101 protein-coding genes and 1 tRNA gene (2 of these 102 running past the window's edge) are annotated in these 115,343 nt (G+C 56.0%); 80 read left to right on the top strand and 22 right to left on the bottom strand.

Annotated elements, in window-relative coordinates; all coding sequences use genetic code 11:
* From HFD94_RS14450 to HFD94_RS14375, 16 genes are all read left to right on the top strand, one after another.
* Window positions 1-1,320, top strand: partial view of a type VI secretion system Vgr family protein gene (locus tag HFD94_RS14450; RefSeq protein WP_167433245.1) — the 3' portion only. The gene continues 1,059 nt to the left of window position 1, outside the view; 1,320 of the gene's 2,379 nt are visible here — the last part of the coding sequence; its start codon lies beyond the left edge, outside the window; it ends in the stop codon at window positions 1,318-1,320.
* Entirely contained in the window at window positions 1,321-2,073 is a 753-nt protein-coding gene (locus tag HFD94_RS14445; RefSeq protein WP_089415065.1) for a DUF4123 domain-containing protein, read from the top strand.
* An 89-nt stretch (window positions 2,074-2,162) separates the two neighbouring features.
* A complete protein-coding gene (gene tli1 / locus HFD94_RS14440; protein WP_163798836.1) occupies window positions 2,163-2,693 on the top strand; it encodes a T6SS immunity phospholipase A1-binding lipoprotein Tli1-KP in 531 nt (176 codons plus the stop codon).
* Between the two features lie 68 nt (window positions 2,694-2,761).
* Complete coding sequence (gene tli1, locus HFD94_RS14435) at window positions 2,762-3,295, top strand: T6SS immunity phospholipase A1-binding lipoprotein Tli1-KP (RefSeq protein ID WP_167433244.1); 534 nt, start codon at window positions 2,762-2,764, stop codon at window positions 3,293-3,295.
* 68 nt (window positions 3,296-3,363) lie between these two features.
* Window positions 3,364-3,894, top strand: coding sequence for a T6SS immunity phospholipase A1-binding lipoprotein Tli1-KP (gene tli1 / locus HFD94_RS14430; RefSeq protein ID WP_167433243.1), 531 nt, complete (start codon window positions 3,364-3,366; stop codon window positions 3,892-3,894).
* Window positions 3,882-6,323, top strand: coding sequence for a DUF2235 domain-containing protein (locus HFD94_RS14425; RefSeq protein ID WP_167433242.1), 2,442 nt, complete (start codon window positions 3,882-3,884; stop codon window positions 6,321-6,323). The genes tli1 (HFD94_RS14430) and HFD94_RS14425 overlap by 13 nt, the downstream gene beginning before the upstream one ends.
* 19 nt (window positions 6,324-6,342) lie before the next feature.
* Window positions 6,343-6,600 carry a PAAR domain-containing protein gene (locus HFD94_RS14420; RefSeq protein ID WP_167433241.1) on the top strand — a complete coding sequence of 86 codons (258 nt, stop codon included), beginning with the start codon at window positions 6,343-6,345 and terminating at the stop codon, window positions 6,598-6,600.
* On the top strand, window positions 6,597-7,736 hold the full coding sequence (locus tag HFD94_RS14415) for a hypothetical protein (RefSeq protein WP_167433240.1): 1,140 nt from the start codon (window positions 6,597-6,599) through the stop codon (window positions 7,734-7,736). Before HFD94_RS14420 ends, HFD94_RS14415 begins: the two co-directional genes overlap by 4 nt.
* Window positions 7,720-11,169, top strand: coding sequence for an ImcF-related family protein (locus HFD94_RS14410; protein WP_167433239.1), 3,450 nt, complete (start codon window positions 7,720-7,722; stop codon window positions 11,167-11,169). The genes HFD94_RS14415 and HFD94_RS14410 overlap by 17 nt, the downstream gene beginning before the upstream one ends.
* Window positions 11,169-12,770: a type VI secretion system protein TssA gene (gene tssA / locus HFD94_RS14405; RefSeq protein WP_163798828.1), complete on the top strand. Its 1,602-nt coding sequence runs from the start codon at window positions 11,169-11,171 to the stop codon at window positions 12,768-12,770. The genes HFD94_RS14410 and tssA overlap by 1 nt, the downstream gene beginning before the upstream one ends.
* 41 nt (window positions 12,771-12,811) lie before the next feature.
* Window positions 12,812-14,560 carry a type VI secretion system baseplate subunit TssF gene (gene tssF / locus HFD94_RS14400; RefSeq protein ID WP_167433238.1) on the top strand — a complete coding sequence of 583 codons (1,749 nt, stop codon included), beginning with the start codon at window positions 12,812-12,814 and terminating at the stop codon, window positions 14,558-14,560.
* A complete protein-coding gene (tssG, locus tag HFD94_RS14395) occupies window positions 14,524-15,609 on the top strand; it encodes a type VI secretion system baseplate subunit TssG (protein ID WP_167433237.1) in 1,086 nt (361 codons plus the stop codon). The genes tssF and tssG overlap by 37 nt, the downstream gene beginning before the upstream one ends.
* The gene (tssJ, locus tag HFD94_RS14390; RefSeq protein ID WP_089413967.1) at window positions 15,587-16,132 is read left to right on the top strand and encodes a type VI secretion system lipoprotein TssJ; all 546 of its coding nucleotides are present in this window, start codon (window positions 15,587-15,589) and stop codon (window positions 16,130-16,132) included. Before tssG ends, tssJ begins: the two co-directional genes overlap by 23 nt.
* The gene (gene tssE, locus HFD94_RS14385; RefSeq protein ID WP_089413968.1) at window positions 16,132-16,587 is read left to right on the top strand and encodes a type VI secretion system baseplate subunit TssE; all 456 of its coding nucleotides are present in this window, start codon (window positions 16,132-16,134) and stop codon (window positions 16,585-16,587) included. Before tssJ ends, tssE begins: the two co-directional genes overlap by 1 nt.
* A 14-nt stretch (window positions 16,588-16,601) precedes the next feature.
* Complete coding sequence (locus tag HFD94_RS14380) at window positions 16,602-17,072, top strand: hypothetical protein (protein WP_089413969.1); 471 nt, start codon at window positions 16,602-16,604, stop codon at window positions 17,070-17,072.
* A 91-nt stretch (window positions 17,073-17,163) separates the two neighbouring features.
* Window positions 17,164-18,549 (top strand): VasL domain-containing protein, encoded by a 1,386-nt coding sequence (locus tag HFD94_RS14375; protein ID WP_089413970.1) that lies wholly within the window; start codon window positions 17,164-17,166, stop codon window positions 18,547-18,549.
* 229 nt (window positions 18,550-18,778) lie between these two features.
* Here HFD94_RS14375 and HFD94_RS14370 read toward each other — a convergent pair.
* Together HFD94_RS14370 and HFD94_RS14365 are read right to left on the bottom strand one after the other, a co-directional pair.
* Window positions 18,779-18,853 (bottom strand) — tRNA-Arg (locus HFD94_RS14370).
* 304 nt (window positions 18,854-19,157) lie between these two features.
* Complete coding sequence (locus HFD94_RS14365; protein ID WP_010671426.1) at window positions 19,158-20,093, bottom strand: formate/nitrite transporter family protein; 936 nt, start codon at window positions 20,091-20,093, stop codon at window positions 19,158-19,160.
* Between the two features lie 242 nt (window positions 20,094-20,335).
* On the opposite strand from HFD94_RS14365, the gene ccmA reads away from it, so the two are divergent.
* The 10 genes from ccmA (at window position 20,336) to mlaA (ending at window position 28,217) form a co-directional block, all read left to right on the top strand.
* Entirely contained in the window at window positions 20,336-20,953 is a 618-nt protein-coding gene (ccmA, locus tag HFD94_RS14360) for a cytochrome c biogenesis heme-transporting ATPase CcmA (protein WP_033767505.1), read from the top strand.
* A complete protein-coding gene (ccmB, locus tag HFD94_RS14355) occupies window positions 20,953-21,612 on the top strand; it encodes a heme exporter protein CcmB (protein WP_010257910.1) in 660 nt (219 codons plus the stop codon). Before ccmA ends, ccmB begins: the two co-directional genes overlap by 1 nt.
* A 68-nt stretch (window positions 21,613-21,680) precedes the next feature.
* On the top strand, window positions 21,681-22,421 hold the full coding sequence (locus HFD94_RS14350; RefSeq protein WP_010257913.1) for a heme ABC transporter permease: 741 nt from the start codon (window positions 21,681-21,683) through the stop codon (window positions 22,419-22,421).
* On the top strand, window positions 22,418-22,651 hold the full coding sequence (gene ccmD / locus HFD94_RS14345; protein ID WP_167433236.1) for a heme exporter protein CcmD: 234 nt from the start codon (window positions 22,418-22,420) through the stop codon (window positions 22,649-22,651). The genes HFD94_RS14350 and ccmD overlap by 4 nt, the downstream gene beginning before the upstream one ends.
* Complete coding sequence (gene ccmE, locus HFD94_RS14340) at window positions 22,648-23,133, top strand: cytochrome c maturation protein CcmE (RefSeq protein ID WP_061901238.1); 486 nt, start codon at window positions 22,648-22,650, stop codon at window positions 23,131-23,133. The genes ccmD and ccmE overlap by 4 nt, the downstream gene beginning before the upstream one ends.
* Window positions 23,130-25,088: a heme lyase CcmF/NrfE family subunit gene (locus HFD94_RS14335; RefSeq protein ID WP_167430173.1), complete on the top strand. Its 1,959-nt coding sequence runs from the start codon at window positions 23,130-23,132 to the stop codon at window positions 25,086-25,088. The genes ccmE and HFD94_RS14335 overlap by 4 nt, the downstream gene beginning before the upstream one ends.
* On the top strand, window positions 25,085-25,642 hold the full coding sequence (locus HFD94_RS14330; RefSeq protein ID WP_010257920.1) for a DsbE family thiol:disulfide interchange protein: 558 nt from the start codon (window positions 25,085-25,087) through the stop codon (window positions 25,640-25,642). The genes HFD94_RS14335 and HFD94_RS14330 overlap by 4 nt, the downstream gene beginning before the upstream one ends.
* Complete coding sequence (locus HFD94_RS14325) at window positions 25,639-26,091, top strand: cytochrome c-type biogenesis protein (RefSeq protein ID WP_022625093.1); 453 nt, start codon at window positions 25,639-25,641, stop codon at window positions 26,089-26,091. Before HFD94_RS14330 ends, HFD94_RS14325 begins: the two co-directional genes overlap by 4 nt.
* Window positions 26,091-27,302, top strand: coding sequence for a c-type cytochrome biogenesis protein CcmI (gene ccmI / locus HFD94_RS14320; RefSeq protein ID WP_167433235.1), 1,212 nt, complete (start codon window positions 26,091-26,093; stop codon window positions 27,300-27,302). Before HFD94_RS14325 ends, ccmI begins: the two co-directional genes overlap by 1 nt.
* A 150-nt stretch (window positions 27,303-27,452) precedes the next feature.
* Window positions 27,453-28,217 carry a phospholipid-binding lipoprotein MlaA gene (gene mlaA, locus HFD94_RS14315; protein WP_010257927.1) on the top strand — a complete coding sequence of 255 codons (765 nt, stop codon included), beginning with the start codon at window positions 27,453-27,455 and terminating at the stop codon, window positions 28,215-28,217.
* 136 nt (window positions 28,218-28,353) lie between these two features.
* Here the strand turns inward: mlaA and fadL are convergent, their stop codons facing one another.
* A complete protein-coding gene (gene fadL / locus HFD94_RS14310) occupies window positions 28,354-29,637 on the bottom strand; it encodes a long-chain fatty acid transporter FadL (protein ID WP_010671434.1) in 1,284 nt (427 codons plus the stop codon).
* 358 nt (window positions 29,638-29,995) lie between these two features.
* On the opposite strand from fadL, the gene HFD94_RS14305 reads away from it, so the two are divergent.
* The 4 genes from HFD94_RS14305 (at window position 29,996) to sixA (ending at window position 34,564) form a co-directional block, all read left to right on the top strand.
* Complete coding sequence (locus HFD94_RS14305) at window positions 29,996-30,292, top strand: YfcZ/YiiS family protein (RefSeq protein WP_010671435.1); 297 nt, start codon at window positions 29,996-29,998, stop codon at window positions 30,290-30,292.
* A 158-nt stretch (window positions 30,293-30,450) separates the two neighbouring features.
* Entirely contained in the window at window positions 30,451-31,761 is a 1,311-nt protein-coding gene (gene fadI / locus HFD94_RS14300) for an acetyl-CoA C-acyltransferase FadI (protein WP_033767497.1), read from the top strand.
* Entirely contained in the window at window positions 31,761-33,857 is a 2,097-nt protein-coding gene (gene fadJ / locus HFD94_RS14295) for a fatty acid oxidation complex subunit alpha FadJ (RefSeq protein ID WP_167433234.1), read from the top strand. The genes fadI and fadJ overlap by 1 nt, the downstream gene beginning before the upstream one ends.
* Window positions 33,858-34,081: 224 nt before the next feature.
* A complete protein-coding gene (gene sixA, locus HFD94_RS14290) occupies window positions 34,082-34,564 on the top strand; it encodes a phosphohistidine phosphatase SixA (protein ID WP_010257941.1) in 483 nt (160 codons plus the stop codon).
* Between the two features lie 29 nt (window positions 34,565-34,593).
* Here sixA and smrB read toward each other — a convergent pair whose 3' ends face one another.
* Complete coding sequence (gene smrB / locus HFD94_RS14285) at window positions 34,594-35,142, bottom strand: endonuclease SmrB (RefSeq protein ID WP_010257944.1); 549 nt, start codon at window positions 35,140-35,142, stop codon at window positions 34,594-34,596.
* Window positions 35,143-35,301: 159 nt separating this feature from the next.
* Between smrB and prmB the strand changes: the two genes are divergently transcribed.
* The 6 genes from prmB to HFD94_RS14255 are packed head-to-tail and all read left to right on the top strand — an operon-like array spanning window position 35,302 to window position 39,888.
* Window positions 35,302-36,234 carry a 50S ribosomal protein L3 N(5)-glutamine methyltransferase gene (gene prmB, locus HFD94_RS14280; protein WP_010671438.1) on the top strand — a complete coding sequence of 311 codons (933 nt, stop codon included), beginning with the start codon at window positions 35,302-35,304 and terminating at the stop codon, window positions 36,232-36,234.
* 45 nt (window positions 36,235-36,279) lie between these two features.
* Window positions 36,280-37,365, top strand: a complete 1,086-nt coding sequence (gene aroC / locus HFD94_RS14275) for a chorismate synthase (RefSeq protein WP_010257950.1) — start codon at window positions 36,280-36,282, stop codon at window positions 37,363-37,365.
* Between the two features lie 4 nt (window positions 37,366-37,369).
* Window positions 37,370-38,194: a penicillin-insensitive murein endopeptidase gene (gene mepA / locus HFD94_RS14270; protein WP_010257953.1), complete on the top strand. Its 825-nt coding sequence runs from the start codon at window positions 37,370-37,372 to the stop codon at window positions 38,192-38,194.
* 8 nt (window positions 38,195-38,202) lie between these two features.
* A complete protein-coding gene (locus tag HFD94_RS14265; RefSeq protein WP_010257955.1) occupies window positions 38,203-39,006 on the top strand; it encodes a sulfite exporter TauE/SafE family protein in 804 nt (267 codons plus the stop codon).
* Between the two features lie 19 nt (window positions 39,007-39,025).
* Window positions 39,026-39,571 (top strand): elongation factor P hydroxylase, encoded by a 546-nt coding sequence (locus HFD94_RS14260; RefSeq protein WP_003854284.1) that lies wholly within the window; start codon window positions 39,026-39,028, stop codon window positions 39,569-39,571.
* Window positions 39,572-39,603: 32 nt separating this feature from the next.
* Window positions 39,604-39,888, top strand: a complete 285-nt coding sequence (locus HFD94_RS14255) for a YfcL family protein (RefSeq protein WP_010257960.1) — start codon at window positions 39,604-39,606, stop codon at window positions 39,886-39,888.
* A gap of 33 nt (window positions 39,889-39,921) precedes the next feature.
* On the opposite strand, the gene mnmC is transcribed toward HFD94_RS14255, so the two are convergent.
* Entirely contained in the window at window positions 39,922-41,928 is a 2,007-nt protein-coding gene (gene mnmC / locus HFD94_RS14250; protein ID WP_167433233.1) for a bifunctional tRNA (5-methylaminomethyl-2-thiouridine)(34)-methyltransferase MnmD/FAD-dependent 5-carboxymethylaminomethyl-2-thiouridine(34) oxidoreductase MnmC, read from the bottom strand.
* Window positions 41,929-42,082: 154 nt separating this feature from the next.
* Between mnmC and fabB the strand changes: the two genes are divergently transcribed.
* Window positions 42,083-43,303 carry a beta-ketoacyl-ACP synthase I gene (fabB, locus tag HFD94_RS14245; protein WP_010257968.1) on the top strand — a complete coding sequence of 407 codons (1,221 nt, stop codon included), beginning with the start codon at window positions 42,083-42,085 and terminating at the stop codon, window positions 43,301-43,303.
* Window positions 43,304-43,388: 85 nt separating this feature from the next.
* On the opposite strand, the gene HFD94_RS14240 is transcribed toward fabB, so the two are convergent.
* Window positions 43,389-44,813: a PLP-dependent aminotransferase family protein gene (locus tag HFD94_RS14240; protein ID WP_167433232.1), complete on the bottom strand. Its 1,425-nt coding sequence runs from the start codon at window positions 44,811-44,813 to the stop codon at window positions 43,389-43,391.
* Window positions 44,814-44,900: 87 nt separating this feature from the next.
* On the opposite strand from HFD94_RS14240, the gene HFD94_RS14235 reads away from it, so the two are divergent.
* Window positions 44,901-45,344 (top strand): rhodanese-like domain-containing protein, encoded by a 444-nt coding sequence (locus HFD94_RS14235; RefSeq protein WP_167433231.1) that lies wholly within the window; start codon window positions 44,901-44,903, stop codon window positions 45,342-45,344.
* Window position 45,345: 1 nt separating this feature from the next.
* Here the strand turns inward: HFD94_RS14235 and flk are convergent, their stop codons facing one another.
* The gene (gene flk / locus HFD94_RS14230; protein WP_010671443.1) at window positions 45,346-46,395 is read right to left on the bottom strand and encodes a flagella biosynthesis regulator Flk; all 1,050 of its coding nucleotides are present in this window, start codon (window positions 46,393-46,395) and stop codon (window positions 45,346-45,348) included.
* 182 nt (window positions 46,396-46,577) lie between these two features.
* On the bottom strand, window positions 46,578-47,477 hold the full coding sequence (locus HFD94_RS14225) for a DMT family transporter (RefSeq protein WP_010257979.1): 900 nt from the start codon (window positions 47,475-47,477) through the stop codon (window positions 46,578-46,580).
* Between the two features lie 97 nt (window positions 47,478-47,574).
* On the opposite strand from HFD94_RS14225, the gene HFD94_RS14220 reads away from it, so the two are divergent.
* The 15 genes from HFD94_RS14220 (at window position 47,575) to hisP (ending at window position 61,935) form a co-directional block, all read left to right on the top strand.
* Window positions 47,575-48,354: a helix-turn-helix domain-containing protein gene (locus HFD94_RS14220; protein WP_010257982.1), complete on the top strand. Its 780-nt coding sequence runs from the start codon at window positions 47,575-47,577 to the stop codon at window positions 48,352-48,354.
* Window positions 48,355-48,409: 55 nt separating this feature from the next.
* The gene (pdxB, locus tag HFD94_RS14215) at window positions 48,410-49,543 is read left to right on the top strand and encodes a 4-phosphoerythronate dehydrogenase PdxB (RefSeq protein WP_033772306.1); all 1,134 of its coding nucleotides are present in this window, start codon (window positions 48,410-48,412) and stop codon (window positions 49,541-49,543) included.
* A 302-nt stretch (window positions 49,544-49,845) separates the two neighbouring features.
* Window positions 49,846-50,853: an aspartate-semialdehyde dehydrogenase gene (locus HFD94_RS14210; RefSeq protein WP_010257986.1), complete on the top strand. Its 1,008-nt coding sequence runs from the start codon at window positions 49,846-49,848 to the stop codon at window positions 50,851-50,853.
* 2 nt (window positions 50,854-50,855) lie between these two features.
* Complete coding sequence (gene truA / locus HFD94_RS14205) at window positions 50,856-51,659, top strand: tRNA pseudouridine(38-40) synthase TruA (RefSeq protein WP_008926481.1); 804 nt, start codon at window positions 50,856-50,858, stop codon at window positions 51,657-51,659.
* Window positions 51,660-51,688: 29 nt separating this feature from the next.
* Entirely contained in the window at window positions 51,689-52,351 is a 663-nt protein-coding gene (locus HFD94_RS14200) for a DedA family protein (protein ID WP_010257990.1), read from the top strand.
* 144 nt (window positions 52,352-52,495) lie between these two features.
* Window positions 52,496-53,410, top strand: coding sequence for an acetyl-CoA carboxylase, carboxyltransferase subunit beta (gene accD, locus HFD94_RS14195; protein WP_010257992.1), 915 nt, complete (start codon window positions 52,496-52,498; stop codon window positions 53,408-53,410).
* Window positions 53,411-53,504: 94 nt separating this feature from the next.
* Window positions 53,505-54,773, top strand: a complete 1,269-nt coding sequence (gene folC, locus HFD94_RS14190) for a bifunctional tetrahydrofolate synthase/dihydrofolate synthase (protein ID WP_062758703.1) — start codon at window positions 53,505-53,507, stop codon at window positions 54,771-54,773.
* Complete coding sequence (gene dedD, locus HFD94_RS14185) at window positions 54,763-55,545, top strand: cell division protein DedD (protein ID WP_010257997.1); 783 nt, start codon at window positions 54,763-54,765, stop codon at window positions 55,543-55,545. Before folC ends, dedD begins: the two co-directional genes overlap by 11 nt.
* A gap of 265 nt (window positions 55,546-55,810) precedes the next feature.
* Complete coding sequence (gene cvpA, locus HFD94_RS14180; RefSeq protein ID WP_003854265.1) at window positions 55,811-56,296, top strand: colicin V production protein; 486 nt, start codon at window positions 55,811-55,813, stop codon at window positions 56,294-56,296.
* A 37-nt stretch (window positions 56,297-56,333) separates the two neighbouring features.
* Window positions 56,334-57,851: an amidophosphoribosyltransferase gene (purF, locus tag HFD94_RS14175; RefSeq protein ID WP_010258001.1), complete on the top strand. Its 1,518-nt coding sequence runs from the start codon at window positions 56,334-56,336 to the stop codon at window positions 57,849-57,851.
* Between the two features lie 112 nt (window positions 57,852-57,963).
* Entirely contained in the window at window positions 57,964-58,533 is a 570-nt protein-coding gene (locus tag HFD94_RS14170) for a UbiX family flavin prenyltransferase (RefSeq protein WP_010258003.1), read from the top strand.
* Window positions 58,534-58,792: 259 nt separating this feature from the next.
* Entirely contained in the window at window positions 58,793-59,575 is a 783-nt protein-coding gene (gene argT, locus HFD94_RS14165) for a lysine/arginine/ornithine ABC transporter substrate-binding protein ArgT (protein ID WP_010258004.1), read from the top strand.
* A 179-nt stretch (window positions 59,576-59,754) separates the two neighbouring features.
* Window positions 59,755-60,444 (top strand): histidine ABC transporter permease HisQ, encoded by a 690-nt coding sequence (locus HFD94_RS14160; RefSeq protein WP_122889683.1) that lies wholly within the window; start codon window positions 59,755-59,757, stop codon window positions 60,442-60,444.
* On the top strand, window positions 60,437-61,153 hold the full coding sequence (locus tag HFD94_RS14155; RefSeq protein WP_010258010.1) for an ABC transporter permease: 717 nt from the start codon (window positions 60,437-60,439) through the stop codon (window positions 61,151-61,153). Before HFD94_RS14160 ends, HFD94_RS14155 begins: the two co-directional genes overlap by 8 nt.
* Before the next feature lie 8 nt (window positions 61,154-61,161).
* Window positions 61,162-61,935: a histidine ABC transporter ATP-binding protein HisP gene (gene hisP / locus HFD94_RS14150; RefSeq protein ID WP_010258014.1), complete on the top strand. Its 774-nt coding sequence runs from the start codon at window positions 61,162-61,164 to the stop codon at window positions 61,933-61,935.
* Between the two features lie 135 nt (window positions 61,936-62,070).
* Here the strand turns inward: hisP and HFD94_RS14145 are convergent, their stop codons facing one another.
* A complete protein-coding gene (locus HFD94_RS14145; protein WP_010258017.1) occupies window positions 62,071-63,018 on the bottom strand; it encodes a sugar-binding transcriptional regulator in 948 nt (315 codons plus the stop codon).
* 195 nt (window positions 63,019-63,213) lie between these two features.
* Here HFD94_RS14145 and dalD point away from each other — a divergent pair, with 195 nt between their 5' ends.
* Genes dalD through HFD94_RS14130 form a run of 3 tightly spaced genes read left to right on the top strand, consistent with a single transcriptional unit; the run spans window position 63,214 to window position 67,382 of the window.
* Window positions 63,214-64,602 carry a D-arabinitol 4-dehydrogenase gene (dalD, locus tag HFD94_RS14140; protein WP_010671449.1) on the top strand — a complete coding sequence of 463 codons (1,389 nt, stop codon included), beginning with the start codon at window positions 63,214-63,216 and terminating at the stop codon, window positions 64,600-64,602.
* A gap of 2 nt (window positions 64,603-64,604) precedes the next feature.
* Window positions 64,605-66,074, top strand: a complete 1,470-nt coding sequence (gene xylB, locus HFD94_RS14135) for a xylulokinase (protein ID WP_052271381.1) — start codon at window positions 64,605-64,607, stop codon at window positions 66,072-66,074.
* A 27-nt stretch (window positions 66,075-66,101) separates the two neighbouring features.
* A complete protein-coding gene (locus tag HFD94_RS14130) occupies window positions 66,102-67,382 on the top strand; it encodes an MFS transporter (RefSeq protein ID WP_010258025.1) in 1,281 nt (426 codons plus the stop codon).
* Between the two features lie 33 nt (window positions 67,383-67,415).
* Here HFD94_RS14130 and HFD94_RS14125 read toward each other — a convergent pair whose 3' ends face one another.
* Window positions 67,416-68,312 (bottom strand): TIGR01777 family oxidoreductase, encoded by an 897-nt coding sequence (locus HFD94_RS14125; RefSeq protein ID WP_060680640.1) that lies wholly within the window; start codon window positions 68,310-68,312, stop codon window positions 67,416-67,418.
* A 182-nt stretch (window positions 68,313-68,494) separates the two neighbouring features.
* On the opposite strand from HFD94_RS14125, the gene yfcF reads away from it, so the two are divergent.
* Both yfcF and yfcD read left to right on the top strand, forming a co-directional pair.
* A complete protein-coding gene (yfcF, locus tag HFD94_RS14120; RefSeq protein ID WP_010258032.1) occupies window positions 68,495-69,136 on the top strand; it encodes a glutathione transferase in 642 nt (213 codons plus the stop codon).
* Window positions 69,137-69,244: 108 nt separating this feature from the next.
* Entirely contained in the window at window positions 69,245-69,769 is a 525-nt protein-coding gene (gene yfcD / locus HFD94_RS14115) for an NUDIX hydrolase YfcD (RefSeq protein WP_010258035.1), read from the top strand.
* Between the two features lie 109 nt (window positions 69,770-69,878).
* Here the strand turns inward: yfcD and pta are convergent, their stop codons facing one another.
* Both pta and ackA read right to left on the bottom strand, forming a co-directional pair.
* Window positions 69,879-72,011, bottom strand: a complete 2,133-nt coding sequence (gene pta, locus HFD94_RS14110) for a phosphate acetyltransferase (RefSeq protein WP_031292718.1) — start codon at window positions 72,009-72,011, stop codon at window positions 69,879-69,881.
* Window positions 72,012-72,096: 85 nt separating this feature from the next.
* The gene (gene ackA, locus HFD94_RS14105) at window positions 72,097-73,299 is read right to left on the bottom strand and encodes an acetate kinase (RefSeq protein WP_010258040.1); all 1,203 of its coding nucleotides are present in this window, start codon (window positions 73,297-73,299) and stop codon (window positions 72,097-72,099) included.
* Between the two features lie 337 nt (window positions 73,300-73,636).
* On the opposite strand from ackA, the gene yfbV reads away from it, so the two are divergent.
* The 3 genes from yfbV (at window position 73,637) to HFD94_RS14090 (ending at window position 75,402) form a co-directional block, all read left to right on the top strand.
* Window positions 73,637-74,089, top strand: a complete 453-nt coding sequence (gene yfbV, locus HFD94_RS14100) for a terminus macrodomain insulation protein YfbV (protein WP_010258042.1) — start codon at window positions 73,637-73,639, stop codon at window positions 74,087-74,089.
* 145 nt (window positions 74,090-74,234) lie between these two features.
* Window positions 74,235-74,729, top strand: a complete 495-nt coding sequence (locus HFD94_RS14095) for a YfbU family protein (RefSeq protein WP_010671451.1) — start codon at window positions 74,235-74,237, stop codon at window positions 74,727-74,729.
* 13 nt (window positions 74,730-74,742) lie between these two features.
* Complete coding sequence (locus HFD94_RS14090; protein ID WP_045139799.1) at window positions 74,743-75,402, top strand: sugar phosphatase; 660 nt, start codon at window positions 74,743-74,745, stop codon at window positions 75,400-75,402.
* Window positions 75,403-75,431: 29 nt separating this feature from the next.
* On the opposite strand, the gene yfbR is transcribed toward HFD94_RS14090, so the two are convergent.
* Both yfbR and HFD94_RS14080 read right to left on the bottom strand, forming a co-directional pair.
* Window positions 75,432-76,031: a 5'-deoxynucleotidase gene (yfbR, locus tag HFD94_RS14085; protein WP_010258048.1), complete on the bottom strand. Its 600-nt coding sequence runs from the start codon at window positions 76,029-76,031 to the stop codon at window positions 75,432-75,434.
* A 75-nt stretch (window positions 76,032-76,106) separates the two neighbouring features.
* On the bottom strand, window positions 76,107-77,324 hold the full coding sequence (locus HFD94_RS14080) for a pyridoxal phosphate-dependent aminotransferase (RefSeq protein WP_167433230.1): 1,218 nt from the start codon (window positions 77,322-77,324) through the stop codon (window positions 76,107-76,109).
* 960 nt (window positions 77,325-78,284) lie between these two features.
* Here HFD94_RS14080 and lrhA point away from each other — a divergent pair.
* The 15 genes from lrhA (at window position 78,285) to HFD94_RS14005 (ending at window position 95,593) form a co-directional block, all read left to right on the top strand.
* Complete coding sequence (gene lrhA / locus HFD94_RS14075; RefSeq protein WP_010258055.1) at window positions 78,285-79,208, top strand: transcriptional regulator LrhA; 924 nt, start codon at window positions 78,285-78,287, stop codon at window positions 79,206-79,208.
* 639 nt (window positions 79,209-79,847) lie between these two features.
* Window positions 79,848-80,291, top strand: a complete 444-nt coding sequence (locus tag HFD94_RS14070; RefSeq protein ID WP_010258058.1) for an NADH-quinone oxidoreductase subunit A — start codon at window positions 79,848-79,850, stop codon at window positions 80,289-80,291.
* A gap of 15 nt (window positions 80,292-80,306) precedes the next feature.
* The gene (locus HFD94_RS14065) at window positions 80,307-80,984 is read left to right on the top strand and encodes an NADH-quinone oxidoreductase subunit B family protein (RefSeq protein ID WP_167433229.1); all 678 of its coding nucleotides are present in this window, start codon (window positions 80,307-80,309) and stop codon (window positions 80,982-80,984) included.
* A 113-nt stretch (window positions 80,985-81,097) separates the two neighbouring features.
* Window positions 81,098-82,897 carry an NADH-quinone oxidoreductase subunit C/D gene (nuoC, locus tag HFD94_RS14060; RefSeq protein ID WP_010258063.1) on the top strand — a complete coding sequence of 600 codons (1,800 nt, stop codon included), beginning with the start codon at window positions 81,098-81,100 and terminating at the stop codon, window positions 82,895-82,897.
* A 2-nt stretch (window positions 82,898-82,899) separates the two neighbouring features.
* Entirely contained in the window at window positions 82,900-83,415 is a 516-nt protein-coding gene (nuoE, locus tag HFD94_RS14055) for an NADH-quinone oxidoreductase subunit NuoE (protein WP_010258066.1), read from the top strand.
* A gap of 2 nt (window positions 83,416-83,417) precedes the next feature.
* The gene (gene nuoF, locus HFD94_RS14050; protein ID WP_029519446.1) at window positions 83,418-84,758 is read left to right on the top strand and encodes an NADH-quinone oxidoreductase subunit NuoF; all 1,341 of its coding nucleotides are present in this window, start codon (window positions 83,418-83,420) and stop codon (window positions 84,756-84,758) included.
* Between the two features lie 112 nt (window positions 84,759-84,870).
* Window positions 84,871-87,594: an NADH-quinone oxidoreductase subunit NuoG gene (gene nuoG / locus HFD94_RS14045; RefSeq protein ID WP_167433228.1), complete on the top strand. Its 2,724-nt coding sequence runs from the start codon at window positions 84,871-84,873 to the stop codon at window positions 87,592-87,594.
* The gene (gene nuoH, locus HFD94_RS14040; RefSeq protein WP_003854240.1) at window positions 87,591-88,568 is read left to right on the top strand and encodes an NADH-quinone oxidoreductase subunit NuoH; all 978 of its coding nucleotides are present in this window, start codon (window positions 87,591-87,593) and stop codon (window positions 88,566-88,568) included. The genes nuoG and nuoH overlap by 4 nt, the downstream gene beginning before the upstream one ends.
* 11 nt (window positions 88,569-88,579) lie before the next feature.
* Window positions 88,580-89,122 (top strand): NADH-quinone oxidoreductase subunit NuoI, encoded by a 543-nt coding sequence (gene nuoI / locus HFD94_RS14035; protein ID WP_003854239.1) that lies wholly within the window; start codon window positions 88,580-88,582, stop codon window positions 89,120-89,122.
* A gap of 10 nt (window positions 89,123-89,132) precedes the next feature.
* Window positions 89,133-89,684, top strand: coding sequence for an NADH-quinone oxidoreductase subunit J (nuoJ, locus tag HFD94_RS14030; RefSeq protein WP_010258075.1), 552 nt, complete (start codon window positions 89,133-89,135; stop codon window positions 89,682-89,684).
* The gene (gene nuoK, locus HFD94_RS14025; protein WP_003854236.1) at window positions 89,681-89,983 is read left to right on the top strand and encodes an NADH-quinone oxidoreductase subunit NuoK; all 303 of its coding nucleotides are present in this window, start codon (window positions 89,681-89,683) and stop codon (window positions 89,981-89,983) included. Before nuoJ ends, nuoK begins: the two co-directional genes overlap by 4 nt.
* The gene (gene nuoL / locus HFD94_RS14020; protein ID WP_010258078.1) at window positions 89,980-91,815 is read left to right on the top strand and encodes an NADH-quinone oxidoreductase subunit L; all 1,836 of its coding nucleotides are present in this window, start codon (window positions 89,980-89,982) and stop codon (window positions 91,813-91,815) included. The genes nuoK and nuoL overlap by 4 nt, the downstream gene beginning before the upstream one ends.
* Window positions 91,816-92,025: 210 nt before the next feature.
* Window positions 92,026-93,546, top strand: coding sequence for an NADH-quinone oxidoreductase subunit M (nuoM, locus tag HFD94_RS14015; RefSeq protein ID WP_010258081.1), 1,521 nt, complete (start codon window positions 92,026-92,028; stop codon window positions 93,544-93,546).
* Between the two features lie 6 nt (window positions 93,547-93,552).
* The gene (gene nuoN, locus HFD94_RS14010; protein ID WP_010258083.1) at window positions 93,553-95,010 is read left to right on the top strand and encodes an NADH-quinone oxidoreductase subunit NuoN; all 1,458 of its coding nucleotides are present in this window, start codon (window positions 93,553-93,555) and stop codon (window positions 95,008-95,010) included.
* A gap of 124 nt (window positions 95,011-95,134) precedes the next feature.
* Window positions 95,135-95,593, top strand: a complete 459-nt coding sequence (locus HFD94_RS14005) for a GNAT family N-acetyltransferase (RefSeq protein ID WP_154210339.1) — start codon at window positions 95,135-95,137, stop codon at window positions 95,591-95,593.
* Window positions 95,594-95,626: 33 nt separating this feature from the next.
* On the opposite strand, the gene HFD94_RS14000 is transcribed toward HFD94_RS14005, so the two are convergent.
* Complete coding sequence (locus tag HFD94_RS14000) at window positions 95,627-97,285, bottom strand: glucan biosynthesis protein D (RefSeq protein WP_022625071.1); 1,659 nt, start codon at window positions 97,283-97,285, stop codon at window positions 95,627-95,629.
* A 335-nt stretch (window positions 97,286-97,620) separates the two neighbouring features.
* Between HFD94_RS14000 and elaB the strand changes: the two genes are divergently transcribed.
* Together elaB and HFD94_RS13990 are read left to right on the top strand one after the other, a co-directional pair.
* Window positions 97,621-97,932: a stress response protein ElaB gene (gene elaB, locus HFD94_RS13995; RefSeq protein ID WP_010258091.1), complete on the top strand. Its 312-nt coding sequence runs from the start codon at window positions 97,621-97,623 to the stop codon at window positions 97,930-97,932.
* Window positions 97,933-98,171: 239 nt separating this feature from the next.
* Window positions 98,172-99,368 carry a nicotinamide mononucleotide deamidase-related protein YfaY gene (locus tag HFD94_RS13990; protein WP_167433227.1) on the top strand — a complete coding sequence of 399 codons (1,197 nt, stop codon included), beginning with the start codon at window positions 98,172-98,174 and terminating at the stop codon, window positions 99,366-99,368.
* A 333-nt stretch (window positions 99,369-99,701) separates the two neighbouring features.
* Here the strand turns inward: HFD94_RS13990 and yfaE are convergent, their stop codons facing one another.
* From yfaE to ubiG, 4 genes are all read right to left on the bottom strand, one after another.
* Window positions 99,702-99,962, bottom strand: a complete 261-nt coding sequence (gene yfaE / locus HFD94_RS13985; RefSeq protein ID WP_010258095.1) for a class I ribonucleotide reductase maintenance protein YfaE — start codon at window positions 99,960-99,962, stop codon at window positions 99,702-99,704.
* Window positions 99,963-99,964: 2 nt separating this feature from the next.
* Window positions 99,965-101,095 (bottom strand): class Ia ribonucleoside-diphosphate reductase subunit beta, encoded by a 1,131-nt coding sequence (gene nrdB, locus HFD94_RS13980; protein ID WP_010258096.1) that lies wholly within the window; start codon window positions 101,093-101,095, stop codon window positions 99,965-99,967.
* 72 nt (window positions 101,096-101,167) lie between these two features.
* Window positions 101,168-103,453 (bottom strand): class 1a ribonucleoside-diphosphate reductase subunit alpha, encoded by a 2,286-nt coding sequence (gene nrdA / locus HFD94_RS13975; RefSeq protein WP_010258098.1) that lies wholly within the window; start codon window positions 103,451-103,453, stop codon window positions 101,168-101,170.
* Window positions 103,454-103,979: 526 nt separating this feature from the next.
* Complete coding sequence (ubiG, locus tag HFD94_RS13970; protein WP_010671459.1) at window positions 103,980-104,705, bottom strand: bifunctional 2-polyprenyl-6-hydroxyphenol methylase/3-demethylubiquinol 3-O-methyltransferase UbiG; 726 nt, start codon at window positions 104,703-104,705, stop codon at window positions 103,980-103,982.
* Window positions 104,706-104,882: 177 nt separating this feature from the next.
* Here ubiG and gyrA point away from each other — a divergent pair, with 177 nt between their 5' ends.
* Entirely contained in the window at window positions 104,883-107,555 is a 2,673-nt protein-coding gene (gyrA, locus tag HFD94_RS13965) for a DNA topoisomerase (ATP-hydrolyzing) subunit A (protein WP_167433226.1), read from the top strand.
* A gap of 682 nt (window positions 107,556-108,237) precedes the next feature.
* A complete protein-coding gene (gene rcsC, locus HFD94_RS13960) occupies window positions 108,238-111,090 on the top strand; it encodes a two-component system sensor histidine kinase RcsC (protein WP_167433225.1) in 2,853 nt (950 codons plus the stop codon).
* A 54-nt stretch (window positions 111,091-111,144) separates the two neighbouring features.
* Here the strand turns inward: rcsC and rcsB are convergent, their stop codons facing one another.
* The 3 genes in view from rcsB to HFD94_RS13945 are tightly spaced (at most 19 nt apart) and all read right to left on the bottom strand, a layout consistent with a single transcriptional unit that may run on beyond the window.
* Entirely contained in the window at window positions 111,145-111,795 is a 651-nt protein-coding gene (rcsB, locus tag HFD94_RS13955; RefSeq protein ID WP_009089068.1) for a response regulator transcription factor RcsB, read from the bottom strand.
* 1 nt (window position 111,796) lies between these two features.
* Window positions 111,797-114,454, bottom strand: a complete 2,658-nt coding sequence (gene rcsD / locus HFD94_RS13950; RefSeq protein ID WP_010248389.1) for a phosphotransferase RcsD — start codon at window positions 114,452-114,454, stop codon at window positions 111,797-111,799.
* Window positions 114,455-114,473: 19 nt separating this feature from the next.
* Window positions 114,474-115,343, bottom strand: the 3' portion of a protein-coding gene (locus tag HFD94_RS13945) for an MFS transporter (protein ID WP_010248386.1). It continues 285 nt past the right edge of the window; 870 of the gene's 1,155 nt are visible here — the last part of the coding sequence; the start codon falls outside the window, past its right edge; it ends in the stop codon at window positions 114,474-114,476.

Below are 115,343 nucleotides of genomic sequence, written 5' to 3'. Positions count from 1 at the left end.
CATGCGCGCCGTGATGAAGACTTTGGTGTCAACTTCGACGGCATCCCGGACAGCACTGATTTTAGTTTCCGCCCTGAACCCGGCGCCCGCCCGGTGATGGCCGGCACGCTGCCGGCGCGCGTCACCAGCACCACCGAAAATGACACCTACGGACATATCGACAAAGACGGCCGCTACCGCGTCAGCATGCTGTTTGACCGGGACAGCTGGGATACGGGCTTTGAGAGTCTGTGGGTGCGCCAGTCACGCCCGTATGCCGGTGACACTTACGGCCTGCACCTGCCGCTGCTGGCGGGCACTGAAGTGGCGATTGGCTTTGAGGACGGTAACCCGGACCGGCCGTATATTTCCGGCGTACTTCACGACTCGGCGCACGGTGATCATGTCACTATCCAAAACTACAAACGTAACGTCCTGCGGACGCCTGCGAACAACAAAATCCGCCTCGATGACGAGCGCGGGAAAGAGCATATCAAGGTCAGCACGGAGTACGGCGGCAAAAGCCAGCTCAATCTCGGGCACCTGGTCGACAGTGAGAAACAGCAGCGCGGCGAGGGGTTTGAGCTCCGGACGGACAGTTGGGGTGCCATCCGGGCGCAGAAAGGGATATTTATCAGTACTGATGGGCAGGCAAAGGCGCAGGGGCCGATGCTGGACATGAAGCCAGCCATTACTCTACTTAAAGGGGCGCTGAATCAGGTAACTGGATGGGGAACTATTACGCAGACTCACCACAACATTACGCCTGACTCTGAGCCATTAAGAGCATTGGTTTCAGGTGCCAGTGAGCTTAAAGAGCCTGCGCTGTTGCTGTCTTCACCGACAGGTATTGCCTCCGTTACGCCGGAAACAGCCCTGATGTACAGCGGGAAAGGGTTGTACCTGCAGAGCCTGGGGGAAGTCAATATTACTGCAGCACAGTGTTATTCGGTGAACGCGAGCCAGGCGGTCTCACTGCTGGCCCAACAGGAAGGTATGCGGCTGGTATCAGCTAAAGGTTCACTGGAGATTGAGTCACATAGTGATGCGCTGTCGCTGACTTCCCTGAAAGATGCCACCGTCCAGTCAACACAGGGACACCTGCAGTTGACGGCTAAAAATGGCATTACTCTGGGCTGTGGCGGGGCTTATATTCGTCTTACGCCAAAGGGAGAGGTGCATATTCACGGGCCGGGATTAATCAGTCTTAAAGGCCTGCACGATTTGCAGGGGCCTGCCAGCGAGGATTTTCCTCTGCCAGAACTGCCGGCATCAGTATGCAAAGAGTGCCTTAAAAAAGCTCAGCAACTGGCGCAGGGTTTTGTACCCAGGGAGGCATAAATGACTGCGCAATGGATTGAAGAAGTCGCTGTTACCTGCCGGACTTCCGGAACTGATTATCTTGATTTTATCGTTGATCAGGCAGGGCTGGATTTCAGCGTTATTCCTGCACTGAATGCACTGTCGGTGGAGTGGCAGTCACTTTATCACGGGCTTCCGGAAGCGTTTATCGTCGATGATGCTCCGCTGGTTGCACGCATTAGACTTGACGATCTTCAGCAGTTGCAGTGGCTCAAGGACATGAGTCAGCAGGTTGCCGTTCAGGCTCCATTGCTGCTGTTGTGCTCACACTGGCGTTTTTCTGCCCTGGCTGGCTGGCTCACACAGTGCATGGATATTTTGCAGGAAGGACGGGGCGGGATTTTACGGTTTTACGATACGCGGATTTTCCCTGTGCTTTTTACGGACGTTCTCAGTAAGGAACAGCAAAAGCCTTTATTGCGCCCTGTGCTGTTCTGGGCATGGCAGGATATGGATGGTAATGCCAGAGGTATAAAAGGTAGCGGTACGCCCCAGACCCGCGACGAGAAACCTAACAAAATCGACCTAAGCGATCGCCAGCTTGAGCATCTGATGTGCGTATGTGATGTCATGACCCTTCTGTCGCACTGTGCACCCCCAGCAGGCAGCTATGCATCGCAACAGGCACTTTTTTCTGATTGTTACCAGGGCATGGTGGAGGCAACAAACCAGGGCATTATTCTGGATGAAGCACGCGAGGCCTGGGTCATGAAAAAGTGGCTTCCCACATAAGTAATTACCTGATAGTGAAAATAAACCGTTTTACCCGCCGTCAAATCCTCCTCCCTTTGTAGATGTTCTTTTCATACAAGGAAAGTCAGATGAAACATTCACTGTTAAGCCCGCTGCTGGCGGGCCTGCTGCTGTTAACCGGTTGCTCGCAGCCTGCTGCTCAGGCCGGGGGCGGGGGCGGTGGAACCATTAAAGCCATCAACCACACCAAATGGGCGATTAACCACTTCAGCGTCGATAACCAGTCGGGAATCGACATTATTGGTCCGTTCCAGGGGGGCGGTGGAGGCTGCTGTTACAGCGTGCCCGCCCGCTGGACGCCGGGTATGACGGTGCGTATTGACTGGGAAAGTGGGGAGGGCGGGTCAAAAGGCTTTCCCGGGTTTGCTGATACAGAAAAATATCTTGCCTGGGAAAAAAAAATGAAGGCCCAGAATCGGCAGCACAGCAAAACCGTCCCGCTTCCCGACTATAACGGCCAGGATGTCTGCGGCATCACCGTGCACTTTTTACCCTGCGATGACGTGAAGGTGACGACCAGTTGCTGGTCACCGAGAAATGCCAACTACCCGATAAAAGAGCCCATCAGGATGAAGGAGCCAAAAGTATGTCCGAGATAAAGGAAACCGATTTAGCCTGGGTGCCGCCGCCGTTTTCTCTTTAGTCCCGCCTCTGTAAGGAAAATCAGATGCAACATTCACTGTTAAGCCCGCTGCTGGCGGGTCTTCTGCTGTTAACCGGTTGTTCGCAGCCTGCTGCTCGGGCCGGAGGAGGCGGTGGCGGTGGAACCATTGACGCCATCAACCACACCAAATGGGCTATTAACCACTTCAGCGTGGATAACCAGTCGGGTATCGACATTATTGGTCCGTTTCAGGGGGGCGGTGGCGGCTGCTGCTACAGCGTGCCCGCCCGCTGGACGCCGGGCATGACGGTGCGTATTGACTGGGAAACCGGGGTGGGGGATATGGATGGGTTTCCCGGTTATCAGGACCGAGCAAAATATCTCGCCTGGGCTAAGAAAATGAGAGATCAGAACCGGCAGCACAGCAAAACCGTCCCGGTTCCCGACTATAACGGCCAGGATGTCTGCGGTATCACCGTGCACTTTTTGCCCTGTGATGACGTGAAGGTGACGACCAGTTGCTACACCTACGGCAGTCCGTCCTACCCGATAAATGAGCCCATCAGGATGAAGGAGCCAAAAGTATGTCCGAAATGAAGGAAACCGATTTAGCCTGGGTGCCGCCGCCATTTTCTCTTTAGTCCCGCCTCTGTAAGGAAAATCAGATGCAACATTCACTGTTAAGCCCGCTGCTGGCGGGCCTGCTGCTGTTAACCGGGTGCTCACAGCCTGCTGCCCAGGCCGGGGGCGGTGGTGGTGGAACCATTAAAGCCATCAACCACACCAAAAGGGCGATTAACCACTTCAGCGTGGATAACCAGTCGGGTATCGACATTATTGGTCCGTTCCAGGGGGGCGGTGGCGGCTGCTGTTACAGCGTACCCGCCCGCTGGACGCCGGGTATGACGGTGCGTATTGACTGGGAAAGTGGTGTGGGATACTCCATGGACTTTCCAGGCTATGAAGACAGGAAAAAATATCTTGCCTGGAAAAAAGGCATAGATGCCCAAAAACGGCAGCACAGCAAAACCGTCCCGGTTCCCGACTATAACGGCCAGGATGTCTGCGGCATCACGGTGCATTTTTTGCCCTGTGATGACGTAAAGGTCACGACCAGCTGCTGGTCACCGAGAAATGCCAACTATCCGATAAAAGAGCCCATCAGGATGAAGGAGCCAAAAATATGTCCGAGATAAAGGAAACAGATTTAGCCTGGGTGCCGCCGCCGTTCCCGTCCCAGGGACGTCTGCCGACCCAGGCGCTGCAGGTCGGACAGAGCTGCCATCAGCAGAACAGCGCCGAGCGGCTCTACCGCCAGGAGTTATGTCTGGCGGCCGGACGACGCGTCGAGCCGCCGTGCTGCAAGACGCTGCATATCAGTCTGTTTTTCGACGGTACGGGGAATAACCTGAACAATGACCTGCTGCTGTCTGACCCGAAGCATCCGACCAATATCGCGCGGCTGTTCCGTGCCACTATTGGAACCGGTACGGCTGGCGGGGTACCGACAGACGGGCAGGCAACACTGTTAGATGATGCTGAAGACGGTGAGGGGAAATATTTTAAGTTTTACATGCCCGGCGTAGGCACTTCGTTCCCGGAAGTGAACGACCCGGACTATTCCACCATGGGACTGGTGGGCGCAGCTAAGGGTGAAGAGCGTATTAACTGGGCGCTGCTGCGCATTATTGACGTACTAAAGTTTTCCGCTACTGAAAAATGGTTAACCACCGCAGAGAGCCGACAGTCTCTCAGCAATATGAGTACCAGCTGGAACCGGCTGTGGTTTGGCGGCAGCCACAACCGTTACGAAGAGTTCTGCCGTTTACTGAATGATTTGGCACCAAAACTGAAACCGCTGCTCACGCAGCCGGAACCGGGTAAACCTAAGGTGTTAGGCATCAAACTGTACGTTTACGGGTTTTCCCGCGGAGCTGCCGCTGCGCGTACGTTTGTTCGCTGGCTGAGCGAGCTGCTTCCCCCACCAAAGGCTGAGGGCGAAAATCCCCCGCAGTGCCTGCAGATTGGTGAGATGCAGTTGCCCGTCAGCGTGGAATTTCTCGGGCTGCTGGATACCGTGGCCTCCGTCGGGGTGGCACACGTGGTGCCGATTGCCGAGGGGCATATGTCCTGGGCTGACGGTACGATGGAGCTGCCGGACGATAAAACCTATGGCGGGCTGATAAAAAAATGCGTGCATCTGGTGTCCGGGCATGAGCAGCGCCTCTGCTTCCCGCTGGACTCGGTGCGCCGGGGTAATGGCAAGTTCCCGCCTTATGCCACGGAGGTGGTTTACCCGGGGATGCACTCGGATCTGGGGGGCGGTTACCCGCCGGGGGATCAGGGAAAGGCGAATGGTGAGGATGATGCTTTACTGCTGTCACAAATTGCTTTGCATGATATGTATGCTTCAGCATTTTCTTCTGGTGCGCCACTTAAAGTATCTCCGGCAATATTACCGCAAGAACTAAACCAACAGCTTTGGCGAGCGATGCCACCAGATTTGCAGGATGAATTCGTAATAGATGCACCATTAGTCAATCGCTTCAACGCCTGGCGCGAACTCACCCTGAATCTGACCACGCCAGAAAACATTACCCCTGAAGAGGCCTGCGAATACGAACCACTGCGTGCCAGCAGCAGTCTGGAAACCGTTGTTGAAAACCAGATTGCGTGGATCACCGCCTGGCGTATCGAGCGCTATGCCAGAGGTTCGATGCTGAAAACGCCATTCTACCAGCGCGCCACGAATACCGAAGCGCTGCCTGCCGCGCGCAAGGCGGCAGAAGACGCACGGGATGAGAAGCAGCAAGAGGTGCTCAAAACGCGTCAGGACCAGATAGTCAAACAGCCTGCCGACAAGATGGATGAGCTTGTGCTCTATCCGGGCGTCAAGGATTTCGACCCGGATATGGCGCAGACCCAGCTGTTTGAGGCGGCAAAGGAGTTTGGTAAGGATTACCACGACGGCTACCGTATTCCGGAGAGCCTGGCGCAGGCGGTGCTGGATACCGTGCTGCAGCCGATGATTTTCGTGCTCAATACCGATGATGAACCCAAGGAATACCGGCAAATAAAGGCTGACGGAGACGCCCGGGCGGCTGTCCTGTTCCCTGCTGCCGGTGAGGCCAGTAATGCGGAACAGCCTGCCGGGCTGGTCAGGGCATTATTCGACGACCAGGTACACGACTCGCGTGCCTGGTTTATGCACGCTGTGCTGGGTACGCGTGAGATATGGGGCGGCTACTTCCGCTACCGGATGATTTACTTCAGCGAAAAATGTAATAAGTCCCTGTCGCCGCTGGTGATCGCCGGGGATCTGGTCGGATTTGCCACCCTGACCACGGGCGTCGTGCTGAGCTTCAGACAAAAGACCCTGAGCAGAAAGCTGGCAGGACTGGCCGTGACTGGCGCTGTACGATCGCTGCAGGTTGAAGTGCTGGACAGGATCACCCATGAACCCGTGCCGGAACTGCCGGGCGGGGAACAGCTGCGGGCATTTACCCGGGAGCCGGGAGTGATGGTTGCACAGCGAAAAGCGCTGGTGGCTGAACAACAGCTGGCGCGGGCGCAGGCTGCGATCCCGGTCAGCTGGCTTGAGGATGTCCTGACGGTGACTGGATAAAGCTGAGTAAGGAGGGCCGATGAGTAAAGTCATCCGCAAAGGAGATAGTCTGCGGGAGTATGGTGGCAAGGTATTGGGAGGGCACTACCAGTGTTTTGGTCAGGGATTTGCCTGTAAGGCAGACCCGGTTCGCTGTAACAAACACGGCATGACGACCATCGCGGAAGGTAGCACATTGACAACGGTTGATGGACAGCCCGTCGCGCTGCATGGTCACCACTGTGCCTGCGGCTGTACGCTGGTCAGCTCGTTTCCTGACTGCGGTGTTAACCAGTGAGGTCCGTTCCTGATTATCCGGCGTACAAAACGGCACGTCCACCTGGTACCGCAAGGTGGCTGTCGGCCACGGCTTTGCTGGTGTTGATCGGCGGCGGTGCTGGCGGTCTGTTGCCCTCTGCCGAGGGTAACAGCTCTCTGGTGGCCGCCGTTATCCTGGTGACACTGCTGCTGTCGGTCACTGGCTGGCTTGTGCGGATTCTGTACTACCGTGTCAGCGTGCATAACGCCGCTTTCTACTATCAGCTGGTGGCATATGAACAGCAGCAGTGGTGGGCGGCGCACCGGCAGCCGCTCTGGTTAAAAGAAGGCCTGTTGCTGGGGCCAGCAGGTACGCGTTCAGTTGACTGGCTGCGTGTGCTTAACCGTGAACAACGCCCGCCGGAGGAAAAAAAAGAGAGCGGCGGCAGTGCGCTGAGGCTGCCACAAATTTCGGTTATGGATCCCACCGTTCGTGAAAAGCGGCTGGCAGAACTGCTGGTTATTGAGTGGCAAAAGCAGCGTAGTGAAGAAAACCTCACTCCACCGCTGCGTTGCTACTGGCAGGGTGCCGACATCGCCTGGCAGGCATTTCGCACACAGATGGCGATCGCTTTTCCGGACATTGCACTGCCAGCCCGACCTGAGCCCTGGCAAGGGGAAGCCAGCCTGGCTGAAATAGCGGGTGAGCTTGCCGTTGCTAAACCTGATGACACGATACTGATCGCCGGGTGTCAGGTCATCGCGCCGCAGTCAGGCACAGAACGTCCCGCCGGAGAATCTGCGGCACTGTGGCTGGCCGGACTTAATGGCCCGGTACAACTGACGCGTGGTGAAACTTTTTCACCAGAACAAGGCGACATATTGCTCACCGTGTTCGCCCGTGCACTGGAACAGAGCGAGATGAAAGACCCACCGGAGGCCTGTACGCTGTTTTCCCTACCCGGCCTTGAGGAGCTGGCGAGTACCGGATGGGATGTCAGCCAGCATCTGCAGGATGCCAACTGGGGGAAAGTTGGCGATATGGAAACTCTGATTGTTTTATCCCTGGCGGCAATCTATGCCGCGCACCACCAACAACCGTGCGGCTGGATTGCCCGCGACCCGATGAACACCCTCGCAACTGGAATAGTAAAACCTGATGGACAACGTCAATAAGCCTGCTGCCATTTCTGTGGCAGCCACGGCAACTGTCTGTATTGCTGTGACCACTTTACTGGTACTACTGGGCGGAGTGGCATGGTGGCTGTGGGCGACCGAACGGTCAACGGAATGGGACACGCTGCGTCCGCTTATTGTCTCTGGCTTTATTGTCTGGGGAGTTGCGCTCAGCATGCTGGTACTGGGGTTTATGGCCTTCCGGTTATTGATTAAGGATAAGGTTAGCCCGTCGTCATCCCGCAAACGTGCGCCTGCAAAGGTTACGGGCCACGAAGTGACTTACCGACTGCTGAAGACACACCTCCGATCGCGCCATAGCCTCTTCTGGCGCAACAAGGTCCGCCTGTTGTTGATTACCGGTGACGACGCTGCAATCGAACAACTGATCCCCGGCCTGAAACACCACCAGTGGCTTGAAGGTAACCGTACCGTTCTGATTTACGGCGGCAGACTGACTGCTGAGCCTGATAAGGAAAAATACACCGCGCTACGAAAACTGCGTCGAGGGCGCCCGCTGGACGGTATTGTTCGCGTATTGTCGCAGTCGCTTACTCTGACCCCACGTATCAGCGATAACGATTTACGCGGGCTGGAAAAAATCAGTGAGCTGCTGCGCTATTCCGCTCCGGTCTGGCTGTGGCAGCTGTGCGACAGCAAGTGGTCGCAGGCAAAGCGCCCTGAACAGACGGTAGGGGCCACTTTCCCGCTTCGTGCTAAGCCTGACGATATTACCCGCCAGCTTGAACTGATGCTGCCGATCCTGCGAACGCAGGGGGTGAGTCAGGTCGCTGAGAACAATGGCCACGACTTCCTGCTGCGCCTGGGTCAGTACCTCAAAGACGGGGGTATCGTCCGCTGGACTGAACAACTGGTGCCATGGTTATCAGGTTCTCAGCAGCGCGTTCCGTTGCGTGGTCTGATTTTCAGCCTGCCGGAGAATAAACCCGCTGAAACGCCTGAGGTTGAAGCGGCTGCATCTGCTAACCCTGAGAAATATATCCCCGAATCACAACGCCATGCGCTGACCCTGCCGGTAACCTGGCAGGGCATTATTGATGACTGCACCCGTGTACGAGGCCGCCGTGTCGGTATGGCCTGGGAGCAGACGCTCGCCTGGACACTGATGGCCATAATCGGTATCTGGGGCGCGGGAACACTGTTGTCGTTCGTGGTCAACCGCCTGCAGATAGTTTCTGTTGCTGAGCAGGCTCATGCCCTGGTGGAGCATCCTTCTGTATCGGATTACCAGCTGACGGCCCTGCATACCCTGCGTAATGACGCTGGCCGCCTGCAGCACCGTATTCAGAACGGCGCGCCCTTGTATCAACGCTTTGGCCTGGACCATAGCCAGCAGCTGCTTGAAGCGATGCTGCCCTGGTACGGCGTAGCGAACAACCGCCTGATACGCGACCCGGCCAATGCCGCCCTGGCACAGAAGCTCAGTTTGCTGGCGAATTCTGCCCCCAACAGCGACCAGCGTGCACAGTTGGCGAAGCCGGGCTATGACCAGCTGAAAGCCTGGCTGATGATGGCTCGTCCGGATAAAACCGATGGTGCGTTTTATGCCCAGACCATGAAAGCCGTACAGCCGACGCGCATTGGCATCTCAACCGGCCTGTGGCAAAGCCTGTCGCCGGATTTATGGGCGTTCTATATCTCCGAATTACCCAAACAGCCGCAGTGGAAAATCACACCGGATGCGCAGCTGGTCAGCCAGAGCCGCCAGGTCCTGTTGCAGCAAATTGGCCGCCGTAATGCGGAAAGTACGCTGTATGAAAACATGCTCAAATCGGTGCGCCGTAACTTTGCCGATGTCTCTCTGGAGAACATAACCAGCGGTACTGATGCCCGCCGCCTGTTCACCACTGATGAAGTGGTACCAGGCATGTTTACCCGCCAGGCGTGGGAAGGGGGCATTCAGCAGGCTATTGAAAAGGCCGCAAATTCCCGCCGGGATGAAATTGACTGGGTGCTGAGTGACAGCCGGAAAGCGGTTTCCTCAGACCTGTCACCGGAAGCTCTGAAAGCACGTCTTACGCAACGTTACTTCACCGACTTTGCCGGCAGCTGGCTGAGCTTCCTCAACAGCCTGCACTGGAATCCGGCAAACAACATTGCTGATGTGACCGACCAGCTGACGCTGATGAGCGATGTCCGCCAGTCGCCGCTAATTGCCCTGATGAACACCATCGCGTGGCAGGGGCAGACCGGCCAGCAAAGCGAAGGCCTTTCGGACTCCATCATCAAATCGGCTAAAGATCTCGTAGGCGGAAAAGATAAACCTGCGATTGACCAGTCTGCGTCAGGGCCGCAGGGGCCGCTCGATGAAACCTTTGGCCCGCTGCTTCAGCTTCTGGGTAAAAACACAGGCAGTAACGTTATGTCGGCTGACACTTCACTGAGCCTGCAGACGTATCTGACCCGAATCACCCGCGTGCGTCTACGACTGCAACAGGTGGCCAGTGCCTCTGATCCGCAGGAGATGATGCAGACTCTGGCGCAGACCGTATTCCAGGGCAAAAGCGTGGATCTGACCGACACCCAGCAGTACGGCAGTCTGATTTCGGCAAGCCTTGGCGAAGAGTGGAGCGGTTTTGGCAGCACGATGTTCGTCCAGCCGCTGACTCAGGCCTGGGAAACGGTGCTGCAGCCGTCGGCGGCGAGCCTCAATGACAAATGGAACCGCTCGTTGGTCGCGAACTGGCAAACTGCCTTTGACGGACGTTTCCCGTTTGCCGCCAGCAAAAGTGATGCCTCTTTACCGATGCTGGCTGAATTTGTGCGTAAGGACAGCGGACGTATAGAGCGCTTCCTGACGACAGAACTCAACGGTGTGCTGCACAAAGAGGGCAGCCAGTGGGTGGCGGATAAGGTCAACAGCCAGGGGCTGAGCTTTAATCCGGGCTTTCTGCGGGCGATAAATCAGCTGAGCCAGTTGTCAGACATTTTGTTCACCGATGGAAGTCAGGGCATCAGCTTTGAGCTACAGGCGCGCCCAGTACCGCAGGTGGTGGAAACCCAACTGACCATTGATGGGCAAATGCTGCACTACTTCAACCAGATGGCGGAGTGGCAGAGCTTTCGCTGGCCGGGAGACACTTTCAAGCCGGGGGCAATGCTGACCTGGTCCACCGTCAACGCCGGTGCGCGCCTGTTCGGGGATTACAGCGGGACCTGGGGCTTTATTCGCTGGCTGGACCAGAGCAAGCGCCAGCAGCTTGACCGCAGCCAGTGGATGATGAGCTTCACCGCACCGGATGGTCGCACCCTGCAGTGGGCGCTGCGCTCACAACTCGGAAAAGGTCCGCTGGCGCTGCTGGATCTGCGCGGTTTCACGCTGCCGGATCAGATATTCAGTGTCGACAGCGCGGCCACCGCTCAGGCGCTGATGGCTAACACAGGAAACAGTGACATGGATGGTGTCGAATAATGAGCATACTGCAGAATCTGGTTGCCGCCTGTCAGGCTGACGAAATTCAGCTGCGACAACAGGCGCAGGCACGCACAGAAAATTGGCAGCCCTGGCTTGCCCCGGTAAGCGTTGCCAGTCCGACCGGGGAAGACCCAGGATATGACGATGATTTTCAGCGTATTCGTGAGGAAGTCAACAAGCTCTCTGGCATTGATACCGGTCTGATTTGCACGCTTGCTGAAAAACTGCTGACCACCACGGCCAAAGATATCCGGATTGCCACCTATTACTGTTGGGCACGTCTGCACCAGGATGGCGAAGCTGGCTTTGCCGAAGGACTTGAACTGCTGGTGGGATTGCTTCAGCACTATGGAGCACAGCTTCACCCGCAGCGCGAGCGGAGCCGTAAACCGGCGCTGGAATGGCTCGCCGGAGCCCGAGTACTCGACAGTCTGTCGCTTTACCCGGAAGTTGTACGTGATGACGCACAGCGTACCGCCGGAGTGCTGCTGCTCATCAGTGACAGTCTGGAGACAGAGCCGGAGGCGTCACGGCCAGAACTCAATGCGCTATACAGTGCTCTGGAGTCCCGTCTGATTAAAGGCGGGGGCGTGGATGCGGTGGTACCGCAGAACGCCGGTAATAAGGCCCAGTCACAGCCCTCCACGCACACGGTCGAGTCAGGCGCGCCGGTTCTGAACCGCATTACCTCCGGCCAGGATTTGCTGGCCCAGGCTCGTACACTGACCGGATATCTGCGTGAGCAACCTGATGGCTGGCTTGCCGCTCACCGGCTGATGAAAAGCCTGCGTCATGACACGCTGCACAGTATTCCTGCTCCGGATGCACAAGGGAAAACCCGAATCGAACCGCCGCGTGCAGACCAGCGGGCCATGCTTAAGCGCCTGTATCTGCAGCAGAGCTGGTCCGAAATTATGGAGCAGGCCGACAGCGCTTTTTCACGCGGCGCCAACCACCTCTGGCTGGATTTGCAGTGGTATATCCATCAGGCCCTGGTGAAATCGGGGCAGGATGTGCTGGCTGATATCATCGCCGCCGACCTGAAAGGGCTGCTGCGCCGCCTTAACGGGCTTGAAACCCTGGCCTTTAATGACGGTACGCCGTTTGCCGATGAGGTCACGCTGAACTGGATAAATCAGAGCGTGCTGGACGATATATCAGGCTGGAGGGATGAGCCGGTCAGTGCTGTCAGTGAGACGGATAACGATATCCTGGCCCTCGAGCCTGAAGCGCTGGAGAAAGCGGACACTGACGGTCTGGATGCCACACTACACTGGCTGCAGACCCGCCCTGGTGCGGATTCCGTGAAAGACAAATGGCTGCTGCGTCTGCTGATGGCTCGTGTCGCCGAGCAGAAGGGCAAAAATGAACTGGCCCTGCATCTGCTGGGAGAGCTCGACAATGCCGCACAGTCGATCACCCTCACGCAGTGGACACCAGCACTGTTGTTTGAAGTGAAATCACGTCGCCTCAGACTGCTGCGCATGAAAGCCACACGCAGTGAAACTGATAAATCACGGCTTCAGCCCGAGATGGATTTGCTTCTGTCCGGTCTGATTGCGCTCGATCCGGCCGGCAGTGCAGTGCTTTGCGGGTAAAACGTCCGGCATACCTTTAAAACACACATATTCAGGTTTTTATGGATGACTTAACCCTGCGTTATTACGACGCTGAAATGCGCTATCTGCTGGAAGCCGGTGAAGAGTTTGCCCGTGCTCACCCCGAGCAGGCGGCAATGCTCAATCTCGATAAAGCGGGGGCGCGCGACCCTTACGTGGAGCGGCTTTTCGAGGGCTTTGCCTTCCTGATGGGCCGTCTTCGTGAAAAGCTCGACGATGACTTACCGGAGCTGACCGAAGGGCTGGTCAGCCTGTTGTGGCCGCATTACCTGCGAACCATTCCGTCAATGTCGGTGGTGGAGTTCACCCCTGACTGGCGTGAGATGAAAGAGCCGATGCGCATCGTCAAAGGCTTTGAGGTGAACTCACGACCGATCGGTGAGAAGGGCACGCGTTGCCGGTACACTACAACCAAAGAGATTACCCTTCAGCCGTTGTCGCTTGAGAGTGCCCGACTGGCGACCGATCCGGATGGCCGTTCGGTCATCACGCTGCGCTTTAACTGCAGCCATCTGGCCGACTGGAGCCGTGTCGATCTCAGCCAGCTCCCGTTCTACTTCAACGCTGATGCACCGCTGGCCTGTGCGATGCATGAAGCCTTTACCATGAACACAGCGCGCCTCTGGCTGCGGATGCCGGGCGACATGGACAGAAGAACGCTCGACGGGTATTTCACCGCACTGGGCTTTGGCGACGACCTGTGGCCGAAGGGGAGCAGCAGCTTTAGTGGTTATCAGTTGCTGCTGGAGTACTTCACCTTCCGTGAGAAATTCATGTTCACAGGGCTGCGTGGGCTGGAGACCGTGGCTTTTCCGGCTGAGCTCCCATGGTTTGAAATCGACGTGGTACTGGCGGAACGCTGGGAGCATGATTTCAGCTTTACCGAAAAGCATCTGCGCCTGAACTGTGTGCCGGTGATTAACCTGTTCCCGCTGGAATCCGACCCGCTGACGCTCAACTCCCTGCAGACCGAATACATGCTGCGCCCAATGCGCGTGCAGGATGGCCATACCGAGATATACGCGGTGAATTCGGTGATGTCATCGAGCCAGCACACCTACGTGCCGTTTTCGAGTTTCCGCCACAAAGGCGGAATGATGCGTCATGAAGCGCCGGAATATTACTACCACACTCGTATACGTCGCGGCCCGTCAGGTCTGCATAACACCTGGCTTATCCTCGGCGGTGAAGCGTTTGATAACCACACCGTTCCGGAAGACGAGAGCCTGTCGCTGACGCTTACCGGCACCAACGGCCAGCTGCCACGACGAGCACTGCAGAGCACGGTGCTTGATACGGTGATGAAAACCACCTCGGCTAGTATCGGCGTGCGTAACCTGTGTGCGCCAACGTTACCCTGTTATCCCCCGGCACAGGATCGTTTCCACTGGCGTGTGCTGAGTCATCTTGGCAGCGGCTTCCTGTCGATGATGGACAACGCTGACGTGCTGCGTGGCACCCTGGCGCTGTACGAGTGGACTGACAGCGAGATGAACCGCCGCCGCCTGGAAGCCATCATTGACGTGAAGCACAGCGAAACCGAGCGCTTTGAGCAGGGCTACCTGGTACGCGGCGTGCAGATTGAGGTGACGCTCGACAGCCACGGCTTTGCCGGGCGGGGTGATATCTGCCTGTTTGGCGAGATGCTGAGTCGCTTCTTCGCGCTCTACACGGATATCTATCTGTTTAACCGCCTGATTATCATCCTGCAACCAACCGGAGAGCGCCTGGAATGGGAAGAGAAGCACAACCGCCGCATTCCCGGCTGACCCCGCGGCTGGAGGCCGATCTTCACCGCATCAACTTTTATCGTTTATGCCAGCTACTGGAGAAGCGCCATCCGGACAGGCCGCTGATGGGCTCTACCAGCCATCCGGCAGATGACCCGGTACGGTTTGCGCCGCATCCGGGGATGGGTTTCCCTGCCAGTGAACTGAAGGCTGTCGAATATGACGAGGATGATGACAGCAGGCCACCGCTCATCCGCACGACCTTTATGGGGATGTACGGCGTCGACTCACCACTGCCGACGGCGTATCTCGATGACATCACCCAGCGTAGGGAAGGGCATGAGGCGCTGCAGGGCTTTCTGGATATCTTCAGCCACCGCATCCTGACGCAGTTTTACCGCATCTGGCGTAAATACTCTTACCCGGCCACGTTTGAGCCCGGCGGCACCGACAGTATTTCGCAGTCGCTGCTGGGCCTGGTGGGGCTGGGCATTCCGGGCACTGCAGAGCATATCGCCACCCCGGTATCCCGTTTTCTGTCACTGCTGGGCGTACTGCAACAGCCCGGTAAAACCCAGGAGGGAATGCAGGCGCTGGTGACGCTGCTGGCCCCGGATACCACTGTGAAGGTCAGCCCCTACTGTCTGCGCCCGATAGAGGTCAGCCAGCCACTGGGCTTTTACGGTGATGACGATTTTCTTCTGGATGGCAACACGCCGCTGGGTGAAGAAGCCATGGATGCTAATAGTCAGTTGCTGATTGCGCTCACCACCGATAACGAGCAGGAGTCACAGGGCTGGAAGCCGGATGGTCTGCTGTACCAAGACTTCCTGGTGATGCTGCGGGTGTACCTTGGCTGGCGATTCAAGGCCAAAATTACCCTGACCACCCGCACTCGGCTGCTGGCCGCTCCACCGCTCGGTGAAGGCCCCTTCTGGCTCGGCATGAACGGCGTGCTGGGCGCAGAAGACGAAGGCCTCCCGGAGGATATTCCACACACCTTTACGACCGAATTGGGTTACTACACCGGCCTACAGCCCGCGACACCACAACAAGGAAATCGACGTGTTACGTACAAGTTTAACTAAAACAAGGCGCTGGCTGTTACCCCTGCTGGCATTCAGTCTGGTGGGTTGCGGGGTGACGCAGGGCATCACCGATGGCACCAAATCGGCTTTTAATGCCGTGTTCTACAAAAAAATTAAGGTGCTGCACCTGGATTTCACCGCCCGTGAGGCGCTTAACACCGATTCGCGCGAGAGTAATTCGCTGTCTGAGCCGGTGATTATCCGTGTCTACCAGTTAAAAGACCGTAAAACCTTCGACAAAATGGTCTACCAGCAGTTGCTGAAAGATGGGGAGACCATCCTGAAAGCTGACCTGCTGGCAAGCCGTGATGTGGTGGTGAAGCCGGGTGGAGATGCGAACCTGAATATGCCGATGGAAGCCGATGCACAGTTTGTGGCGGTGGTGGGTCTGTTCCGTCACCCGGATATGGTCAACAACACCTGGAAGCTGGTGACAGAGCGTGAAGACCTTGACCCGGATAAACCGCGTATTCTGGAAGCGGGGAATAACCATCTGACACTGCAACCGCTCAAGGACGATTAATGCCTCAGGGACACAACACGCCATCGCTGTATGAAATGCTGAGCGGGAATTTTTCTGGTGGCCTGAGCCTCCATAAGGTCAGTGAACAAAATCAGGTCATCCTGTCGGTGCTGGATAACATGCAGCGCATCCTCAACTGTCGCGCCGGCACGCTGGCGCATCTGCCGGACTATGGCCTGCCCGATATGACAAAAATACTGCAGGGCATGCCGGGTACCGCCCATGAGCTGATGGGCACCCTGTCTGCTGTCCTGCTCAAATATGAGCCACGTCTGAAAAAAATTACTGTCGTCCTGCTGGAGCAGAACGTCCCCGGCGAGTTGCGTTATGCCATTGATGCTGAGCTTAAGGGGATTGGCCTCGTGCGTTACGGCACCGAGTTTATGCCCGAGGGACGAGTGATGCTCAGACACCTGAAGCAACAGCAGTATATCGAGACCACAACCCGTCTGTAAGGCCAGATAATACCATGTCAGTAAAATCACATTTCCTCGAAAAACTACAGGCCAGAAAACCAGCCCCGATCTTGTTTACCAGCAAGAGTCAGGCCGATATTGCGGAGTTTCGCCTGCGAATGGTGCAGCTTCAGGAGCAGATGGATGCGTGGCTGGTGGGTACCGGATTGAATGTGGAAACATTTATCGTCTCTGTTACGGACCTGCTGGCGGCGGACGGGACTTTTGAGATTGCCGCTATCACCCTGCGTTACGACGACCGGTCTGTAAAGTTTATACCAGTATTTTTGTACGGTCAGGGCGTGACAGGATGCGTGGAAGTGACCCTTCATGCAGAGGCTAGTGTGACGTCTGTGGGGCGCCTTTTCATGCGGGCAGGTCATTTCAGTGACTGGTCCTTTACTCCGCCGGGAGCATTATCCCGTCCCGGACAGAGTTTTGATGAAAGCACCTTTTTTAGTCTGATTCTGGCGCTTCTGCCATAACTGCTGGTATTGCAGTACCCGTTCCTCTGAATATGCCCGCATAAGCGTTAATCATCCATATTTCCGTACGCGTCAAAATGGACAACTGGTCATGAATCACATCCCCCCACATAAAATCAAAACCGGTGGTGACCCGCGCATGCTACCGGATTATGCCGCCCTGCGTGATGAACTGAGTAAGCTGACACATCCGGCTCGCCCGGATGTGAACTGGCGTTATGCCGAAAAACGCTGTCTCTCACTGTTTGAACAAAATGGTGTGGAGCTACAGACGCTGTCCTGGTACACGCTGGCCCGTACGCAACTGGCTGGTTTATTGGGGCTCAATGAAGGGCTGGCGATACTCGAGGCACTGATAAGCCATCAGTGGGGCGCACTCTGGCCGCAGCCTGTCCATGCCCGCATGAAAATCCTCAGTAGTCTGAGTCAGCGTTTACAGCAACTGATTCGCTCGCTCCCGCTAAATCACAGCGACCTCAGCCAGCTGTATCGGGCGGAGCAACAGCTTACCGCTCTGGGTGAGGTGCTGCAGGGCCTGGAGCTTAAGCATCTGAGCCAGCTCGATACGTTACGTACCTTGATGCACAACAGTGCTGCCAGGCTGGAAAACAGCGATGGCATAACCAGCACCAGGCCGGACATTCAGCCAGGTATCAGGTTGCCTGCCACCGCGATGAATAGTGCCGCAGCATCCACGAAGGACCTTGCTGGTAGTCCGCCTGAAGATACGTCAGCAAGCGTAGTGAAGTGGGTTTATGCGGCGCTGCCGGAACACCAGGCGAATGCAGAAGCAATGGCGGCAATGCCCAATCAGGGAAAAAAATGGAAATTCTTCGCTGCCGGGATGTGTACCATGCTGGTGGTAAGCACAGCCACACTATGGAGCTGGCAGTTTCTTAATCGGCCAGTCCCGTTGCAGACTCAGCTTGCAGCCTCACTGGCTCCATTGCCTGCACCTCTTACGTCTGAACAGCTGGATATGTCGCGTCAGCAAGCTCCGTTACCACAGGTTTTAATAACACAAACACAGCAGCAGCTTGCCCGGCTGGGTAAATTGCCTCCTGACTGGAATATTGAATACAGTCGACAGTTGCTGGAACAGGTCCGGGTACTTTGGCCGGAGCAGGCTAAGCCACTAATCCTGCAGTGGCAGCAACAACTTAATGCTGCCGCATTGCCAACAGAACAGCTGAATGGCTGGTCTCAGGGAATGGCGACACTACAAAAACTGAGTGACAGGCTAAACGCACTGGATGTGCAGAAAGGAAAATACCTGACGGTCAGTGAGCTGAAGTCAGTCGTTTTTTCCGCTATGCAGTCCTTTAATCAATCCATACCGGCTGAAGAGCAGCTAAGGGTATTGTCACAAAATCCAGCAGGTGAACCTTTGCCTGCGGCTGTCAGAGCTCAGCTGGAGATGCATCTGAAGCAACTGATTGCCCGTTATGCAGAAATAAAACAGGATTCATTAAAATAAAAAAGATATTTAAAGCACAGGTATCCAGCTAATAACCCAGACCTGGCAGGTCATAATCACAACTCATTCACTGGTGTTGATGGATTTGCCTAAAGAACATAGCCAGGGCCGGCAAATGATTATTGATTCTGAGAAGAAAAAGGGCAAAGGGGGATAGCCGTCAGTAATGGCTTGATATTGATTATTAAGAGTTTTAATTGATAGGGCGGGTTTAAGTACAGGGCAGGTCTGGTGTCCCCTGCAGGAATCGAACCTGCAACTAGCCCTTAGGAGGGGCTCGTTATATCCATTTAACTAAGAGGACAGCGGCGCGCAGTATAGCGCAAACAGGCAGTGAGATTCACTACGTCGCCGTCCGTTTGCTCATTCCGCCAGCAATTCCGGTTTTCTGCGCGCGCTAACGTTACGTGCAGAAAGCGAAAACAGCTGTACTGAAGTCCGGGATGTCATCCAGACTGAAGCGGCACCCCGACTCTAAAATCTTCACTCCCTCTTTACAGCAGACACTTCCAGTAAACGTTTTTCAGACGCCCGCCTGGCAAATCGCCTTCAGCAAACAGACCAGAAAGGCAGACAGAGTGGTTCAATCTGCTCTGCCTGCCCTGGATTTACTCAGCCTTTTCCTGCTCTTCACGCTGGCGACGTTTCTCCTGCTTCTTCTTCTCAGCCTTCGCTTTAGCCACGGCCGCTTCACTCATGTCGTTGCGGATCTGCGCGTGGCTGATCAGGGCAAAAATCAGCGTGCCGCCGGTAATGTTGCCGAGCAGCGTCGGCAGGGCAAACGGCCAGAAGAATTCATACCAGCTGATGCTGCCATTAAAGACCAGATAGAGCACTTCCACCGATCCCACCACGATATGCGCCAGATCGCCCAGCGCAACCAGCCAGGTCATCATCACAATCACCAGCAGTTTGGCGCCCCCCGCCGAGGGGAACATCCAGACCATGGTGGCGATAATCCAGCCGGAGATCACCGCATTGGCAAACATCTCGCCGGGCGTATTTTCCATCACCTTCATACTGATGTTGGTAAACGCCTGACGGGTAGCCTCGTCAAATATCGGCATCTCATTAAACGCCAGCGCACCCAGTGCCGTCCCGATCAGGTTACCCAGCAAGACGATGCCCCATAAACGTAATAGCAGAGCGCCATTACTCCAGGTCGGTTTGTGCATAACCGGCAGGACTGCCGTGACGGTATTTTCGGTAAACAGCTGCTGACGCGCCATGATGACGATTACAAAACCAAAGGTATAACCCAGGTTTTCAAGCAGGAATGCCCCTGGTACGCCATCCAGATGCACCTGAAATATCCCCTTCGCCATCAGCGAGGCGCCCATGGATAAGCCCGCCGCAATGGCTGACCAGAGCAGCGCCATACCGTCGCGCTCCAGCTCCTTTTCCCCATCCTGGCGGATCTCTTCATGGATGGCGGCGGCGCGGGAGGGTAAAGCTTCCTCATCGACTTCGATGTCAGTGCCCTTATCCTTCTCTTCACTCTCGACGTCGTTAGGACCCTGTTCATTACCTGATGAAGGCTTCATATTTTCTCCTGGTGATAGTGCTGTCGCGTAATAAGCGTAGCCGTTTTTTATTTGCCGATAATGTAACGATCGATGCGAATAAGCGTAACAACGTTTTTCGGAACTGCATTTTTATTCAGACTGCGGGCGATACCGCACGAATAAACCCATGGCATCGAAACTGAGCGGTGGCTCACACTTCGGCCCACAGCAACATTGTGGTAATATCCCGGCCACTTTTAGCTGGTGCGATTCCCCCCTCGATGTTGGAAATCATTACGCTCACTTGTGCATACGACGAACGTGCGCTGTTCCGGCAGCTCTCATTTCGCGTCTCTGCAGGCGACATTGTGCAGATTGAAGGCCCCAATGGTGCCGGTAAGACCTCACTCTTACGCCTGCTGGCTGGCCTGAGCCGTCCTGAACAGGGTGAAATACGCTGGCAGCAGCGGCCAATCCTGCGGCAGCGCGAAGCCTGGCATCAGGCGATGCTCTATCTGGGCCATCATCCAGGTGTCAAAGGCGTGCTTACGCCCCTGGAAAATCTGCGTTTCTACCATCCTGATTGCAGTGATGCGCAGATCTTTGCTGCGCTGGAAAGCGTCGATCTCACGGGCGACGAAGAGGTGCCGGTTAGCCGGTTATCGGCGGGCCAGCAGCGTCGGGTAGCGCTGGCGCGGCTATGGCTCAGCCAGGCCCGCATATGGATTCTCGACGAGCCGCTGACCGCCATCGACAAAGCGGGTGTTAAAAAATTAATGGCGAAATTCGCCCGGCATGCCGATAACGGTGGCGCAGTGATCCTGACAACCCATCAGGATTTGCCCGCGGATGCTGCGCGGGTGCGTAAAATTCGCCTCGGCGACGGGGAGGAAGGCTGATGCTGTTTCGCCTCATCCAGCGTGAATTACGCATCGCCTTTCGCAGCGGGGCTGATGTGATCAATCCGCTCTGGTTTTTCCTGATTGTTATTACCCTGTTTCCGCTGGGCATCGGACCTGACCCGCAACAGCTGGCGCGCATTGCACCGGGCGTAGCCTGGGTTGCCGCGCTGCTGGCGTCGCTGCTGGCGCTGGAGCGGCTGTTTCGCGATGACTTCAGCGATGGTTCGCTGGAGCAACTGGTACTGCTGCCGACGCCGCTGCCGGTAACGGTTATCGGCAAAGTAGTGGCGCACTGGCTGGTCACAGGCGTGCCGCTGATAATCCTGTCGCCACTGGCCGCGCTGCTGCTGTCACTGGATTTTAATGGCTGGCGGGCGATGGCCCTGACGCTGCTGCTCGGCACGCCAACCCTGAGTTTTCTCGGCGCGATTGGTGTAGGTCTCACGGTGGGTTTACGGCGCGGTGGCGTACTGCTTAGCCTGCTGGTGCTGCCGCTGGCTATTCCGGTCTTGATCTTCGCCAGTGCGGCGATGGAGGCGGCCAGTCAGGGGTTGCCGATTAATGGCTATCTGGCGATTCTCGGCGCGATGCTGCTGGGCAGCGCCACGCTCTCCCCGTTTGCCACGGCGGCAGCGCTAAGAATTACTTTGCAATAACAGCCGTTGAAATAACCGCGCGTAAAAGACGCGGCAACACTCTTTTATCGTTAATGTGAGCATTTGATATGTGGAAAGCGTTACATCAGCTGGCCAGGCCCGAACGGCTCTATCAGTTTTCGGGGCGACTGGTGCCGTGGTTCGCCATCTCAGGGCTGGCGGCGTTGCTGCTGGGCTGGGCCTGGGGCTTTGGATTTGCTCCCGCTGACTATCAGCAGGGCGACAGTTTCCGCATCATGTACATTCATGTGCCCGCCGCGATGTGGTCGATGGGCATTTATGCCTCGATGGCCATCGCCGCCTTTATCGGCCTGGTGTGGCAGATGAAAATGGCCGATCTGGTTTCCGCCGCCATGGCACCGGTGGGCGCGGTATTTACCTTTATTGCGCTGGTCACCGGATCCGCATGGGGTAAGCCGATGTGGGGGACCTGGTGGATATGGGATGCGCGCCTCACTTCGGAGCTGGTGCTGCTGTTCCTCTATATGGGCGTGATTGCGCTCTGGCACGCTTTTGATGACCGCCGCACCGCAGGCCGGGCCGCGGGTGTTCTCATCCTGGTCGGCGTAGTTAATCTGCCGATCATTCACTTCTCAGTGCAGTGGTGGAATACCCTGCATCAGGGCTCGTCGGGCATTCTCCAGCAGGCGATTGCGCCGGTGATGCGAACGCCGCTGCGCTGGGCAATCATCGGTTATCTGCTGGTATTTATCACGCTGACCCTGATGCGGCTGCGCAACCTGATTCTGTTAACCGAACGTCACCGTCCCTGGGCGATTGATGTGGCGAAGCGAGGAGAGCAGGCATGACACCCGCCTTTTCCTCCTGGCACGCCTTCTTTGAGATGGGGGGCTACGCCCTCTATGTCTGGCTGGCGGTTGCCTGCACGCTGATTCCGCTTGTCGGGCTGACGCTGCATACCCTGTTGCTGCGCCGCCGCCTGCTGGCTGAGATCCGCCAGCGCGACGCGCGGGAACGCCGCATCCGGGCAGCGAAATCTAAAAAAGCCGCGGCTGAAGCGGCAGGAGAGACATTGTGAATACCCGTCGACGCAACCGCCTCTATGCGGCAGTGGCGATTCTGCTCGGCCTCGGCCTGGCCACCGCGCTGGTGATGTATGCGCTGCGCTCAAACATCGATCTGTTCTATACCCCAGGTGAAATCCTCTACGGCAAAGGCGAAGCGCACGAGAAGCCCGAAGCGGGTCAGCGGCTGCGCGTCGGCGGCATGGTGATGCCCGGCAGTGTCCGGCGCGATCCGAATACGCTTGCCGTGTCGTTCAAACTTTATGATGCCCGCGGCGTGGTCAGCGTCAGTTTTGAAGGCATCCTGCCGGATCTGTTCCGTGAAGGGCAGGGCGTCGTCGCGCAGGGCGTGCTGGCGGCGGGCAACCAGGTGATCGCCAAAGAAGTCCTGGCGAAACATGATGAGAAATATACGCCGCCGGAGATTGAAGACGCGATGAAGAGTAATCACACCGGCCCGCAGTCGCTGTATCAGGCGGGAAATAAATCATTATGATGCCCGAGATTGGTACTTTTCTGCTCTGCCTGGCGCTGGGGCTCTCCCTGCTGCTGAGCAGCTATCCGCTATGGGGCGCAGTGCGCCAGGATGCCCGCCTGATGGCAATGGCACGTCCGCTGGCCTGCGGTCTGTTTATCTGCATCGCGGCGGCTTTCGCGCTGCTGGTCTGGGCCTTTATCAGCAACGATTTTACCGTTGCCTATGTCGTCACAAACTCCAACAGCCTGCTGCCGGTTTATTATCGCATCGCCGCCACCTGGGGCGCGCATGAAGGATCGCTGCTGCTGTGGGTGTTGCTGCTCAGCACCTGGACATTAGCGGTGGCGATATTCAGTCGCGGAATGCCGCAGGATGCGCTGGCACGCGTGCTGGCGGTCATGGGCATGATCAATCTCGGCTTCCTGCTGTTTATCCTGCTGACCTCGAATCCATTTGGCCGCACGCTGCCGGACTTTCCGATAGACGGGCATGACCTGAATCCGATGCTGCAGGATATCGGCCTGATCTTCCATCCGCCGCTGCTCTATATGGGCTATGTCGGCTTTTCGGTGGCGTTTGCCTTTGCTATCGCCTCGCTGATGGCCGGACGGCTGGATACGGCCTGGGCGCGCTGGTCGCGTCCCTGGACCACGGCGGCCTGGGTCTTTCTGACGATTGGTATTGTCCTTGGCTCGGCCTGGGCCTATTACGAACTGGGCTGGGGCGGCTGGTGGTTCTGGGACCCGGTTGAAAATGCGTCGTTTATGCCGTGGCTGGCAGGCACCGCCCTGATGCACTCGCTGGCGGTCACTGAAAAGCGAGGCACCTTTAAGGCCTGGACCGTGCTGCTGGCGATTACCGCGTTTTCGCTGAGCCTGCTGGGGACGTTCCTGGTGCGATCCGGGGTGCTGGTGTCGGTGCATTCCTTCGCCTCGGATCCGGCACGCGGGATGTTTATCCTCGCGTTTCTGGTGATTGTTATCGGCAGTTCGCTCCTGCTCTACGCGATTAAAGGCGGGCAGGTACGTGGCCGGGTGCAGAATGAAACCTGGTCGCGCGAATCGTTTTTGCTGAGTAATAACGTGCTGCTGATTGCCGCGATGCTGGTGGTTCTGCTCGGCACGTTGTTGCCGCTGGTGCACAAGCAACTGGGCCTGGGCAGCATTTCGGTCGGTGAGCCGTTCTTCAACACTATGTTCAGCTGGCTGATGGCGCCGTTTGCTTTGCTGATGGGGATCGGACCGCTGGTGCGCTGGCGTCGCGATGAGCCGCAGAAGCTGGCAAAGCGGCTGGCGCTGGCGCTGATCGTGACCCTGGCCTGTTCCGTCATCATTCCCTGGTGGCTGCAGGATCGCATTGAGGCGATGACCGTGGTTGGCCTGCTGATGTCACTCTGGATTATCGTGCTGACGCTGCTGGAACTGCATGAGCGCGCCACTCACCGTCATCCGTTCTTTGCCGGTTTACGTCACCTGTCGCGCAGTCACTGGGGCATGGTACTGGGCCATCTTGGGGTAGGGGTGACGGTGATCGGTATTGCATTCAGCACTCAGTACAGCGTGGAACGCGATGTGCGGATGAAGGCGGGTGATAGCATCGATATTCATCACTATCACTTTGTCTTCCGCGGCGTGCAGAATCTGCAGGGGCCTAACTACAGCGGCGGCATGGGCATCATCGATGTCACGCGCAACGGCAAACATGAAGCGACGCTGCAGGCAGAGAAACGCTTTTATACGGCCGCCCGCACCATGATGACCGAAGCGGCGATTGATGGGGGTTTCAGCCGCGATCTCTATGCGGCGCTGGGCGAAGAGCTGGAGGATGGCGGCTGGGCCGTGCGCATCTATTACAAACCCTTTGTCCGCTGGATCTGGTTCGGTGGCGCGCTGATGGCGCTGGGTGGGCTGTTCTGCCTGTTTGATCCCCGTTATCGCTCGCGCAAAAAAGCGGGAATTGAGGAGCGGACATGAACAAAAAAATCCTGTTTATTCCCCTGATGCTGTTTCTGTTGCTGGCGGCGGCGCTGCTGTGGCAGCTGACACGTAATGCCGATGGCGACGATCCGACCCGTCTCGAATCCGCTCTGATCGGCAAGCCGGTGCCGCTGTTCCGGCTGGAAGCACTCGATCAGCCAGGCAAAACCTACGACCAGCGCGTGCTGACGGATGGTAAACCGATATTGCTGAACGTCTGGGCGACCTGGTGTCCGACCTGTCGCGCCGAGCATCAGTATCTGAATACGCTGGCGGAGCAGGGCATTCGCGTCGTCGGGCTGAACTACAAAGACGATCGTCACAAGGCGGTTAACTGGCTGAATACGCTGGGCAACCCCTACGCGCTGAGCCTCTATGATGGCAACGGCATGCTGGGACTGGATCTCGGCGTCTATGGCGCGCCGGAAACCTTCCTGATCGACGGTAAAGGGATCATCCGTTATCGCCACGCGGGCGATCTCAATGCGCGCGTCTGGGATCAGGAAGTGAAACCCTTGTGGGTGAAATACAGTGCGGAGGCGGGATCATGAGAACGCTGTTACTGCTCTGCGGCCTGCTGTTCAGCATCAACCTGTGGGCAAGCATCGACACGCTGCAATTTGACTCGGTGGCCCAGGAAGAACAATACCGCGATCTGACCGCTTCACTGCGCTGTCCGAAGTGCCAGAACAACAGCATCGCCGACTCAAACGCCATGATTGCCGCCGATATGCGGCTGAAAGTCTATCAGCTGATGAAGCAGGGCCAGAGTCGCCAGCAGATCATCGACTATATGGTGGCGCGTTACGGCAATTTCGTCAGCTATTCGCCACCGGTCACGCCCTCAACCCTGGTTTTGTGGGCTGGTCCGGCGCTGTTTGCGCTGCTGGGCGGCGCGGTGATTATCCTGCGCAGCCGTCAGCGCAAAACCCGCAGTGAGCTGGATGAAGATGAGCAACAGCGTCTTAATGCGCTACTGAAGTCAGACAGGAAGCCGTAATGAGTGCATTTTGGATCACCCTTTTTCTGTTACTGCTGGTGGCCTGTACGCTGTTTATGGCGGCGGGCTGGCGGCAACGTCAGGCCAGCACAGGCGATCGCGATCGCCTTAATCAGCGCTTCTACCATCAGCGGATAGATGAGCTGGCACAGGATGAAGATCAGGGCGTCGTCGCTGAGCGTCCACTGATGGAGCGGGAGTTACAGCAGACACTGCTGGCGGATATTCCACCGGCACAGACGATGAAATCACACAGCAGCAGCCGCTGGATTTTGCTGCCGGGCCTGATCGTGCTGATTGGGGTATCGCTGGGAACTTACCTGAAAACCGGTGGTCTGGCACAGCTCACGGGCTGGAAGCAGGTGCAGCAGGCGTATCCTGAGCTGCGTGCCCGACTGATGGACCCTGGCGCTAAACCGCTGAGCATGGAGGAGCTGGCGCGTTTACAGCTCGGATTGCGTACCGCGTTGCAAACGGAACCGGATAATCTGGCTGACTGGACGATGCTGGGACGGCTCGGCATGGTGCTGAATAATGCCGATACGGCCAGCCAGGCATTTGAGCATGCGCTACAGCTTGCTCCCAACGATCTGGCGCTAAAACAGGATTATGCCGAAGTCCTGACGCGATCCCCCGACCCGCAGGATAACCGTCAGGCGTCACTGCTGCTGCAGGCATTGCTAAAAGCGGATCCGCAAAACCTGCGTACGCTGAGCCTGCTGGCATTTAATGCTTACGGACAGCAGCAATATGATCAGGCTATCGACGCATGGCAGACCCTGCTGGGTCTGTTGCCGGCCGGTGATTCGCGACACGCGATGATCGCCCGCAGCATCGAAAAGGCCAGAAGTGCCGCCGGGCAACAGAGTCGTCAACTGGCACTGACCGTGACGCTGACACCTAAGGCAGAAAAAATGTTACCGCAGGACGGAGTGTTGTATATTTCGGTTTCTGACGGTGCTTCACCGGTGCCGGTGGCTGTTAAGCGGATGCCGCTCAGTCACTTCCCGCTGTCGCTGACGCTGGATGACAGCAACGCCATGATGCCGGATCGCCTGCTTTCGGCGCAGCATCAGGTCGAGGTCCGGGTGCGTATCTCCCGCGACGGCAGCGCCAATCCCCGGCCGGGTGACTGGCTGGGCCTGAGCGCAGTGACGCCCTGGGATGGGCATCAGCCGATCGCGGTAGAGATTAATCAGCAGCTTCCCTGAACGCATCAACTGACCGCGTTCAGGATGATGCGTGCCATTGCCTGCTGCCTCTGGCACAAAGTCAGCTATGCTCATCGGGTAAGTCGATACGATACCGGGCTGTGACCTGAACGATGGGTAGACCTTTTTCATCCGCACAGGGAGATTGGAATGAATTATCGCCTGACCAGCCTGGCTGTCGCCAGCGTCCTTCTGGTAGGTTGTGCCAGTTCAAAGCCGGCGAATAGCGATCCTGCTCAGCGCAGCGATCCGTTCGAAGGCTTTAACCGCACGATGTTTAACTTTAACTACAACGTGTTGGATCCGTATGTATTGCGTCCGGTCGCTGTAGCCTGGCGTGATTATGTGCCGGTGCCGGCACGTACCGGCCTGAGCAATTTCCTCGGCAACCTGGAAGAACCTGCCAGCATGGTCAACGCCATCCTGATCGGTAACGGACGTGATGCGGGTATTCACTTCACCCGTTTCTTCCTGAACAGCGTGCTGGGACTGGGCGGCTTCATTGACGTTGCCGGTAAAGCGAATCCGGAACTGGCGCGTGAAGAGCCGCACCGTTTCGGTACCACGCTGGGTCACTATGGCGTCGGCTACGGGCCTTACGTTGAGTTGCCTGCTTACGGCAGCTTCACGGTGCGTCAGGATGGCGGCGACTACGTCGATACGCTTTATCCGATCCTTGGCTGGCTGACCTGGCCAATGTCGATTGGTAAATGGACGCTTGAAGGGATTGAGACCCGCGCGCAGCTGCTGGACTCTGATGCAATCCTGAAACAGCAGAGCGATCCGTACGCCTTTATCCGTAATGCTTACTTCCAGCGTCACGACTTCCTGGCGCGCGGCGGCAAGCTCAAGCCGGAAGATAATCCTAACGCAGCCGCGATTCAGGATGACCTGAAGGATATTGACGCCGAGTAATCGCCCGCGATGCGCCGCCAGAGATGGCGGTTTTTGCCTCTTTGCGCAGCGCGTATCCTCGCTGAGCCATTAAGCGATCCACGGCCACAAAAAAGGGCGACTCACCAGAGTCGCCCTTTTTGTTCGTACCAGCCAGTCAGAACTTATAGTTAAAGTTCGCGCCGTAGAGCCAGGCCTTGCCTTCAGAGGTAAAGGTATAAGGACCTTCTTTCACCGTCACTTTCTGTCCGTGCATATAAGAGATGCCTAAATCAACCGAGGCATCATCGTTAAAGGCGTAAGAAGTACCGGCACTCAGCCATAAACGATCCTGGTCCGGGATGGAGATAGAGCGCTTATCGGCCGGAACCGGACTGTCATCAAACGCAATACCGGTACGGAACGTCCAGTTCTTGTCGTAGGAATAGGTTGTGCCCAGTGCAATGCGGTAGGCATCGTGGAAGCTTTCATCTTTATAGAACAGCGTCTGGCCGTTAGAGCCAGTGGCTTTCAGCTCCTGGAACTGGCTCCAGCTGGTGTAAGCCATGCTGTAGTGAACCGCCCACTGCGGTGCCACTTTATGCCAGCCCGACACTTCCCACATCTCTGGCAGATTCAGCGTTAACGCGCCTGGAACGGTGGTGCCGTTGGTGCCAAAAGGTACGCCTGACACTTCCGGATTATTCACCGCATTCAGCCGGGATGAGAGATTACTTTTGTAATCGCCATCAAAATCAACTTTCACTTCTGAACGATAGGTAAAGCCGAAGCGGTTATTTTCATCCACTTCATACAGGATGCCAGCATTCCAGCCGTAGCCCCACTCATCGCCTTTCAGATGGGCAACCTGCGTATCAGCCGGAACCCCCAGCCGCGCGCCTGACTCACCGGCATAACGCTCAATTTTGGCTTTAGCGTAAACCGCATCAAAACCGATGCCTGCACTAAAATGTTCATTAAACCGATAAGCGGTGCTGAGATTTAAATTGCCGGTCATCAGGTCAGTTTTACCGCCGTAACCGCCAGCGGTGTAGCCATTATTAAACTCTGTTGCTAAGCCGTAGTTTGAGGTTGCAGATGCGCCAATCCACCACTGATCGTTGATGGGCTGGACGTAGTGAATATTGGGTACCCACTGATTAGGGGCAATATTATTCGCATCCAGGCTGCGGCCACTGGGACTGCGACCACTGATATTTACATCCGGCGCAATATAGACAGCCCCGATAGAAAATTCCGGGCGATCCATTAACGCCATTGTCGCCGGGTTACGGCTGGCAGACGCCGCGGTATCACCCATTGCCCCTTCGCCTGAATATGCGCGACCTAAACCAATCGAAGAGAATTCATTTAACTGAAACCCAGCAGCGTAAACGTGGGAAGAAACAAGCGCCACTGCAGCCGCCACGGCTGACTTTGCAAACAGGTTTTTATGGTTCATGACCACAACCTCATGTGAATTATTATTTAACGCTATAACGTCGCGTAACAAAGGACGGCGGATTGTAGGGACTGATGTAAAGCGCACATATCAGACCAGTGCGGAGAGTATAGGTCCGACCTGTGTGCATGTTGCAATATTGTTTTTAAAATATTTCAGGTTTGATCGCTTAAAATTCGATCTGCATAACAAAAAGCCCCTGATCCTGGACAGCATAACCATTCCAGTTTGTTCTGGATCAATTTTTATTGTGATATTCGTCACTTAGCAACAGGTGCGTGGCGCATCTTTCAGCGAGCAGGTAAGATTTCGTCCATAAAATCGCTCAACCTATGCAATTGCTGGTCTGGAGAATGAAATGACTGATGCCATTAAAAAATGCAGTGCGACCGAAACCGCAGCCTGTTGTTGTGTTGATGTCGGCACGGTAATGGATAACACCGATTGCACCGCCAGCTGGTCAGAATGGTTTGCTCAGCGTGCCGATGCGGAAGCGAAATTAGCGCAACTGACCGAACGTGCCCGCGAGGTTGAATCAGAACCCTGTCTGATTGAATCGCGCTTCAGCGAAGTGGATCAGGGAGTGCAGCTGGATATCGATTTCACCTTCAGTTGCCAGGCTGAAACCATGATTTTTCAGCTCGGTTTGCGTTAAGTCCCATTACGCCGCGTCACTGCGGCGTTTTTCATTTTCGTGTTTCCCTTCGCACTTTTTCCCTTCCGATATTGGCGGCTCACCCGCTTGTGGTTAACACTGATCAGGTCAGACCTCTTCAGGCAATGATGCCACAGTCCCAGCCACAGGTGAGAACAATGAGCAAAGCGCAGCCGCTGCTGACGCGTGATGGTGAACGCATCGCAATAACCCACGGATTACGCACCCCTTTCTTACGCCAGGCGACCGGCTTCCATGGCATTCCCGCCATTGAGCTGGGACGCATGGTGGTCAGCGAATTAATGGCGCGCAGTGAACTGCCGGCTGAGGTGATCGAGCAACTGGTCTTTGGGCAGGTGGTGCAGATGCCGGAAGCGCCGAACATTGCGCGTGAAATTGTATTAAGCAGCGGGTTGAGTGTGCATACCGATGCCTACAGCGTCAGCCGTGCCTGCGCCACCAGCTTTCAGGCGGTAGCGAATGTGGCAGAAAGTCTGCTGGCGGGCACCATCTCTGCCGGTATTGCCGGTGGCGCAGACTCTTCGTCGGTGTTGCCGATTGGGGTCAGTAAAACGCTGGCCCGCGCGCTGGTGGATCTCAATAAAGCCCGCAGCTTCGGTCAAAAACTGCACATCCTGCGGCGTCTGCGCCCGCGTGATCTGCTGCCGGTCCCGCCCGCAGTGGCGGAGTATTCGACCGGCCTGCGCATGGGCGACACTGCGGAGCAGATGGCTAAGAGTCACGGCATCACGCGCGAAGCACAGGATGCGCTGGCGCTGCGATCCCATCAGCATGCCGCAAGGGCCTGGCAATCCGGGGTACTGAATCAGGAAGTCATGGCAGCCTTTGTGCCGCCGTGGAAAAGCGCCATCGATCAGGACAATAACGTGCGGATGAACGCCAAAGCGGAGGATTACGCCCGACTGCGTCCGGCATTTGATCGCCAGCACGGCAGCGTCACCGCGGCCAACAGCACGCCTCTCACCGACGGCGCGGCGGCAGTGATTCTGATGCGCGAGGGCCGCGCCCGTGAACTGGGCATCAGGCCGCTGGGCTATCTGCGCAGCTACGCCTTTACCGCCATTGGTGTGCAGCAGGATATGCTGCTGGGCCCGGCATACGCTTCACCACTGGCACTGGATCGCGCCGGCATAACCCTGGCCGATCTGACGCTGATCGATATGCATGAAGCTTTTGCTGCCCAGACGCTGAGCAACCTGCACATGTTTCGCGACGAGCGCTTTGCCCGTGAGGTGCTGAATCGCCCACACGCGCTGGGCGAAGTGAATGAAGAGCGCTTTAACGTGCTGGGCGGATCGATCGCCTATGGTCATCCTTTTGCCGCCACGGGTGCGCGCATGATCACCCAGACGCTGAATGAATTACGCCGTCGCGGTGGCGGGTTAGGACTGGTCACGGCCTGCGCGGCAGGCGGCCTGGGTGCGGCAATGATTCTGGAGGCCGAATAATGGAGCAGAATGCGTTTCATCTGAAGATGCGACTGGATCACGTCGGCATCATTACGATCGATGTCCCTGGTGAGAAGATGAACACCCTGAAATCGGAATTTGCCGGGCAGATCACCGCCATCATTGCGGAAGCGCGACGCGATCCGCAACTGGCTGGCCTGGTGCTGATTTCCGGCAAAGCGGACAACTTCATCGCGGGCGCAGACATCAGCATGATTGACCGCTGTAAGAGCGCGCAGGAAGCCGAAGCGCTGGCAAAACAGGGCCAGGAAGTAATGGCTGCGCTCGACGCACTGCCGTTCCCGGTGGTCGCGGCGATCCACGGCGCCTGCCTCGGCGGCGGACTGGAACTGGCGCTGGCCTGTGATGCCCGTATCTGCTCGCTGGATGATAAAACCCGCCTCGGTTTGCCGGAAGTGCAACTCGGCTTACTGCCAGGCTCTGGCGGCACTCAGCGGCTGCCACGCTTAATCGGCGTGCAGCAGGCGCTGCCACTGATTCTGACTGGCAAAGCCCTGCGGGCGAAACAGGCCCGTAAGCTGGGCGTGGTCGATGACGCGGTGCCGCAGGCGATTCTGCTGGAGACCGCCATTGCCCGGGTGAAAAAGGGCAAGGTTAGTGGACGAACGCTGCCGCTGCGCGATCGTCTGCTGCATGGTCCGGTTGGCCGTCAGGCGCTGTTTGCGCTGGCGACCCGACAGACTGCAGCCAAAACGCAGGGTAACTATCCGGCAGCAAAACGCATTATTGAGGTGGTGCGCATCGGGCTGGAGCAGGGCAGTCGGGCCGGACATGAGGCTGAAGCACGCGCTTTTGGTGAGCTGGCGATGACGCCAGAATCTGTTGCGCTGCGCGGGATCTTTTTCGCGACTACGGCTATGAAAAAGGAGCGGGGCGGTGAAGCGGAACCCGGCACCGTTAAGCGTGTTGGTATCCTCGGCGGCGGCCTGATGGGCGGCGGCATCGCCAGCGTCACTGCAATCAACGCCGGGTTGCCGGTACGCATTAAAGATATCAGCCTGGAAGGGGTGAACCATGCGCTGAAAACCAGCTGGGAACTGCTGAGCAAAAAGGTTAAACGGCGCCAGCTCACTCCGGCACAGCGTCAGCAGCAGATGGCACGTATCACGGGCGGCATCGATTATCAGGGCTTCTCACAGCGCGACGTGGTAATTGAAGCCGTATTCGAAGATTTAGCCCTGAAGCAGCAGATGGTCAGCGAAGTGGAGGCACACTGTCAGCCGCATACGCTGTTTGCCTCAAATACCTCTTCGCTGCCGATTGAGGCGATCGCCGCCGGCGCCCAGCGTCCTGAGAACGTCATCGGGCTGCACTATTTCAGTCCGGTAGAGAAAATGCCGCTGGTGGAGGTGATTCCTCATCTGAATACCTCTACCGCGACGCTGGTGACGATTGTGGCGCTGGCGCGCAGTCAGGGTAAAACCCCGATTGTGGTGGCGGACAAGCCTGGCTTCTATGTTAACCGCATCCTGACGCCCTATATAAATGAAGCGATGCGCTGCCTGCTGGAGGGCGAACCGATTGACCATATTGATCGTGCGCTGGTGAAGTTTGGTTTCCCGGTCGGCCCGATTCAGCTGCTGGATGAGGTCGGTATCGACGTTGGCAGCAAAATCAGTCCCATCCTGTATCAGGCTTATGGTGAACGCTTTGCCGCGCCAGCCGCTTTTGATGCGGTGCTGAAGGATGGCCGCAAGGGACGTAAAAACAGCAAAGGCTTTTATCGCTATGACCAGCCGCGCTGGCAGCGTAAAAAACCGGACGCTTCGCTGTATACGTTGCTGAAAGTCTCGCCGCAGGCCAGGCAGAGTGAAGCGCAGATTGCTGAACGCTGCGTGATGATGATGCTGAACGAAGCGGCTCGCTGTCTTGATGAGCAGGTGGTTCGCTGCGCCCGCGATGGGGATATCGGTGCGGTGTTTGGCATCGGCTTTCCGCCTTTCTTAGGCGGCCCGTTCCACTACATGGACAAACTGGGCGCGGCGGAAGTGGTCAACAGATTAACCCGGCTTGCGCAGCAGCATGGCGAACGATTCACACCCTGTGAGGCGCTGATTCAGGCGGCTGCAAAATAGACGAAATTTTACATTTCTGCTGAAAATGGAATAACCAATCCGATTCAGCGGCTTAGAAAAGCGCCGCCAGAGTGTGCGGCGCAGCATGATTCTGAGAAGTGCTTATTTAATAAACAACCGGTTGACTATACTAAAGCCATTAGGGTAAAACACAGCGTTCATTCGCAGAGTGAAGAGTCAGGCGCTACGCGTCGGGCGATGTCGACAAACAACAGCGGTGCTTTATGCAAGTTTTTATCATGCGTCACGGCGATGCGGCTCTGGAAGCAGCCAGTGATTCAGTCAGGCCTTTAACCTTATGTGGCTGCAATGAATCACGTCAGATGGCCAACTGGCTTAACAGCCAGACGCCGGACATTGAGCGTGTCCTGGTGAGTCCCTATTTACGCGCGCAGCAAACGCTCGCGACCGTGCGTGAAGCCTTTCCCCTGCCGGAAAGCCAGGACGTTCTGCCGGAATTAACGCCGGGCGGCGATCCGGAGATGGTCGGGTGCTATCTGCAGGCCCTGGCGAATGAAGGCGTGAAATCGGCTCTGGTGATTTCACATTTACCGTTGGTGGGGTATTTAGTCTCTGAACTGTGCCCGCAGGAAGCACCGCCAATGTTCGCCACTTCCGCTATTGCCTGCGTGGAATTCGATCCCGCAGCGAGTGCCGGTAAACTGCTGTGGCAGGTCAGTCCCAAAAAGCTGGCTAAAGCAATCTGACGTCTGTGGGCCGATCATTCCGGCCCTTCTCAGGGCAATTCAGGCGGTTGCCACTCCTCAATCTCAATCAAAACCAGCAGTGCGGCGTCACCGCCGAACATTTTGGGTGCCTGATGAAAAGCCATCACCCACGGATGCTGGGCCAGCCACAGCGGCGTCTGCTGCTTCAGAATATGCTTTCCATGACCGGTCATGACGCTGGCGCAGAACAGATGTTCACGGCGGCAGGCGGCGATCAGTGCCCCCAGCTCCTGCTTGGCCTGCTGCTGCGTTAAGCCGTGCAGATCGAGGAAAATCTCTGGCGTATAGTCGCCACGACGTAATTTTTTCAGCTCAAAATGGCTGACATCGGCGCGCACATAACGGGTGGCACCTTCCGTTGAGAGCAGTGGCTGAAACTCATCCGAAAAGTAATGACTGTTGTCCGCCTGCTCTGAAAGCAGACGCTTTACCGGGATGTGGCGGGTTTTAACCGGCGCTTTGTGGACAAACGTGTCCTGTTTTAACTGGCGTGTACCCGTCATTAACTGGCGAAACAGCGCCTGGTCATCCGGGCTTAGTGGTGTTTTTTTACTCATGGCAGGTCAGTCATATCAGAAAAGGCTGTCACACAGCAGAGCCGATACCTTACCGTTAAGCGTCATTAAATGTCAGCTTTTTCACCTCGCTGCGCTGAATTCTCCCCGGCTTCATGGCACACTACTGGCCGATTTAGCAAAAGGCCTGCGGAGGGCTACGTGGACAAAATTTTCGTCGATGAGGCAGTGAACGAACTGCACACCATTCAGGACATGCTGCGCTGGGCGGTCAGCCGCTTTTCCGCTGCCGGAATCTGGTACGGACATGGCACAGACAATCCCTGGGACGAAGCCGTTCAACTGGTCCTGCCGTCACTCTGGCTGCCGCTGGATATTCCTGAAGATATGCGCAATGCGCGTCTGACCGCCAGCGAACGTCTTCTGATCGTCGAGCGCGTCATTCGTCGCGTTAACGAGCGCATTCCGGTCGCCTATCTGACCAATAAAGCCTGGTTCTGCGGCCACGAGTTCTTTGTTGATGAGCGCGTGCTGGTGCCGCGTTCACCGATTGGCGAACTGATTGAGAACCGCTTTGCCGGTCTGGTCAGCTCGCCACCCCATCATATTCTGGATATGTGTACCGGCAGCGGCTGTATTGCGATTGCCTGCGCCTATGCCTTCCCGGAAGCGGAAGTGGACGCGGTGGATATCTCCACCGGTGCGCTGGCGGTTGCCGAGCAGAACATTGAAGAACATGGCCTGATTCATCAGGTTACGCCGATTCGCGCTGACCTGTTCCGCGAATTGCCACCGCTGAAATATGATCTGATCGTCACCAATCCGCCGTATGTTGATGCGGAAGATATGGATGATCTGCCGAACGAATATCGCCACGAACCGGAGCTCGGGCTGGCGGCAGGCAGCGACGGCCTGAAGCTGGTGCGTCGCATTCTGGCCTGTGCACCGGATTATCTCAGCGAGCAGGGCGTACTGGTCTGCGAAGTGGGCAACAGCATGGTGCACATGATCGAGCAGTATCCCGACGTGCCCTTTACCTGGCTGGAATTCGACAACGGCGGTGATGGCGTCTTTACGCTGACGCGCCAGCAGATTGTCGACGCAAAACACCATTTCTCTTTTTACAAAGACTAAAAGTGGGGCGAAGCATCGCCCGCCGAACCCTGAGAAGGAAATAGCATGGCCGGAAACAGCATCGGGCAATTTTTTCGAGTAACGACCTTTGGCGAGTCCCATGGGCTTGCGCTGGGCTGTATCGTTGACGGCGTGCCGCCAGGCATCCCGCTGACCGAAGCGGATATTCAGCATGACCTCGATCGCCGTCGTCCTGGCACATCGCGCTATACCACGCAGCGCCGCGAGCCGGATCAGGTGAAAATTTTGTCCGGCGTCTTTGAGGGTGTGACCACCGGTACTTCGATTGGCCTGCTGATTGAAAATACCGATCAGCGTTCGCAGGATTATGGCGCTATCAAAGATCTCTTCCGGCCGGGCCATGCTGATTACACCTACGAGCAGAAATATGGTCAGCGCGACTACCGTGGCGGTGGACGCTCGTCGGCGCGCGAAACCGCGATGCGCGTGGCGGCCGGTGCGATTGCCAAGAAATACCTGCAGATGAAACACGGTGTCGTGGTGCGCGGCTATCTGTCACAGATTGGTGACATCGCCTGTGAGCTGAAAGACTGGAGCATCGTGGAAGAGAATCCGTTCTTCTGCCCGGATGCGGACAAGCTGGAGGCGCTGGATGAACTGATGCGCGGCCTGAAAAAAGAGGGCGACTCCATTGGCGCTAAAGTCACGGTCATGGCAGATCACGTGCCGCCAGGCCTGGGCGAGCCGGTATTTGACCGGCTGGATGCCGATCTGGCACATGCGCTGATGAGCATCAATGCCGTTAAAGGCGTTGAAATCGGCGACGGCTTTGCGGTGGTTAACCAGCGCGGCAGCCAGCATCGCGACGAGATCCGCCACGATGGTTTCCAGAGCAACCACGCCGGGGGGATTCTGGGCGGCATCAGCAGCGGCCAGACCATCAGCGCCAATCTGGCGATGAAACCAACCTCCAGCATCACCGTGCCGGGTAAAACCATTACCCGCGACGGCGAAGAAGTGGAGATGATCACCAAAGGCCGCCACGATCCCTGCGTCGGGATCCGCGCAGTGCCGATCGCCGAGGCGATGATGGCGATCGTCCTGATGGATCATCTGCTGCGCCAGCGGGCGCAGAACGGTGACGTTAACAGCTCCGTACCGCGCTGGTGATGCCATGAAGGCTCTTCTGCTTACCCTGAGTGCGCTGTTGATCAGCGCCTCCAGCCTGGCGGCGACGCCGTGGCAACGCATCCAGCAGCCGATCACCGGCGCACCGCAGTCAATCGGCGGCTTTGCCAACGGCTGTATTGTTGGCGCCGAGGCGCTGCCGCTGAATTCACCGCACTATCAGGTGATGCGTCAGGATCAGCGGCGCTACTTTGGTCATCCCGATCTGATTCAGTTTATTCAGCGTCTCAGTACGCAGGTGCATAACCTGCAACTGGGCAACGTGCTGATTGGTGACATGGGCATGGCAGCAGGCGGACGTTTCAGCAGTGGTCACGCCAGCCATCAGACCGGACTGGATGTCGATATCTGGCTGCAACTGCCGAAAACCCGCTGGAGCGCCCAGCAACTGCTGAAGCCGCAGCCGCTCGATCTGGTCGGGCCGGGTGACAAAAATGTGATTGCGCGTCACTGGCAGCCAGAAATTGATAGCCTGATTAAACTGGCCGCCAAAGATGATGATGTGACACGGATCTTCGTCAATCCGGCGATTAAAAAGCAGCTTTGTGCCGATGCGGGTAACGATCGTGACTGGCTGCGTAAAGTGCGCCCGTGGTTTGCTCACCGTGCCCATATGCATGTGCGCCTGCGCTGCCCGGCGGGCAGTATCGGCTGTGAAGATCAGCCTGCACCGCCTGCTGGCGATGGCTGTGGCGCAGAGCTGCAGAGCTGGTTCCTGCCAAAACAGCCTGGTTCGGGCGCGCCGGTGAAACGTGAGCCGCCGCCATTACCGCCTGCCTGTCAGGCCCTGCTGGATAAACATCTACTGTAAGGGATTCCATGGATTGGTTTGTGGTCAGCCCGCTGCTCGTCGGGCTGCTGTTTTTAATCGCCATGCTCGCCGGTTTTATTGATTCAATCGCGGGTGGCGGGGGATTACTTACGGTACCTTCGTTGCTGGCGGCGGGCCTCTCTCCGGCCCAGGCGCTGGCGACCAATAAACTGCAATCGGTCGGTGGATCGTTTTCCGCCAGTCTCTACTTTATCCGGCGTGGTGCGGTCAATCTGAATGAACAGTGGCTGAACATTGCCATGACGCTGCTGGGTTCCGTGCTGGGCGCGATACTGATTCAGCGCCTGCAGGCGGATTTCCTGCGCCAGATGCTGCCGCTGTTTTTAATCGCTATCGGTCTGTGGTTCCTGCTGATGCCGCGCCTCGGCGAAGTGGATCGCGCGCGCCGTCTGCATGGTCTGGCCTTTGCCCTGGTCGGCGGCGGGGCTGTGGGGTTCTATGACGGATTTTTCGGACCGGGCGCAGGATCTTTTTATGCGCTGGCTTTCGTCACGCTCTGCGGCTACAACCTTGCCAAAGCGACCGCCCATGCCAAGGTCCTCAACTTCACCTCGAACCTCGGCAGCCTGCTGTTCTTTATGTTCGGCGGCAAAGTAGTGTGGGGAACCGGCCTGATCATGATGCTCGGCGCTTTCTGCGGCGCGCGTCTGGGCGCAAGACTGGTGCTGAGCCGCGGACAGAAGCTGATCCGCCCGATGGTGGTGATTGTGTCTGCCGTCATGAGCATTAAATTACTGTGGGACAGCCATGGCAGCGCCGTTATGGCCTGGCTTGCCACGCTGCAATCGTAACCTAAAACCTGATACCGTCATGAACCCGACTCATCATTATGAACAGCTGATCACGCTGTTTGATCGCTGTTTCAGCGATGAATTTCAGACCCGTCTAATTAAAGGCGATGATGAACCGATCTATCTTCCTGCTGATGCCGAATCGCCGTGGAATCGTGTGGTCTTTGCTCACGGCTTCTACGCCAGCGCCCTGCATGAGATCTCTCACTGGTGCATCGCCGGTGAAGCGCGCCGCAAACTGGTCGATTTTGGCTACTGGTACTGTCCGGATGGCCGCGATGCGCTGACCCAGAGTCAGTTTGAAGCGGTGGAAGTGAAGCCACAGGCGCTGGAATGGATGTTTTGTACGGCGGCAGGCTTTCCCTTCAACGTGAGTTGTGACAATCTCGACGGAGATTGTGAGCCGGATCGCATTGCGTTCCAGCGTAAAGTGCATGCTCAGGTCATGAGCTATCTGACGTCGGGCATTCCCGACCGTCCCGCGCGTTTTATTACCGCCCTGGCGGAATTTTATGGCAGGCCTTCATTAACAGCATCGCAGTTTCCCTGGCCGGACGATCTGTGATGCAGAAAGGCATTATTAAAAGAGGAATTGAGATGATCGCAGAATTTGAAGCGCGTATTCTGGCCCTGATTGACGACATGGTCGAGCATGCCAGTGACGATGAGCTGTTCGCCAGCGGTTATCTGCGCGGGCATCTGACACTGGCCGTCGCTGAAGTGGAGCAACTGGGCGAACATACGCCAGAAGCGCTGCAAATTCAGGTAACCCGCAGTCTGCAAAATGCCATAGCTGCCGGAGAACTCTCGCCGCGCGATCAGGCATTAGTGGTCGGGATGTGGGATAACCTGTTTGTTCAGGCACGCCAGCTCTCCGCGTAATGGTGCAGGGCGGCGTGCCGCCCTTAGCGTCCGCTAAACGGCTTTTCCCTTCAGTAATTTCCTCACCCAGTAACGATTCGGATTGAGTGCTGCCAGGGTACTGGCATCCAGAGGCTGCGGCTCGCCCGCCAGCTGAGCTGCCAGTACTTCGGCCGCCAGCGGCGCACTGCACAGGCCGCGCGATCCCAGCGCCCCAAACAGATACAAGCCCGCAAGATCGGGTGCGTCAGCGATATCGCTGCCTGCCGCCTGCTGTGCCGGTAAATCAGCATACTGCGCCAGCGTAGCAGCATAATCCGGCACGCCGCCCACCATCGGCAGGTGATCCCGGGTGGCGCAGCGCACCCCCATTCTTGCCTCTCCGTCACTGACATCCACCGTTTCGGCCCAGCTGCTGTCAGGCAGGCAATGCAGCAGGCGGCTGCGGTTCTCCTGCTGATCCTCCTCCCGATACGCGGTTGCGGTATCGCCACGGTGATAGCTGGCCCCGATACAGTGCGTACCAAACTGCGGGCTGACAGGCGTCAGATAGCCGTCGTAACAGAGCACCGTTTGCAGCGCGTTGAGGCCGGGCGTAGAGGGAACATGGCTTACCTGACCGGCCACCGGATAGGTCGGCAGCGGGACGCTTTGCGCAAAGTCAGCAATCGCATGACCGTTTGCCAGTACGACGGTCGGATGACGTACCGCCGGACGATCGCTGAACGTCAGCATCCAGTGATCATCCTCACGGGAAAGCGCGCTCACCCGGTGCAGCCAGTGAATGCGCAATCCCTGGGTTTCGCCATGCGCCAGCATCGCGGTGGTCAGCTCTGCCGGTGAGAGCCAGCCGCCTTGCGGATAGAAAATGCCGCCACAGCCATGTTCAACATTTGCCAGTTTTTCAGCTTCTGCCACATCGACGCCACAGGCGATGATTTCAGGCAGGTCCATCGCCAGCATCTGATCGATCTTCTTACGGCTTTTCTCATCCCAGCCCAGCTGCAGCACACCGCTCCAGTGATGCTCATAGGTGACGGTTAATTGATCATACAGCCGCCGGGCAAAGCTGAAGGCTGAGGGGAAAAAAGTGGCAAGTGCCGGGTCGTGCTGATTGAGCAGCGGATAGAGCGCTCCCTGACGGTTGCCGGATGCGCCCAGCGCGGGCGCCTCATCGGCGCAATAAAGCGTTACCCGCCAGCCGCGACGCAGCAGCGCCAGCGCCAGGGTGGCACTGGCGACGCCGCCGCCAATCAGTGCCACATCACGCTGCTCCGCAGCCTGACGATGATACCAGGGCTGCGCGGCGGGCAGCGGAGGCGCATCCTGCAACGACCCGCATAGCATTTCGCGCTTCGGACCAAATCCTTTGCGGCGGATGACCGCAAAGCCCGCCTGCTGCAGACCGCGCCGGACAATACCTGCGGCGGTAAAGGTCGCGAAGGTCCCCTGCGGCCGCGCCAGTTTTGCCATCATGCCGAACAGCTCCGGCGTCCACATATCCGGGTTCTTTGAGGGCGCGAACCCATCCAGGAACCAGGCATCTACCTGACGATTCAGGCTCTCATCCAGCTGGCCCATCAGCAGGTTAATATCGCCCAGCCACAGGTCGAGCGTGATGCGGCCGCCATCAAACAGCAGACGCTGACAGCCGGGCAGGGCAGCGGGCCACTGCGCCTGCAGCGCCTCCGCCCAGGGGGCCAGTTCGGGCCAGTGCTGCTGCGCCGCAGTTAAATCTTCACGGGTTAACGGAAATTTCTCAAAGCTGATGAAATGCAGACGTTTTAAAGTGGCGTCGGGCTGTTCGCGCTGAAACGCATCGAACGCCTGCCACAGCGTCAGGAAATTAAGACCGGTGCCAAAACCGCTCTCCGCCACGATCAGCAGATCGCGCGGATGCTCAGCAAAACGCTGGGGAAAACCGTTGCCGCCAAGGAAGACATAGCGTGTCTCTTCCAGACCGTTGTCATTAGAGAAATAGACATCGCCAAACGCTCGGGAAACAGGTGTACCCTGTTCATTCCAGTTTAGCTTTGCATGTTCAACCGGGGTCAATTTCACGGTAAAGGCTCGTTTTTCAGGCAGTGGCGCGATTCTAGCGACCTGCGTGACATGACGCAAATTTACAAAAGGAAATAGCTGATCGGACTTGTTCGGCGTACAAGTGTACGCTAGAGTGCATGCCAATTAAGAAGAAGTGGATGAGGAAGATTGAATGAAACGTGCTGTGATTACTGGCTTAGGGATCGTTTCCAGTATTGGTAATAACCAGCAGGAGGTGCTGTCATCTCTGCGTGAAGGACGCTCTGGCATCACCTTTTCTGAAGAGATGAAAGATTCCGGCATGCGTAGTCACGTCTGGGGTAACGTTAAATTAGATACCACCGGCCTCATCGATCGCAAAGTTGTGCGCTTTATGAGTGATGCGTCCATCTATGCTTATCTTTCCATGGAAGAAGCGATTAAAGATTCTGGCCTCAGCGCTGAAGCGTATCAGAGCAACCCACGAGTGGGTCTGATTGCGGGTTCAGGCGGCGGCTCCCCACGTTTCCAGGTATTTGGTGCTGACGCAATGCGCAGCCCACGCGGCCTGAAAGCGGTTGGCCCTTATGTGGTCACCAAAGCGATGGCCTCTGGCGTCTCTGCCTGCCTCGCAACGCCATTCAAAATTCATGGCGTAAATTACTCGATTAGCTCCGCCTGTGCCACCTCTGCGCACTGTATCGGTAACGCCGTTGAGCAGATCCAGCTTGGCAAACAGGATATCGTTTTTGCGGGCGGCGGCGAAGAGCTGTGCTGGGAAATGGCCTGTGAGTTCGATGCCATGGGCGCGCTCTCGACCCGTTACAACGACACGCCAGAAAAAGCGTCACGCACTTATGACAATGAGCGCGACGGCTTTGTTATCGCCGGTGGCGGTGGCATGGTCGTCGTTGAAGAGCTGGAGCATGCGCTGGCACGTGGTGCGCATATCTATGCCGAAATCGTCGGTTATGGTGCCACTTCAGACGGTGCAGACATGGTTGCTCCATCAGGTGAAGGCGCAGTGCGCTGCATGAAGATGGCGATGCACGGTGTCGATACACCCATTGACTATCTGAACAGCCACGGAACCTCTACCCCGGTGGGTGATGTGAAAGAGCTGGGCGCGATTCGTGAAGTGTTTGGCGATAACACGCCATACATCTCAGCAACGAAAGCGATGACCGGCCACTCTCTGGGGGCGGCTGGCGTGCAGGAAGCGATCTACTCGCTGCTGATGCTGGAGCATGGCTTTATCGCGCCAAGCATCAACATCACCTCGCTTGACGCGGCAGCAACCGGTATGAACATCGTCACTGAGCCGATGGAAAAAGAGCTGACTACCGTGATGTCTAACAGCTTTGGTTTTGGCGGTACCAACGCCACATTGACCATGCGTAAATATCAGGCGTAATTATTACGTCAGCACTCTGAAGGGCCGGCTTGCCGGCCCTTTTTGTTTTACAGCCCATCCGCTTTACCTCGTTCAACCCTCCGTTTTAGCCCTCCCGCTGCAGCAGCCGCAGCAATGTATCGCATCCCACCACAATCTCGTCAGGCGTCAGTGCGGCAAAGCCCAGCATCCAGCCTTGCTGAGACGAAGGCCCGGCATAAAGCGGACTCAGACGCGGCAGCAGCAAACCCTGTTGAGCCGCCAGTGCGCTTAATCGCGCTTCATCCTGTTGCAGTCTGACAGTTACCTGCAATCCTCCGCTGCTGACAATCGGCGTGATCCACGGCGACAGTTGCTGAGCGATTAGCGTCAGCAGCAGATCGCGACGGCTGCGATAGAGCTGACGCATCAGCCGCAGATGGCTGGCGAAATGTCCCTGTTGCAGAAAGGCGGCGGTGACAGCCTGCGGCAGCAGGGCGCTGTGTCCATCCAGCACGCTGCGTGCCTGGCCTATGGGGGTAATCAGCGCGGGCGGGACCACCATCCAGGCCAGCCGCAGGGAGGGAAACAGCGACTTCGAGAAGGTACCCAGCGTAATCACCCGCTGATGGCGATCCAGTCCCTGTAGCGCAGGTATAGGACGTTCGTCGTAGTGAAATTCGCTGTCATAATCGTCTTCGATCAGCCAGCACCGGTTGCGCTGCGCCCAGTCCAGCCACGCCAGGCGTCGCGTCAGGCTCAGCGTCACGCCGGTAGGATAATGATGCGATGGCGTCAGATACATCAGTTTTGCACTGCCGCTGGCGGGGATGGCACCTTCGGCATCGACCTCAATCCCGCGCACCTGTGCGCCGGCAGCCAGAAAGGCGTTACGCGCACCAGGATAGCCCGGCTCCTCCATCCATACCTCATCACCGGGATCGACGAACATCATTGCCAGTAACTGCAGTGCCTGTTGTGAACTGGTCAGAATGATCACCTGTTCCGGCTGGCATGCCACGCCCCGGGAAAGTGCCAGATAATCCGCGAGTGCGCTGCGTAACGGCAGGTAGCCGCAGGGATCGCCATATCCCATTGCGGCACTGCCCAGTGAACGCTGCACGCTGCTGCCGAGGCGTCGCCACGTGTCATGGGGAAAAGCGCGTAACTCCGGTGAACCGGCGGCGAATGCATGGGGAAAAGGGGGATCCTGACAGCCACCGGTTGCCAGTACCTGCTGGCCCCGCGCCGAGAAACGGACGGGCTGAGGCCGGGCTGGAAATGATGATGAGTGGGTGGGGATGATGATGGCAACAAAAGTACCGCGACCGGTCTCGCGTCGCAGATAGCCTTCACTTTCCAGCTGTCCGTAGGCCGCTTCCACCGTCACACGTGACAGACGCAGATCCTGCGCCAGCTGACGACTGGACGGCAACTGCTGGCCAGCATGCAGATGGTGCCGGTTGATCGCCAGTCGCAGGGTAGAGCAGAGCCGCTCGCGCACGCCGCCACTGGTCTGATGCTGAAAAAGTTGTAATAACGGTGAAGACATATGGGTCTTATACCTGATGGGGAATGGGTATCAGTAAGCAGTCCACTTTGCCGTAAACTGCAGACTCACCACAACAGGAGAATCGCTATGTCATCGGTTTTACTAATTCCGGCCGCCACCCCGCAGCAAAGCCTCGACTATCTGCAGGCAAAACTCGCTTTTTACACCGACGCCTGGGATCTGGCGGAAGATCTGGAACGGCAAATCCCGGATATCGTGGTAATCGATGCTCGCGCGCCGGAGGCTTATCGCGCCGGGCATATTTGCGGCGCGATCAACTTTCCGCATCGCGAGATGGATGCCACTACGACGGCCCGGCTCGATCGCAGCAAAGTTTATGTCACGTATTGTGACGGCATTGGCTGTAACGGCTCGACGAAAGCGGCCTGGAAACTGGCCTCGCTGGGATTTCAGGTGAAGGAGTTGATTGGCGGGCTGGATTTCTGGAAACGTGACGGTCATCCGCTGACCTGGGGTGATGCACCGGGCGAATGGCCAGTCGCCGCGCCCAAAGCATTCTGTGGCTGTTAACTCAGAGGACCAGCCAGAGTAAAAGGGTGATGACGACCAGTGCGACAAAGAAGCCCAGCAGGGGGCGCTCTGCCAGAGGCTGAATCGCGGGCGGCAGCGACGCAACAAAGGGTGACCAGATCGGCTGGGGTTTTATCTCGCTGGCAGCCAGCGGCTGTTCGAGAAGTTTTTCTGCCCGGTCGGCGCGCCGGCTGAACAGGAAGTTCAGCAGATCCTGGGTCTGCGTTACGGTGAGCACCGTCTGCGGTGTCGCCTGGAAACGCTGCTGGCTGTAATCCTCCAGTTGCTGCCGCTCCTGCTGATCAAGCGGCTGTTTCAGGGACGCTTCCAGCAATTGCAGCGTCGGTGCACTGTGCTGACTCAACGTCTGGCGCACCTGCAGATACTGGGTCAGCAGCGGGAAGTGGCGCGACGGGATGGGATCACCGCTGGTGAGGTTGACCAGTTTCAGCGCAGCCGTCCACAGCTTACCGGTGGATTCGCCAGTGGCAGCGGCCAGGCGTACCACCTGCTGATTCAGCGTATGGTGCTCGGCAGGCAGCAGCGTGCGATCGCTGACGCGGATCTGCTGCGGCTGAGGAATGGTCATCTGCCCGTTCTGCAGCATCGTCAGCACCTGGCGCAGCTGATCCTGGCTCAGCGCGCTCAGTACGGTCTGACCAAATTGCTGACGGATAAAGTCGCTGACGGCCTGACGGTTATTCCCTTTCGGCAGCAGATCGGTGAGCTGGGTCATCAGCTGGCGTGTGGCATGCCCATTTTGCGTCTGCGTAAGGCGGCCATTAAGGTACTGTTCCGCTGCCGGAAAATGACGCGACTGTAATTCCGCTTCACTCTTTACGCCCACTTCATGGCGTACGCCCGCCCACAGTTCAGGCGCTTTAAGATTACTGAGCGATGAGATACGCACGATCAGGCGTTCTAACGTTGTGCGCTGCGCAGGGGAGAGGGGCTGTTCACCGGCCACTGAACCGTGACGCGTTACGCCAGTTTGCGGATTGACAGATGAACGATCGCCGACCGGCACACCGGGGCCGCTGAGTGGTTGCATGGCGGATTCCTTGGGAAAACAGAACAGCGTGGGGTGCGCCGGAAAATGAATAGGCCATGATAGCAAAAGCCCCCGGGAAATCCCACGGGGGACATGCGTTTCGGCGCGAGATTTACGCTTCAGCTGTAGCCTTTCTTCACTGCCATCCTCAACAGCACCCTCACTCGCCACAGCCGCGCTATTCAGGCCTGTGGGTGGCTCACCGGTTTACGGCGGGATAAGGGGGTACGCAGCCGCTGCGCCAGTATCACACCGCCAAGCGTCAGACCGCCGCCAATCCAGTGGTAACTGTGTAGTTGCTCATGCAGAAAAATCACCGCGATCACCGCGGTAAATACCGGGATCAGATTCATAAAGATACTGGTGGTGCTGGCACCCAGACGCTGCACACCGTGGATCCACAGGAACGGCGCGATGATCGAAGCAAACAGACCGGCAAAGGCCACCAGCGGCAGGTTGTGCCGGTTAAGCGCCACCTCGGGGGCCAGCAGAAAACCAGGCAGCAGCAGAACGACGCCAAATAAAATCTGCACATACAGGCTTTGCCAGATCGGCAGCGGCAGTGCCCAGCGTCGTGTCAGCACGCCATACAGCGCATAGGCGGCGGAGGCGGCCAGCATCAGCAGTTCACCTTTGCCCAGACCGTGATTCAGCAGCTGCATCACGTTGCCCTCACTGACCAGCCACACCAGACCGGTAAAGGAGATGATGCTGCCGAGCAGGATGCCCAGCGTCGGCGCAATCCGCAGGATCACAACGCTCAGCAGTACGGTGAGCAGGGGGATGAGGGCGCCGATAATGCCCATAAAGAGTGCGCTGACACTTTGTGCTGCGTAGTAGGCGAGACTCTGATAGAGCACCATGCCGAGCAGGCCAAGGATCGCCAGCCGCCAGAGGTGCGGTTTAATGACCTGACGCGTGCGCCACACGCCGGGCAGCACAAAAGGCGTCAGCACCAGCAGCGCCAGTAACCAGCGGTAGAATGAGATTGCCGCCGGATCGATCGCATCCGCCGAGAGTTTGCTGACAATTGAGTTGATCGACCAGATTATTACCGCAAAGAGCGGGTACAGGAAAAACATGCTGACTCTCCACACGCCATAATGAGGCGCAGTGTACGCTTGTCCGGATTTATTCAGATAGTTAATATCGGACAAAATTAGTTGTGGAGCGGACATAATGACCCTGAAAGTGATCTACCAGCCGCCCCTTGACGCGCCGCAACTGCGCTACTTTATGCGTTATGAGCAGGCCAATGCCCGCACCGAATATCTGCCGCATGCGCATGCCTGGGGTCAGCTCATTATGGTGAAAAGCCACGTACTGGAGATGCAGGTCGAGGGTGAGCGATTGCTGACACCGGCAGATATTCCGGTCTGGATCCCACCGGGTCAGCTTCACAGTAGCTATAACCATCGTCAGGCACAGTTCCGTACTTTTAATCTGGCGGCTCCGTTATGCGCCGATCTGCCCCGGCGCGCCTGTCTGCTGCTGGTCGATCCCATTGCACATGCCATTATGGATGAGTTTGCTGAGCAGCAAATCGAGCAACCCGAAACGGATGCGCAGTGGCGGCTGTGCGAGGTGCTGCGCGATCGCCTGCAGCTGGCGCAGGTACAGGAGAGTTATCTGCCCACCTCTGACGATAAATTTCTGGCGCCGGTGTTACATGCGCTGGAAGCGCATCCGGGCGATAACACCACGCTGGCAGGCTGGGCGGCGCGGGTCTTTACCACCGAACGGACGCTGGCGCGTCGCTGCCAGCAGCAGCTTCATATGACCTTTGGCGAGTGGCGGCAGCGGCTGCGGTTTCTGCGCGCCATTGTGCTGCTGGAGCAGGGGGAAAGCGTGCAGAGCATCGCCCATGAGCTGGGATACAGTTCAGCTTCGGCGCTGATTGTGATGTTCCAGCAACAGGCGGGAACCACGCCCGAACGCTACCGTGCACGGTTAGGCTAACGCGTCGCTTTGTGCCAGAATAATTGCCTGATATGTAACTGACAGGAAAGCCGTGGTGAAAATTCTGGTCGATGAAAATATGCCTTATGCCCGTGAGCTATTCAGCCGTACCGGCGACGTGGTCGCGGTGCCGGGGCGTCCGCTGCCGGTGGCTGAACTGGCCGATGCCGATGGCCTGATGGTGCGTTCAGTCACCCAGGTTAATGAGGCCCTGCTGGCAGGAAAGCCGGTGAAATTTGTCGGAACCGCCACGGCGGGCACCGACCATATCGATGAGAACTGGCTGCAGCAGGCGGGCATTGCGTTCTCTGCCGCACCCGGCTGTAACGCCATTGCGGTGGTGGAGTATGTTTTTTCTGCGCTGCTGCTGCTGGCGGAACGCGATGGTTTCCAGCTGCGTGACCGCACTGTCGGCATCGTTGGCGTCGGTAACGTCGGTGAGCGACTGCAAAAGCGTCTTGAGGCCTGGGGCATCAAAACCCTGCTGTGCGATCCGCCGCGCGCCGATCGCGGTGACGAGGGGGATTTCCTGTCGCTGGAGGCCGTGACAGAGCAGGCTGATATTCTGACGTTCCATACGCCGCTGTTTAAAGAGGGCCCGTATAAAAGCTGGCATCTGGCGGATGCGGCGCTGCTGATGGCGCTAAAGCCTAATACTATTCTGATCAACGCCTGTCGCGGCCCGGTGGTGGACAACAGCGCGCTGCTGGAGGTGCTGAAAATGCGGCACGATCTTAGCGTCGTGCTGGATGTCTGGGAGCCGGAGCCGGATCTGTCGCTGGCGCTGCTGGATAAGGTCGATATCGCCACGCCGCACATCGCGGGCTACACGCTGGAAGGCAAAGCGCGCGGCACCACCCAGGTGTTTGAAGCCTGGTGCGACTTTATTGGTCAGCCGCAGCAGGTGCCGCTCAGCACCTTACTGCCGGTGCCGGAATTCAGTGAAATCACCCTGAATGGCCCGCTGGATCAGCCAACGCTGAAACGCCTGGCGCATCTGGTGTATGATGTGCGCCGCGATGATGCCCCCCTGCGTAAAGTGGCGGCGAAACCCGGCGAGTTTGATCGCCTGCGCAAGCAGTATCAGGAGCGCCGCGAGTGGTCATCGCTGCAGGTGAACTGCGATGACGCCACAACCGCTGAGCTGCTGAACCAGCTGGGCTTTAACGCAATCATCTCCCCGGAATAGCGGGCGCTGCAGGTCAGGCGCCCTGGCGCGGTTTCCGCACTGAATTAATCAGTGAACGGAAGGCGCGCGCTGCTGGCATGTCTGCATGACGGCGGGTTCTGGGGGGATATACCCAATGGATTTCGGGTTGCATTGAGGCGGCAAGAGAACGAATCCCGATGCGCTTACTCAGGTAAGTGATTCGGGTGAGTGAACGCAGCCAACAAAGATGCAACGTGAAAGACGACGGGGATAAATCTGAATCCCTGGGCGGTGAATATCACCGCCTTCTGTTTTTATGTCATTGTCTGGAGTAAACCAACATGTCTGACGGCTGGAATATTGCGCTACTTGGCGCGACAGGCGCAGTAGGGAACGCTGTACTGGAACTGCTGGCGGAACGCCAGTTCCCGGTTGGTGAATTATATTTGCTGGCCAGCGAAAACAGCGCGGGCGAAATCAAACGTTTCGAAGGCCGCTCGGTGCGGGTCGAAAATGCGGAGACGTTCGACTGGTCACAGGCGCAGCTGGCCTTTTTCGTGGCGGGACGTGACGCCTCGGCGCGCTTTGCCGAGGAAGCGGCCAATGCCGGTTGTCTGGTAATCGACAGCAGCGAGCTGTTTGCGCTGGAACCCGATGTGCCGCTGGTGGTGCCGGATGTGAATCCGCAGGTGCTGGCAGATTATCGCAATCGCAACATCATCAGCGTGGCGGATAACCTGGTAAGCCAGCTGCTGACCGCAATTAAACCGCTGGTGGATGCGGCCGGATTGAGTCGTTTACAGGTGACTAACCTGATCTCAGTCTCCAGCTACGGCAAAGTGGCTGTCGATGCGCTGGCCGGGGAAAGTGCCCGCCTGCTGAACGGTCTTCCGGCCGATGAACACCATTTTGGTCGTCAGCTGGCGTTTAACCTGATGCCACAACAGGCCGACGCAGAAGGCAGCGTGGAGAGTGAGCGTCGCCTGATTGATCAGGTGCGTAAGGTATTGCAGGACGAAGGCTTACCGATTGCGGTCAGCAGCGTACAGGCTCCGGTGTTCTACGGTAATGCGCAGATTGTGCATATCGAAAACCTGCGCCCGCTCTCTGCTGAAGAAGCGCGTGCCGAACTGGCGCTGGCGTCAGATATTCGTCTGAGCGAAGAGGATGAAGTGCCGACGCCGGTCACGGATGCCTCAGGCAACGGCGAACTGAGCATCGGCGCTGTGCGCAACGACTACGGTATCCCGGAGCTGCTGCAGTTCTGGTCAGTAGCGGACAACATTCGTTTTGGCGGCGCGCTGATGGCGGTGAAAACCGCTGAGAAACTGGTTCAGGAGTATCTGTAACCATGTCCGATGGTCAGACGCAAAAACTGGCGCTCGGCATCGAGTATGACGGTAGCCGTTACTACGGCTGGCAGCGTCAGAATGAAGTCCGCAGCGTGCAGGAGAAGGTAGAACGCGCGCTGTCGAAAGTCGCCGATCATCCGGTCAGCATTTTTTGTGCTGGCCGCACCGATGCAGGCGTACACGGGACGGGGCAGGTGGTCCATTTCGAGACCACCTCGCAGCGGCCTGATGGCGCCTGGACGCTGGGCGTCAACGCTAATCTGCCGCCGGATATTGCGGTGCGCTGGGTGAAAGCGGTGCCGGATGAATTTCATGCCCGCTTCAGCGCCACGGCCCGACGCTATCGCTACCTGATCTACAATCAGCGTCTGCGTCCGGCGGTGCTGGCGCAGGGCGTGACGCACTTTTACCATCCTCTGGATGCAGAGAAGATGCAGCGCGCCGGGCAGTGTTTGTTAGGCGAGAATGATTTCACCTCATTCCGAGCCGTGCAGTGCCAGTCGCGTACACCGTGGCGCAACGTGATTCACCTCAACGTGACGCGTCAGGGTCCCTACGTGATTGTGGATATCAAAGCCAATGCCTTTGTGCATCACATGGTGCGCAATATCGTGGGCAGCCTGATGGAGATAGGCTGCGGCAATAAGCCGGAGTCATGGATGGCAACGCTGCTGGCGGCGAAGGATCGGACATTAGCCGCAGCCACAGCCCGGGCAGAGGGGTTGTATCTGGTGGCGGTGGATTACCCATCCCACTTTGCGTTACCACAGCCGTCGATGGGACCGTTGTTCCTCGCGGATTAATTCACTTTCAGGACTTAAAAGGGCGCGCCATGGAGTTTCTCCATTTTCTGGTTGATTTTATTCTGCACATTGATGTGCATCTTGCCGAACTGGTTGCACAGTACGGTATCTGGATTTACGCTATTTTGTTCCTGATTTTGTTCTGCGAAACCGGTCTGGTGGTGACGCCCTTCCTGCCGGGTGACTCGTTGCTGTTTGTGGCGGGCGCACTGGCGGCGTTGCCGGGTAACGATCTTAATGTGCATGTGATGGTGGCATTATTAGTGGTGGCCGCGGTTCTGGGCGACGCAGTGAACTACACCATTGGCCGCCTGTTTGGCGAAAGGTTGTTCAGTAACCCGAACTCGAAGATTTTCCGTCGCAGCCATCTGGATAAAACCCATGCGTTTTATGCCCGTCATGGTGGAAAAACCATTATCCTGGCGCGCTTCGTGCCGATCGTGCGAACCTTTGCGCCGTTTGTTGCCGGTATGGGCCATATGTCCTATCGCCACTTCGCGCTGTTCAACGTAACGGGTGCGCTGCTCTGGGTGCTGCTGTTCTCCTATGCCGGCTACCTGTTTGGCGATCTGCCGGTGGTGCAGGAAAACCTGAAGCTGCTGATTGTGGGCATTATCCTGGTCTCGATTCTGCCAGGTGTGATTGAAGTCTGGCGTCATCGCCGTCAGGCTAAGCAGCAGAAGCAGCCGTAAGGCTGTGCTCAGGGGTAAGACCAGATTTTTATCCACAGTCTGAACAGGTTGTGGTTTAATGAGCGACATTTACCGTCTGCTGAAGCGGTTTTCAGCAGTATCAAGACGACTGGACCAGGTCAGTTTTAAACAGAAAGGTCATCAATGAGCTGGATTGAACGCATTCTTAATAAAAGCACCGGAACGCCTGTGCGCAAAGCCAGTATCCCGGAAGGGGTCTGGACCAAGTGTGACAGCTGTGGTCAGGTGCTCTACCGCGCCGAGCTGGAGCGTAATCTTGAGGTCTGCCCGAAGTGTGACCATCACATGCGGATGCACGCCCGTGAGCGCCTCGGCAGTGTCCTCGATCAGGGCACGATGGTTGAGCTGGGTAGTGAACTTGAACCTAAAGATCTGCTCAAGTTCCGTGACTCCAAAAAGTACAAAGATCGTCTGATCGCGGCCCAGAAAGACACCGGTGAGAAAGATGCGCTGGTGGTCATGAAAGGCCAGCTGCACGGCATGCCGGTTGTTGCGGCAGCCTTTGAATTTGCCTTTATGGGCGGTTCAATGGGCTCAGTGGTCGGTGCGCGTTTTGTACGTGCGGTTGAGCAGGCGTTAGAAGATAACTGCCCGCTGATCTGCTTCTCCGCCAGCGGCGGGGCGCGTATGCAGGAAGCGCTGCAGTCGCTGATGCAGATGGCGAAAACCAGTGCGGCACTGGCAAAAATGCGGGAGCGCGGTCTGCCTTACATTTCCGTGCTGACTGACCCGACCATGGGTGGCGTTTCGGCCAGTTTTGCCATGCTGGGCGACCTCAATATCGCGGAACCTAAAGCACTGATCGGCTTTGCCGGCCCACGCGTTATTGAGCAGACCGTGCGTGAAAAACTGCCGCCGGGCTTCCAGCGCAGTGAGTTCCTGATTGAAAAGGGCGCGATTGATATGATCATTCGCCGTCCGGAAATGCGCTACAAACTGGCAAGCCTGCTGGCAAAAATGATGAACCTGCCGGCACCGCTGCATGATGGTGAACAGTCCGCTCCGGCGACGACTGAATCGGAAAGCAACGAGGCCTGACAGGAGATAGAGAGGTGCGTCCAAAGCACCTCTTACCAATGCACCGTATACCGCAGCAGCAGCCTGCCAGGTATAAATAAGCAAAACGGGACATATGGACAATCTTCACCTTCCCCAAGCCACGTCGCCTTTGGCCACGTGGCTTTATTATCTTGAGCACCTGCATACTCAGGCCATTGAACTGGGTCTGGACCGTATTCGTCAGGTAGCGCTTCGTCTCGACCTGCTGAAACCCGCTCCTTTTGTCTTTACCGTGGCCGGTACCAATGGCAAAGGCACCACCTGTCGCACCCTGGAAACGCTGCTGATCGCCGCGGGCTACCGCGTTGGCGTGTACAGCTCACCGCATCTGGTGCGCTATACCGAGCGCGTTCGGGTTCAGGGAGAGGAGCTGAGTGAAGCGCAGCACTGCGCCAGTTTTGCGGAGATTGAAGCCGGACGTGCAGATATTTCGCTGACCTATTTTGAATTTGGCACGCTCTCTGCGTTGAATCTGTTCCGCCAGGCGCAGCTGGATGTCGTGATCCTCGAAGTCGGCCTCGGCGGACGGCTGGATGCGACAAACATCGTGGATGCCGATGTCGCGGTGGTCACCAGCATTGCGCTCGATCACACCGACTGGCTTGGTCCGGATCGCGAAAGCATCGGGCGTGAAAAAGCCGGTGTGTTCCGGGCGGGGAAACCTGCGGTAGTGGGTGAACCGGATATGCCGCAGAGTATTGCCGTGGTCGCACAGGAAAAAGGTGCGCAGCTGTTGCAGCGCAACCGTGACTGGTCGTGGCATGCGCAGGCAGAAAGCTGGTCACTGCGTGATGCGACGGGTGAGCTGAACGATCTGCCGCTGCCGCAGGTGCCGCTGCCTAACGCGGCGACCGCGCTGGTGGCGCTGCGGGTCTCCGGGCTTGAGGTCAGTGAGGCGCAGATTCGCGCCAGCCTGCCGCTGGCGATGCTGCCAGGCCGTTTTCAGACCCTCAGCGAATCACCGCGCGTTATTCTGGATGTCGCCCATAACCCGCATGCGGCAGCGTATCTGGCGTCGCGGCTGGCGTCACTGCCGAAACGCGGCAAAGTGCACGCCGTGGTGGGCATGCTGCATGATAAAGATATCGCCGGAACGCTGGCGGCGCTGGCACCGGTGGTCGATGCCTGGTACTGCGCGCCCCTCGAGGGTCCGCGCGGGGCCAGTGCTGAGCAACTGCTGAACAACCTTTCGCAGGGCGAGGCTTTTAGTTCGGTTGAGCTCGCCTGGCAGCAGGCACGCCAGCGGGCAGCGCCGCAGGACATTGTGCTGGTCTGTGGTTCATTCCACACCGTTGCACAGGTCATGGAATCGATTGAAACGGAGAAAGGACGTGGCAAGTAAGTTTCAGAACCGTTTAGTCGGCACCGTTATTCTGGTCGCCGTTGGCGTGATTGTGCTGCCAGGGCTGCTGGATGGTCAGAAAAAGCATTACAAAGAGGAGTTTGCCGCCATTCCGCTGGTGCCGAAACCTGACGATCAGCAGGACAGCGAAATGGTGCCGCCGGTAACCCAGTCGCTGCCGGCACAGCCGCCGGAAGGCGCGGGCAATGCAGTCAGCAGCAGCAATGGCAACGGTAAAACCAACGCTACAGCAGAGCAGGGTCGGACTCAACCGGAAGACGAGAGCGATCCGGTAGTGGTCTCGCCGCCGCCGGTCCATCAGTCTGTGCCCGCACAGACGGTGACGAAGCCGAAGGTCGTTGAGCAGCAGAAACCGAAAGTAACAGAGCAGCCTAAGCAGAAGCCGGTCGAACAGCAGAAGCCAAAAGTCGTGGAGCAGCCTAAACCTAAACCGGTTGAACAGCCTAAAGTGGTCGAACAGCCGAAGCAGGAAGAGCCGCCGAAAACGGCAGAGACGACAGCGCCGGCAGGGCAGGCTTATGTGGTGCAGTTAGGTGCGCTGAAAAACGCCAGCAAAGTGAATGAGATTGTCGCGCAGCTGCGGCTGTCGGGCTATCGCGCCTTTACCGTGCCTTCAACGCCGGTACAGGGTCAGATCACCCGCATTTACGTTGGGCCTGATGCGTCGAAAGCCAAAATGCAGAGTGCGGTTGGCGAGCTGAAAAGTATCTCAGGACTGGGCGGTGTCGTGAAACCCTACAGCGCCCGCTAAAACGGGCGATTGGCGCTGCCGATAGCAGTAACAGGCAGCGTCTTTTACCCCTCAGGCAGCGCGTTTAATGCGCGCTGCCGCGAAAAAAATTGACGATTTTCAACGGCCTGTCCGGCTGAGAATCACCCGGGCGATAGCGTTTTTTTTCATCGCCTTTTTTATGGATGCAGAAAAAGAAAACCGCTACGCAAACGTTTTCTTTTTCTGTTAGAATGCGCCCCGAACTGGATGCAGGGGTGCAATTGCACTGGCGCTGGAAGAGTTCATGATCTGGATTGATTACGTCATTATTGCGGTAGTTGGTTTTTCGGCTCTGGTCAGCCTGGTCCGTGGGTTTGTCCGTGAAGCCTTATCTCTTGTTACCTGGGGATGCGCGTTTTTTGTCGCCAGTCATTACTACGCCTACCTTGCAGTCTGGTTTACAGGTTTTGACGACGAACTGGTTCGTAACGGTATCGCCATCGGTGTGCTGTTTGTGGCGACCCTGATTGTGGGGGCCATTGTGAACTACGTTATCGGCACGCTGGTGGAAAAAACCGGCCTGTCGGGAACCGACCGGGTGTTGGGCGTCTGTTTCGGGGCATTGCGTGGTGTGCTGATCGTAGCCGCTTTGCTGTTCTTCCTCGATACATTCACTGGGTTTTCCAAAAGTCCGGACTGGCAACAGTCTCAACTCATTCCCGAGTTCAGTTATATAATCAGGTGGTTTTTTGATTACCTGAAAAGCACGTCGAGTTTTTTACCCCGGTGATGTGACCGGGAGTGCGGCTTAATGAGGAAATGACAACATGTGCGGTATTGTCGGTATCACCGGTTTCATGCCGGTCAACCAGTCGATCTATGACGCGTTAACGGTGCTCCAGCACCGCGGGCAGGATGCCGCAGGCATTTGTACTATCGATGCGCTGAAATGTTTTCGCCTGCGAAAGGCAAACGGCCTGGTCAGCGACGTTTTCGAAGCACGCCACATGCAGCGTCTGCAGGGCAATATGGGGATCGGTCACGCGCGTTATCCAACCGCGGGAAGCTCCAGTGCCTCTGAAGCGCAGCCATTCTATGTAAACTCCCCGTATGGCATCACCCTGGCGCACAACGGTAACCTGACCAACGCCCATGTGCTGCGTAAGCACCTGTTTGAAAAGGGCCGCCGTCACGTTAATACCACCTCAGATTCTGAAATCCTGCTGAACATCTTTGCGCAGGAGTTAGATCGTTTTCAAAACGATCCGCTGACAGCCGACAACATCTTTGCTGCGGTTGCTGCCGTGCATCAGCAGGTGCGCGGTGCCTATGCGGTGGTGTCGATGATTATCGGCCACGGTATGGTCGCCTTCCGTGATCCTAACGGTATCCGTCCGCTGGTGCTGGGCAAGCGCGTTATCGCTGATGGTCGCACCGAATATATGGTCGCCTCCGAGAGTGTGGCGCTGGATACGCTAGGCTTTGAGTTCATCCGTGACGTTGCACCGGGTGAAGCGGTCTATGTGACTGAAGCGGGCCAGCTCTCTACCCGCCAGTGCGCTGAAAATCCGAAAAGCAATCCGTGCCTGTTCGAGTATGTCTATTTTGCGCGTCCCGACTCCTTCCTCGACAAAATCTCGGTCTACAGCGCCCGTGTTCGTATGGGCACCAAGCTGGGTGAGAAAATTGCGCGCGAGTGGGAAGATCTCGATATCGACGTTGTGATTCCGATTCCTGAAACCTCCACCGATATCGCGCTGGAAATTGCACGTATTCTCGACAAACCCTATCGCCAGGGCTTCGTGAAGAACCGGTACGTTGGCCGTACTTTTATCATGCCGGGCCAGCAGTTACGCCGCAGCGCGGTGCGCCGCAAGCTCAACGCTAACCGCGCCGAATTCCGTGATAAAAATGTGCTGCTGGTGGATGACTCTATTGTTCGCGGTACCACCTCAGAGCAGATCATTGAGATGGCGCGTGAAGCGGGCGCGAAACGGGTTTATCTGGCGTCAGCGGCGCCGGAAATTCGTTTCCCGAACGTCTACGGTATCGATATGCCCAGCGCCACGGAACTGATTGCGCATGGCCGTGAAGTGGAAGAGATTCGCCAGCTGATTAAAGCCGATGCGCTGATCTTCCAGGATCTGGACGATCTGATCGAAGCGGTACGCGAAGAGAATCCGGACATTGCACAATTTGAGTGCTCGGTGTTCAACGGCATTTACGTGACGAAAGATGTCGATCAGCAATATCTGGAGTATCTTGAGTCGCTGCGTAATGATGATGCCAAAGCGCTTCAGCGGCAGAACGAAGTCGAAAACCTCGAGCTGCACAACGAAGGCTGATACCTTCAGCAGGCGGGCAGCATAAAACAGGGCGGGAGCAATCCCGCCCTGTTTGTTTTCAGAAACCCGCAGGCCGCGTATGATGGCCCATTGGCTGACATAAGGTTGGAATATGAAACGACTCATCATTGGCATCTCTGGCGCAAGCGGGGTGATCTATGGCGTGCGCATGCTGCAGGTGTTGCAGCAGGTGGAAGAAGTAGAAACGCATCTGGTCATGAGTCAGGCGGCGCGTCAGACGCTGGGACTGGAGAGCGATTATTCGCTGCGTGACGTGCAGGCGCTGGCCGATGTGGTGCATGACGTGCGCGATATTGCAGCAAATATCTCATCTGGATCGTTTAAAACGCTGGGCATGGCGATTTTACCCTGCTCAATGAAAACGCTCTCTGGCATCGTCCACAGTTACAGTGACTCGTTGCTGACCCGTGCGGCTGACGTGGTGTTAAAAGAGCAGCGTAAGCTGGTGCTGTGCGTGCGCGAAACCCCGCTGCATGTTGGGCATCTGCGAATGATGACCACCGCCGCAGAGCTGGGTGCCATTATCATGCCACCCGTGCCGGCATTCTATCATCGGCCTGAAACGATCGATCAGCTGATCGATCAGACCGTTAACCGGGTTATCGACCAGTTTGATATCGAATTATCGGAAGATCTCTTCACGCGCTGGCAGGGTGCATAAAGTTCCGCTGGCGCACTTATTTAGTGCATAAGCGCGCCTCGGATCACTCTTCGTGCATTTGACGCACCAAAAGTTAACAACGTCGCTTTTTCTCTTTTACTTCACTGCTATATTCCCCTCACAAACACAGCGTTTTCGCCTGTCTGACATCACGCTAACAGCGTGGTTAACTTGCAGAACTGGCATGAAACATGCAAATTACTTTGCGCAAACACATCACGAACCACATAACAAAAAGCACTTCACTTGAGGGTAATCTATGAAAAAGCGTGTTCTGGCTCTTTCCCTGATGCTGGGCTTATCCAGTGCTGCCAGCGTCTTCGCGGCGGTTCCGGGTTCAATCCGTATCGGCACAGATCCAACTTACCCACCGTTTGAGTCGAAAAACGCGCAAGGCAAGTTAGTGGGCTTCGATATCGACCTCGCTAACGAAATCTGTAAACGTATTCATACCCAATGTACCTATGTAGAGAGCGACTTTGATGCGCTGATCCCTTCGCTGAAAGCGAAGAAAATTGATGCCATCATCTCCTCACTTTCCATCACAGCGAAACGTCAGGAAGAGATCGCCTTCTCGGAAAAACTCTACGCCGCTAACGCGCGTTTAGTCGCGCCGAAGGGATCGAAAATTGAGCCGACCATTGAGTCCCTGAAAGGCAAAAATATCGGTCTGCTGCAGGGCACCACGCAGGAAACTTACGCCAATCAGAACTGGCGGCCAAAAGGGGTGAACGTCACGCCTTATGCAAACCAGGATCTGGTCTATCAGGATCTGAATGCCGGTCGTATTGATGCTGCCTTCCAGGATGAAGTGCAGGCCAGCGAAGGATTCCTGAAGCAGCCGGTCGGTAAAAATTACGCCTTCGCCGGTCCGGCCGTGAAAGATGACAAGATTTTTGGCGTCGGTACCGGCATGGGACTGCGTAAAGATGACAGCGAACTGAAAGCCGCCATCGACAAAGCCTTTGCTGACATGCGTAAAGATGGCACCTACGACAAGATTGCGAAGAAATACTTCGATTTCAACGTGTACGGCGACTAACCATCCTGTCGCTTTACCCTCTGTGTCCGTTTTGCCGGGTCTGAGCCGGTTCTGCCAGGTGCAGAATCGGGTTCTTTTCCGCTAATGGCGGATGGCATCTGCAACAGAGAGGTAAAGCTAAACTGCCCGTCTCGCTTGCGGGCAGCGTTTCGTTTTCACCCCACGACAGGACCCTCTCGATGCTGTATGGCTATTCTGATGTAATTCTTCGGGGCACGCTGGTGACGCTGGAGCTGGCGCTCACTTCCGTCGTGCTGGCAGTGCTGCTGGGCCTGATTGGCGCAGGCGCGAAACTGTCGCGCAGCAGGCCACTGGCGATGATTTTTGAAGGCTACACCACGCTGATTCGTGGCGTGCCAGACCTTGTACTGATGCTGCTGATCTTCTACGGTCTGCAGATTGTCCTCAACCAGATAACCGATGCGCTGGGTATGGCGCAGTTTGATATCGACCCGATGGTCGCCGGTATCATCACGCTCGGCTTTATCTATGGTGCCTACTTCACCGAAACGTTCCGCGGCGCCTTTATGGCCGTGCCTCAGGGGCAGATTGAAGCAGCAACCTCGTTTGGCTTTACCGGCGCGCAGGTGTTCCGCCGCATTCTGTTTCCGGCCATGATGCGCTACGCGCTGCCAGGCATCGGCAACAACTGGCAGGTGATTCTGAAAGCCACCGCGCTGGTCTCGCTGCTGGGGCTGGAAGATGTGGTGAAGGCGACGCAGCTGGCAGGAAAAAGTACCTGGCAGCCGTTCTACTTCGCCATTGTGGCCGGTGTGATTTATCTGGTATTCACCACGCTGTCAAACGGTGTGCTGTGGTGGCTGAACCGGCGCTATACGGTGGGTGTGAAGAGGGCGAGTTATGATTGATATTATTCAGGAATACTGGAAATCGCTGCTCTGGACTGACGGTTATCGTTTTACCGGTGTAGCTATCACCCTGTGGCTGCTGATCCTCTCGGTCACCATTGGCGGATGTCTGGCAATCCTGCTGGCGATAGCGCGGGTTTCCCCTAACCGGTTTATCAGCTTTCCGGTCTGGCTCTTCACCTACGTCTTTCGCGGCACGCCGCTCTATGTGCAGCTGCTGGTGTTCTACTCCGGCATGTACACGCTGGAGATTGTGAAAGGCACTGAACTGCTGAATGCCTTTTTCCGCAGTGGTCTGAACTGTACGCTGCTCGCCTTCACCCTCAACACCTGCGCCTACACCACGGAAATTTTTGCCGGTGCGATTCGCTCGGTGCCACACGGTGAAATTGAGGCGGCACGGGCGTACGGCTTCTCTACTTTTAAACTTTATCGCTGCATTATCCTGCCATCGGCGCTGCGTACGGCACTGCCGGCCTACAGCAACGAAGTGATTCTGATGCTGCACTCCACGGCGCTGGCCTTCACCGCCACCGTGCCGGATCTGCTGAAAATCGCGCGCGATATTAACTCGGCAACCTATCAGCCGTTTACCGCCTTTGGTCTGGCGGCTGTGTTGTACCTGATTATCTCTTACGTGTTGATCAGCCTGTTCCGCCTGGCGGAACGTCGCTGGCTGGCCCACGTGAAACCCTCTTCATCGCATTGAGTAGAACTATGGCTGACAATAAATTAAGCGTCACCGAATTGCATAAGCGTTACGGTGAACATGAAGTGCTGAAAGGGGTCTCGTTAACTGCTAAAGCGGGCGATGTGATCAGTATCATTGGATCGTCCGGCTCAGGGAAAAGTACCTTTTTACGCTGCATCAACTTCCTCGAAAAACCGAGTGAAGGCAGCATCATGGTGAATAACCAACAAATCACCTTAGTCCGTGACAAAGATGGTCAGCTCAAAGTGGCTGACAAAGAGCAGCTGCGCGCGTTACGTACCAGCCTGACCATGGTGTTCCAGCATTTTAATCTGTGGAGTCACATGACCGTGCTGGAAAACGTGATGGAAGCCCCGATTCAGGTGCTGGGGCTGAGTAAAGCGGCGGCGCGTGAGCGTGCCATCAAATACCTCGATAAAGTCGGAATTGATGCGCGGGCACAGGCAAAATATCCGGTTCACCTCTCCGGCGGTCAGCAGCAGCGTGTGTCGATTGCGCGCGCGCTGGCGATGGAGCCAGAGGTGTTGCTGTTTGACGAACCCACTTCGGCGCTTGATCCGGAGCTGGTCGGGGAAGTACTGCGCATCATGCAGAAGCTGGCTGAGGAGGGCAAAACCATGGTGGTCGTGACCCACGAGATGGAGTTTGCCCGTCACGTCTCCAGCCATGTCATTTTCCTGCATCAGGGTAAAATCGAAGAGCAGGGGCCGCCTGCGGAACTGTTCGGCAGTCCGAAAAGCCCACGTTTACAGCAGTTCCTCAAGGGATCGCTGAAGTAACGGTTAGATGTTAGTTAAGGCGAGGGAATCAGGGCACCGGCGTAACGTGCCCTGCGCAGAATAAGTGCGAGCCGCGTTTGAGATTTTGCGTCATCTCTGCGTTCTGCCCTCGCACTCTGCATCCATGCTGAGATATCACTTTTGCAGTAGCTTCAGCGCCGTATCCTCATCGGTCACCAGTCCCGATACCCAGCCGCCCTGTAATGCGGCACGGATTGCTGGATACTTGCGCTCGCTACCCGCAAAGCCAATAATTTTACGCTGAGTCCGGCTTTCCAGTCGCACGCTGGTCAGTAGCTCATCCGTTTCGCCCCATACCCGCTCACCCTGCTGATTGAAAAAGTGACCGAGCATTTCGCCCACCACGCCGCGCCCATTTAGCGCCTCGACCTGCGCATCTGTGATGAATCCCTCGGCATTCAAAGGACAGCCCGGCATCACTTCGCCAATACCCACAAAAGCCACGTCCGCCTGTAATGCGCGATCAATGACGCGCTGGTAAACCTTATGCTGAACCCACATCGCTTTATCCTCTGGGGTGTCGGCGTATAAGGGGGCGGGGATAAAGAAATACTTACCTTGCATCTTTTCGGCCATCTTCAACGGTACGTCATAGCGAGTACCGGAATCATCCCGCGCGATGGCACCAATCATGGAAACGCAATGATGCTGCGGGCGATCAACCCAGGGTAGCGCATCGATCATTGAGCGCAGGGTTTTACCGGAACCAATACCGAACACCTGAGGCGTTTCCTCATTGATGAATTGTGTCATCACCGCCGCGCCTTCAACTGCCAGCATTTGTTGAATAGCCTCATCATTCAGACTGGCAGATGGCACAACGCGGCACAAATCCAGACCAAACTTCGCCTGTACCTCACGCGCCAGCTGCAGACAGTGTGTGACGGGATGATCAATTTTTACGTTCACCATGCCCATTTCACGTGCACTGGATACCAGCCGCTGCGCTACCTGTCGTGACAATCCCAATGCCTGCGCAATCTCCTGCTGTGTCACGCCTGCGACGTAATACATCCATGCGGCACGTGCGGCCAGCTCCTGCTTTTTTTCTTCTCTGCTCATCACGATGTTCCGTCGAATTTGAGGGGACATCTTAACGCCGTGCGGGTCGAAAAGCACTAACTGAGCAAAAGCCCAGGATGGGAGCAAAAATATTATTTGTGACTCAGCTCGCAGAAGGATCTTCGTAATAGGCACTATGCTACAGGTCATCGGGCAAATGCCCTTAGGTGTGGCAAATGTTTAAATGAGGCGATTATGAACAACCAATCAGTGTGGATGCACATCGGCGCGGGATCTTTTCATCGTGCACATCAGGCGTGGTATCTGCATAAACTGCGTGAGCAGGGTGATGAAAGCTGGAGCATCGCGCTCGGCAATATCCGTAATGACGCAGTGCCGCTGCTCAATCAGCTCGCGGCGCAGCAGGGAGAATATGTGCTGGAAACCGTGACGCCTGAAGGTAAGCGCGACTACGAAACCATCACTTCGCTGCGCAAAATTTTGCCCTGGGACAGTGATATCAGTGCGTTGATCGAGCAGGGGGCCAGTGCGGAAACGCGTGTGATTAGCTTTACCGTGACCGAAGCGGGTTACTACCTGACGCCCGCGTTTACCCTGGATCTCAATCAGGCAGATGTGAAGGCCGATCTGGGTGGCGATATCCGCACCCTCTACGGTGCACTCAGCCATATTCTGACACAGCGTGTTGCGCAAGGCGGTCCGCCGGTTACGCTGCTGAACTGCGACAATCTGCGGCACAATGGTGAGCGTTTCCGTGACGCCTTCCTGGCGTTTCTTACGGCCAAAGGCGATACCGCGCTGGCCGACTGGGTGCGCACGCAAACCCGTTCACCGAATACCATGGTTGATCGCATTACACCCCGTCCTACTCCGGAGGTGGCAGAACGCGTGCAGGCGGCGACCGGCAAACAGGATGGCGCAGCAGTAATGGCCGAATCTTTTATTCAGTGGGTCATTGAGGATGATTTTATTGCCGGGCGCCCGGCGCTGGAAAAGGTCGGTGTTGAACTGGTGGAATCGGTACTGCCGTGGGAAGAGGCGAAAATTCGCATCCTCAATGCGACACATGCTGCGATTGCCTGGGCGGGCACACTGATTGGTCTGAACTATATCGATGAGAGCACCAGCCATCCGGCGATCTATCAACTGGCTCACGACTATGTGACCCAGGATGTCATTCCTTCTCTGTCTCCCAGCCCGCTTGATTTAGCGGATTATCGTGACGTGGTGCTGGCCCGCTTCAGTAATCCTTACATTAAAGATACCAATCAGCGCGTCGGTGCTGATGGTTTATCCAAAATTCCCGGCATGGTGACGCCAACCCTGCAACAGTGCTACCAGCGCGGTGCGCAGCCCACCGCAACGGCGGTGATTCCGGCACTGTTCTTCCTGTTTATGCAGCGATGGGCCGATGACAATTTACCCTATTGCTATCAGGACGGTGCGCTACAGGTCGATACGCTACGTAAGCAGTTCGCCAGCGCCGATCCGCTCCATGCATACCTGAGTGATAGCGCGCTGTTTGCGGAACTGGCATCTGATAAGGCGTTTCATGAGTTAGTCACCCGCCGTGTTGCGAGTTTGCAGCAGTGGCTGAAACAGCCTGAACTGGCGGCGGTGTAATTATGTATCTCGGCATTGATATTGGTACCTCAGAGCTTAAAGCGCTGATCATTAATACGCACGGTGAGATTGTGGCGGCTCAGCACGCCACGCTGAGCGTGCAGCGTCCCCATCCCCACTGGGCTGAACAGGATCCTGAATGCTGGTGGCAAGCCTGCAGCGAGGTTCTGGCGGGATTACGTCATCAGTTTCCTCTGGCATGGGCCGCGATTCGCGCTATTGGATTATCGGGACAGATGCACGGGGCCGTGTTGCTGGATGCCGGGGGGAAGGTGCTGCGTCCGTGTATCCTCTGGAACGACACGCGCAGTGCACCGCAGTGTGAAAGGCTACGGAAGAGCAATCCCCGGATAATGGAAATTAGCGGCAATATGATTATGCCCGGCTTCACTTTGCCGAAACTGCACTGGGTCGCGGAAAATGAGCCAGAAATTTTCAGCCGCATCGATAAGGTCCTGCTGCCGAAAGATTACCTGCGCTGGCGTCTTACCGGGCGCTTTGTCAGTGAGCCTTCGGATGCTGCCGGAACGCTGTGGCTCGATGTCTCCCGGCGTGACTGGTCGGAAGAACTGCTGGCCATCACCGGACTGAAGCGTGCCCAAATGCCTGAACTGGTAGAAGGCAGTGCCATAAGTGGACGCCTGCAGCCGACGCTGGCGAGCGAGTGGGGTTTATCTACTGCGGTTACTGTCGCGGGAGGCGGCGGTGACAATGCCGCATCGGCAGTCGGTGTGGGGGCGGTGAATCCCGGTGATGCGTTTATCTCATTGGGTACCTCCGGTGTGATTTTTGTCGTAAACGACCGCTTACGGGCTGACCCTCACTGCGGGGTGCACGCCTTTTGCCATGCGTTACCGGGCCGCTGGCACCAGATGAGTGTGATGCTTAGCGCCGCCAGTTGTCTGCGCTGGTTGTGCAATCTGCTGTCGGTCAGTGAAAGCCAGCTGATGGAGGAGATGGTCCAGCTCAGTGATGAGCAAGTGCGTAGCGCCCCGGTTTTCCTGCCCTATCTGTCTGGTGAACGCACACCACATAACGATCCTGACGCATCCGGTTCTTTCTTCAATCTGCGCCATGAAACCCCGCGCGCCTTGCTGGGCTATGCGGTGGTTGAAGGCGTGGCATTTGGGCTGGCTGATGGGTTGAGTGTGCTCGGCGATGCCAGGCATCACATTCAGCAGTGCAGCCTGACCGGTGGTGGCGCACGTAGCACATTGTGGGCTCAATTGATTGCCGATGTGCTGCAACTGCCCATTGTTACCCATCCCGCCAGCGCATCTGGCGCGCTGGGTGCGGCACGTTTAGCGTGGCTGGCTGATGGCGGCCTTGAGCATGAGGTGTGCCTGAAGCCGGCTGTGCAGGCGTGCTACCAACCGGACGAGACGCGCGGTGCCGTGCTGCAAAAGCGGCTATGTCTGTTCCGGGAACTCTACGTCCAGCAACAACAGGTGCGCAGTTTGCTGCCTGCATAACGACTAACCAGACAGAAGGTAATTGTGATGCAATCGAACGAATACTGGTTTGGCTTACCGAAAAAGATGTTCTGGGGTTTCCTCGCTATCGCAATCTTTATGGCGGGTGATGGCTTTGAAATGGCGTTTCTGTCGCGCCATATCACCGATATGGGCTTTACGCCCGCGCAGTCTGCAGTCGTATTCACCTTCTATGGCTTAGCGGCAGCCCTGGCGGCCTGGGCATCTGGCGTGGTAGCCGAGTTGATCACACCGCAGCGCGCGATGATGATTGGCTTTGTGTTATGGATCGTGATGCATACGCTGTTTATGTCGCTGGGGCTTGGCCTGCGCAACTATCCGCTGATGGTGCTGTTCTACGGCATTCGCGGGCTGGCTTATCCGCTGTTTATCTACTCTTTCATGATGATGCTGGTGCAGGTCTTACCGCGCGAAAAACTGGCGGCGGCGACCGGCTGGTTCTGGGCGATGTATTCTGTCGGCATCGGGGTGATTGGCAGCTATCTGCCAAGTCTCACCATTCCGATGCTGGGGGAAACCGGAACGCTATGGCTGGCTATTATCTGGGTGGCTTGTGGTGGGATCCTCGCATACTTCAGCCTGCGCAAGGTACCGGTGGATCGCTCTCGTGTGAATTTGCCGATGCGTGACAAGATGACAGAGATGGCGCGTGCCGTGACCATCCTGTTCACCAATCAGAATGTGTTTTATGCCTGCCTGATTCGCATCATCAACACGCTGTCGCTGTTTGGTTTCGCCATTATCATGCCACTGCTGTTTGTCGATCGTCTCGGCTTTACCATCTCTGAATGGCTACAAATCTGGGCGGTGTTCTTCTTTGTCACTATATTTACGAATATCTTCTGGGGCCTCACGGGAGAGAAGCTGGGCTGGATCCGTCAGGTGCGCTGGTTTGGTTGCCTGGGGATGGCCATCTCCAGTCTGACCTTTTATTATCTGCCGCTGTATGCGGGTCATAACTTCTGGGTCGCATTAATCCCTGCGGTAATGCTGGGCATTTTTGTCGCCGCGTTTGTACCGATGACCGCTGTATTTCCCACGCTGGAACCGCATCACAAAGGCGCTGCGGTCTCTATTTACAACCTCTCCGCAGGACTCAGTAACTTTGTGGCACCGGCTATCGCCTCAGTCATGCTGCCGTTCTTCGACATTGTCGGTGTGGTATGGGCCTATACCGGGCTATACGTGTTCGCTGGCGTGCTGACCTTTATTATTCGTGTGCCACAACCGGGGCATACGCGTGAAGAGAAGGTAGTGAAGTCGCGTGTAGCAGAGCAGCGTAACTAACGAAACATACGGCGGCCCAGGGCCGCCGTATGTTTATCCTGCGACATCCTGCAACGCTTCCTGCAAATCGTACCAGCGGAAGCCAAAGCCTGAGGCTTCCAGCCGCTTTGGCAGCACATGTTGTCCTCCCAGCACCAGTACCGACGATTCGCCCATCATCAGTTTAATGGCGCTGGCAGGCGTGCGCATAAAGGCCGGACGATGCATCACCCGGCCCAGGGTGGCGGCAAACTGCTCGTTACGCACCGCGTAGGGAGCGACCATATTGAACGGACCCCGCAGATCGTCATGCTCCAGCAGCCAGATAATGGCGTTTAGCATGTCATCAATGTGAATCCACGGCATGTACTGTTTACCACTGCCAATCGGCCCGCCGATGCCGAGTTTAAAGGGCAGCTTCATTTTGCTGAGTGCGCCGCCCTCAGACGCCAGCACCACGCCGGTTCGCAGCAGGCAGACGCGGGTGCGTTCGCTTTCAGCCGCGAGCGCCAGCTGCTCCCAGCGGGCGCAGAGCTGATGAGTAAACTCATCCTGACCCTGATCCTCTTCAGTCAGCACCAGATCGCCGGTGTTGCCATAAAAGCCGGTTGCCGAACCTGAGATCAACACGGACGGTGGCGTGGCGCTGGCGTTGATTAGTGAGACGACCTGCTCGGTTATCTGCCAGCGGCTTTCACACAGCTGCTGTTTATGCGGCTCCGTCCAGCGTTTGTCGGCAATAGGTTCTCCCGCCAGATTAATGACCGCATCGATCGTATCCAGGTTCGACTGTTGCGCCAGCCCTGACCAGAGCGCGACCTCTTCGCCCAGTTTTTCACGTGCGCTGACCACGTCACGCGTCACCACACTGATCTGATGCCCCAGCTGTTGCAGGCGCGGAATCAGGTGACGGCCAATCAGTCCCGTGCCACCGGTAATAAGAATGTGCATGTTGCGGCTCCCTTGATGTTTTTGTTATTTGCATCTTTCAGCATAGAAGAGTCGAGCCACTCTATCGTGAGTCGCGTCGCGCTTTCTTATTCCGGAGGCAGAGATCGGATCAGCTCAGCGTTGCCTTCCCAAATAAAAATCGGTAAACATGATGCAACCCTGACAGCCAATTGAGGTAACCGATGAATTATCCGTCCATCACCCTGTGGTCAGATTCATCATTTTTCAGTCCTTACGCCATGTCGGCCTATGTTGCTCTTACCGAAAAAGGGATCCCTTTCCAGCTGAAGCGCGTCGATTTGTCGCAGAATCAGCAATACGCCGCGGCTTACCGCGAGCTGTCGCTGACCTGCCGGGTCCCGACCCTGCAGATTGATGCGTTCCTGTTAAGCGAATCCTCGGCGATTACCGAATATCTTGAAGAGCGCTTTCCGGCGCCCGAGTTTGAGCGCCTCTATCCCCGCGACCGCGAGAAGCGTGCCCGCGCCAGAGAGATCCAGGCCTGGCTGCGCAGTGACTTCCTGTGGATACGTCAGGAGCGTCCCACAGAAGTGCTGTTTGCCGGTGAGCGCTTTGCGCCGCTGACCGCATCAGCGCAGCAGGCTGTGGATAAACTGGTTATGGCCGTCGATCGCCTGCTGCCGGACGGGCAACAGAACCTGTTTGGCGAGTGGTCAATTGCGGATACCGATCTGGCGGTGATGCTTAACCGGCTGGTATTGCATGGCGATCCTTTGCCCGCGCGTCTGCGGGATTATGCTGAGTTTCAGTGGCAGCGAGCCTCAGTACAGCTGTGGTTAGCAGAAAGTGGTAAAAATCGGTAACAGCCAGGGCTTGCTCAGGCTGCCGGAAGTGATTACCTTACGCCACATAAAAATAAAGACGTGGCAAACTGCGTACCCAAGTGTACGCCAAACAGGAAAGGGTTACGGATGGTGGATCAAACTGCGGGTGACGGCATCGAGTGGGTCGATATCGTAAACGAAGAGAATGAAGTTGTTGCTCAGGCAACACGTGCGCAGATGCGCGCTGAGTGCCTGCGTCACCGCGCTACCTATATTGTGGTTCATGACGGTATGGGCAAGATTCTGGTGCAGCGTCGCACTGAGATAAAAGATTTTATGCCGGGCAAACTGGACGCAACCGCAGGCGGCGTGGTGCAGAGCGGTGAAGATATGCTGGAGTCTGCGCGACGTGAAGCGGAAGAGGAGTTAGGGATTGCCGCGGTGCCGTTTGCTGAGCATGGCAAATTCTACTTCGAAGATCAGCACTGTCGCGTCTGGGGCGGACTGTTCAGTTGTGTGTCACATGGGCCATTCGCCATGCAGGAATCGGAAGTCGATGAGATTATCTGGATGACGCCCGATGAGATCACCGCACGTTGTGATGAGTTCACTGACGATTCGCTTAAAGCGCTCTCTCTGTGGATGAGCCGCAACGGCGATAACCGGGCCTGAAAACGGGCGCTTTAACGCGTCTCAGCGATCCGCATTAAAGCCTCCGGCTCTGTTACCGGCGAAAAAAAGGCATGCCCCAGGGCATGCCTTTTGCGTTCTTACCTGACGCTTAGCCTTGTTCAGCCTGCTGAGACTGAATAGCGGTTAAGGCGATGGTATAGACGATGTCATCAACCAGCGCACCGCGCGACAGGTCGTTAACCGGCTTACGCATACCCTGCAGCATCGGCCCGATTGAGATCAGATCGGCTGAACGCTGTACCGCTTTATACGTGGTGTTACCGGTGTTCAGATCCGGGAAGATAAAGACGGTGGCGCGACCGGCAACCTGTGAATCTGGCGCTTTCGACTTCGCCACATCTTCCATAATCGCGGCGTCATACTGCAGCGGACCATCAATGACCAGATCAGGACGTTTTTCCTGCGCGATACGCGTTGCTTCACGCACTTTTTCAACGTCGCTGCCTGCACCTGACGTGCCGGTAGAGTAGGAGATCATCGCAACACGTGGATCGATACCAAAGGCTTTAGCAGAGTCGGCTGACTGAATAGCGATCTCAGCCAGCTGCTCAGCGGTGGGATCCGGGTTAATCGCGCAGTCACCGTAAACCAGCACCTGCTCCGGCAGCAGCATAAAGAACACCGATGAAACCAGTGAGCTGTTAGGCGCAGTTTTGATCAGCTGCAGAGGCGGACGAATGGTGTTGGCGGTGGTGTGAACCGCACCTGAAACCAGGCCATCCACTTCGCCGCTCTCCAGCATCATGGTGCCCAGCACCACGTTATCTTCCAGTTGTTCCTGGGCGACCACTTCGGTCATCCCTTTGCTCTTACGCAGCTCAACCAGACGCGGCACGTAGTTTTCACGCACCTGTTCCGGATCAACAATCTCAACCCCTTTGCCCAGTTCGACACCCTGAGCCGCAGCAACACGCTGAATCTCATCCGGGTTGCCTAACAGTACGCAGGTGGCGATACCGCGTTCAGCACAGATAGCAGCCGCTTTAACCGTACGCGGCTCGTCACCCTCTGGCAGCACGACGCGTTTGCCCGCTTTACGCGCCAGCTCAGTCAGCTGATAGCGGAAGGCCGGTGGCGACAGGCGACGGCTGCGCTCTGACGTGGCGGTCAGTGACTCAATCCAGTCAGCATTAATGTAGCTGGCAACATATTCCTGCACTTTCTCGATGCGCTGCGTATCGTCAGCGGGCACTTCAAGATTAAAGCTCTGCAGGCTCAGAGAGGTCTGCCAGGTATTGGTTTTCACCATAAACACCGGCAGGCCGGTCTGGAAGGCACGGTCACAGAGGCGCGCGATGCGATCGTCAATCTCGTAGTTACCGGTCAGCAGGATAGCGCCGATCTCAATGCCGTTCATGGCGGCCAGACAGGCGGCGACCAGTACATCCGGGCGGTCCGCGGAAGTCACCAGCAGTGAGCCTGGACGGAAATGCTCCAGCATGTGCGGGATACTACGGGCGCAGAAGGTGACCGATTTAACCCGGCGGGTCTGAATCTCACCTTCGTTGATGATGCGCGCATCCAGGTGGCGGCACATATCGATTGCGCGGGTGGCGATCAGATCAAAGCTCCACGGCACGCAGCCCAGCACCGGCAGCGGGCTGTCTGAGAACAGCTGCTTAGGATCGATATTGGCGATGCTGGCTTTTGACGAGTCATCAAAAATTTCTGACAGATCAGGGCGGGTACGCCCCTGATCATCGACCGGCGCGTTGAGTTTATTGATGATCACGCCAGTGATATTTTTATTCTTCTGACCGCCGAAGCTGCTCTGCGTCAGTTCAATGCGCTCTTTCAGCTGTGCCGGAGAGTCATTGCCCAGCGCCATCACGAAGACGATTTCCGCATTCAGGGTTTTCGCGATTTCATAGTTCAGCGCGTTGGCGAACTGATGCTTACGGGTAGGGACCAGACCTTCAACCAGCACCACTTCCGCATTCTGCGTGTTGGCATGGTAACGGGAGATGATCTCTTCCATCAGCACATCCTGCTGGTTCGATCCCAGCAGTGATTCAACACGTGACATCTGCAGCGGTTCAGCGGCAGGAATCGAAGAGTTCTTACGGATAATAGTGGTGGTTTGATCCGGCGTATCGCCTCCGGTACGCGGCTGAGCAATCGGCTTAAAGACGCTGAGTCGAACGCCTTTGCGCTCCATGGCGCGGATAACGCCGAGGCTGACGCTGGTCAGGCCGACGCTGGTGCCGGTCGGAATGAGCATAATTGTACGTGACACGTTTGAACCTCTCAGTAATGGCAGGGTGTCAAAAACAACTCCGTCAGCCTGAGCTGACGGAGAGAAGTGTTTACGCAGTCAGACGCGCGGCGTCCTGGGCGATGACCAGCTCTTCGTTGGTCGGGATCACCAGCGCCGGGCGGGTGCCTTCTTTATTGATGTAACCAGACTTGCCGAAACGGGCCGCCAGGTTGCGATCGTGATCGACGTCAAAGCCCAGCAGTGCCAGTTTTTTCAGTGAGAGTTCACGAACCATCGCGGCGTTTTCACCGATGCCGCCAGTAAATACCACGGCGTCCAGGCGGCCATCCATCAGCGCAGTGTAGCTGCCGATATATTTCGCCAGGCGATGACAGAAGACATCCATTGCGCGCTTCGCATCTTCTTTGGTGGTGTAGTTATCTTCCACGTAGCGGCAGTCGCTGGTGACTTCAGTCAGACCTAACAGGCCAGACTCTTTGGTCAGCAGTTTATTGATGGCATCGACGCTCATACCCAGCGTATCGTGCAGGAAGAAGATAATTGCCGGGTCGATGTCGCCACTGCGGGTACCCATCACCAGGCCTTCCAGTGGGGTCAGGCCCATTGAGGTGTCCACACACTCGCCGTTGCGAATGGCAGAGACAGAACCGCCGTTACCGAGGTGGCAGGTAATAATATTCAGTGACTCAAGCGGCTTGTTGAGCATTTTGGCCGCTTCATGGGTCACATAGAAGTGGCTGGTACCATGCGCGCCATAGCGACGAACGCCATGCTCTTTATACAATTTGTACGGCAGCGCATAGAGATAAGACTCTTCCGGCATTGTCTGATGGAAAGCGGTGTCAAATACCGCGACATTCTTATCTGACAGGTGCGGGAAGTTTTTCATCGCTTCATCAATACCGATCAGATGAGCCGGATTGTGCAGCGGTGCAAAAGAAGAGGCGTCTTTGATGCCCTGTACCACTTCTTCAGTGATGATGACTGACTGAGTCAGCTTCTCGCCGCCATGAACGATACGATGGCCGATTGCAGCAATTTGTGCCGAAAGCTCAGGTTTTTGTGCCAGAATGGTTTTAACGATAAAGTTCAGCGCTTCACTATGCGCTGCGCCAGCACCCAGAGGCGCTTCCTGTTTTTCGCCTTCCAGCTTCCATTTGATGCGGGCTTCAGGAAGGTGGAAACATTCCGCCAGGCCAGACAGGAATTCTTCACCGCTGGCAGGGTTGAGGATGGCAAACTTAAGGGAAGAGCTGCCACAGTTCAGAACCAGAACTAACTTACTCGACATGGAAGTACCTATTTTTTGAGAGTGGCTAAATAAAACGCAATCAGACTAACAGCGTAGCCCATGAAAGCTGGTAGATTAATGACAAACATCATGCGGTAGACAGAATTCTGCATTTCCGCAAAATATTTCGGCAATCTTACGCGAAAATTTGAAGATTGCCTTGTCTGAACCTGGCTCAGGCCTCTTCCCAAAAGCGCAATCCGCTTCCGGAAAGGGGGTAAAACGGCGTCAGAATAGCTGGAGTCACCTTTAAAGACAAAAATAATTGAAGGATGTCACGTAAAGTTGTGTAGTTATAACTATTTTTTAATTTTTACAGCATTAGTTGAGGTGAGCCATGGCGAATGAATCTGGCAGTACCAATTGGTTTCGGATGTTTCAGCGCGGCCAACACTATATGAAGACCTGGCCGGCTGATAAGCGCCTGGCACCTATGTTCCCGGAAAACCGTGTTTCATCGGCAACGCGTTTTGCTATTCGCTTTATGCCCCCTTTGGCGATTTTTACGCTGACCTGGCAGATCGCGATGGGCGGTCAGTTAGGCCCGGCCGTGGCGACCGCGCTGTTTGCCTGTACCCTGCCGATGCAGGGATTATGGTGGCTGGGAAAGCGTTCTGTGACGCCGCTGCCGCCGACGCTGCTTAACTGGTTTCATGAAGTTCGTGCCCGGCTGGAAGAAGCGGGGCAGGCGACAGCGCCAGTAGAAGGCAAGCCGACCTATCAGGCGCTGGCCGATCTGCTAAAGCGGGCGTTCAAACAACTCGACCGCACTTTCCTCGACGATCTCTGACCCATCCCAGGCTGGCGGTAAAATATTTACCGCTAACCTGCGGCCAAATCAAAGAATGGTGATACGGCGATTTCCGTGTCGCTAACGCTGTGCAATGATTTCTCCATTGTCGATTAACTGAGCGGTCTCTGACCGGGAGTAAATGATGGAAATGACCCATGCACAGCGTTTGATTCTCACTAATCAGTACAAAATGATGGCCATGCTTGAGCCGGAAAATGCGGAGCGTTTTCGCCGTTACCAGACCATCATCGAGCGCGGTTATGCGCTGCAGATGCGGGAGCTGGACAAAGAGTTTGGCGAACTCAGCGAAGCGATCTGCCGGACGGTGATCGATATTATGGAAATGCATCACGCTCTCCACGTCTCCTGGTCGAACCTTAAAGAGAAAGGTGAGCTTGAAGAGCGGCGTCTGGCCTTTCTGGGCTTCGATGCGGCAACGGAAGCACGCCTGCTGGGTTATGTCCGTTTTATGGTCAATACAGAAGGGCGTTATACCCACTTCGATTCCGGCACCCATGGTTTTAATGCGCAGACCCCGATGTGGGAAAAGTATCAACGGATGTTAGCTTTGTGGCAGACTTGTCCGCGCCAGTACCATTTAAGTGCAAACGAAATTGCGCAAGTGATTAATGCCTGATGAGGAGTAGCGCGTGACCTACAGAGGTTTTCTATTTGATTTAGACGGCACGCTGGTGGATTCACTGCCAGCGGTTGAACGAGCCTGGAGCCAGTGGGGTGCCCGTCATGGCATCGCGGCTGATGAGATTCTGGATTTCATTCATGGCAAACAGGCGATCACCTCTCTGCGTCATTTCATGGCAGGCCAGTCGGAAGAGGCTATTCAGGCGGAGTTTGTTGCGCTGGAGCAGGCTGAAGCGGCGGACACCGACGGTGTGCAGGCGCTGCCAGGGGCCAACGCGTTGCTGAACCGGCTGAACGAACTGCAGATTCCCTGGGCGATTGTCACTTCCGGTTCAGTGCCGGTCGCACATGCACGTCATAAAGCCGCAGGCTTACCGAAGCCTGCCGTGTTTATTACCGCTGAACAGGTGACTAAGGGCAAACCGGAGCCCGATCCCTACCTGCTTGGCGCGGAGAAGCTGGGATTAGCGGCGACATCGTGCGTGGTTGCAGAAGATGCACCTGCCGGAATCTTATCCGGCCTGAATGCTGGCTGTGCGGTGATTGCCATCAATGCGCCGGCGGAGACACCCCGGCTGGATGAGGTAGCGCTTCAGCTCGACTCACTGGCATCACTGGTGATAACCCGCGAGTCTGACGGCAGCTTTACCTTCCGTCAGCAGGCTTAAAGGCTGGCCCGGCGGCCAGACCGCCGGGCTTAGAGTGGCGTATCCTGCGAGATTTCATCCAGTGACAGGCTGAAGCTCGGAATAAACACCTCAACGAAGTAATCCATCTCCGGTGAACGCCGAAGTGCCAGGGTCTTTTCCAGCCGCGCTTTGGCCAGTAAAAATTCGTTGTTCCCGGCAGACAACTCCTCAAGACATTTTACATATGCACAGAGCGCATCCGCCTGTTTCACAACAGCCTGCTCCTCTTCGCTGTGCAGATGCTCATCGATCAGCGGGCGATAGATCGCCTGAAACTCTTCAGGCAGCATCTCAATCAGCTTCTGCTGAGCAATCTTCTCGATTTTCTTATATTCGTGGGCGATCTGCGCGTTGTAATACTTTACCGGGGTCGGTAAATCGCCGGTGAGCACTTCGCTGGCATCGTGGTAAAGCGCCAGCATGGCAATGTGATCGGCATTAAGCGACCCGTTGAATTTAAGGTTTTTGATCACGGCCAGGGCATGCGCCACCATGGCGACCTGCAGACTGTGTTCGGAGACATTTTCGGTGCGCACATTGCGCATCAGCGGCCAGCGATTGATCAGCTTAAGACGGGAGAGATGAGCAAAGAAGTGGCTTTGTGTCATGAGCGTTCCTGTTGGCTGGCGGGGGAGAGACAGGCTCTGGCTCTCCCCAAATAGCGTCAGTATACGCGGGCCTGATTATTGACGATAGCCTTGCAGGAAGCGGCCAAATTTATTGATCGCCATCTCAAGATCATCCACACGAGGCAGCGTAACAATGCGCAGGTGATCGGGCCATGGCCAGTTAAAGGCACTGCCCTGAACCAGTAGCACCTTCTCCTGTAACAGAAAATCCAGCACCATCTTCTGATCGTCGAAAATGTTGAATTGTTTGGCATCGATTTTCGGGAACATATAAAGCGCGCCCTGCGGCTTCACACAGCTGACGCCTGGGATATCATTAATCAACTCCCAGGCGCGCTGCCGCTGCTCGTAGAGACGACCACCCGGCATGATAAATTCGCTAATGCTCTGGTAGCCGCCCAGCGCCGTCTGAATCGCATGCTGCGCCGGTACGTTGGCACACAGGCGCATCGAGGCGAGCATCTCCAGTCCTTCTATATAGCCTTTAGCATGTTTCTTTGGCCCGTTCAGTACCATCCAGCCCTGACGGAAACCGGCAACGCGATAGGTTTTAGAAAGGCCATTAAAGGTAACAGTCAGCAGATCGGGTGCCAGCGCTGCGATGCAGTGATGCTGTGCATCGTCATAGAGGATCTTGTCGTAGATCTCATCGGCGAAAATAATCAGGTTATGCTGACGCGCAATTTCAACCACCTCTAACAGCAGCTCTTTGCTGTAGACCGCGCCAGTGGGGTTATTCGGGTTGATAATCACGATGCCGCGGGTACGAGGCGTTATCTTGCTGCGGATATCATCGAGGTCAGGGAACCAGCCTGCTGATTCGTCACAGAGATAGTGCACTGCTTTACCGCTGGAGAGGGAAACCGCAGCCGTCCATAACGGATAGTCGGGGGCCGGCACCAGCATTTCGTCGCCGCTGTTCAGTAACGCCTGCATCGCCTGCACGATGAGTTCTGAAACACCGTTGCCAATGTAGATATCTTCTACGGTGACATCGCGCATGTCGCGCGCCTGGTAGTGCTGCATGATCGCTTTACGGGCGGAATAGAGACCCTTGGAGTCACAATAGCCCTGAGAGCTGGGAAGGTTATGAATAACATCGACCAGTATCTCATCCGGTGCTTCAAAACCAAACGGCGCCGGATTGCCAATGTTCAGCTTCAGAACTTTGTTACCTTCTTCTTCGAGGCGCTTAGCCTCTTTCAGTACCGGGCCACGGATGTCATAGCAGACGTTATCGAGTTTTCCGGATTTATCAATTTGAAAAGTCATTGTTACCGCCTTAATGGGCAGAATCCTTTTGGCTGCCACAGAAATCCAACCAGCACAATGTACTCTCCTGACAGTCACAAAAGAAGGGTGCCGCCCCGTTTTGGCGGGTTCAACAACTTTTTGCCCGGTGCGCAGCGTAAAAAATATTTGTTGTCGCGTAAACTGGTTAATAAAACCATAAATTGGCATTAATGCAGGATTTTAACTTGTCCAAAGCGCTGCTGAACCGACATATGGCTTTAGCATCATGAACGCTATCTGGAAGTTATTGAAATGGAACTTTTCTTTGCACCTGAAATATACACTTAGAGAAATAGTTAAAGGATATTTTATAAATGTTCAAATTGTGGACGATTTTATAACGTGCCTGAAGATTACGCCTTAACGCTGCTTAAGAGTGGCGTGTTTAAGGCCTTGTGTTCGCCGGAAAAGTGCCAAAAGCAGAGCTTCATATGGCACCTTTATTGCAGGATTGTGAGCCGTACTTAACACTTCCTCACTAAATTTCAGAACGCTGAAGGCTTAAAAAGTGATCAATAATGTGGCATAAGGGTCTGGAAATGCCTTTAGCACAAAATTTACAGCGCTTTTCACAAAATCATTTCCATTTTGAAGTCAAAAATGATTAAGTATAATTTATTATTTAGTGCACTTTGCCGCTTCGCTTTGATAGCCCGTAAAGTGCGCTTTCTATCCCACACGATTCTTTCTGGTGGGAATAAGACAACTACGCAGCTTCCTGCATTTGCGCACCCAGCGCCATCGGTTCAGAAGTTGTATCTGTCTTGAATAGCACTATGACCCTTCAGAGGAGTCAACAGTGCAGGATCCACATAAACTTTTTTTGTGTCAGTCTTCACACAGGACTGTCATTGAGCACCATTACTGCTTATCACTTTGATAAGCTTGTGATAACACCAGGGTAGTAGTTCGTAAAAATCTTATAAGTGAAGAAAAAACATGACTAATGCAAATCGTCCGATACTGAATCTCGACCTCGATCTGCTGAGAACCTTCGTTGCCGTTGCGGATTTGAATACCTTTGCAGCTGCTGCTGCAGCGGTCTGCAGAACCCAGTCAGCAGTCAGTCAGCAGATGCAGCGTCTGGAACAATTGGTAGGTAAAGAGCTGTTTGCCAGACATGGACGTAATAAGCTTCTGACAGAGCACGGTATCCAGCTTTTAGGCTATGCGAGAAAAATTCTTCGTTTTAACGACGAAGCCTGCACATCTCTGATGTACAGCAACATTCAGGGCGTGCTGACTATTGGCGCCTCTGATGACACCTCTGACACTATTCTGCCGTTCCTGCTAAACCGGGTGACCTCGGTTTATCCGAAACTGGCAATCGATGTGCGGGTTAAACGTAATCCGTTTATGATGGAAATGCTCAATCAGGGTGAAGTGGACCTGGTTGTGACCACTTCCAGCCCGGGCAATTTTACCTATCAGGTACTGCGTACTTCACCTACCTTGTGGTACTGCGCAGCGGATTATATCTTCCAGCGTGGCGAAGCCATTCCATTGGTGTTGCTGGATGAGCCAAGTCCTTATCGTGATATGGCAATCGATCATCTCAACGAAGCGGGCATCCCGTGGCGTATCTCTTATGTCGCTTCCACACTGGCTGCAGTACGCGCTGCGGTGAAAGCGGGACTGGGCGTGACGGCACGTCCGGTCGAGATGATGAGCCCGGAACTGCGTGTTATGGGTGCAGCTGAAGGACTGCCGGTACTGCCGGATACGCAATATCTGCTGTGCCGTAATCCAGACAGCGATAATGAACTGGCGCTGGCTATCTTCAATGCCATGCAGTCCACCAATGATCCTTATAACCTGAGCAATAATCCCGACGGTTCACTGTTGCTGGATGATGAAGAGTAATTTCGCTAACGTGTTGTACTCAATACCTGCGTGATTGCCTTAATAAACGCTTATAAATAAGCCTCTCCTTCCCTGAAAAGAACGAGAGGCTTTTTTGTGTCTGACCCCCGCCCGATGCTCCTTACTGACTCATCTGCCTCTCCTGACCCGACTAAAAAAATTTCACCATCTACTGAATTGAAATTTCCAGACCAAAAAACCGAATGCTTTGTTCCGAATCACCGTTTCAGGTGGGGAAAATTAACGCATAAAGGGCAAAAGTGTGTTCTGGATCAAAAAAATAGCCCTGGAAAGGGGAGGGAAAATTCAGTGATACCTGTCAAAATATGTTTGTTAAATGCACGATCCATGCATGTGAATACCCGCTACACTAAAATTAACCCTACAGACTGAAGCGATTTAGCTGGAAAGCGGGGCATCATTTGTTAATAATATGATGCAGGTGTGAAATAATGTTTGGATACTTTTGTCAAAGTTGACAAAAGGTTATAGAAAGGAGTAAAAAACCCCATAAAATAGCTGCTTATTACGTAATAACAGCGACATTTGAAAGGTTTTTATCCTTCCCTTGAATCGATGTGGTCAGTTTGCTGCGGGAAACGCGTGCAGGATGCCAGCGCCACTTTTGATGAGTAAGCAATGAGTATGTCAACTACCACCGAAATCATCGCTCAGCACTGGGCGTTTATCGTATTTATCGTTATTGCCTTTGGCCTGTGTGCTTTCATGCTGACCGGAGGATGGTTGCTTGGCGGCAGAGCGCGCGCCCGCTACAAAGACACGCCATTCGAATCGGGCATTGAATCCGTTGGTGATACCCATATCCGCCTGTCGGCGAAATTTTATCTGGTTGCGATGTTTTTCGTCATCTTCGACGTCGAAGCCCTCTTTTTATACGCATGGGCGACTTCAATCCGTGAAAGCGGTTGGATCGGCTTTGTGGAAGCCGCAATTTTCATTTTGGTGCTCCTGGCGGGTCTGGTCTATCTGGTACGCATTGGCGCACTGGACTGGGCTCCAGCTCGCCGTCGCGTGGTGGTAAAAACCACTACGGTCAGCCACACCAATCCTCATAAGCAGTAAAAGAGAGGCAATAAGATGGACTATACGCTCACCCGCATAGACCCGAACGGTGGTGAGAACGACCGTTATCCTCTGCAAAAGCAGGAAATCGTCAGCGATCCGCTGGAGCAGCACGTTCATCGCAGCGTTTATATGGGCAAGCTCGAAAGTGCCCTGCATGACATGGTGAACTGGGGGCGTAAAAACTCCCTCTGGCCTTATAACTTTGGCCTGTCCTGTTGTTACGTTGAGATGACAACATCGTTCACCGCGGTCCACGACGTGGCACGTTTTGGCGCCGAAGTTATGCGCGCTTCGCCACGTCAGGCCGATTTCATGGTCATTGCCGGTACGCCGTTCACCAAAATGGCCCCGGTTATTCAGCGTTTGTACGATCAGATGCTGGAACCAAAATGGGTGATTTCCATGGGTGCCTGCGCCAACTCTGGCGGCATGTATGACATCTATTCCGTGGTGCAGGGTGTCGATAAATTCCTGCCGGTCGATGTTTATATTCCTGGCTGTCCGCCACGTCCTGAAGCGTATATGCAGGCACTGCTGCTGTTGCAGGAGTCGATCGGCAAAGAGCGCCGTCCGCTCTCATGGGTGGTTGGCGATCAGGGCGTTTATCGCGCCAACATGCCATCTGAGCGTGAAAGAAAACGCGGCGAGCGCATCGCAGTCACAAACCTGCGCAGCCCGGACGAAGTTTAAAACCGTATGGATGGAAAACAGCGCCTGCAGCAGAACATCACAATTTAATGCATGGCCCCATCCTGACGCCTTCATTTGAGTGCCTGAGACCAGGCCGGAATGGTGAGTAACGTATGACAGATTTGACCACGCAAGATCTCGCTCAGCCTTCATGGCAAACCCGTGATCACCTTGATGACCCGGTGATCGGCGAGTTGCGTAACCGTTTTGGGCCGGATGCCTTCACTGTTCAGCCAACCCGTACCGGTATTCCGGTGGTGTGGGTGAAGCGTGAACAGATACTGGAAATTATCGAGTTCCTGCGTAAATTACCCAAGCCTTACGTCATGCTATATGACCTGCATGGCGTGGATGAGCGTTTACGTACCCACCGTGCAGGCCTGCCTGCGGCGGATTTTTCCGTTTTCTACCACCTGCTGTCGATTGAACGCAACCGCGACATCATGCTCAAGGTGGCACTCTCTGAAAACGATATGCATCTGCCGACCATCACCCGCCTTTTCCCGAATGCCAACTGGTATGAGCGTGAAACCTGGGAGATGTTTGGTATCACCTTTGATGGTCACCCGCATCTGACGCGCATCATGATGCCGTCGACCTGGGAAGGCCATCCGCTGCGTAAAGATTACCCGGCGCGCGCCACCGAATTCGATCCGTTTACGCTGACCAAACAGAAAGAAGATCTGGAGATGGAAGCGCTGACCTTTAAGCCTGAAGACTGGGGCATGAAGCGCAGCACCACCAACGAAGACTTCATGTTCCTGAACCTCGGGCCTAACCACCCGTCGGCGCACGGGGCATTCCGCATCATTCTGCAGCTGGATGGTGAAGAGATTGTCGACTGCGTGCCTGACATCGGCTATCACCATCGTGGTGCCGAAAAGATGGGCGAGCGTCAGTCGTGGCACAGCTACATTCCTTACACTGACCGCATCGAGTACCTCGGCGGCTGCGTAAACGAAATGCCGTACGTACTGGCGGTGGAGAAACTGGCCGGTATCGTGGTGCCCGATCGCGTTAATGTGATCCGCGTGATGCTCTCTGAGCTGTTCCGCATCAACAGCCACCTGCTCTATATCTCCACCTTTATTCAGGACGTCGGGGCCATGACGCCGGTGTTCTTTGCCTTTACCGACCGTCAGAAAATCTATGACGTGGTTGAGGCGATTACCGGTTTCCGTATGCACCCGGCGTGGTTCCGCATCGGTGGCGTCGCGCATGACCTGCCGCGAGGCTGGGAACGTCTGCTGCGTGACTTCCTCGACTGGATGCCAAAACGTCTTAAAGAGTATGACAAAGCGGCACTGCGCAACAGCGTACTGATTGGCCGTTCCAAAGGCGTTGCCGCTTACAATATGGAAGAGGCGCTGGCATGGGGCACTACCGGTGCCGGTCTGCGTGCTACCGGTCTCGACTTTGACGTACGTAAATGGCGTCCCTACTCCGGCTACGAAAACTTCGATTTTGAAATCCCGGTCGGCGACGGCATCAGCGATGCTTACAGCCGCGTCATGCTGAAAATGGAAGAGATGTGGCAGTCGCTGCGCATTCTTGAGCAGTGTCTCAACAATATGCCAGAGGGTCCGTTTAAAGCGGATCATCCGCTGACCACGCCGCCACCGAAAGAGCGCACGTTGCAGCATATTGAAACGCTGATCACGCACTTCCTGCAGGTTTCGTGGGGGCCGGTGATGCCAGCCAATGAGTCGTTCCAGATGATTGAAGCGACGAAAGGGATCAACAGCTACTACCTGACCAGCGATGGCAGCACCATGAGCTACCGCACCCGCGTGCGTACGCCGAGCTTCCCGCATCTGCAGCAGATTCCTTCAGTAATCCGTGGCAGCCTGGTATCCGACCTGATCGTATATCTGGGTAGTATCGATTTTGTTATGTCAGACGTGGACCGCTAATTATGCACGATCAACACATTGCCATTAAAACGATCGACCCTAACGAGGTCTTCGTGCTGAGCGCGGAAGAGCATCACGCCATTGAGCACGAAAAACACCACTATGAAGATGCGCGTGCAGCCTCGATTGAAGCGCTGAAGATCGTGCAGAAACAGCGCGGATGGGTGCCGGACGGCGCCATCAATGCGATTGCCGAGGTTCTGGGTATCCCGGCGAGTGATGTTGAAGGTGTGGCGACATTTTACAGCCAGATCTTCCGTCAGCCGGTTGGCCGTCATGTGATCCGTTACTGTGACAGCGTGGTCTGTCATATCACCGGTTATCAGGGCATCCAGTCAGCACTGGAACAGCAACTGAATATCAAACCGGGTCAGACCACTGCCGATGGACGCTTTACACTGCTGCCAACCTGCTGTCTGGGTAACTGCGATAAGGGGCCAACGATGATGGTGGATGAAGACACGCATGTGCATCTGACGCCGGAAGGCATCCCTGGTTTGCTGGAGCAGTATCAATGACAATTAAACAGATCATTCGCACTGCAGAAACCCATCCGCTGACCTGGCGGATGCGTGACGACAAGCAACCTGTCTGGCTTGACGAATATCGCAGTAAAAACGGCTATGCCGGTGCGGAAAAAGCGCTGAAAAGCATGTCGCAGGATGAAATCGTTGCGGCAGTCAAAGATTCAGGCCTGAAAGGGCGCGGCGGTGCGGGCTTCTCCACCGGGCTGAAGTGGAGCCTGATGCCGAAAGATGAGTCGATGAACATCCGTTACCTGCTGTGTAACGCCGATGAGATGGAGCCGGGCACCTATAAAGACCGCCTGCTGATGGAGCAGATGCCTCACCAGCTGGTGGAAGGAATGCTGATCAGCGCCTTTGCGCTGAAGGCTTACCGTGGCTATATCTTCTTACGTGGCGAATACATTGAAGCCGCGGTGCATCTGCGTCGTGCGATTGCTGAAGCGACGGAAGCGGGCTATATCGGTAAAAATATTCTCGGTACCGGCTTTGACTTTGAGTTGATTGTCCACACCGGCGCAGGTCGTTATATCTGCGGCGAAGAGACGGCACTGATTAACTCACTGGAAGGCCGTCGTGCTAATCCGCGTTCGAAACCGCCATTCCCGGCGAGTGCGGGCGCGTGGGGCAAACCGACCTGCGTGAACAACGTGGAAACCCTCTCCAACGTTCCGGCGATTCTGGCCAACGGTGTGGAGTGGTACAAAAACATCTCTAAAAGCGAAGATGCCGGTACCAAAATGATGGGCTTCTCCGGACGGGTTAAAAATCCCGGCGTCTGGGAGCTACCATTTGGTATCACCGCACGTGAAATCCTTGAAGATTATGCGGGCGGCATGCGTGACGGACTGAAGTTCAAAGCCTGGCAGCCCGGCGGGGCAGGGACTGACTTCCTGACCGACCAGCACCTGGATCTGCCCATGGAGTTTGCCAGCATCGGCAAAGCGGGCAGCCGTCTGGGTACGGCGCTGGCGATGGCGGTCGATCACGAGATCAACATGGTCTCGCTGGTGCGTAACCTGGAAGAGTTCTTTGCCCGCGAGTCGTGCGGCTGGTGTACACCGTGTCGCGATGGCCTGCCGTGGAGCGTAAAAATTCTGCGTGCGCTGGAGCAGAAGCAGGGTCAGCCAGGCGATATCGAAACCTTACTGCAACTCTGCCGTCAGCTTGGCCCGGGTAAAACCTTCTGTGCGCATGCGCCGGGTGCGGTTGAGCCACTGCAGAGTGCGATTAAATATTTCCGTGAAGAGTTTGAAGCCGGCATGGCACCGCAGGTGTTTGGCAATACCCGCGCCATTGGCGGGATCCAGCCAAACCTGCTGAAAGCGCGCTGGTAATTCGCCGAAGAACACGGAACAGGCCTGGTGCCGCCGCCCCGACAATGTCGTGCGTCGGGGCAAGAATATGATTAACGCTCGTCTCTGACGAGCCTTACGGAAGCATGTCACTATGGCTACAATTCATGTAGACGGTAAAGAGTATGATGTGAACGGAGCGGACAACCTGCTACAGGCATGTCTCTCTCTGGGCCTTGATATTCCTTACTTTTGCTGGCATCCGGCGCTGGGAAGCGTTGGGGCCTGCCGCCAGTGTGCGGTAAAGCAATTCCAGAATGCCGAAGATACCCGCGGCCGTCTTGTCATGTCCTGCATGACGCCGGCCTCTGACGGCACATTCATCTCCATCGATGATGGCGAAGCAAAAGAGTTCCGCGAAAGCGTGGTGGAGTGGCTGATGACCAACCACCCGCACGACTGTCCGGTGTGTGAAGAGGGCGGTAACTGTCACCTGCAGGATATGACAGTAATGACCGGCCACAGCTTCCGCCGCTATCGCTTCACCAAACGTACCCACCGTAATCAGGATCTCGGCCCGTTCATCTCCCATGAGATGAACCGCTGTATCGCCTGTTACCGCTGCGTGCGTTACTACAAAGATTATGCCGATGGCAAGGATCTGGGTGTCTACGGCGCACACGACAACGTCTACTTCGGTCGTCCGGAAGATGGCACGCTGGAGAGCGAATTCTCCGGTAACCTGGTTGAAATCTGCCCGACCGGCGTCTTCACCGATAAAACGCACTCCGAACGCTATAACCGTAAATGGGATATGCAGTTTGCGCCGAGCATCTGCCAGCAGTGCAGTGTGGGCTGTAACACCAGCCCGGGTGAGCGTTATGGTGAGTTACGCCGTATCGAAAACCGTTATAACGGCACCGTAAACCACTATTTCCTGTGTGACCGTGGCCGCTTTGGCTATGGCTACGTGAACCGTAAAGATCGCCCACGCCAGCCGATGCTGCTGCGCGGCAACGACTGGGTGACGCTGAACGCAGAGCAGGCGGTCAATGCCGGTGCAGATTTGCTGCGTCAGGCGAAAAAAGTGATCGGTATCGGCTCGCCGCGCGCCAGCATCGAAAGTAACTTCGCGCTGCGTGAACTGGTCGGTGCAGAGAACTTCTCTACCGGCATGCCAGCGGACGAGCAGGCCCGGCTTGAACTGATGCTGAAAATCCTGCGTGAGGGCGGTATCTATACGCCATCGCTGCGTGAAATTGAAAGCTACGATGCGGTGCTGGTGCTGGGCGAAGATCTGACCCAAGTGGGCGCACGCGTGGCGCTGTCAGTGCGTCAGGCCGTGAAAGGCAAAGCGCGCGACATGGCTGCCGCTCAGAAAGTGGCAGACTGGCAGATCGCCGCGATCCTGAACATCGGTCAGAATGCGAAACATCCGCTGTTTATCACCAACGTCGATGAAACCCGTCTGGATGATATCGCGGCATGGAGCTATCGCGCACCGGTTGAAGATCAGGCGCGTCTCGGTTTCGCTATCGCCAGTGCGCTGGATGAAACCGCCCCGGCGGTGACCGATTTCGACAGCAAACTGAACGGCAAGATGGATGTCATCGTGCAGGCGCTGGCCGGCGCGAAAAAACCGTTAATTATTTCCGGGACCCATTCCGGCAGCAGCGCGATGATCGAAGCGGCTGCCAACGTGGCCAAAGCGCTCAAAGCGCGCGGTGCCGACGTCGGGATTACGCTGCTGGCGGGACACGCCAACAGCGTGGGTCTTGGCCTGATGGGCGGCAATCCTCTGGAAAGCGCGCTGGAGCAACTGAGCAACGGTGAAGCCGATGCGCTGGTGGTACTGGAAAATGACCTCTATCGCCATGCACCGAAAGCGCTGGTTGATGCGGCGCTGGCCCAGACCACTAACGTGATTGTGGTTGATCATCAGCGCACCGCGACGCTTGAGAAAGCGGGTCTGGTGTTATCAACCGCCAGCTTCGCCGAAAGTGATGGCACCTCGATCAACCATGAAGGCCGCGCACAGCGTTTCTTCCAGGTTTACGATCCTTCTTACTATGACAACAACGTAGTGATGCTGGAGAGCTGGCGCTGGCTGCATTCGCTGCACAGCACGCTGGAAAGCCGTCACGTCGACTGGACGCAGCTGGACCACGTGATCGATGCGGTGGTCAGTCATCTGCCACAGCTGGCCGGAATCAAGGATGCGGCACCGGATGCCAGCTTCCGTATTCGTGGACAGAAACTGTCGCGTTCACCGCACCGTGCCAGTGGCCGTACCGCGGCGCGCGCCAATATCAGCGTGCACGAACCGCGTCAGCCGCAGGATCAGGACACGATGTTCGCCTTCTCAATGGAAGGGAACAACCAGCCAGGCGCACCGCGTTCGCAGATTCCGTTTGCCTGGGCACCGGGCTGGAACTCACCGCAGGCGTGGAACAAGTTCCAGGTTGAAGTGGGCGGCAAACTGCGTAATGGCGATCCGGGTGTACGGCTGTTTGAAGCCAGCGCAGCCAGTCTGCCCTGGTTCAGCAACGTTCCGGCGGCATTCGTCAGTGAAGCGCAGTGGCGCGTGGCCCCTCTCTACCAGCTGTTTGGTAGTGAAGAGATGTCACAGCGTTCACCGGTCTTCCAGCAGCGTATGGCACCGCCTGCACTGGTGATTAACCCGGAAGATGCAGCGAAGCTGGGCGTCAACAATGGCGCGGCGGTTGAGTTCATCTGTGCCGGTGAGACAGTGCGTCTGCCGGTCCGTTTCTCGGCGTCACTGCAGGCGGGACAGATTGGTCTGCCGCTGGGCATGCCGGGCGTTCCGCCATTCCTGGCGAACGGTAAAATCGACACTCTGCAGGAGGCGGCGCAATGAGCTGGTTAACACCGGACGTTATCGACATTCTGCTGGCCATTGTTAAAGCCATCGTGATTCTGCTGGTGGTTGTGGCCTGCGGCGCGTTCATGAGCTTCGCCGAGCGTCGTCTGCTCGGCCTGTTCCAGAACCGTTACGGACCAAACCGCGTAGGCTGGGGCGGCTCGCTCCAGCTGGTAGCGGACATGATCAAAATGTTCTTTAAAGAGGACTGGGTCCCGCCGTTTACCGACCGCTTTATCTTTACCCTTGCGCCGGTTATCGCCTTTGTTTCACTGCTGCTGGCCTTTGCTATCGTGCCGGTTTCGCCAACCTGGATGGTGACAGACCTGAATATCGGTCTGCTGTTCTTCCTGATGATGGCGGGCCTTGCGGTCTATGCGGTGCTGTTTGCCGGCTGGTCGAGTAATAACAAATACTCGCTGCTGGGTGCGATGCGCGCCTCGGCGCAGACCCTGAGCTACGAAGTGTTCCTGGGTCTGTCGCTGATGGGTGTGGTGGCGCAGGCGGGCTCGTTCAATATGAACGATATCGTCAACAGCCAGACGCACCTGTGGAACATCATTCCGCAGTTCTTCGGTTTCGTGACCTTCTGTATTGCTGGCGTAGCGGTGTGTCACCGTCATCCGTTTGACCAGCCAGAAGCGGAGCAGGAACTGGCGGACGGTTATCACATCGAATATGCCGGTATGAAGTTCGGCCTGTTCTTTGTCGGCGAATATGTGGCGATCACCACCGTTTCAGCGCTGATTGTGACGCTGTTCTTTGGTGGCTGGCACGGCCCATTCCTGCCGCCGTTCATCTGGTTCGCCCTGAAAACGGCGTTCTTTATGATGATGTTCATCCTGATTCGTGCTGCGCTTCCGCGTCCGCGCTACGACCAGGTGCTGTCATTCGGCTGGAAAGTGTGTCTGCCGTTGACGCTGTTGAACCTGCTGGCGACTGCCGCAGTGATTCTCTACACAGCGCCGTAAGGGGTTAACAAATGACTTTGAAAGATATTGTCGTAGGCTTTGGCACGACAGTTCGCAGTATCTGGCTGATCGGGCTGCACGCCTTCGCCAAACGTGAAACTCAGATGTATCCGGAAGAGCCGGTTTATCTGCCACCACGCTATCGTGGCCGTATCGTATTAACCCGCGATCCGGATGGTCAGGAGCGTTGCGTCGCCTGTAACCTGTGTGCGGTTGCCTGTCCGGTTGGCTGTATCTCGCTGCAGAAAGCTGAAACCAAAGATGGCCGCTGGTACCCGGAGTTCTTCCGTATCAACTTCTCACGCTGCATCTTCTGCGGCATGTGTGAGGAAGCCTGTCCGACCACTGCGATTCAGCTGACCCCCGATTTCGAACTGGGTGAGTTTAAGCGTCAGGATCTGGTGTATGAGAAGGACGATCTGCTGATTTCGGGGCCGGGTAAATATCCGGAGTACAACTTCTACCGCATGGCAGGTATGGCGATTGACGGTAAAGATAAGGGCGAAGCAGAAAACGAAGCGAAGCCTATCGACGTCAAAGGCTTATTACCTTAAGGAGCAAGGCATGGAATTTGCGTTTTATCTTTGCGGGCTGGTGGCGGTGCTGACGACGTTGCGCGTCATTACTCACACTAATCCGGTACATGCGTTGCTGTACCTGATCGTTTCGCTGTTATCGATCGCGGGCGTCTTCTTCTCTATGGGAGCCTATTTTGCCGGTGCGCTGGAGATCATCGTCTACGCCGGTGCCATTATGGTGTTGTTCGTCTTCGTGGTCATGATGCTGAACTTAGGCAAGCAGACCGAGAAGCAGGAGCGTGAGTGGCTCAGCCCGTCACTGTGGATTGGCCCGGGTATCGTCTCGTTGCTGCTGCTGGTCGTAATGGTCTACGCCATCCTGACCGCCAACGATCAGGGCATCGATGGCACCATCATCGACGCCAAAGCGGTCGGCATCAGCCTGTTCGGTCCTTACGTACTGGCGGTTGAACTGGCCTCAATGCTGCTGCTGGCGGGTCTGGTCGTGGCCTTCCATATCGGTCGCGAGGAGCGTCAGGGCGAAGTCCTGAGTAACCGTAATGCTGACGCCGCTCAGGTGAAAAAGGAGAACGCATGATCCCGTTACAACATGGATTGATTCTTGCTGCCGTGCTGTTTGTCCTTGGACTGACGTCGCTGGTAATACGCCGCAATCTGCTGTTTATGCTGATCGGCCTTGAAATCATGATCAACGCCGCCGCCTTAGCCCTGGTGGTTGCCGGGAGCTATTGGGGTCAGGCCGATGGACAGGTGATGTATATCCTGGCGATCAGCCTGGCGGCAGCGGAAGCCAGTATTGGTCTGGCACTGCTGCTTCAGCTCTATCGTCGTCGTCAGACGCTGAACATTGATACTGTGAGCGAGATGCGCGGATGAATCTTCTCTATTTAACTGTCTTGTTTCCGCTGATCGGCTTTCTGCTGTTAGCGTTTTCGCGCGGTCGCTGGTCAGAGAACCTGTCGGCCACGATTGGTATGGGATCGGTGGGTCTGGCGGCCCTGACTACAGCGATGGTCGGTTTTGACTTCTTCGCCAACGGCCAGCAAGCCTACACGCAGGCGCTCTGGACCTGGATGCATGTCGGCAACTTCGACATGAAGGTGAACCTGACGCTGGATGGCCTGTCGCTGACCATGCTGTCTGTCGTAACCGGTGTCGGTTTCTTCATTCACATGTTCGCCTCCTGGTACATGCGTGGAGAAGAGGGCTACTCCCGCTTCTTCGCCTATACCAACCTGTTTATCGCCAGCATGGTTGTTCTGGTGCTGGCCGATAACCTGATGCTGATGTATCTGGGCTGGGAAGGGGTAGGCCTCTGCTCTTATCTGCTGATCGGTTTCTACTACAGCAATCCGGAAAACGGCAAAGCGGCGATGAAAGCGTTCATCATTACCCGCGTGGGCGACGTCTTCCTGGCATTCGGCCTGTTCATTCTCTACAACGAGCTGGGCACGCTGAACTTCCGCGAGATGATGGAGCTGGCTCCTGCGCACTTTGCCGCAGATAACCATATGCTGCAGTGGGCAACGCTGATGCTGCTGGGTGGCGCGGTCGGTAAATCGGCTCAGTTGCCGTTACAGACCTGGCTGGCAGATGCAATGGCCGGTCCGACACCGGTTTCGGCACTGATCCACGCCGCGACCATGGTGACAGCAGGTGTCTACCTGATTGCCCGTAGCCACGGTCTCTTCCTGCTGACGCCGGAAGTGCTGCATCTGGTCGGGATTATTGGTGCGATTACTCTGGTGCTGGCAGGCTTTGCCGCGCTGGTACAGACCGACATTAAACGTGTTCTCGCTTACTCCACCATGAGCCAGATTGGCTACATGTTCCTGGCGCTGGGTGTTCAGGCGTGGGATGCGGCGATTTTCCATCTGATGACGCACGCCTTCTTTAAAGCGTTGCTGTTCCTCTCTTCGGGTTCAGTGATTCTGGCCTGCCATCACGAGCAGAACATTTTCAAAATGGGCGGCCTGCGTAAGAGCATTCCGCTGGTCTACACCTGCTTCCTGGTGGGCGGCGCGGCGCTGGCGGCACTTCCGCTGATTACGGCAGGCTTCTACAGTAAAGATGAGATCCTGTTTGGCGCACTGGCTAACGGTCACATCAACCTGATGGTTGCGGGTCTGGTGGGGGCGTTCCTGACCTCTATCTATACCTTCCGTATGATCTTCATCGTGTTCCACGGCGAAGAGAAAATTCATGCGCACGCCGGTAAGGGTATTACCCATCATCTGCCGCTGATTGTGCTGCTGCTGCTCTCCACCTTTATTGGTGCGCTGATCACGCCGCCGCTGGCAGGTGTACTGCCAGCCAATGAGTTCGGTGAAGCGGGCAAAGTGGGACTTGAAATCACCTCGGGCGTTGTAGCGATTGTCGGCATTCTGATCGCTGCCGCGCTGTGGCTGGGCAAACGTGAGCTGGTTACCCGTATCGCAAACAGTGCACCAGGCCGTTTCTTCGGCACCTGGTGGTTTGCGGCCTGGGGCTTCGACTGGCTCTACGATAAAGTGTTCGTCAAACCTTATCTGGGTATTGCGTGGCTGCTGAAGCGCGACCCACTGAATGGCCTGATGAACCTGCCTGCGCTGCTGTCACGTATTGCCAACAAAGGCCTGGTAGTCAGTGAGAATGGCTACCTGCGCTGGTACGTTGCGTCAATGAGCGTGGGCGCCGTGCTGGTGCTGGCTCTGCTTCTGGTGATTTAAAGATTGATGAGCGGGGCAGGTTAGCTAATCTGCCCATTGAGAATGTCAAAAATTGTCCTGAGCAAGGGCGTTATCGTCGCGGCTAGTTTGGTTACCGCCAGCGCACAGCAACCGGAGCATACCGAGGTATGTGAGGATTGCGAGCACTGCCGGGAGCCAAAATGGCAAGTAAGATAGCCCGAACTAAGACAAAGAAAAGGGAAGTGTGCCGTGTTATTACCTTGGCTAATTATCATACCCTTCGTCGGTGGTCTGATCTGCTGGCTCACTGAGCGCCTCGGCGCGAAGGTGCCACGCTGGATCGCACTGATCACTATGGGGCTGACGTTGGCGCTTTCACTGCAACTCTGGTTGCAGGGAGGCTATTCACTGACGCAGGCAGCGGGCATTCCGCAGTGGCAGTCAAGTTTCTCCGTTCCGTGGATCCCACGCTTCGGCATCAGCTTCCATTTAGCCATTGATGGCCTGTCGCTGCTGATGGTGGTGCTGACCGGCCTGCTCGGTCTGATGGCGGTGCTCTGTTCCTGGAATGAGATTTCAAAGTATCAGGGCTTCTTCCACCTGAACCTGATGTGGATCCTGGGCGGCGTAATCGGTGTGTTCCTCTCCATCGACCTGTTCCTGTTCTTCTTCTTCTGGGAAATGATGCTGGTGCCGATGTACTTCCTCATCGCGCTCTGGGGTCATAAAGCATCGGACGGCAAAACCCGTATTTCCGCCGCGACCAAATTCTTCATCTACACCCAGGCTTCAGGTCTGGTGATGCTGATTGCGATTCTGGGCCTGGTGTTTGTCCACTACAACGCGACTGGCGTCTGGACATTCAACTACGAACAGCTGTTGCAGACGCCAATGTCGAGCGGTGTTGAATATCTGCTGATGCTGGGCTTCTTTATCGCCTTTGCGGTGAAGATGCCGGTGGTACCGTTGCACGGCTGGCTGCCGGATGCGCACAGCCAGGCGCCAACGGCTGGTTCTGTCGACCTGGCGGGTATCCTGCTGAAAACCGCAGCTTACGGTTTACTGCGTTTCAGTCTGCCACTGTTCCCGAATGCGTCAGCCGAGTTTGCGCCAATCGCCATGTGGTTAGGCATCATCGGTATCTTCTACGGTGCCTGGATGGCCTTCTCGCAGACTGATATCAAACGTCTGATTGCTTACACCTCGATTTCGCACATGGGCTTTGTGCTGATTGCCATCTACACCGGCAGCCAGCTGGCGCTGCAGGGCGCGGTGATTCAGATGATTGCGCACGGTCTCTCCGCTGCAGCACTCTTCATTCTGTGTGGTCAGCTGTATGAGCGTCTGCATACTCGTGATATGCGTCAGATGGGTGGCCTGTGGTCGCGCATCAAATGGATTCCGGGTCTGTCGCTGTTCTTTGCCGTTGCCAACCTCGGTATGCCAGGCACCGGTAACTTCGTCGGCGAATTTATGATTTTGACCGGCAGCTTCCAGGTGGTGCCGATGATTATCATCATCGCGACCTTTGGTCTGGTGTTTGCCTCGATTTACTCGCTGGTGATGATGCAGCGCGCTTACTACGGCGAAGCGAAATCGAAAGATCCGCTGCCAGGCATGTCACCGCGTGAGTTTATGACCATCGGTGTTCTGGTGGTGCTGCTGGTGCTGCTGGGCGTCTATCCACAGCCGATTCTGGATACTTCGCACGCTGCCATGAGCAATATTCAGCAGTGGTTTACCGCTTCAATTTCAACTACAAGGCCGTAATTCGCCATGACAATAACTCCTCACCAATTGATTGCGTTGCTACCGCTGTTAATCGTCGGATTGACGGTGGTGGTTGTGATGCTGTCCATTGCCTGGCGACGCAACCACTTCGTTAACGCCACGCTAACGGTAGTTGGCCTGAACCTGGCGCTGCTCTCGCTCTACTTTGTCGGTCAGGTCGGGGCGATGGATGTCACGCCGCTGCTGCGCGTCGATGGCTATTCGATGTTCTATACCGCGCTGGTCATGCTGGCGAGTCTGGCGACCTGTACCTTTGCCTATCCATGGCTGGCGGGCTTCCCGGACAACAAAGATGAGTTCTACCTGCTGGTGCTGATTGCGGCACTTGGTGGCATCGTGCTGGCCAGTGCTAACCATCTGGCTTCGCTGTTCATCGGTATTGAACTGCTGTCGCTGCCGCTGTTTGGTCTGATTGGCTACGCCTTCCGCCAGAAACGTTCACTGGAAGCCGCACTGAAGTACACCATTCTTTCGGCGGCGGCCTCGTCGTTCCTGCTGTTTGGTATTGCGCTGATCTACGCCGACTCCGGTAACCTGAGCTTTGTGGCACTGGGCCAGAGCCTGACTGACAGCATGATCCACGAGCCTCTGCTGCTGGTGGGTCTGGGTATGATGATTATCGGTCTGGGCTTTAAGCTCTCACTGGTTCCGTTCCACCTCTGGACCCCCGATGTTTATCAGGGTGCGCCTGCGCCGGTTTCAACCTTCCTGGCCACAGCCAGCAAGATTGCAATCTTCGGTGTCATCATGCGTCTGTTTATGTATGCGCCGGTGACTGACAGCGAAGCGGTGCGCACAGTGCTGGCCATGATCGCCTTCGTGTCGATTCTGTTCGGTAACCTGATGGCGATTTCGCAGAGCAACATCAAGCGTCTGCTGGGTTACTCCTCTATCGCCCACCTCGGTTATCTGCTGGTGGCGCTGATTGCGGTTAAAGATCATCAGCTGTCGCTGGAAACATCTGGCGTATACCTGGCCGGTTATCTGTTCAGCAGCCTGGGTGCCTTTGGTGTGGTGAGTCTGATGTCCAGCCCGTATCGTGGCCCGGATGCTGACTCGCTCTACTCCTATCGCGGCCTGTTCTGGCATCGTCCTATCCTGTCAGCGGTGATGACGGTGATGATGCTGTCACTGGCGGGTATCCCGATGACGCTGGGCTTTATCGGTAAATTCTACGTTATCGCTTCAGGCGTCAGTGCGCACCTGTGGTGGCTCACCGGTGCTGTAGTCGCGGGTAGTGCGATTGGCCTCTACTACTATCTGCGCGTGACGGTGAGTCTCTACCTCAGCCCGCCGGAACTGCATACCCGTGATACCCCGGCTAACTGGGCATTTACGGCCGGTGGTGTGGTGGTACTGATCTCTGCCATTCTGGTGCTGCTGTTAGGGGTTTACCCGCAGCCGCTGATCAGACTGGTGCAGATGGCTCAGCCGCTGATGTAAGCGCGTTGCTGCGACTGACGAATCAGGCCTCCGGGCCTGATTTTTTTTTGCCTGTAAGAGAGTGTCACCAGCAGGTGCTGGCGACACCGCGCTGATGTAGAGTGTGTGGTTTAAAGGAGAGACCATGGACATTAACTGGCAGGATAAACACCATAGCGAACTGACCCTCTCACAGCTCTATGCACTGCTGGCGTTGCGCAGTGCCGTGTTTGTGGTGGAACAGCAGTGCGCTTACCTTGATGTGGATGGCAAAGATTTGCAGGCGGAAAACCGGCATCTGCTGGGAATGGCGGATGACCAGCTGGTGGCCTATGCGCGACTGCTCTCCCCGGAGGATGAGACCAGCCCGGTGAAAATCGGACGGGTGATTGTTTCAGATCGGGTTCGTGGTGCGCGGCTGGGGAATCGTCTGATGGAGCAGGCAATCAACAGTTGTCAGCAGCACTGGCCGGGCCGCGATCTGTTTCTCTCCGCGCAGGCGCATCTGGAAAGTTTCTATGGGCAGCATGGCTTTGTCGCGGTGGGGGAGAACTACCTGGAAGATGGGATCCCTCACGTTGATATGCTGAAGAACGCGCCATAAAAAAGGCGAGGCCTGAGCCTCGCCTTTTTTACATCAACCCACCGTCATCTGGCGGTCGTCGACATATTTACGCTGATCCGGCGCAGGCGGGAAATATTGATAGAGCCAGGTTTCACTCAGCGTCTCATCTTTGCTGCGCAGGAACAGACGCATCTCTACCGGCTCGGTGGAATCGCTGTTCGGATACCAGTCAAACAGGATGCGATAGCCCTTAAGCGGATCGACATACAGAATCTCAACCTGCTTCACGCTGCCGGATGAAACGGTAATCACCGGCTCAATCCCTTTCGGCGCAGCAGCCTGCAGATCGCCACCAATAAAATCGATGGCGAAGCGGCGGCACCAGGTTTCCGGGAAGTGTTCGCCTGGCGCCCAGCCTTCCGGGAAACCACCGATACCGGTACGGGTTGCATCCACGCGCGCCAGACCGCTACGCACCGGCGGCAGACCACTCCAGTAAAGCTTGTAGGAGAAGTTCAGCTCGCTGCCCGCTTTGACCGGCTCAGCCGGTTGCCAGAAGCAGACCACGTTATCCAGCGTTTCACCCGTGGTCGGGATCTCCATCAGGTTGATCGCGCCTTTGCCCCACTTACCGACCGGCTCAACCCACAGGCTGGGACGTTTGTCATACCAGCCAATCACATCCTGATAATCTTTGAAGTCGTGATTAAGCTGCAGCAGGCCAAACCCACGCGGATTCTCATCTTCATAGGCGTTGAACTGCAGACGCTGAGGATTATTCAGCGGGCGGGCAATCCATTCGCCTTTACCGGTCCACATCGCCAGACGATCGGAGTCATGGATCTGCGGATGGTAAGTGTTACACATGCGGCGTTCGTTGGTGCCGCAGCTGAACATACTGGTCATTGGCGAGATGCCAATCTGACGGATCTCTTTACGGGCAAACAGGTGGTTTTCCACCTCCATCACCACGCGTTTCTCTTCGCAATGGATGATGAATTTATAAGCACCGGTGACGCTGGCACCATCCAGCAGGGCGTAGCAGGTAAAGGTGGTATCTTCCGCTTTTGGCGTTTCAAACCAGAAGGCGGTGAAATCGGGAAACTCCTCCTGGCCATTGCTGAAGGTGTTGATCGCTACGCCACGCGCCGAGAGGCCGTACTGGAAAGTATCGTCAACGGCACGGAAGTAGCTTGCGCCAAGGAAGGAGACGATGTCGCGACGGGCCAGTTCCGGTTTTTTAAAGGCGCGGAACCCGGCGAAGCCGAGGTCAGTTTTGCCCTCCAGCTGCTTCGTATCGACCCTGGCGTCGTTGTAGTTGAACAATTCGGGACGGAAGTGAATTTCGCGTGCTTCGCGACTCTCACCGTCAACAGAGAACATGCGGATGCGCCGCTTGAAGCCCATACCGACATGGAAGAACTGAACGTCCAGTTGACGATCGGGCAGGTTGTTCCAGAGTGAGTGGTTGGCGTCATACTGAATTTCGTTGTACGCCTGCGGGGTCAATGTGGCCAGCGTCTCCGGCAGCGCGCCCGGTGCTCCGCCCCAGGGTTTTTTCGCCAGCGCAGCCGCGTTTTTCTTCAATACGTCGAAATCGAAGCGTACGGCGGTTCCGTCAGCAATGCCATCTTCTGCCCATGCGGATTGCGCAAACAGCGTTGACAGGCCGGTCATGCCGCTGACGGCGGAGAAGGCCATTGACGCTTTCATAAACATTCTTCGATTCATGCCAGAGATTATTCCTTAGCTGTTCGAGGGTGTCGTGACTGTCGTGCAAAATGCACTTTCATGGCCCGATAATCACAGGCAACAGAGGGGTACGACAGTAGGGTTACTGGAAAATTCAGTCACGACAAAATTTATCAGATTAATCAAAGAAGCGAAGCGAAATTCCGCGGTTGCCGCTGCGTCTTACACTTCTTTGCGTAGCGAAACGGCGCACAGCCTGCACTGAGCAAGATTAACAGATGAAAAATCAGGTGATTCCTGGAGCAGGAAATCAGCAGAGCGCCAGATTATGACTATAGTTAATGAACTGCTTTGCAATTCACACGGAGGAAACGATGGTAAATCAGACAAATCAATTCGAAACGGGCCTCGATGACGATATTGCGTTACTGACTGAAACGCTGGAAGAAGTTCTTAAGGCATCAGGTGATCCGGCCGATCAGAAGTACATTGAGCTTAAGAGCAAAGCCGAACAGGCGCTGAACGATGTGAAATCCCGTGTCAGCCAGGCGTCCGATAGCTACTACTATCGCGCTAAACAAGCGGCTTACCGTGCAGACGACTACGTGCACGAAAAACCGTGGCAGGGTGTCGGTATCGGTGCAACAGCCGGTCTGGTACTTGGTCTGCTGCTGGCGCGTCGTTAATCGCGATTCGCTGACCCAGTTGTAGCAGACAATAGTAGTAAAAAAGCGGCGGGGCAATCCCGCCGTTTTTATTGGTTTTTAACTCCCTGAACACCTTCACCACCCTTGATCCAGCTTCACCCTCGCTATCTTTATGCGCAACGTGCCTGAGACACAATGGTCACAATCCCTGGTGATGCCGATTGTGTCTGGCGGGAGGAGTTCGTACAGTAAAGCAAACGTGAAAAGGAGAACTCAACGTGATTAGAGTAGAGATGCTGTCGACCGGGGATGAGGTGCTGCATGGCCAAATCGTCGATACCAACGCAGCCTGGCTGGCGGATATGTTGTTCCAGCAAGGGTTGCCTATGACCAGCCGTACCACGGTAGGAGATTCACTCGAATCGTTAATCGCCACGCTACAGGCGCGCAGCCATGAGGCAGATGTGCTGATTGTGAATGGCGGTCTGGGGCCGACCAGTGACGATCTCAGTGCGCTGGCAGCCGCCAGAGCCTGTGGCGTTGAACTTGAGGTGCAGCAGGAGTGGCTGGAACAGATGGAAGCCTGGTTCGCCAGCCGGGGACGCGTGATGGCGGCCAGCAATCGCAAGCAGGCGGAAATCCCGGCCAATGCGGAACTGATTGATAATCCGGTCGGTACCGCCTGTGGCTTTGCCCTGCAACTCAATCGCTGCTGGATGTTCTTCACGCCTGGTGTGCCGTCTGAATTTAAAGTGATGGTGGAGCAGCAGATCATCCCCCGTCTGAAAGCGAAATTTTCACCGCCCGAGCCACCGATTTGTCTGCGGCTGACCACCTTTGGTCGTGGTGAAAGCGATATTGCCGCCGAACTGGAGCCGCTGGCGCTGCCGGAAGGCGTGGTCATGGGATATCGCTCGTCCATGCCGATCATTGAGATCAAGCTCACCGGCCCGGCCAGTCAGCGGGTGGCGATGGAGCAGGTGTGGCAGCAGGTGCGTCTGCAACTGGCGGAGTGCACCATTTTCGAAGGCACCGAAGGCTTACCGGCGCTGCTGGCACGTGAGCTGGAGCAGCGCGGTGAGCAGCTGGCAATCAGTGAGCAATACACCGCTGGACTGCTCTACTGGCAGTTGGCCAGCGCCAGCGTGCCGCTGCGTGGGGCTGACATCCTGCCATCCCGGCAGGAGACGCTGGAGCAGCAGGTGATCCGCACCCGCGAACTTGCTGCACAGCAGCAGGCCGCGCTGGCGCTCTCTGTTGGCAGCCTGGAGCAGGAAGAGATTTCGGTGGCGCTGCATACGCCGGATGGCAGCTTTGGTCAGCGCGTGAAGTTCAGTACCGGTCGCCATAATCTGGAGACGCGGCAGAAGGTGGTGGCAATGATGGCGATGAACATGCTGCGCCGCTGGTTACACGGCAGCGAAGTGAGCACCGGTCACGGCTGGATTGATGTGGTTGAAACTGTCAGACAGTAATGTCAGTAAAAAAAACGGGCGCTTGAGGCGCCCGTCTTGTATGTGACTGCGAATTAATCCCATACAGCGTCATTCTCGCAGCAATAAATTAGCTCAAAGCGCAGGGAACACGGTCAGAGGAGGAAAGCGTCCCGCGCCTGGGACAAAAACGCCGGGAGCGTTTTTGAACAACGCAACGCGTTGGCCCGGCTACGGGCGCACCTCAGGGATGAGGTGCGTAATCGCGCGGGCCGAGCTGTCAGGGATGACGCTTTTTGCGTCTTTCCGATCTGACCGTGTTCCCTAAGCTGACTCGATCTCACAGCAAATCAAGCCAGACTTATTCCACCTCAATTATAACTCAAGCTCAATCTCGCCTTTGGCTTTGCAGCAGCAGGGCAGGATCTCATCCTGCTGCACAAAGGCCAGCGGCCGCTGTGGGTAATGCACTTCGCCTTTCAGCAGCCGCATCCGGCAAGAGCCGCAATAACCTTCGCGGCACTGAAACTCCACGCAGAGATTGTTGGCTTCCAGCAGCGTCAGCAGATTGGTATGCTCGTCTGTGCATTCCAGCCGGGTGCCGGAACTGCGCAGAATAACAACGTCGCGGCTCATAATTAAAGCTGGAAGTCGTCGAAGTCGTTAGCGCCTACTTCAGAATCGATCTGACCCACCAGATAGGAGCTCACTTCCACTTCCTGCGGCGCAACCTGAACGTTGTCAGAGACCAGCCAGGAGTTAATCCATGGGATTGGGTTTGAGCGCGTCTGGAACGGCAAATCAAGGCCAACAGCCTGCATACGGATATTGGTGATGTACTCAATGTACTGGCAGAGAATATCTTTGTTCAGGCCGATCATTGAGCCGCCGCTGAACAGATATTCTGCCCACTCTTTCTCCTGCAGCGCTGCTTTCTTAAACAGCTCGAAGCACTCTTCACGGCACTCTGCCGCAATCTCTTTCATCTCCGGATCGTCTTCACCGCTGCGCAGCAGATTCAGCATGTGCTGGGTGCCGGTCAGGTGCAGCGCTTCATCGCGGGCAATCAGCTTGATGATTTTGGCATTGCCTTCCATCAGCTCACGCTCAGCGAACGCGAAGGAACAGGCGAAGCTGACATAGAAACGGATCGCTTCCAGCGCATTGACGCTCATCAGGCAGATATAGAGCTGCTTCTTCAGGGCGCGCAGGCTGACGACAACCGGTTTGCCGTTGACCTGATGCGTGCCTTCACCCAGCTGATGCCAGTAGTTGGTCATCTCAATCAGATCGTCGTAATAGCGTGAGATATCCTGAGCACGCGCCAGAATCTGCTCATTGGTGACGATATCGTCAAACACCACTGCCGGATCGTTAACGATATTACGGATGATGTGGGTGTAAGAACGGGAGTGAATCGTCTCTGAGAACGCCCAGGTTTCAATCCAGGTTTCCAGTTCAGGAATCGAGATCAGCGGCAGCAGCGCGACGTTCGGGCTGCGGCCCTGAATCGAATCCAGCAGCGTCTGATACTTCAGGTTGCTGATAAAGATATGTTTTTCATGATCCGGCAGCGCCTGGTAATCGATGCGATCGCGTGAAACGTCGACCTCTTCCGGACGCCAGAAGAAGGAGAGCTGCTTTTCGATCAGCTTTTCAAAGATGTCATATTTTTGCTGGTCGAAGCGCGCCACGTTTACGGACTGACCGAAAAACATCGGCTCTTTCAGCTGATCATTTTTGTTCTGTGAGAAAGTGGAGTAAGCCATAAAAGTTGTCCAAAAGTAGACGAAGCCAGGCCTCGTGAAATGAATGAGGCGGGAGATTCTCCCGCCTGACCATTAGATCTTACAGGCGCCGCTCTCGCAGCCATCATCCTGGATAGAAGGTGCCAGGTCATCCTGCGCATCTTCAGCACCGTCACGGGTGTTTTGATAGTAGAGCGTTTTCACGCCGAACTTATACGCCGTCAGCAGATCTTTCAGCAGCTGTTTCATCGGCACTTTACCGTTGGTGAAGCGCGACGGATCGTAGTTGGTGTTGGACGAAATCGCCTGGTCGATGAATTTCTGCATCAGACCCACCAGTTGCAGGTAGCCGTCGTTGTTCGGCATTTCCCACAGCAGTTCGTACTGATCTTTCAGACGCTCATACTCCGGTACGACCTGACGCAGGATGCCATCTTTCGACGCTTTGATGCTGATGTGACCGCGCGGAGGCTCAATACCGTTGGTGGCATTGGAGATCTGCGACGAGGTTTCAGACGGCATCAGCGCAGACAGGGTCGAGTTGCGCAGGCCGTGCGTTTTAATCTCTTCACGCAGGCTTTCCCAGTCGAGATGCAGCGGTTCGTTGCTGATCGCGTCCAGATCTTTCTTGTAGGTGTCGATAGGCAGAATGCCCTGCGCATAGGTGGTTTCATTGAACCACGGGCAGGCACCTTGCTCTTTCGCCAGCTCGTTTGAGGCTTTCAGCAGGTAATACTGAATTGCTTCAAAGGTTTTGTGCGTCAGGCCATTGGCGCTGCCATCGGAGTAGCGCACACCATGCTTCGCCAGATAGTAGGCGTAGTTGATGACGCCGATACCCAGAGTACGACGACCCATCGCGCCACGCTGGGCAGCCGGGATCGGGTAGTCCTGATAGTCGAGCAGCGCATCAAGCGCACGTACGGCCAGGGTAGCCAGCTCTTCCAGATCGTCGAGGCTTTCGATGGCGCCGAGGTTGAACGCCGAAAGCGTACACAGGGCAATCTCACCGTTTTCGTCGTTAACATCTTCAAGCGGTTTCGTCGGCAGGGCGATTTCCAGGCAGAGGTTAGACTGGCGAACCGGCGCAATGCTCGGGTCAAACGGGCTGTGGGTGTTGCAGTGATCGACGTTCTGAATGTAGATACGGCCGGTAGAGGCGCGTTCCTGCATCATCAGTGAGAAGAGATCGACCGCTTTAACACGCTGCTTGCGGATGCTCTGATCCTGCTCATATTTGGTATAGAGGCGCTCAAACTCATCCTGATTGGCGAAGAATGCGTCATACAGGCCAGGCACGTCAGACGGGCTGAACAGGGTGATATCTTCGCCTTTCAGCAGGCGCTGATACATCAGCTTATTGAGCTGTACACCATAGTCCATGTGACGCACGCGGTTGCCTTCAACACCACGGTTGTTCTTCAGCACCAGCAGGCTTTCGATTTCCAGATGCCACATCGGGTAGAACAGCGTGGCTGCGCCGCCACGAACGCCGCCCTGAGAACAGGACTTCACCGCGGTCTGGAAATGCTTGTAGAACGGGATACAGCCGGTATGGAACGCTTCACCGCCGCGAATCGGGCTGCCCAGCGCACGGATACGACCGGCGTTGATACCGATGCCGGCACGCTGAGAGACATATTTCACAATCGCGCTGGAGGTGGCGTTGATGGAGTCCAGGCTGTCGCCACACTCGATCAGTACACAGGAGCTGAACTGACGTGTTGGGGTGCGTACGCCAGACATGATTGGCGTCGGCAGGGAGATTTTAAACGTCGAGATCGCATCATAGAAACGCTTGATGTAATCCATACGCGTGTCGCGCGGGTAGCCGGAGAATAGGCAGGCGGCGACCAGTATGTAGAGGAACTGCGCGCTTTCGTAGATTTCACCCGAAACGCGGTTCTGCACCAGATATTTGCCTTCCAGCTGCTTCACAGCGGCATAGGAGAAGTTCATGTCACGCCAGTGGTCGAGGAACTCGTCCATCTGCGCAAACTCTTCCTGGCTGTAATCTTCCAGCAGGTGGCGATCATATTTGCCCATGTCGACCATCTTAACGACCTGGTCATAAAGCTTTGGCGGCTCAAACTGACCATACGCTTTTTTGCGCAGGTGGAAGATCGCCAGGCGGGCAGCCAGGTACTGATAGTCAGGGGCATCGCGGGAGATGAGGTCTGCTGCGGCCTTGATGATGGTCTCATGAATGTCAGAGGTTCTGATGCCATCATAGAACTGAATGTGAGAGCGCAGCTCAACCTGTGAAACTGAGACGTTGTTCAGCCCTTCAGCTGCCCAGTCCAGCACACGGTGAATTTTATCGAGATCAATGCGCTCCTGGCGGCCATCGCGTTTAGTAACGAGCAGACTCTGGTTCATGTCGCGTTTTTACCTTTGCGTGAGTATCCAAAAATTAAAAGAAATCCCGGTTTATACACAGCCTATTCATTGTGAATAATGTGTGGATAAACACTACATCTAGGGGGTGATGGGAATAGCCATAACTACATGGAGGCATATTTTAGTATTTTACGGCCGCTTAACAAGAGCAAAAAATGATGGCTGGAGGGGTTGTAATTCTTGCGAAATTTCTTAGCCCACGCCTTGTAAGGCCTGGCATCATGTCAACCAGATCACACTTTTTTTTCTTATTATGATCGGGCGCGTGTTTCTTATTCAATCCTCAGGATTCAGCAGGAAAAGGGATGAAAAATGGCTAAAAGCCGCTAGCGGGTTGCTGGTCAGCAGAGAATCGGATGCGGTAACGCTGAAGAGGATGGAACCGGGCTGATGTAACCTATTGGCAGACATCAGAATGCCTCTGGCGCGGTGAGTGCTGTGACCGGCACAGGGAGAACGGGCGCAGAAGAGGAGATGCCCGCCCTGATTCAGGCGGGCGGGTCACTCAGACGGCGCGGTGGGTGTGCACCATATAATTCACGTCAGTGCCGGGAGCCAGTTTGAATCGGTTAGTCACCGGGTTGTAATGCAGGCCAATGATGTGGCGTTCACGCAGGGCCGTTTCATCGACCCAGCCCAGCAGTTCGGAAGGACGGATAAATTTCTTCACGTCGTGAGTGCCGCGCGGCAGCATGCGCAACACATATTCCGCACCAAATATCGCCAGCAGCCAGGCTTTTGGATTGCGGTTCAGCGTAGAGAAGAAGACTTCGCCGCCGGGTTTGACCAGCTTCGCACAGGCGTGAACGACTGAGCGCGGATCCGGCACGTGCTCCAGCATCTCCATGCAGGTCACCACATCATATTTTCCGGCGTGCTGCTCCGCATGCTCTTCGACGGTCTGCTGCACGTAGTCCAGCGTCACTCCGCTCTCCAGAGCATGCAGGCGCGCCACGGCCAGCGGTTCCGCGCCCATGTCCAGACCCGTGACCACGGCGCCTTCGCGCGCCATACTTTCGGCTAAGATGCCGCCGCCGCATCCGACGTCGAGCACGGTTTTACCGAATAAGCCGTTGCTGTGCTGCGCGATATAGCCCAGGCGCAGCGGGTTAATGCGGTGCAACGGTTTAAATTCACCCTCCAGATCCCACCAGCGCGAGGCAACGGCCTCAAACTTGGCAATTTCCTGCGCATCGACGTTCTGCTGATGATTCTGCGGTTGTGCATTCATTGAATCGTAACTCCTGACAAAATGTGCCCACAGTATAAACGCTTAACCGCAGATGGCACACCTTTCAGGCGCAAGGAAAAGCGGGTGAAATCGGTGGTTAGCGTTCACCAGAGCATTGCAGTGTGATATACTTTCGCACCTTTAAAATCCGGGATTAAGTAGAGGGATAGCGGCTCCATGAGCGACCTTGCGAGAGAAATTACACCGGTCAATATCGAAGAAGAATTAAAAAATTCTTACCTCGGTTACGCCATGTCGGTCATCGTTGGCCGAGCTTTACCCGATGTGCGTGATGGCCTGAAGCCGGTTCATCGTCGCGTACTTTTTGCGATGAGCGTACTGGGTAACGACTGGAACAAACCCTATAAAAAATCTGCCCGCGTCGTCGGTGACGTTATCGGTAAATATCACCCGCATGGTGATTCCGCCGTATACGACACCATTGTACGTATGGCCCAGCCTTTCTCCCTGCGTTACATGCTGGTGGACGGACAAGGCAACTTCGGTTCCATCGACGGCGACTCCGCCGCGGCGATGCGTTATACCGAAATTCGCATGTCGAAAATCGCCCACGACCTGTTAGCTGACCTGGAAAAAGAGACCGTCGATTTCGTACCGAACTACGACGGCACTGAGCAGATCCCTGAAGTTCTGCCGACCAAAATTCCTAACCTGCTGGTGAACGGCTCTTCCGGTATCGCCGTGGGTATGGCAACCAACATTCCGCCGCATAACCTGCGTGAAGTGATTAACGGCTGCCTGGCTTACATTGAAAATGAAGACATCAGCATTGAAGAGCTGATGGAGCACATTCCGGGGCCTGATTTCCCGACCGCCGCTATCATCAATGGCCGCCGTGGCATCGAAGAAGCGTATCGCACCGGACGCGGTAAAATTTATATTCGTGCGCGTGGCGAAGTGGAAGCCGATGCTAAAACGGGCCGCGAGACCATCATCATTCATGAGCTGCCGTATCAGGTTAACAAGGCACGCCTGATTGAGAAGATTGCGGAGCTGGTGAAAGAGAAGCGTGTCGAAGGCATCAGCGCACTGCGCGATGAGTCTGATAAAGACGGCATGCGTATCGTGATTGAGATCAAGCGCGATGCGGTTGGCGAAGTCGTGCTGAATAATCTCTATTCACTGACCCAGTTGCAGACCTCGTTTGGTATCAACATGGTCGCCCTGCATCAGGGTCAGCCGAAGATCATGGCGCTGAAGGAGATTCTGGACGCCTTTGTTCGCCATCGTCGTGAAGTTGTGACGCGTCGTACTATCTTTGAACTGCGTAAAGCGCGCGATCGTGCGCATATCCTGGAAGGTCTGGCGATTGCGCTGGCGAATATCGATCCTATCATCGAGCTGATTCGTCGTGCACCAAACCCGGCAGAAGCGAAAGCGGGTCTGATTGCGCAGTCGTGGGATCTTGGTAACGTGTCAGCGATGCTCGAGCGTGCCGGTGATGACGCCGCGCGTCCGGAGTGGCTGGATCCACAATATGGCATCCGTGATGGTCAATACTATCTGACCGAGCAGCAGGCTCAGGCAATTCTGGATCTGCGTCTGCAGAAACTGACTGGTCTTGAGCACGAGAAGCTGCTGGATGAGTATAAAGCGCTGCTGGAGCAGATCGCTGAGTTGCTGCGCATTCTGTCGAACGCGGACCGTCTGATGGAGGTGATCCGCGAAGAGCTGGAACTGATGCGTGATCAGTTCGGTGATGAGCGTCGCACAGAGATTACTGCCAACACGGCTGACATTAATATCGAAGACCTGATCAATCAGGAAGATGTTGTAGTGACATTGTCGCATCAGGGCTATGTGAAGTATCAGCCGCTGACCGACTATGAAGCGCAGCGTCGTGGTGGTAAGGGCAAGTCAGCCGCACGTATCAAAGAAGAGGACTTCATTGATCGTCTGCTGGTCGCCAATACGCATGATACGATTCTTTGCTTCTCCAGCCGTGGCCGTCTCTACTGGATGAAGGTTTACCAGCTGCCGGAAGCAAGCCGTGGCGCACGTGGACGTCCAATCGTCAACCTGCTGCCGCTGGAAGCCAACGAGCGTATTACGGCGATTCTGCCGGTACGTGAGTATACCGAAGGCTTTAATATCTTTATGGCGACCGCGCTCGGTACCGTGAAGAAGACCGCACTGAAAGAGTTCAGCCGTCCACGCAGCGCGGGCATTATTGCCGTGAATCTGCGTGACGACGATGAGCTGATCGGTGTGGCGCTGACCAACGGTAACGATGAGGCGATGCTGTTCTCAGCGGCCGGTAAAGTGGTGCGCTTTGCAGAAACCGCAGTCCGTGCGATGGGTCGTACCGCCTCTGGCGTACGCGGCATCAGGCTGGCTGAAGGCGATCGCGTTGTGTCATTGATTGTGCCGCGTGAAGAGGGTGCAATTATGACCGTGACGCAGAATGGTTACGGCAAGCGTACTGCCAACAGCGAATACCCGACCAAGTCGCGTGCGACTCAGGGTGTTATTTCAATCAAAGTGACCGAACGTAATGGTCCGGTGATTGGCGCCGTTCAGGTCGTTGATGGCGATCAGATTATGATGATCACCGATGCCGGTACGCTGGTGCGTACCCGCGTTTCAGAAGTCAGCGTCGTGGGTCGTAATACCCAGGGTGTGATTCTGATTCGTACCGCAGAGGATGAGAACGTCGTAGGTCTGCAGCGTGTTGCCGAGCCGGTTGAAGAAGAAGAGCTGGATTCAATCGACGGTAGCGTGGCGGAAGGCGAGGAAGATATCGCGCCGGAAGCAGAGAACGACGATGAAGAGATTGCGCCGGAAACGGATGCAGAAGACGAAGACGACGCGGCTGAAGACGAAGAGTAATTTGTCTGGCGTGAGCTGAGGTTCGTTGCAGAAACGGCAGGTCAGGGGAAACCCGGCCTGCCGTTTTTTTTTGTGTGTGATGGGCAGGTTGCAGGGGGCAGAGAGCTTATGGCGGGTGGCTGGGAGCTGATGGCTGTGAGTCGGGAGTCGTCACAAGGCCTGCTGTGCCAGATCGCAAAGGATTCCCGCATCCATGCGGATCGGCCACGCCATCGCGGGCCAGACGCTTTGCTCTTCGGGCATAGCAGGCCTTTCTTGTTGGGGTTGTGATGTCGCTTTGAGGGGATGGGCGTGTTGTTTGAGGTCTTAGAGGCGGGGCGGGAAAATGGCTGATGGCTGTGAGTCGGGAGGTGCCGAAAGACCCGCTATGCCTGATCGCAAAGGATTCCCGCATCCATGCGGATCGGCCACGCCATCGCGGGCCAGACGCTTTGCTCTTCGGGCACAGCAGGCCTTTCTTGTTGGGGTTGTGGTGTCGCTTTAAGGAGATGTGTGCGTGCATTTGTTTGAGGGGGAGAGGCGGCGACTTCTTCCTAAGATAAAGATGTTGCTTTGGCTGTCTTAAAAGATTCCCAAACCGCCCGCTAAGCCTGCGGCTGGCTGGCTTTTTACGCCCGATAAAGCTAGTGTATGGGCATTAAAAATCGATGATGCGACTAACCTTGCCAACTGCGAGTTACCTTTGAAATATCCTGTCTCTTTCCGCACTACGCTTCGCATCTCGCGCTATCTTTTCCGCGCGCTGGCGCTGCTAATCTGGACGCTGGGCGCCGTTCTTACTGCGTTTTACATTATCAGCGTGCTGCACAATAAAGAGACGCAGGTTCGGCAGGAGTTTGCCAGCAACTACGGCACGATAGAGTGGTATGTGCGCCATTCGGCGGACATGATGCGTGAGCTGAAATATATCACCGAAAACCGCTTAACCAACGCCAGCAGCGGTCTGGATGTGCTGACCGGTATGATGCCAGGCAAAACATCTCAGCCGCAGTTTACGCCCCTGTTTTCGGATGGCGACTGTACCTCGATGAGCAATACCTGGCGCAACTCGCTCGATTCACTCAGTTACTACATCAATTACTGGAAAAGTAACTTCGCCTCATCGTATGAGCTGAATCGGGTGTTCTTTATCGGTGGCGAGAGTCAGTGTCTGGCCGACTTCACGATTGGCAGCAGCAATGCTGACCGGGAACGCAGCCTGAAATCGCTGCGTGAGAATGTGCTGCGCTATCGCAATAGCAGCGAAGAAGATCGCCGCAATCCGATGTACTGGATTAACAGCAGTGCTCAGCCAGGCGTCGGAACCTTCTTTATGGTGGTGCCCGTCTACGTTGCTAATAAGTTACAGGCGCTACTGGGCGTCGAACAGAATATCCGGCTGGATGAGTTTATTCAGCCGGGCAGCCTGCCGATTATCGCGTCCATTACCGATGAAAATTATCGTCCACTGCTAAATTCGCGGCGCGGCGGGCTGGGCTTCTCGCTCGATAGTCTTCCTGATGATAAAACCTGGTTCGGATACCTGAATGGTTATCGTCAGCTGGTTCTGAAAAAGCCGCTGCCGCCTTCCGATCTTAACGTGGTGTGGTCGATATCTACCGACGTGATGGTGGATCAGCTCAAGCTGATGATCATTAATGCGCTACTGCTCAATATTTTCAGCGCCGTTATTCTGTTTACCCTCGCCTGGCTGTTTGAGCGCCGGATGTTCCTGCCAGCGGAGGAGAATGCGCACCGGCTGGAAGAGCATGAGCAGTTTAACCGTAAGATTGTCGCCTCTGCGCCGGTCGGGATCTGTATTTTACGCACCAGCGACGGCACCAATATTCTGAGTAACGAGCTGGCGCACAATTATCTGACGTTGCTGACGCAGGAAGATCGCCTGCGGCTGAATGAGATTATTGGCGGGCAGCAGGTCAACTTTGTCGATGTGCTCACCGGCAGTAATACCAACCTGCAAATCAGCTTTGTGCATTCGCGCTATCGTAATGAGAACGTGGCGATTTGCGTGCTGGTCGATGTCTCGGCGCGCGTGCGGATGGAGCAGTCGCTGCAGGAGATGGCCCACGCGGCAGAGCAGGCGAGCCAGTCAAAATCGATGTTCCTTGCCACGGTCAGTCACGAACTGCGCACACCGCTTTATGGCATTATCGGTAATCTCGATCTGCTGCAGACCAAAGAGCTGCCCAGCGGTATCGACTCGCTGGTGACGGCGATGAACAACTCCTCCAGCCTGCTGCTGAAAATCATCAGCGATATTCTCGACTTCTCAAAAATCGAATCAGAGCAGCTGAAAATTGAGCCGCGTCCGTTTGCACCTCGTGAAATCGTGACCCACATCGTCGGCAACTATCTGTCGCTGGTGGTGAAGAAGCGGCTTACGCTCTACTGCTTTATTGAACATGACGTTCCGCAGGTGCTGGACGGCGATCCGCTGCGTCTGCAGCAGGTGATCTCTAACCTGCTGAATAACGCGATTAAGTTCACGCATACGGGCTGTATTATCCTCCACGCTTACGTTGCGCAGGGCTATCTGGCATTCCGCGTCCGTGATACTGGCGTCGGCATTCCGGCAAAAGAGCTGCCACGCCTGTTCGATCCCTTCTTCCAGGTGGGAAATGGCGTGCAGCGTAATTTCCAGGGCACCGGGCTGGGACTGGCGATCTGTGAAAAGCTGATCAATATGATGGATGGCGACATCGAGGTCGACTCAGAGCCAGGCATGGGCAGCCAGTTTATTGTGCGTATTCCAATCTACAAAGGGCAGAAGCCGTCACTGATGCTGCTGGAGGATTTACAGGATAAGAAAATCTGGCTGGCGATGCGTAACGAGTACCTCGCGGAATTTATTACGCGTCAGATTCAGCAGCAGGGCATTCAGGTCGCGGAGTATAACGGTAAGCCTGGCCATGACGATGTGGTGATGACCGATTACGAACTGGATATTGATGTTCCGCTGCGGGCACTGGTCACTTTCGATGGATCGCATGTGGATATGCCGCGTGAACGTCAGCCTGGCCGCTGGATCCACTCTACCGCCACGCTGCATGAGGTTCCGGCGCTGCTGGCGCGCATCTATCGAATCGCACTGGGCAACGACGCCGCAGATGCGCTGTTGCTGGCCGCGCCGGTAGAAGAGAAAGTGCATAACGATGACATCATGGTGTTGATTGTCGATGACCATCCGATTAACCGCATGCTGCTGTCGGAACAGCTCGGCACGCTGGGCTATCAGGTGAAGACTGCGCAGGATGGCGTTGATGCACTTAATGTACTGAGTCGTAATGAGATTGATATCGTACTCACCGACGTGAACATGCCGAATATGGATGGTTATCGCCTGACGCAGCGGTTGCGTCAGCTGGGCCATCTCTTCCCGGTGGTTGGCGTGACGGCGAATGCGCTGGCGGAAGAGAAACAGCGTTGCATGGATGCGGGCATGGATAACTGCCTGTCGAAACCGGTGACGTTAGATGTGCTGAAAGTGACGCTGGCAATCTATGCTGATCGGGTACGTAAAACGCGGATGGGGTAGGGCAGGAAAGGGCAGAGGCGAGGCGGTGCAGGCTGCACCGCCTCAGGAAGTAACTTAGTCTCTTTCGACCTGAGTCTGGCTGACAGACGACAGGTAGTTCAGCAGTGCGATATCGTTATCCACGCCCAGTTTCATCATCGCTGATTTCTTCTGGCTACTGATGGTTTTGATACTGCGGTTCAGCTTCTTGGCAATCTCGGTGACCAGGAAACCTTCTGCAAACAGACGCAGCACTTCGCTCTCTTTCGGTGACAGGCGTTTGTCGCCATAACCACCCGCGCTGATTTTCTCCAGCAGTTTCGCAACGCTTTCCGGCGTATATTTCTTGCCTTTCTGCAGTGCAGCCAGTGCCTTTGGCAAATCGGTTGGCGCGCCCTGTTTCAGTACAATCCCTTCGATATCGAGATCAAGCACTGAACTCAGAATCGCCGGGTTATTGTTCATGGTCAGAACAATAATCGAGAGATCCGGGTAGTGGCGTTTAATATATTTAATCAGCGTAATACCATCGCCATACTTCTCACCTGGCATAGAGAGGTCGGTGATCAGGACGTTGGCGTCAAGCTTGGACAGATTATTGATCAGTGCTGTTGAGTCTTCGAACTCACCTACAACGTTAACCCATTCAATTTGTTCCAGAGATTTTCGGATACCGAAAAGGACAATTGGATGGTCATCGGCAATAATTACGTTTAAGTTATTCATCTTATTGGTTACCTTGCTGCAGCAGTTGATTGACGTAAGCGTCAATATCACTGGTGGTATTTGTAATGTTTGAATCGTCACACGCTTTAATGTGGTGTTCTAACTCTTCACAAAGCTGTTTGCCGGGAGTCAGATTGAGCATGGCAAACACGCCCTTTAGGCGATGCGCTGTCTGAGCAAGCGAGGCGTAGTCCTTTTCCGCCGACTCAGTATACAGCCTCTTCACATCAACCGGTACTGTCTCCGTAAACAGCTGGAAATAGCCGCCGCTCATCAATGGCGTGGCCGCGTCGTCTTCCGTGTCGTTATCCATCACATCATGCGACAGTTGCTTCTCTATCAGTGCCAGCAATGCATCCAGCAGCGCATTACTGAGATTGAAATTGACCCGATACTGCTGGTCGTTCAGTGCATGGTGTCCCAGTTCATCTTCCGCCAGCAGCAGTGCCCAGCCGCTAAGCTTTGATGGATCGTCGGTCACCAGCACATCGTGATCCTGACCGGAAATGCGCTCGTCGGGTGTCAGACAACGCGCTCCCCAGTTTTCCAGATGGCGGCAGACAATTTTATGCACGTCCTCCACGGTGATCTCCACCAGCGCGGTAACGCCATCCAGAATTTTTTCCTCTTCTTCTTCGCGCTTCTGCTCCAGCACCAGCGGCAACTGCATGTTGTAGCGCGTGCCGATATCCGCTTTTGCCACGATATCCAGGCTGCCGCCCATCTGCTTGCAGAGCTGCTTACAGAGGAAGAACGCCATGCCAGAAGCCTGTCCGTAGCGATCCTGACTGGTATCGCCCAGGAACGGGAAGTCGACATTGGCCAGTTCATCCACCGTCAGGCCCGCACCGGTGTCCACCAGTTCGATAATCAATCTATCGGCCTGCTTGTCCGCAGCCTTAACTTCCAGGGTGATTTTCCCCCAGCGGGTGGTGGTCAGGGCGTAGTGCATCAGCGTGGTCAGCACTTTACGCAGGGCGCGACGGTCGCCAAAGCGCGTCTCATCATTAGCCAGGTGATTATTCACCACCAGCGACAGCCCTTTGCGGCGCATCAGCGGCAGGCTTTCCAGTGCGATCTCATCCAGCAGTTCCTGCAGGTTAAAGACGGTCGCATCGGGTGACCAGTCGTGCGCCTCAAGACGGTTCAGCAGCACGATATCATCCACCAGCCGCGCCAGCCCCTGACTCTCATCGAGCAGGTCCAGCACGGTCTCATCGGCATCACGCTGGCTGAGCTGTACCAGCTGCGTCACCATCTTCTCCAGGGGCTGATTCAGCGCGTGGCCCAGATTGTGCAGCAGCTGCTGTCGCATCTGATGGTTACGATCCAGCACCTGCTGCGCTTTTTGCAGCTTCTTATTCACCAGCAGCTCGCGATCCTGGTCACGCATCATAAACAGCTGGGTATGCGGCGACAGCACGCTGCGGGCGTGGCGAATCTCATACACTTCGTTATTGATGGTGGCCTGCAGCACGCCCTGATGCTGGTCGGACATATTAATGATCTTCTGCAGATTGAGGTGAGGCAAAAGATGTTCAGCAATCTTATTGCTCAATAGGGTGCGGTTGCTGGCAAAGTCATACACCAGCAGGCCGACCGGCAGACTGGCCACAATCTCTTCATTCAATACCCGCAGCGAATCGAGTTCAGCGCTCTGGTTCTCGCTGGGACGCAGCGACTGCTGGCGCAGCAGCACGATACCCGCCAGTGAAAGCAGGAACAGCAGCAGGTTGATCAGCAGCGGCCAGAGCAGATTGTGCAGGGTGTCGATAATCAGACGGCCAATCGGCACCTGATAAACCAGCTGCAGCGAGGTGCTGGGCAGGGTGGCCGTAATCTCGATATTGGGATTAACCAGTGAGATGCGGGTATTTTCCACCTCCTGCTGTTCACTGCTGCTGGCAGGCATTGAGCTGTCCTGACGCAGCTGGAAATTTTCCAGCGGCATGTTCTGCGGAACAATATCGTTAACCGGCAGATCAAAGGCGACCACCGTGGCCAGATGGCCTGGCTGATTAAAGGTGGTACGCAGCGTGAAATAGTGATCGTTCTGGAAGGCGAGGTGGCGCAGCGGTGAGAAACTCTCGCGCTCATCGAGCGCATTCGCCTGCTGCAACATCTCAGCACGACGGCCATCAACCATTGAACTGATGGCACTCTCTTTATAACGCGTCGCCATATCTTTCAGCGGCAGGGTCGAGATCATAATCAGGCTATTGTCCTGACCATTTAAAAAGTACATCGACCAGGTGGGATTTTCTGCGCCCCACAGCGTGTCGAGATAGTTCGACATCCGCATGGTCATATCCAGCGTGCTGCTGTCATGTGAGCCGAAAATCAGCGCTTCCGTTTTACGCCGGGTTTTTTCCAGGTAGTAGACGTCGGGACGCAGTCGCGTCTCCTGCAGGTTACTGCCGGGTGTTGCACCTGCCGCACTGGTAGAGAGGTTTTCATAGATCTGCCAGGTGGCAAAGCGATAGGCATCAATGCGCTTCTGAACGTCACGAGCCAGATCGTCCATGGCATAGCGCTTCCCGGTCAGCCAGGCATTCACCGAGTTATGCACCATAAAGCCCAGCGCCAGCAGGAGCACCAGATTGAAAACCACAAAAAAGCGGGTGACGTTGCCGGAGGTCAGTGGAAACTTATACAACATAGCGTGTCAGGTACCTGAATTATTGCGCAACTTTTCGCGCACTGGCGGCTACCGCTAACAGCAACAGGGCGATCGCTAAAAATGCGCCGCTGAGGCTGATCCATTGCGAAATGAATCCGATTAAAGCCGGACCTGAGAGAATACCCGCATATCCCAGCGTTGTCATGGCAGAAATCGCCAGGTTCGCGGGCATATCCTGTTGATTCCCGGCAGCATTGAACAACATCGGCACCGTGTTAGATAAACCAAAGCCGACCAGCAGGAAAGCCAGCAGGGCGATCTCCGGCCACGGCAGCCAGACGGCCAGACTCATGCCCGCGGCGGCGGTCAGCGCGCCGGTCAGCATCACCGGGTAGCGACCAAAACGCTGGATGATCTTATCGCCGCTAAAACGGCCCAGCGTCATCGCCACGGAAAAGACCGCATAGCCCAGTCCGGCCCAGGCGGGTGACATCTCCGGGTTCTGCAGCAACAGCAGCGCGCCCCAGTCCAGCACGGCCCCTTCCGCCAGGAACAGAATAAAGCAGAGCAGGCCAAGAAACGCGACCCAGCCGCGTGGGATCACCAGCCAGGGTTGATCGGGCTGATGCAGGCGTTCATTCATTAAGACCGGCAGTCGCCACAGCAACAGCAATAACATCACTGCCATCACCACCAGCGTGGCGGCCAGGGGTGTAAAAGACTGGCTCAGCAACAGGCTGACCGTGCCCGCACCCAGAATCCCGCCAAGACTGAAGAAGCCATGGAAGCCGGACATCATCGGTTTATCCGCCGCCTGCTCAACCTGAACCGCCTGATAATTCATCGCCACATCCAGCATGCCCAGCCCGGCGCCAAACAGCATCAGCGCAGCCGCCATAACCAGATGAGAATCAGCCGTGGCAAGTAG

Origin of the sequence: Pantoea sp. EKM20T (genome assembly GCF_011800485.1) — a bacterium.
Classification (GTDB): domain Bacteria; phylum Pseudomonadota; class Gammaproteobacteria; order Enterobacterales; family Enterobacteriaceae; genus Pantoea; species Pantoea agglomerans.
Note: the sequence above shows the minus strand (reverse complement) of the source record. Positions and strands in the feature narration are given on the sequence as shown.

What these genes read in the sequence shown, in the direction of transcription:
- HFD94_RS14445 (WP_089415065.1), top strand. Translation starts at nt 1,321, where the DNA reads ATGACTGCGCAATGGATTGAAGAAGTCGCTGTTACCTGCCGGACTTCC.
- tli1 (WP_163798836.1), top strand. Translation starts at nt 2,163, where the DNA reads ATGAAACATTCACTGTTAAGCCCGCTGCTGGCGGGCCTGCTGCTGTTA.
- tli1 (WP_167433244.1), top strand. Translation starts at nt 2,762, where the DNA reads ATGCAACATTCACTGTTAAGCCCGCTGCTGGCGGGTCTTCTGCTGTTA.
- tli1 (WP_167433243.1), top strand. Translation starts at nt 3,364, where the DNA reads ATGCAACATTCACTGTTAAGCCCGCTGCTGGCGGGCCTGCTGCTGTTA.
- HFD94_RS14425 (WP_167433242.1), top strand. Translation starts at nt 3,882, where the DNA reads ATGTCCGAGATAAAGGAAACAGATTTAGCCTGGGTGCCGCCGCCGTTC.
- HFD94_RS14420 (WP_167433241.1), top strand. Translation starts at nt 6,343, where the DNA reads ATGAGTAAAGTCATCCGCAAAGGAGATAGTCTGCGGGAGTATGGTGGC.
- HFD94_RS14410 (WP_167433239.1), top strand. Translation starts at nt 7,720, where the DNA reads ATGGACAACGTCAATAAGCCTGCTGCCATTTCTGTGGCAGCCACGGCA.
- tssA (WP_163798828.1), top strand. Translation starts at nt 11,169, where the DNA reads ATGAGCATACTGCAGAATCTGGTTGCCGCCTGTCAGGCTGACGAAATT.
- tssF (WP_167433238.1), top strand. Translation starts at nt 12,812, where the DNA reads ATGGATGACTTAACCCTGCGTTATTACGACGCTGAAATGCGCTATCTG.
- tssG (WP_167433237.1), top strand. Translation starts at nt 14,524, where the DNA reads ATGGGAAGAGAAGCACAACCGCCGCATTCCCGGCTGACCCCGCGGCTG.
- tssE (WP_089413968.1), top strand. Translation starts at nt 16,132, where the DNA reads ATGCCTCAGGGACACAACACGCCATCGCTGTATGAAATGCTGAGCGGG.
- HFD94_RS14380 (WP_089413969.1), top strand. Translation starts at nt 16,602, where the DNA reads ATGTCAGTAAAATCACATTTCCTCGAAAAACTACAGGCCAGAAAACCA.
- HFD94_RS14375 (WP_089413970.1), top strand. Translation starts at nt 17,164, where the DNA reads ATGAATCACATCCCCCCACATAAAATCAAAACCGGTGGTGACCCGCGC.
- HFD94_RS14365 (WP_010671426.1), bottom strand. Translation starts at nt 20,093, where the DNA reads ATGAAGCCTTCATCAGGTAATGAACAGGGTCCTAACGACGTCGAGAGT.
- ccmA (WP_033767505.1), top strand. Translation starts at nt 20,336, where the DNA reads ATGTTGGAAATCATTACGCTCACTTGTGCATACGACGAACGTGCGCTG.
- ccmB (WP_010257910.1), top strand. Translation starts at nt 20,953, where the DNA reads ATGCTGTTTCGCCTCATCCAGCGTGAATTACGCATCGCCTTTCGCAGC.
- HFD94_RS14350 (WP_010257913.1), top strand. Translation starts at nt 21,681, where the DNA reads ATGTGGAAAGCGTTACATCAGCTGGCCAGGCCCGAACGGCTCTATCAG.
- ccmD (WP_167433236.1), top strand. Translation starts at nt 22,418, where the DNA reads ATGACACCCGCCTTTTCCTCCTGGCACGCCTTCTTTGAGATGGGGGGC.
- HFD94_RS14335 (WP_167430173.1), top strand. Translation starts at nt 23,130, where the DNA reads ATGATGCCCGAGATTGGTACTTTTCTGCTCTGCCTGGCGCTGGGGCTC.
- HFD94_RS14330 (WP_010257920.1), top strand. Translation starts at nt 25,085, where the DNA reads ATGAACAAAAAAATCCTGTTTATTCCCCTGATGCTGTTTCTGTTGCTG.
- HFD94_RS14325 (WP_022625093.1), top strand. Translation starts at nt 25,639, where the DNA reads ATGAGAACGCTGTTACTGCTCTGCGGCCTGCTGTTCAGCATCAACCTG.
- ccmI (WP_167433235.1), top strand. Translation starts at nt 26,091, where the DNA reads ATGAGTGCATTTTGGATCACCCTTTTTCTGTTACTGCTGGTGGCCTGT.
- mlaA (WP_010257927.1), top strand. Translation starts at nt 27,453, where the DNA reads ATGAATTATCGCCTGACCAGCCTGGCTGTCGCCAGCGTCCTTCTGGTA.
- fadL (WP_010671434.1), bottom strand. Translation starts at nt 29,637, where the DNA reads ATGAACCATAAAAACCTGTTTGCAAAGTCAGCCGTGGCGGCTGCAGTG.
- HFD94_RS14305 (WP_010671435.1), top strand. Translation starts at nt 29,996, where the DNA reads ATGACTGATGCCATTAAAAAATGCAGTGCGACCGAAACCGCAGCCTGT.
- fadI (WP_033767497.1), top strand. Translation starts at nt 30,451, where the DNA reads ATGAGCAAAGCGCAGCCGCTGCTGACGCGTGATGGTGAACGCATCGCA.
- fadJ (WP_167433234.1), top strand. Translation starts at nt 31,761, where the DNA reads ATGGAGCAGAATGCGTTTCATCTGAAGATGCGACTGGATCACGTCGGC.
- sixA (WP_010257941.1), top strand. Translation starts at nt 34,082, where the DNA reads ATGCAAGTTTTTATCATGCGTCACGGCGATGCGGCTCTGGAAGCAGCC.
- smrB (WP_010257944.1), bottom strand. Translation starts at nt 35,142, where the DNA reads ATGAGTAAAAAAACACCACTAAGCCCGGATGACCAGGCGCTGTTTCGC.
- aroC (WP_010257950.1), top strand. Translation starts at nt 36,280, where the DNA reads ATGGCCGGAAACAGCATCGGGCAATTTTTTCGAGTAACGACCTTTGGC.
- mepA (WP_010257953.1), top strand. Translation starts at nt 37,370, where the DNA reads ATGAAGGCTCTTCTGCTTACCCTGAGTGCGCTGTTGATCAGCGCCTCC.
- HFD94_RS14265 (WP_010257955.1), top strand. Translation starts at nt 38,203, where the DNA reads ATGGATTGGTTTGTGGTCAGCCCGCTGCTCGTCGGGCTGCTGTTTTTA.
- HFD94_RS14260 (WP_003854284.1), top strand. Translation starts at nt 39,026, where the DNA reads ATGAACCCGACTCATCATTATGAACAGCTGATCACGCTGTTTGATCGC.
- HFD94_RS14255 (WP_010257960.1), top strand. Translation starts at nt 39,604, where the DNA reads ATGATCGCAGAATTTGAAGCGCGTATTCTGGCCCTGATTGACGACATG.
- fabB (WP_010257968.1), top strand. Translation starts at nt 42,083, where the DNA reads ATGAAACGTGCTGTGATTACTGGCTTAGGGATCGTTTCCAGTATTGGT.
- HFD94_RS14240 (WP_167433232.1), bottom strand. Translation starts at nt 44,813, where the DNA reads ATGTCTTCACCGTTATTACAACTTTTTCAGCATCAGACCAGTGGCGGC.
- HFD94_RS14235 (WP_167433231.1), top strand. Translation starts at nt 44,901, where the DNA reads ATGTCATCGGTTTTACTAATTCCGGCCGCCACCCCGCAGCAAAGCCTC.
- flk (WP_010671443.1), bottom strand. Translation starts at nt 46,395, where the DNA reads ATGCAACCACTCAGCGGCCCCGGTGTGCCGGTCGGCGATCGTTCATCT.
- HFD94_RS14225 (WP_010257979.1), bottom strand. Translation starts at nt 47,477, where the DNA reads ATGTTTTTCCTGTACCCGCTCTTTGCGGTAATAATCTGGTCGATCAAC.
- HFD94_RS14220 (WP_010257982.1), top strand. Translation starts at nt 47,575, where the DNA reads ATGACCCTGAAAGTGATCTACCAGCCGCCCCTTGACGCGCCGCAACTG.
- HFD94_RS14210 (WP_010257986.1), top strand. Translation starts at nt 49,846, where the DNA reads ATGTCTGACGGCTGGAATATTGCGCTACTTGGCGCGACAGGCGCAGTA.
- truA (WP_008926481.1), top strand. Translation starts at nt 50,856, where the DNA reads ATGTCCGATGGTCAGACGCAAAAACTGGCGCTCGGCATCGAGTATGAC.
- HFD94_RS14200 (WP_010257990.1), top strand. Translation starts at nt 51,689, where the DNA reads ATGGAGTTTCTCCATTTTCTGGTTGATTTTATTCTGCACATTGATGTG.
- accD (WP_010257992.1), top strand. Translation starts at nt 52,496, where the DNA reads ATGAGCTGGATTGAACGCATTCTTAATAAAAGCACCGGAACGCCTGTG.
- folC (WP_062758703.1), top strand. Translation starts at nt 53,505, where the DNA reads ATGGACAATCTTCACCTTCCCCAAGCCACGTCGCCTTTGGCCACGTGG.
- cvpA (WP_003854265.1), top strand. Translation starts at nt 55,811, where the DNA reads ATGATCTGGATTGATTACGTCATTATTGCGGTAGTTGGTTTTTCGGCT.
- purF (WP_010258001.1), top strand. Translation starts at nt 56,334, where the DNA reads ATGTGCGGTATTGTCGGTATCACCGGTTTCATGCCGGTCAACCAGTCG.
- HFD94_RS14170 (WP_010258003.1), top strand. Translation starts at nt 57,964, where the DNA reads ATGAAACGACTCATCATTGGCATCTCTGGCGCAAGCGGGGTGATCTAT.
- argT (WP_010258004.1), top strand. Translation starts at nt 58,793, where the DNA reads ATGAAAAAGCGTGTTCTGGCTCTTTCCCTGATGCTGGGCTTATCCAGT.
- HFD94_RS14160 (WP_122889683.1), top strand. Translation starts at nt 59,755, where the DNA reads ATGCTGTATGGCTATTCTGATGTAATTCTTCGGGGCACGCTGGTGACG.
- HFD94_RS14155 (WP_010258010.1), top strand. Translation starts at nt 60,437, where the DNA reads ATGATTGATATTATTCAGGAATACTGGAAATCGCTGCTCTGGACTGAC.
- hisP (WP_010258014.1), top strand. Translation starts at nt 61,162, where the DNA reads ATGGCTGACAATAAATTAAGCGTCACCGAATTGCATAAGCGTTACGGT.
- HFD94_RS14145 (WP_010258017.1), bottom strand. Translation starts at nt 63,018, where the DNA reads ATGAGCAGAGAAGAAAAAAAGCAGGAGCTGGCCGCACGTGCCGCATGG.
- dalD (WP_010671449.1), top strand. Translation starts at nt 63,214, where the DNA reads ATGAACAACCAATCAGTGTGGATGCACATCGGCGCGGGATCTTTTCAT.
- xylB (WP_052271381.1), top strand. Translation starts at nt 64,605, where the DNA reads ATGTATCTCGGCATTGATATTGGTACCTCAGAGCTTAAAGCGCTGATC.
- HFD94_RS14130 (WP_010258025.1), top strand. Translation starts at nt 66,102, where the DNA reads ATGCAATCGAACGAATACTGGTTTGGCTTACCGAAAAAGATGTTCTGG.
- HFD94_RS14125 (WP_060680640.1), bottom strand. Translation starts at nt 68,312, where the DNA reads ATGCACATTCTTATTACCGGTGGCACGGGACTGATTGGCCGTCACCTG.
- yfcF (WP_010258032.1), top strand. Translation starts at nt 68,495, where the DNA reads ATGAATTATCCGTCCATCACCCTGTGGTCAGATTCATCATTTTTCAGT.
- yfcD (WP_010258035.1), top strand. Translation starts at nt 69,245, where the DNA reads ATGGTGGATCAAACTGCGGGTGACGGCATCGAGTGGGTCGATATCGTA.
- pta (WP_031292718.1), bottom strand. Translation starts at nt 72,011, where the DNA reads ATGCTCATTCCGACCGGCACCAGCGTCGGCCTGACCAGCGTCAGCCTC.
- ackA (WP_010258040.1), bottom strand. Translation starts at nt 73,299, where the DNA reads ATGTCGAGTAAGTTAGTTCTGGTTCTGAACTGTGGCAGCTCTTCCCTT.
- yfbV (WP_010258042.1), top strand. Translation starts at nt 73,637, where the DNA reads ATGGCGAATGAATCTGGCAGTACCAATTGGTTTCGGATGTTTCAGCGC.
- HFD94_RS14095 (WP_010671451.1), top strand. Translation starts at nt 74,235, where the DNA reads ATGGAAATGACCCATGCACAGCGTTTGATTCTCACTAATCAGTACAAA.
- yfbR (WP_010258048.1), bottom strand. Translation starts at nt 76,031, where the DNA reads ATGACACAAAGCCACTTCTTTGCTCATCTCTCCCGTCTTAAGCTGATC.
- HFD94_RS14080 (WP_167433230.1), bottom strand. Translation starts at nt 77,324, where the DNA reads ATGACTTTTCAAATTGATAAATCCGGAAAACTCGATAACGTCTGCTAT.
- lrhA (WP_010258055.1), top strand. Translation starts at nt 78,285, where the DNA reads ATGACTAATGCAAATCGTCCGATACTGAATCTCGACCTCGATCTGCTG.
- HFD94_RS14070 (WP_010258058.1), top strand. Translation starts at nt 79,848, where the DNA reads ATGAGTATGTCAACTACCACCGAAATCATCGCTCAGCACTGGGCGTTT.
- HFD94_RS14065 (WP_167433229.1), top strand. Translation starts at nt 80,307, where the DNA reads ATGGACTATACGCTCACCCGCATAGACCCGAACGGTGGTGAGAACGAC.
- nuoC (WP_010258063.1), top strand. Translation starts at nt 81,098, where the DNA reads ATGACAGATTTGACCACGCAAGATCTCGCTCAGCCTTCATGGCAAACC.
- nuoE (WP_010258066.1), top strand. Translation starts at nt 82,900, where the DNA reads ATGCACGATCAACACATTGCCATTAAAACGATCGACCCTAACGAGGTC.
- nuoG (WP_167433228.1), top strand. Translation starts at nt 84,871, where the DNA reads ATGGCTACAATTCATGTAGACGGTAAAGAGTATGATGTGAACGGAGCG.
- nuoH (WP_003854240.1), top strand. Translation starts at nt 87,591, where the DNA reads ATGAGCTGGTTAACACCGGACGTTATCGACATTCTGCTGGCCATTGTT.
- nuoI (WP_003854239.1), top strand. Translation starts at nt 88,580, where the DNA reads ATGACTTTGAAAGATATTGTCGTAGGCTTTGGCACGACAGTTCGCAGT.
- nuoJ (WP_010258075.1), top strand. Translation starts at nt 89,133, where the DNA reads ATGGAATTTGCGTTTTATCTTTGCGGGCTGGTGGCGGTGCTGACGACG.
- nuoK (WP_003854236.1), top strand. Translation starts at nt 89,681, where the DNA reads ATGATCCCGTTACAACATGGATTGATTCTTGCTGCCGTGCTGTTTGTC.
- nuoL (WP_010258078.1), top strand. Translation starts at nt 89,980, where the DNA reads ATGAATCTTCTCTATTTAACTGTCTTGTTTCCGCTGATCGGCTTTCTG.
- nuoN (WP_010258083.1), top strand. Translation starts at nt 93,553, where the DNA reads ATGACAATAACTCCTCACCAATTGATTGCGTTGCTACCGCTGTTAATC.
- HFD94_RS14005 (WP_154210339.1), top strand. Translation starts at nt 95,135, where the DNA reads ATGGACATTAACTGGCAGGATAAACACCATAGCGAACTGACCCTCTCA.
- HFD94_RS14000 (WP_022625071.1), bottom strand. Translation starts at nt 97,285, where the DNA reads ATGAATCGAAGAATGTTTATGAAAGCGTCAATGGCCTTCTCCGCCGTC.
- elaB (WP_010258091.1), top strand. Translation starts at nt 97,621, where the DNA reads ATGGTAAATCAGACAAATCAATTCGAAACGGGCCTCGATGACGATATT.
- yfaE (WP_010258095.1), bottom strand. Translation starts at nt 99,962, where the DNA reads ATGAGCCGCGACGTTGTTATTCTGCGCAGTTCCGGCACCCGGCTGGAA.
- nrdB (WP_010258096.1), bottom strand. Translation starts at nt 101,095, where the DNA reads ATGGCTTACTCCACTTTCTCACAGAACAAAAATGATCAGCTGAAAGAG.
- nrdA (WP_010258098.1), bottom strand. Translation starts at nt 103,453, where the DNA reads ATGAACCAGAGTCTGCTCGTTACTAAACGCGATGGCCGCCAGGAGCGC.
- ubiG (WP_010671459.1), bottom strand. Translation starts at nt 104,705, where the DNA reads ATGAATGCACAACCGCAGAATCATCAGCAGAACGTCGATGCGCAGGAA.
- gyrA (WP_167433226.1), top strand. Translation starts at nt 104,883, where the DNA reads ATGAGCGACCTTGCGAGAGAAATTACACCGGTCAATATCGAAGAAGAA.
- rcsB (WP_009089068.1), bottom strand. Translation starts at nt 111,795, where the DNA reads ATGAATAACTTAAACGTAATTATTGCCGATGACCATCCAATTGTCCTT.
- rcsD (WP_010248389.1), bottom strand. Translation starts at nt 114,454, where the DNA reads ATGTTGTATAAGTTTCCACTGACCTCCGGCAACGTCACCCGCTTTTTT.